Annotated in this window: 92 protein-coding genes and 5 pseudogenes (2 of these 97 cut by a window edge); 37 read left to right on the forward strand and 60 right to left on the reverse strand. The window is 68.9% G+C overall.

Annotation, left to right across the window (positions count from 1 at the left end; translation table 11 throughout):
- Positions 1-515, forward strand: partial view of a hypothetical protein gene (locus I8J32_RS01805; protein WP_200615552.1) — the 3' portion only. Its footprint begins 367 nt before the window's first position; only the last 515 of its 882 coding nucleotides appear in the window; the start codon falls outside the window, past its left edge; its stop codon occupies positions 513-515.
- Between the two features lie 195 nt (positions 516-710).
- On the opposite strand, the gene I8J32_RS01810 is transcribed toward I8J32_RS01805, so the two are convergent.
- The 7 genes from I8J32_RS01810 to I8J32_RS01840 all read right to left on the reverse strand — a co-directional run bounded on the left by I8J32_RS01810 (position 711) and on the right by I8J32_RS01840 (position 9981).
- Positions 711-1196, reverse strand: a complete 486-nt coding sequence (locus I8J32_RS01810; RefSeq protein WP_200615551.1) for a hypothetical protein — start codon at positions 1194-1196, stop codon at positions 711-713.
- 553 nt (positions 1197-1749) lie between these two features.
- Entirely contained in the window at positions 1750-2379 is a 630-nt protein-coding gene (locus I8J32_RS01815) for a hydrolase (RefSeq protein WP_200615550.1), read from the reverse strand.
- 210 nt (positions 2380-2589) lie between these two features.
- The gene (locus I8J32_RS01820) at positions 2590-3411 is read right to left on the reverse strand and encodes an energy transducer TonB (protein ID WP_200615549.1); all 822 of its coding nucleotides are present in this window, start codon (positions 3409-3411) and stop codon (positions 2590-2592) included.
- A gap of 448 nt (positions 3412-3859) precedes the next feature.
- Complete coding sequence (locus tag I8J32_RS01825) at positions 3860-6409, reverse strand: alpha/beta hydrolase family protein (protein WP_200615548.1); 2550 nt, start codon at positions 6407-6409, stop codon at positions 3860-3862.
- Positions 6410-6638: 229 nt separating this feature from the next.
- Positions 6639-7532, reverse strand: coding sequence for a hypothetical protein (locus I8J32_RS01830; protein WP_200615547.1), 894 nt, complete (start codon positions 7530-7532; stop codon positions 6639-6641).
- 429 nt (positions 7533-7961) lie between these two features.
- Positions 7962-8858 (reverse strand): acyltransferase, encoded by an 897-nt coding sequence (locus I8J32_RS01835; RefSeq protein ID WP_200615546.1) that lies wholly within the window; start codon positions 8856-8858, stop codon positions 7962-7964.
- 235 nt (positions 8859-9093) lie between these two features.
- A complete protein-coding gene (locus I8J32_RS01840; protein ID WP_200615545.1) occupies positions 9094-9981 on the reverse strand; it encodes a MerR family transcriptional regulator in 888 nt (295 codons plus the stop codon).
- A gap of 124 nt (positions 9982-10105) precedes the next feature.
- On the opposite strand from I8J32_RS01840, the gene I8J32_RS01845 reads away from it, so the two are divergent.
- The 7 genes from I8J32_RS01845 to I8J32_RS01875 all read left to right on the forward strand — a co-directional run bounded on the left by I8J32_RS01845 (position 10106) and on the right by I8J32_RS01875 (position 14704).
- On the forward strand, positions 10106-10633 hold the full coding sequence (locus I8J32_RS01845) for a fasciclin domain-containing protein (RefSeq protein ID WP_245156468.1): 528 nt from the start codon (positions 10106-10108) through the stop codon (positions 10631-10633).
- Positions 10634-10665: 32 nt separating this feature from the next.
- Complete coding sequence (locus I8J32_RS01850) at positions 10666-10887, forward strand: DUF378 domain-containing protein (RefSeq protein WP_200615544.1); 222 nt, start codon at positions 10666-10668, stop codon at positions 10885-10887.
- Between the two features lie 607 nt (positions 10888-11494).
- Complete coding sequence (locus tag I8J32_RS01855) at positions 11495-11971, forward strand: hypothetical protein (RefSeq protein ID WP_245156389.1); 477 nt, start codon at positions 11495-11497, stop codon at positions 11969-11971.
- A gap of 446 nt (positions 11972-12417) precedes the next feature.
- Entirely contained in the window at positions 12418-12747 is a 330-nt protein-coding gene (locus I8J32_RS01860; RefSeq protein ID WP_200615543.1) for a type II toxin-antitoxin system TacA family antitoxin, read from the forward strand.
- The gene (locus I8J32_RS01865) at positions 12695-13237 is read left to right on the forward strand and encodes a GNAT family N-acetyltransferase (protein WP_200615542.1); all 543 of its coding nucleotides are present in this window, start codon (positions 12695-12697) and stop codon (positions 13235-13237) included. The genes I8J32_RS01860 and I8J32_RS01865 overlap by 53 nt, the downstream gene beginning before the upstream one ends.
- A 144-nt stretch (positions 13238-13381) precedes the next feature.
- Positions 13382-13657 carry a hypothetical protein gene (locus I8J32_RS01870; RefSeq protein ID WP_200615541.1) on the forward strand — a complete coding sequence of 92 codons (276 nt, stop codon included), beginning with the start codon at positions 13382-13384 and terminating at the stop codon, positions 13655-13657.
- A 318-nt stretch (positions 13658-13975) separates the two neighbouring features.
- Entirely contained in the window at positions 13976-14704 is a 729-nt protein-coding gene (locus I8J32_RS01875; protein ID WP_200615540.1) for a VIT1/CCC1 transporter family protein, read from the forward strand.
- A gap of 123 nt (positions 14705-14827) precedes the next feature.
- On the opposite strand, the gene I8J32_RS01880 is transcribed toward I8J32_RS01875, so the two are convergent.
- Together I8J32_RS01880 and I8J32_RS01885 are read right to left on the reverse strand one after the other, a co-directional pair.
- A complete protein-coding gene (locus I8J32_RS01880) occupies positions 14828-17557 on the reverse strand; it encodes a PAS domain-containing protein (RefSeq protein ID WP_207526731.1) in 2730 nt (909 codons plus the stop codon).
- Between the two features lie 260 nt (positions 17558-17817).
- Positions 17818-18540 (reverse strand): hypothetical protein, encoded by a 723-nt coding sequence (locus I8J32_RS01885; protein ID WP_200615538.1) that lies wholly within the window; start codon positions 18538-18540, stop codon positions 17818-17820.
- 917 nt (positions 18541-19457) lie between these two features.
- On the opposite strand from I8J32_RS01885, the gene I8J32_RS01890 reads away from it, so the two are divergent.
- A complete protein-coding gene (locus I8J32_RS01890; RefSeq protein WP_200615537.1) occupies positions 19458-19673 on the forward strand; it encodes a hypothetical protein in 216 nt (71 codons plus the stop codon).
- Positions 19674-19772: 99 nt separating this feature from the next.
- Here I8J32_RS01890 and I8J32_RS01895 read toward each other — a convergent pair whose 3' ends face one another.
- Positions 19773-20690, reverse strand: a complete 918-nt coding sequence (locus tag I8J32_RS01895) for a cyclase family protein (protein WP_200615536.1) — start codon at positions 20688-20690, stop codon at positions 19773-19775.
- A 502-nt stretch (positions 20691-21192) separates the two neighbouring features.
- On the opposite strand from I8J32_RS01895, the gene I8J32_RS01900 reads away from it, so the two are divergent.
- A complete protein-coding gene (locus tag I8J32_RS01900) occupies positions 21193-22224 on the forward strand; it encodes a TraB/GumN family protein (RefSeq protein WP_200615535.1) in 1032 nt (343 codons plus the stop codon).
- Between the two features lie 387 nt (positions 22225-22611).
- On the opposite strand, the gene I8J32_RS01905 is transcribed toward I8J32_RS01900, so the two are convergent.
- Positions 22612-23664, reverse strand: a complete 1053-nt coding sequence (locus tag I8J32_RS01905; RefSeq protein ID WP_200615534.1) for a hypothetical protein — start codon at positions 23662-23664, stop codon at positions 22612-22614.
- 205 nt (positions 23665-23869) lie between these two features.
- Positions 23870-24049 (reverse strand): hypothetical protein, encoded by a 180-nt coding sequence (locus I8J32_RS01910; RefSeq protein WP_200615533.1) that lies wholly within the window; start codon positions 24047-24049, stop codon positions 23870-23872.
- Between the two features lie 498 nt (positions 24050-24547).
- Between I8J32_RS01910 and I8J32_RS01915 the strand changes: the two genes are divergently transcribed.
- Together I8J32_RS01915 and I8J32_RS01920 are read left to right on the forward strand one after the other, a co-directional pair.
- Entirely contained in the window at positions 24548-24865 is a 318-nt protein-coding gene (locus I8J32_RS01915) for a hypothetical protein (protein WP_200615532.1), read from the forward strand.
- 212 nt (positions 24866-25077) lie between these two features.
- Positions 25078-26793, forward strand: coding sequence for an ATP-dependent nuclease (locus I8J32_RS01920; protein WP_200615531.1), 1716 nt, complete (start codon positions 25078-25080; stop codon positions 26791-26793).
- Positions 26794-27113: 320 nt separating this feature from the next.
- Here I8J32_RS01920 and I8J32_RS01925 read toward each other — a convergent pair whose 3' ends face one another.
- The 5 genes from I8J32_RS01925 to I8J32_RS01945 form a co-directional block, all read right to left on the reverse strand.
- Positions 27114-28010 (reverse strand): YecA family protein, encoded by an 897-nt coding sequence (locus I8J32_RS01925; protein WP_200615530.1) that lies wholly within the window; start codon positions 28008-28010, stop codon positions 27114-27116.
- 87 nt (positions 28011-28097) lie between these two features.
- Complete coding sequence (locus I8J32_RS01930; RefSeq protein ID WP_200615529.1) at positions 28098-28892, reverse strand: TSCPD domain-containing protein; 795 nt, start codon at positions 28890-28892, stop codon at positions 28098-28100.
- Between the two features lie 144 nt (positions 28893-29036).
- Positions 29037-29657, reverse strand: coding sequence for a hypothetical protein (locus I8J32_RS01935; RefSeq protein ID WP_200615528.1), 621 nt, complete (start codon positions 29655-29657; stop codon positions 29037-29039).
- 214 nt (positions 29658-29871) lie between these two features.
- Positions 29872-32031 (reverse strand): adenosylcobalamin-dependent ribonucleoside-diphosphate reductase, encoded by a 2160-nt coding sequence (locus I8J32_RS01940; protein WP_200615527.1) that lies wholly within the window; start codon positions 32029-32031, stop codon positions 29872-29874.
- Positions 32032-32676: 645 nt separating this feature from the next.
- On the reverse strand, positions 32677-33528 hold the full coding sequence (locus I8J32_RS01945; protein ID WP_200615526.1) for a right-handed parallel beta-helix repeat-containing protein: 852 nt from the start codon (positions 33526-33528) through the stop codon (positions 32677-32679).
- Positions 33529-33922: 394 nt separating this feature from the next.
- Here I8J32_RS01945 and I8J32_RS01950 point away from each other — a divergent pair, with 394 nt between their 5' ends.
- From I8J32_RS01950 to I8J32_RS01985, 9 genes are all read left to right on the forward strand, one after another.
- A complete protein-coding gene (locus tag I8J32_RS01950) occupies positions 33923-34582 on the forward strand; it encodes an ECF-type sigma factor (RefSeq protein WP_200615525.1) in 660 nt (219 codons plus the stop codon).
- A gap of 13 nt (positions 34583-34595) precedes the next feature.
- Positions 34596-37265: a serine/threonine-protein kinase gene (locus tag I8J32_RS01955; protein WP_200615524.1), complete on the forward strand. Its 2670-nt coding sequence runs from the start codon at positions 34596-34598 to the stop codon at positions 37263-37265.
- A 727-nt stretch (positions 37266-37992) separates the two neighbouring features.
- On the forward strand, positions 37993-39429 hold the full coding sequence (locus I8J32_RS01960) for a Do family serine endopeptidase (protein ID WP_200615523.1): 1437 nt from the start codon (positions 37993-37995) through the stop codon (positions 39427-39429).
- A gap of 223 nt (positions 39430-39652) precedes the next feature.
- Positions 39653-40012 (forward strand): hypothetical protein, encoded by a 360-nt coding sequence (locus I8J32_RS01965; protein ID WP_200615522.1) that lies wholly within the window; start codon positions 39653-39655, stop codon positions 40010-40012.
- Between the two features lie 319 nt (positions 40013-40331).
- A complete protein-coding gene (locus I8J32_RS01970) occupies positions 40332-40925 on the forward strand; it encodes a phage holin family protein (protein ID WP_245156390.1) in 594 nt (197 codons plus the stop codon).
- Between the two features lie 233 nt (positions 40926-41158).
- Positions 41159-41716: a hypothetical protein gene (locus I8J32_RS17430; protein WP_245156391.1), complete on the forward strand. Its 558-nt coding sequence runs from the start codon at positions 41159-41161 to the stop codon at positions 41714-41716.
- 164 nt (positions 41717-41880) lie between these two features.
- On the forward strand, positions 41881-42981 hold the full coding sequence (locus I8J32_RS17435; RefSeq protein ID WP_407061001.1) for an AI-2E family transporter: 1101 nt from the start codon (positions 41881-41883) through the stop codon (positions 42979-42981).
- 106 nt (positions 42982-43087) lie between these two features.
- Entirely contained in the window at positions 43088-43858 is a 771-nt protein-coding gene (locus tag I8J32_RS01980) for an HAD family hydrolase (RefSeq protein ID WP_200615520.1), read from the forward strand.
- A complete protein-coding gene (locus tag I8J32_RS01985) occupies positions 43855-45231 on the forward strand; it encodes a leucyl aminopeptidase family protein (RefSeq protein WP_200615518.1) in 1377 nt (458 codons plus the stop codon). The genes I8J32_RS01980 and I8J32_RS01985 overlap by 4 nt, the downstream gene beginning before the upstream one ends.
- 75 nt (positions 45232-45306) lie before the next feature.
- On the opposite strand, the gene I8J32_RS01990 is transcribed toward I8J32_RS01985, so the two are convergent.
- A complete protein-coding gene (locus tag I8J32_RS01990; protein ID WP_200615517.1) occupies positions 45307-45564 on the reverse strand; it encodes a hypothetical protein in 258 nt (85 codons plus the stop codon).
- A 74-nt stretch (positions 45565-45638) separates the two neighbouring features.
- Between I8J32_RS01990 and I8J32_RS01995 the strand changes: the two are divergent.
- From I8J32_RS01995 to I8J32_RS02010, 4 genes and pseudogenes are all read left to right on the forward strand, one after another.
- A pseudogene (locus I8J32_RS01995) lies at positions 45639-46891 on the forward strand (efflux RND transporter periplasmic adaptor subunit).
- An 80-nt stretch (positions 46892-46971) separates the two neighbouring features.
- The gene (locus I8J32_RS02000) at positions 46972-47670 is read left to right on the forward strand and encodes an ABC transporter ATP-binding protein (RefSeq protein ID WP_200615605.1); all 699 of its coding nucleotides are present in this window, start codon (positions 46972-46974) and stop codon (positions 47668-47670) included.
- A 40-nt stretch (positions 47671-47710) separates the two neighbouring features.
- A complete protein-coding gene (locus I8J32_RS02005) occupies positions 47711-48868 on the forward strand; it encodes an ABC transporter permease (protein WP_200615515.1) in 1158 nt (385 codons plus the stop codon).
- A 12-nt stretch (positions 48869-48880) separates the two neighbouring features.
- Positions 48881-50059, forward strand: coding sequence for an ABC transporter permease (locus I8J32_RS02010; protein ID WP_200615514.1), 1179 nt, complete (start codon positions 48881-48883; stop codon positions 50057-50059).
- A 96-nt stretch (positions 50060-50155) separates the two neighbouring features.
- Here the strand turns inward: I8J32_RS02010 and rarD are convergent, their stop codons facing one another.
- From rarD to I8J32_RS02030, 4 genes and pseudogenes are all read right to left on the reverse strand, one after another.
- Complete coding sequence (gene rarD / locus I8J32_RS02015) at positions 50156-51076, reverse strand: EamA family transporter RarD (protein WP_200615513.1); 921 nt, start codon at positions 51074-51076, stop codon at positions 50156-50158.
- Between the two features lie 68 nt (positions 51077-51144).
- Positions 51145-52032: pseudogene (yedA, locus tag I8J32_RS02020) on the reverse strand (drug/metabolite exporter YedA); the annotation flags it as partial.
- Positions 52033-52058: 26 nt separating this feature from the next.
- A complete protein-coding gene (locus I8J32_RS02025; RefSeq protein ID WP_200615511.1) occupies positions 52059-52583 on the reverse strand; it encodes a DinB family protein in 525 nt (174 codons plus the stop codon).
- Between the two features lie 131 nt (positions 52584-52714).
- Positions 52715-53353: a LysE family translocator gene (locus I8J32_RS02030; RefSeq protein WP_245156392.1), complete on the reverse strand. Its 639-nt coding sequence runs from the start codon at positions 53351-53353 to the stop codon at positions 52715-52717.
- A 174-nt stretch (positions 53354-53527) separates the two neighbouring features.
- Here I8J32_RS02030 and I8J32_RS02035 point away from each other — a divergent pair, with 174 nt between their 5' ends.
- The gene (locus I8J32_RS02035; RefSeq protein ID WP_200615510.1) at positions 53528-54025 is read left to right on the forward strand and encodes an Lrp/AsnC family transcriptional regulator; all 498 of its coding nucleotides are present in this window, start codon (positions 53528-53530) and stop codon (positions 54023-54025) included.
- Between the two features lie 58 nt (positions 54026-54083).
- Here I8J32_RS02035 and I8J32_RS17830 read toward each other — a convergent pair whose 3' ends face one another.
- From I8J32_RS17830 to I8J32_RS02060, 5 genes are all read right to left on the reverse strand, one after another.
- Positions 54084-54977, reverse strand: a complete 894-nt coding sequence (locus I8J32_RS17830) for a bifunctional transcriptional activator/DNA repair enzyme AdaA (protein WP_284691294.1) — start codon at positions 54975-54977, stop codon at positions 54084-54086.
- Between the two features lie 77 nt (positions 54978-55054).
- Positions 55055-57310: a carboxy terminal-processing peptidase gene (locus I8J32_RS02045; RefSeq protein WP_200615509.1), complete on the reverse strand. Its 2256-nt coding sequence runs from the start codon at positions 57308-57310 to the stop codon at positions 55055-55057.
- 295 nt (positions 57311-57605) lie between these two features.
- Positions 57606-58622, reverse strand: a complete 1017-nt coding sequence (gene lipA / locus I8J32_RS02050; protein WP_200615508.1) for a lipoyl synthase — start codon at positions 58620-58622, stop codon at positions 57606-57608.
- Between the two features lie 52 nt (positions 58623-58674).
- Positions 58675-59400, reverse strand: coding sequence for a lipoyl(octanoyl) transferase LipB (gene lipB / locus I8J32_RS02055; RefSeq protein WP_200615507.1), 726 nt, complete (start codon positions 59398-59400; stop codon positions 58675-58677).
- 22 nt (positions 59401-59422) lie between these two features.
- Positions 59423-59701, reverse strand: coding sequence for a DUF493 family protein (locus tag I8J32_RS02060; protein WP_200615506.1), 279 nt, complete (start codon positions 59699-59701; stop codon positions 59423-59425).
- A gap of 189 nt (positions 59702-59890) precedes the next feature.
- Between I8J32_RS02060 and I8J32_RS02065 the strand changes: the two genes are divergently transcribed.
- Positions 59891-60847, forward strand: a complete 957-nt coding sequence (locus I8J32_RS02065; protein WP_200615505.1) for a CsgG/HfaB family protein — start codon at positions 59891-59893, stop codon at positions 60845-60847.
- 79 nt (positions 60848-60926) lie between these two features.
- Here I8J32_RS02065 and I8J32_RS02070 read toward each other — a convergent pair whose 3' ends face one another.
- The 8 genes and pseudogenes from I8J32_RS02070 to I8J32_RS02105 all read right to left on the reverse strand — a co-directional run bounded on the left by I8J32_RS02070 (position 60927) and on the right by I8J32_RS02105 (position 71162).
- Positions 60927-62135 carry a D-alanyl-D-alanine carboxypeptidase family protein gene (locus I8J32_RS02070; RefSeq protein WP_200615504.1) on the reverse strand — a complete coding sequence of 403 codons (1209 nt, stop codon included), beginning with the start codon at positions 62133-62135 and terminating at the stop codon, positions 60927-60929.
- A 155-nt stretch (positions 62136-62290) separates the two neighbouring features.
- Complete coding sequence (locus I8J32_RS02075; RefSeq protein ID WP_200615503.1) at positions 62291-63571, reverse strand: septal ring lytic transglycosylase RlpA family protein; 1281 nt, start codon at positions 63569-63571, stop codon at positions 62291-62293.
- A 101-nt stretch (positions 63572-63672) separates the two neighbouring features.
- Positions 63673-64833 (reverse strand): annotated as a pseudogene (gene mltB, locus I8J32_RS02080) (lytic murein transglycosylase B); the annotation flags it as partial.
- A 109-nt stretch (positions 64834-64942) separates the two neighbouring features.
- Entirely contained in the window at positions 64943-66055 is a 1113-nt protein-coding gene (gene rodA, locus I8J32_RS02085; RefSeq protein WP_200615499.1) for a rod shape-determining protein RodA, read from the reverse strand.
- Positions 66052-68190 (reverse strand): penicillin-binding protein 2, encoded by a 2139-nt coding sequence (gene mrdA, locus I8J32_RS02090; RefSeq protein ID WP_207526732.1) that lies wholly within the window; start codon positions 68188-68190, stop codon positions 66052-66054. Before mrdA ends, rodA begins: the two co-directional genes overlap by 4 nt.
- A 9-nt stretch (positions 68191-68199) precedes the next feature.
- Positions 68200-68685, reverse strand: a complete 486-nt coding sequence (gene mreD, locus I8J32_RS02095) for a rod shape-determining protein MreD (protein WP_200615602.1) — start codon at positions 68683-68685, stop codon at positions 68200-68202.
- Positions 68682-69938 (reverse strand): rod shape-determining protein MreC, encoded by a 1257-nt coding sequence (gene mreC, locus I8J32_RS02100; RefSeq protein ID WP_200615495.1) that lies wholly within the window; start codon positions 69936-69938, stop codon positions 68682-68684. Before mreC ends, mreD begins: the two co-directional genes overlap by 4 nt.
- 174 nt (positions 69939-70112) lie before the next feature.
- On the reverse strand, positions 70113-71162 hold the full coding sequence (locus tag I8J32_RS02105; protein WP_200615493.1) for a rod shape-determining protein: 1050 nt from the start codon (positions 71160-71162) through the stop codon (positions 70113-70115).
- A gap of 254 nt (positions 71163-71416) precedes the next feature.
- Between I8J32_RS02105 and I8J32_RS02110 the strand changes: the two genes are divergently transcribed.
- From I8J32_RS02110 to I8J32_RS02120, 3 genes are all read left to right on the forward strand, one after another.
- On the forward strand, positions 71417-72349 hold the full coding sequence (locus I8J32_RS02110; RefSeq protein WP_200615491.1) for a carbohydrate kinase family protein: 933 nt from the start codon (positions 71417-71419) through the stop codon (positions 72347-72349).
- The gene (locus I8J32_RS02115; RefSeq protein ID WP_207526733.1) at positions 72346-73026 is read left to right on the forward strand and encodes a hypothetical protein; all 681 of its coding nucleotides are present in this window, start codon (positions 72346-72348) and stop codon (positions 73024-73026) included. The genes I8J32_RS02110 and I8J32_RS02115 overlap by 4 nt, the downstream gene beginning before the upstream one ends.
- Before the next feature lie 126 nt (positions 73027-73152).
- Positions 73153-75060, forward strand: coding sequence for a serine hydrolase domain-containing protein (locus tag I8J32_RS02120; RefSeq protein WP_207526734.1), 1908 nt, complete (start codon positions 73153-73155; stop codon positions 75058-75060).
- A gap of 12 nt (positions 75061-75072) precedes the next feature.
- Here the strand turns inward: I8J32_RS02120 and I8J32_RS02125 are convergent, their stop codons facing one another.
- The 6 genes from I8J32_RS02125 to ubiE form a co-directional block, all read right to left on the reverse strand.
- Positions 75073-75540: an aminoacyl-tRNA deacylase gene (locus I8J32_RS02125; RefSeq protein WP_200615486.1), complete on the reverse strand. Its 468-nt coding sequence runs from the start codon at positions 75538-75540 to the stop codon at positions 75073-75075.
- Positions 75541-75781: 241 nt separating this feature from the next.
- Entirely contained in the window at positions 75782-76531 is a 750-nt protein-coding gene (locus I8J32_RS02130) for a hypothetical protein (protein ID WP_200615485.1), read from the reverse strand.
- Complete coding sequence (locus I8J32_RS02135) at positions 76528-77550, reverse strand: alpha/beta fold hydrolase (protein ID WP_200615483.1); 1023 nt, start codon at positions 77548-77550, stop codon at positions 76528-76530. Before I8J32_RS02135 ends, I8J32_RS02130 begins: the two co-directional genes overlap by 4 nt.
- A gap of 28 nt (positions 77551-77578) precedes the next feature.
- A complete protein-coding gene (locus I8J32_RS02140) occupies positions 77579-79528 on the reverse strand; it encodes a M1 family metallopeptidase (RefSeq protein ID WP_200615482.1) in 1950 nt (649 codons plus the stop codon).
- Between the two features lie 55 nt (positions 79529-79583).
- Positions 79584-80576: a GGDEF domain-containing protein gene (locus I8J32_RS02145; RefSeq protein ID WP_200615480.1), complete on the reverse strand. Its 993-nt coding sequence runs from the start codon at positions 80574-80576 to the stop codon at positions 79584-79586.
- A gap of 104 nt (positions 80577-80680) precedes the next feature.
- Positions 80681-81478 carry a bifunctional demethylmenaquinone methyltransferase/2-methoxy-6-polyprenyl-1,4-benzoquinol methylase UbiE gene (ubiE, locus tag I8J32_RS02150; RefSeq protein ID WP_200615478.1) on the reverse strand — a complete coding sequence of 266 codons (798 nt, stop codon included), beginning with the start codon at positions 81476-81478 and terminating at the stop codon, positions 80681-80683.
- A 97-nt stretch (positions 81479-81575) separates the two neighbouring features.
- Between ubiE and I8J32_RS02155 the strand changes: the two genes are divergently transcribed.
- Complete coding sequence (locus I8J32_RS02155; RefSeq protein WP_200615601.1) at positions 81576-82031, forward strand: nucleoside deaminase; 456 nt, start codon at positions 81576-81578, stop codon at positions 82029-82031.
- A 53-nt stretch (positions 82032-82084) separates the two neighbouring features.
- Here I8J32_RS02155 and hslU read toward each other — a convergent pair whose 3' ends face one another.
- The 15 genes and pseudogenes from hslU to I8J32_RS02230 form a co-directional block, all read right to left on the reverse strand.
- Positions 82085-83479 carry an ATP-dependent protease ATPase subunit HslU gene (hslU, locus tag I8J32_RS02160; RefSeq protein ID WP_245156393.1) on the reverse strand — a complete coding sequence of 465 codons (1395 nt, stop codon included), beginning with the start codon at positions 83477-83479 and terminating at the stop codon, positions 82085-82087.
- Positions 83480-83659: 180 nt separating this feature from the next.
- Complete coding sequence (hslV, locus tag I8J32_RS02165; protein ID WP_200615477.1) at positions 83660-84211, reverse strand: ATP-dependent protease subunit HslV; 552 nt, start codon at positions 84209-84211, stop codon at positions 83660-83662.
- A gap of 110 nt (positions 84212-84321) precedes the next feature.
- Positions 84322-85236 carry a tyrosine recombinase XerC gene (gene xerC, locus I8J32_RS02170; protein WP_407061002.1) on the reverse strand — a complete coding sequence of 305 codons (915 nt, stop codon included), beginning with the start codon at positions 85234-85236 and terminating at the stop codon, positions 84322-84324.
- 192 nt (positions 85237-85428) lie between these two features.
- A complete protein-coding gene (locus I8J32_RS02175) occupies positions 85429-86103 on the reverse strand; it encodes a DUF484 family protein (protein ID WP_200615475.1) in 675 nt (224 codons plus the stop codon).
- Entirely contained in the window at positions 86100-86912 is an 813-nt protein-coding gene (gene dapF / locus I8J32_RS02180) for a diaminopimelate epimerase (RefSeq protein WP_245156470.1), read from the reverse strand. Before dapF ends, I8J32_RS02175 begins: the two co-directional genes overlap by 4 nt.
- Positions 86913-86979: 67 nt before the next feature.
- Positions 86980-87258, reverse strand: a complete 279-nt coding sequence (gene lptM, locus I8J32_RS17450) for an LPS translocon maturation chaperone LptM (protein ID WP_245156395.1) — start codon at positions 87256-87258, stop codon at positions 86980-86982.
- Positions 87259-87425: 167 nt separating this feature from the next.
- The gene (locus tag I8J32_RS02190) at positions 87426-89564 is read right to left on the reverse strand and encodes a S9 family peptidase (RefSeq protein ID WP_200615472.1); all 2139 of its coding nucleotides are present in this window, start codon (positions 89562-89564) and stop codon (positions 87426-87428) included.
- 144 nt (positions 89565-89708) lie between these two features.
- Positions 89709-91847 (reverse strand): prolyl oligopeptidase family serine peptidase, encoded by a 2139-nt coding sequence (locus I8J32_RS02195; protein ID WP_200615471.1) that lies wholly within the window; start codon positions 91845-91847, stop codon positions 89709-89711.
- Positions 91848-91967: 120 nt separating this feature from the next.
- On the reverse strand, positions 91968-92348 hold the full coding sequence (locus I8J32_RS02200; protein WP_343225248.1) for a hypothetical protein: 381 nt from the start codon (positions 92346-92348) through the stop codon (positions 91968-91970).
- A gap of 145 nt (positions 92349-92493) precedes the next feature.
- Entirely contained in the window at positions 92494-94266 is a 1773-nt protein-coding gene (locus tag I8J32_RS02205; RefSeq protein WP_200615469.1) for a sensor domain-containing diguanylate cyclase, read from the reverse strand.
- A 25-nt stretch (positions 94267-94291) separates the two neighbouring features.
- A complete protein-coding gene (locus tag I8J32_RS02210; protein ID WP_200615467.1) occupies positions 94292-94582 on the reverse strand; it encodes a hypothetical protein in 291 nt (96 codons plus the stop codon).
- A 221-nt stretch (positions 94583-94803) separates the two neighbouring features.
- The gene (locus I8J32_RS02215) at positions 94804-95739 is read right to left on the reverse strand and encodes an SAM-dependent methyltransferase (protein WP_455423542.1); all 936 of its coding nucleotides are present in this window, start codon (positions 95737-95739) and stop codon (positions 94804-94806) included.
- A 61-nt stretch (positions 95740-95800) separates the two neighbouring features.
- Positions 95801-96460 carry a GNAT family N-acetyltransferase gene (locus I8J32_RS02220; RefSeq protein ID WP_200615466.1) on the reverse strand — a complete coding sequence of 220 codons (660 nt, stop codon included), beginning with the start codon at positions 96458-96460 and terminating at the stop codon, positions 95801-95803.
- Positions 96457-97701, reverse strand: a complete 1245-nt coding sequence (locus I8J32_RS02225; RefSeq protein ID WP_207526735.1) for a pepsin-like aspartic protease — start codon at positions 97699-97701, stop codon at positions 96457-96459. The genes I8J32_RS02220 and I8J32_RS02225 overlap by 4 nt, the downstream gene beginning before the upstream one ends.
- Positions 97702-97739: 38 nt before the next feature.
- Positions 97740-98707: pseudogene (locus I8J32_RS02230) on the reverse strand (helix-turn-helix transcriptional regulator).
- A 115-nt stretch (positions 98708-98822) separates the two neighbouring features.
- Here I8J32_RS02230 and I8J32_RS02235 point away from each other — a divergent pair.
- From I8J32_RS02235 to I8J32_RS02265, 5 genes are all read left to right on the forward strand, one after another.
- The gene (locus I8J32_RS02235) at positions 98823-99518 is read left to right on the forward strand and encodes a LolA family protein (protein ID WP_200615461.1); all 696 of its coding nucleotides are present in this window, start codon (positions 98823-98825) and stop codon (positions 99516-99518) included.
- A 241-nt stretch (positions 99519-99759) separates the two neighbouring features.
- Positions 99760-103266, forward strand: a complete 3507-nt coding sequence (locus I8J32_RS17455; protein ID WP_284691295.1) for a molybdopterin oxidoreductase family protein — start codon at positions 99760-99762, stop codon at positions 103264-103266.
- Positions 103267-103280: 14 nt separating this feature from the next.
- A complete protein-coding gene (locus I8J32_RS17835; RefSeq protein ID WP_284691303.1) occupies positions 103281-103811 on the forward strand; it encodes a 4Fe-4S dicluster domain-containing protein in 531 nt (176 codons plus the stop codon).
- A gap of 94 nt (positions 103812-103905) precedes the next feature.
- Positions 103906-104268: a ribonuclease E inhibitor RraB gene (locus tag I8J32_RS02260; RefSeq protein ID WP_200615454.1), complete on the forward strand. Its 363-nt coding sequence runs from the start codon at positions 103906-103908 to the stop codon at positions 104266-104268.
- 28 nt (positions 104269-104296) lie between these two features.
- Positions 104297-105250, forward strand: a complete 954-nt coding sequence (locus I8J32_RS02265) for a dimethyl sulfoxide reductase anchor subunit family protein (protein ID WP_200615452.1) — start codon at positions 104297-104299, stop codon at positions 105248-105250.
- An 898-nt stretch (positions 105251-106148) separates the two neighbouring features.
- Here I8J32_RS02265 and hemC read toward each other — a convergent pair.
- The 4 genes from hemC to I8J32_RS02285 all read right to left on the reverse strand — a co-directional run bounded on the left by hemC (position 106149) and on the right by I8J32_RS02285 (position 110637).
- The gene (hemC, locus tag I8J32_RS02270; protein WP_200615450.1) at positions 106149-107081 is read right to left on the reverse strand and encodes a hydroxymethylbilane synthase; all 933 of its coding nucleotides are present in this window, start codon (positions 107079-107081) and stop codon (positions 106149-106151) included.
- A 994-nt stretch (positions 107082-108075) separates the two neighbouring features.
- The gene (locus tag I8J32_RS02275; protein WP_200615448.1) at positions 108076-108810 is read right to left on the reverse strand and encodes a LytR/AlgR family response regulator transcription factor; all 735 of its coding nucleotides are present in this window, start codon (positions 108808-108810) and stop codon (positions 108076-108078) included.
- Positions 108807-109904, reverse strand: a complete 1098-nt coding sequence (locus tag I8J32_RS02280) for a sensor histidine kinase (protein ID WP_200615447.1) — start codon at positions 109902-109904, stop codon at positions 108807-108809. Before I8J32_RS02280 ends, I8J32_RS02275 begins: the two co-directional genes overlap by 4 nt.
- Positions 109905-109941: 37 nt before the next feature.
- Positions 109942-110637, reverse strand: a complete 696-nt coding sequence (locus I8J32_RS02285; protein WP_200615446.1) for an alpha/beta hydrolase — start codon at positions 110635-110637, stop codon at positions 109942-109944.
- A gap of 321 nt (positions 110638-110958) precedes the next feature.
- Between I8J32_RS02285 and I8J32_RS02290 the strand changes: the two are divergent.
- Positions 110959-114880: pseudogene (locus tag I8J32_RS02290) on the forward strand (DEAD/DEAH box helicase) (it continues 498 nt past the right edge of the window).

A 114880-nucleotide genomic window follows, 5' to 3' on the forward strand; every position in this document is an offset into this window, starting at 1 on the left:
AGCTCTGGAGAGGCGTGCGCTCGAAGGCTCAGGAGACGATACGGCGCGAGTCGGCGCGCCATGCCAACGCAGCGCAGGATGTCAGCGCTGATGACTGGACTGGGAGGCTTCAGGGAATCGTGCAGGCGGCTGCAAGCGTTTCAGGCGCAGTCGTTTCCGAATCAAGGCTTGCCGAGCGGCGACCCGTATTCGCGGTGCCGATAGACAACGCGTTTTCGATGTGCGGCCTTCTGGAGGGTGTGGATCGAATGGGCGGCGGATACGCCCAGACCCTTCTCGATTGGAGGCTGGCCGTTGTCAGTGCAACTCCTGCCCAGGCGCTGAAGCTAAGGCTCAGGACACCAGAAGAATTCGTCAGCGTCTGGATCAAAGATGCCGTACTGGGCACAAGGATCTATGGAATGTGCACGAGCGCATCCGAGGCGGCTCTGACCACAGCCTTGTTCGTAACACTGGCCAGTTGGTTGAGCTCTCGCCTGAAGGCGTCGGAGGCATTTGCCGAAGCGAAGAAGTGAAAGGGGCTACGTGACTGCATTTATCCGGTAACCCGGGTAATGCCGCCGGCCGCACCCGGGACTTTCAACAGCGAAGCTGGTCAAGCTCGCCGCGTCACGAAGGGCTCCGGGTTCGCTTCGCCTAACCGCGGCTACGTCACTGCGATTCGGGTTGCGGGGACGAGGAATCAACACCTGCGTCCCCTTCGTACCCGCTCAATCCCGGCAATAGCCCTCGCCCGTCTTGACGGTGAGGCAGTCCTTCTTGCCGGCCAGATGCTTCAGGCCGGTGGCGTCGCCGTCGGTGTGCACGGCGGTCTCCGCGACGCCTTCGCGCATGAATCGCAGGCCTTCGGCGGTGACCGAGCCGTCGAACGTGCCCTTGTGGTCGAGATCCCACTGCATGTCGAGCGTGACGCCACCGCCCGGCTTGGATGCGACGACCAGGTACATGCCCTCGACCCCGGTCCAGCGACCCAGGTAGTCGGCTTCCGGCTTCGCCGTGTCCGGCGTGGCCGGCGGCGTGGCGGGAGGCGCCTGGGTGCCCGTGTCGCTGGGGGCGGGCTCGGGTGCGGCCGGCGTCGTTGCGTCCGCTGCGCGCGGTGCGTCCGCTGCGGGTGTGCCGTCAGCAGGGCTGCGATCGGAGCAGGCGACCAGCACCGCGGATGCGAGGATGAGGGGCAGGAGCTTGGTAGGGGACATCGGCGAGTGCTCGAGTGGCCAAGGGTCCGCGAACCCTACCCACGCGCGCGTCGACAGGGTGTCAGCTTCCGAGGAAACGGCCGTGCGCCCCGGTCCCCATCCATTACGTAGCCCGGGGCTTTCAATAGCGAAGCTGGTCAAGGCCGCAGCCGTAGCCCCCTTCCCCGCTTCGCGGGGGAGGGTTGGGGTTGGGGCGCAGGTCGCGACGCAACTGTGGAAGCAGGTGAACCGCATTTGCCTTTGAGGTTCAGCGAGAACTCTGAGGAAGGCTCTAGTCGGATTCGCGGCGATCGTCTGCCCCCATCCCAACCGTCCCGGCCAGCAGGCACAGCCTGCTGGCGTTCGATGACGCGCGGACCAGTGGTCCGCAAGCGCGTCCTCTCACCCCCCGCGAAGCGGGGGAAGGAGCTGATTTCGCGCGGGGAACTAATTACCTCCGTCACCTTTGTTGGCAGTCACGTAGGCTGGGTTGGCCTCACCAACCCAGCGCCCGCGGCGATTGGGGCGAACGCGATGCTGGGTTGATAAAGCCAACCCAGCCTACGTTCCTTCACTACCGCGAAGCTCGCAGCGCTCTGTGCGCCGCAAAGTACTCGCGCATGACGCGACGCAGGCGGTCGGCCTCGGGCCGGCCCCAGTCGCGCTGCAGTTCGCAGGCCAGCGAGAGCACGGTGATGGGGGCCACACCGGCCTGGACCATGCGCCGCATCGCGCTCTCATGGGCCGTCGTGCTGACGCCGCCGATGGCGTCGGCGACGACATAGACCTCAAAACCTTCGCGCAGCGCATCGAGCGCCGGGAAGGCGACGCACACCTCGGTCCACAGGCCGGCGATGATCAGCTTGCGCCGCCCGGTCGCCTCGACCGCCGCGCGGAAGTCGGGGTCTTCCCAGGAATTCATCGAAGTGCGGTCGATTTCCTCGACGCCGGGCAAGGCCTCGCGCAACTCGGGGTTGGTCGCGCCCATGCCGTGCTGCACGTACACCGTGGACAGCACCACTGGCAGGCCGAACGCAGTGGCCACGTGCCCCAGCAGGGTGACGTTGGCCACCAGCTCCTCCTGCGGCATGGAGCCCACCCCGGCGTACTGCTCGGGCTGGTAGTCGATGAAGGTGATCACCGCGTTGTCCGGCGTCAGCAGCGCATCGGACTTCGGATCACGGATCGGCGTGACACCGGACATGGCGAGCTCCTGGGAGGGGGTGCGCGATTGTCGGCGCAGGGTGCGTTAAGGGGTCATCAATTGCCGCCGCTGGAAGCCGCACGCGAGGAAAGAGGCGGAAAGGAGCTAGACGCAGGCTGGGTTGGCTTCACCAACCCAGCGCCTCGCGTCGATGGGGTTGGGCGCGAGGCTGGGTTGATAAAGCCAACCCAGCCAACGTCTGGTTGCGCTTCAGATACCCGTGCCCTGGACCTTCGTCTTCAGCGCGACCTCGCTGCTGTCGGCCATGTACAGATGGGAGGGAAGCGCATCTTCCTGCTGCGTGACAGCGCTCACTTTCCGCACCTCCCGCTCGGTGCAGGCCGAGCTCAGGCAGAAGACGATGGGAACACTGACGATGGTCGGCACGCTCCGTCCACCGACGATCTCCGGCTGGAACACCCAGGTCTTCAGCGCCTGGGTCGATGTGGCGAAGAATGACTTGCGGTAGCCGTTGGCTCTGCTCTGGTGCCCGTCGAACCGCATGTCCTTGACGCTGCCCGTGCCGTCGGCACCGACGGTCACGTCGACGGTCACCGTCGCACTCACGCCGCCCCGTGCCGCATCGCCCGGATAGCCCGGCGGCGGTGTCTGCAGCCCCATCGGGCCGGTCCTAGCGCTGACGAAGCGCAGGTCGAGGGAACCGTCCGCGCGCGCCTGCGCCTGCAGGTGAACGGCCAGCCCCGTCTGCGTGGGAGCGGGCTTTCCATCGATGGAAGCCGGAATGAACTCCCACGACCTCACCCGCGGCGTGATGCGTTCGGCGATCAACCCATGCAGCGGCGTGCGTGCGTCGCGCCACTCCAGCTGCGTCACCCCGCCCTGCTCGTCGACCCCGATGCTGCCCAGCAGCCAGATGTCGGTCGGCCTGGACTCGGCTGCGGCACTCGCCCCACAGACAGCCGCCAACAACAGTACAACCCATCGAATCACAGTCATCCTTTTCTCCCGGTGGGTGGACCCGGCGGGCGACAGGCCGCATCCGGGAAGCGATGCATCGTAGCTTGAGGTCATCACGCGGACCAGGAGGTCGCGAGTGACGCCCCTCCCCCGCTTCGCGGGGGGTGAGAGGACGCGCGGCGCAGCTGTGGAAGCAGGTGAGCCGGACTTTCCTTTGGGATTTAGCGAGAACCCTGAGGAAGGCTTTGGTCGGATTCGCGGCGATCGTCTGCCCCCATCCCAACCTTCCCCCGCGAAGCGGGGGAAGGGGCTGATTCGCGGCGATCGTGGGCCCCCATCCCAACCGTCCCGGCCAGCAGGCCCAGCCTGCTGGCGTTCGATGACGCGCGGACCAGTGGTCCGCAAGCGCGTCCTCTCAACCCCCGCAAGCGGGGGAAGGGGCCAAGGCAGCCACGTAGGCTGGGTTGGCCTCACCAACCCAGCGCCTCGCGGGGATCAGGTGGGACGCGAGGCTGGGTTGATGGAGCCAACCCAGCCTACGCCACTGCGCCACCCGGCACGATCAATCCGCCGTGCCCGGCGAAGTCGCGCCTTCAACACCGGTCGCAGGGCCCGGCTGTGCATCCACAGTCGCAGTCGCCGTCCTCCCCAGCGACTGCTCCAGGAACCCCGCCACTGCGGTGTACAGCACTTCGGTGTTGTCGGCGGAGAAGCCCGTGTGCCCTTCCTTCGCGAACTCCAGGCCCACCGGGGTTTTGCCCGCCAGGTCGAGCAGGCGCAGCAGGCGGCGGGAGTGCTCGAAGTCGACGCGCCGGTCCTCGACGCCGTGGGCGAGCATGACGGGCACCTGGATCTTCTCGTACTGGTACAGGGGCGAGGTCTCCTGCATCTTGGCCAGTTGCGTGGCCGGGTTGCCCATCACCTTCTCCAGCTCGGCGCGCCCTTCCTTCGTCGCGCCCGAATCGCTGGCGGTGAAGAACAGCAGGCGGTCGCTCACGCCGGCGATGGACACCACGCAGCGGAAGCGTTCCGGCCAGCGCACCGCGGCCACCAGGCCCGAGTAGCCGCCGTAGCTGGAGCCGACCACGCACATGCGCGAGGCGTCCAGCGGGTGGCGGGCGAGGACGTGCTCGACGGCGGCGTCGAGGTCGTCCTCGATGCCGGTGCCGTAGTTGCTGTGGCCCGCTTCGCGGAACGCCTTGCCGTAGGCGTCCGAACCGCGGAAGTTCACCTGCAGCACGGCGTAGCCCAGCGAGGCGATGAACTGCACTTCCGGGTCGAAGCGGATCATGTCCGCCACGCCGATGGGGCCGCCGTGAGGCAACACCACCAGCGGACGCTTGCCCGTGCCGGCGGGCAGGGTCAGGAAGGCCTCCAGCGGCGTGCCGTCCTTCGCGCGGAAGCTGACCAGCTGCGTGGGCGCGAAGCGCACGCCCGCCAGCCACGGCGTGTTGCCGTCGATCTTCCGAATTTTGCCGGTGGCCGGGTACATCACGTGCAGCTGCATCGGCTGGTCGGTGGCTTCGGACCAGACCGCGACCGCGCTGCCGTCGCGGCTGCGCGAGGCCAGATACGTGGTGCGGCCCGGGAAGGCCTTGCGCAGCGACTGTCCGAGCACGTCGCCCGGCTGGTCGATCGACTCGACGACCTGGCGCCCCTGCTGCTGGTAACTCACCGCGACCGGATTGCGCCGCTCGTCGAAGGTGACCGAGTCCACGTCCACGCCGGGCCGCGTGAACACGGTCTGGGTGATGCGCCGGGTGGCGATGTCGTACACCACCAGGTCGCGCTGTCCGCGGTCGGTGTCGGTGATGGCGAAGATGCGCATGCCGTCGAAGGACAGGCCCACCGGCTGGAACCCGAGGTCGCCGGAGAGCTTCATCAGGTCGGTGTAGGCGCCATCGCGGCCGTGGATCCAGTATTCCTCGCCGTTGCGCCAGATCCGGCCCAGCCGCAGCTTGCCCGCGCCGTCGGTCACCCATTCCAGGTCGCGCGTCGCGCCGGTGTTGAGCCGGTCCTTGAAGGCGAACGAATGGGCCTTCATTGCCGCATCGCTGGTGATGTCCACGCGGTGGACCATCAGTTCGTTGCGCCCGGAGATGCTCGAGAACAACACGTGGCCCGGATCGTCCGGCAGCGCGTCGACGATCTCGCCCTCGCGGGGGAACTTCAGGCGGTCGAGCAGCATGCGCCCGGCCGCATCAAAGCTGACGTGCACGGCCCAGACCGTCTGCAGTAACCGGTCGCGGCCCAGCGACACCAGCAGGGTGCGGTCGCCCGACCACTGCAGCGAAGTGAAGGGGAACGCGCTCTTGAACAGTTCGCGCGTGGAGCCGCGCGTGAGGTCGATCAGGTCGACGCGCCACTCGTCGTCCTCCCGCACTTCCAGCGCCATCAGCTCGCCGGCGGGGTTCAGGCTCACCCGACGGAACTTGGGCCCCTTCCACAACGGTTTCACCGCGACGGGCAGCGCGGCCTGCGGTTTCGGCGGCGCCTTGAAGGCGACTTCGCTGGCCGCGCGCGCGGCCGGATGGAGCGCGCGCTGCGCCTTGTAGAAATCGGGGAAGGGATCGGGATAGTGGCCGCCATAGGCCAGGCCGAAGCGGACGTACAGCGCGGGGTGCTGGGCTTCGAGCCAGTCGATGGCGGCCAGGCTGCGGTTGGCCAGCGTGATGTTGGCGCTGGCCAGCGCGCCATTCGAATACCACGCGCCGGGACGGAACATGAGGTCGCCGGCATAGTTGATGCGGCCGGGCTCGACCTTGAACTTCAACTCGTCATCGTCGCCCAGGCGCCAGAAGGAATAGCCGACGGTGGCATCGTGCCAGGCGTAGCTGCCGGCCTTGGCCTTGAACAGCCGGAAGGTGCGGCCGAGCGGAAGCTCGGACATCTCGGCGGCGCCGAAGACCTCGCCGTTGCGCATCAGGCGCACCTTGCCCAGCGACACGTGGGTGTCCACGACGACGACCACCAGCCCTTCGTCGGGCTCCAGCGCGGGCACCTTGCCGGGCTTGACCACATCGAGGTTGGCATGGGCCGCCAGGCTGACGGCCAACAGCGCAAACAGCGCCAGCACCCGGCCGAAAGCCGAGCGGTTCAGGTTCTTGTTCATGGATTCTTTTCCCCTGCGTGCTTGAGCGCGCCGCTGAAGGGTACGGGGGGAGATGGGAGGCCGCAACGCGGGCGAAGATGAGCGAGTCAGCCGCGTTGGATCGGCCTCACCAAGCGGCGCCTCGGGCGATCAGCCACGTAGGCTGGGTTGGCCTCACCAACCCAGCGCCTCGCGGAGATCAGTTTGCACGCGAGGCTGGGTTGATGGAGCCAACCCAGCCTACGTACCGTCAGGCGATGTTGAATTCATCGGCGAAGCGGCTCGGCATGTCGCCCAGCACCGTCTGCAGATAGGCATGCGGCTTGATTGCGTCGAGCCAGGCGAAATAACGCGCTTCCGACACGTGCCTGCGCGCAGCAGCCAGCACCGCCTCACGACGCTCCGGGGACAACAAGGGCAGCGGCGACGGCGTGGGGTTGTGGACGCCGGAGAAGTCGCCCTTCAACACGTGCGCGCCGTGCCACACGACGTTTGTCCACGGGTCGTCCTCAAGGACGGCCAGCTCGACGACGCGCCCCGCGAGCAACGGATGGGCCGCCAGCAGCCAGCTATGGAGTTGCGTGATCCAGAGCGGGCAATCGATTGCGAATACCGAGTCGAGCCAGCCGTCGAGCTCGTCTTCGCCGAGGTACTTGGCGCAGAAGAACATGCCCGCCGAGAAATCCCCGCAGGCCACGGTCCACTCGAACGCGGCGCGCCGCCCGTCGGCGAACGGGTCCTCGGGCGCCGTGACCGCCAGCCGATCTCCGGTCCAGCGGGACGGATCCATCAGGCAGCGGCCCAGCGTCTGTCTCGCGTCATCGGCGAAACCACCGTATGGCTCATCGATTCCACGCGGGTGCACTGCGATGAATGCAGCCACGAGGTGCTGGTACAGACTGTCGAACGACCGCTCTGCGTGGCGGGGGACAAGCTGTCCCAACAAGTAGCGATACCAGACGGTCCACTCGTCCAGGGGGCCGAAACTGGAGTTTCCGGACGCAATCTCCTCGAGCGGCTCGCGCAGCTCTTCAAGGGAAAGCTCCTCGAGGTTGCCGAGGAGAAGAGGGAACATGCGCCGCTCATCGCCCATGAACCACGCTTCGCCCATCGGTTCTGCAGGACGACGCAGGTGTTCGCGCATGCGCTGGATGCAGCCGGCATGGAGTCCGTTGCCTGGACGCCAGACAAAGCGGGGTGGAATCTCGGGCTTTCGATATTTGCGCGGTGGGGACATCCGGCGATTCTACCGGCCGGGAAATCAGCGACGTAGGCTGGGTTGGCCTCACCAACCCAGCGCTTCGCGGCGATCAGGTTGGGCGCGAGGCTGGGTTGATGGAGCCAACCCAGCCTACGTCACTGAGTAAGGCTCTAGTCGGATTCGCGGCGATCGTCGGCCCCCATCCCAACCTTCCCCCGCAAAGCGGGGGAAGGAGCTGATTCGCGCGGGGGAATTAATTACCTTCGTCCCCTTTGTTGCTGGCCTCACCAACCCAGAGCCTCGCGGCGATCAGGTTGGACGCGAGGCTGGGTTGAAGGAGCCAACCCAGCCTACGTCTGCATAAGTCCACTCTCACTCCATGCCTTGCCCCTCGCTCCCGAGCATTCGCGTCATGTCCTCATCCTTCTCCCGCCACAGACCATTCATCCATTGCTGGAAGCGCGCGCGGAATGCGCGGTCGTTCTGGTAGTCGCCCTGCAGCAGCTCGTCGGGGATCGGTCGCTGGCGCACGTGCACGCGGACTTCGGGGATGCGGTCGGCGAGCAGGTCGGTCATCGAGGGCCTGCCGCCGGGGTAGGCGATGGCCACGTCCAGCACCGCGTGCAGGCCCTCGCCCATCGCGTCCAGCACAAACGCCGCGCCGCCGGACTTGGGCTTGAGCAGGTGCTGGTACGGCGAGCGCTGGTTCGCGTGCTTGGCAGGGGTGAAGCGGGTGCCTTCCACGAAGTTCATGATCGCGACCGGGATCGCGCGGAATTTTTCGCACGCGCGGCGGGTGGCTTCGACGTCGCGACGGGCCAGCTCCGGGCGGCGCGCGATCTGCTTGGGCGTGTAGCGGCCCATGAACGGGAAATCCAGGGCCCACCACGCCAGCCCCAGCAGCGGCACCCAGAACAGCTGCCGCTTCAGGAAGAAGCGCAGCAGCGGGATGCGCCGGTTGAACACCTTCTGCAACACCAGGATGTCCACCCAGCTCTGGTGGTTGGCCAGCACCAGGTAGTGGCCGTCGGCTTGCAGCGCGGCATCCTCCTGCACGCTGACGCGGGTGCGGGTGAAGCGGTCCATCATCGCGCTGTTCACCCCGATCCAGCTTTCGGCCAGGCCGGTGAGCAGGCCGTTGCTGGCCAGCCGCAGCCGGTCGGACGGCACCAGCGCCTTCACCAGCGCCACCACCAGCAGCGGCACCACGTGCAGCACGGTGTTGGCCGCGATCAGCAGGCAGATCAGTAGCAGGCGCAATGGGAGCATGGGAGGCAGGAAGCACGGTGCCCGGGCAAGGGGGGCCAATGTTCCGGGGAAATCCGGGCTACGTCACCCCTGGCCGTTGTGCGCGTTGACCGGGCCCGGCACGGCCATGCCGACGATCCCGGACAGGAGCATGGGCGCGAACGTGCCTGGACGGAGGGCTGCGGCCGCTAGACCAGACCACGAAGCCGCTTTTCGGAGCTGTCCCGGAAAACGGTCTCTGACCCCGACGGCCACATCAACCACGCCCCGCGGGCGTCACCCTGCCCCGCGCGATCGCCTGCACATCGGTCACCGCCTGGATGCGCGTGGAGGCCAGTTCCTCGGCCAGGTAGCGGGCATTCGCGCCACCGAGCCAGACAGGCACGGCGGGCGCCAGCACGCGGTCAAGCTGGCGTAGTTCCGCCAGCGCCGGACGGGCCTGCTCCGGATCCATGGAACTCAGTGCGACGCCGGCCGCGTCGAGCTTGTCCGCCACGCGCGCGATCTCGTCGGCCGGGAGCTCGGTCCCCAGGTAGAGCACCGGCATGCCGGCGTCCTGCGCCTGCAGGGCCGCGGCGATCAGGCCGAGTTCGTGGCGTTCGCCGGGAAGAGTTGCGAAGAGCACCCGGGGCCGCTGTTCGCGCGGGGGAGGGCTGAGCACCGCGAGCAGGCGCATACGCAGCAGGCTGCTGACCAGTCGCTCCTGCGCGACCGCGAGCCGACCGTCGGCCCAGCGCAGCCCCACCTCCCGCAGCAGCGGCATGACGACCCGCGTCAGCAACACCGTCATCGGCAGCGTGGCGATCGCCACCGACAGGTCGCGGTCGAACACGTCGACGCGGTAGTCGGCGATCGCATCGAGCATGCGCGAGGGGAGCGTCTCCACGCCGCCATAGGCCGCCTGCCGGCCGTCGTCCAGCAGACGGTCAAGCGCCTCGTCGTCCAGCGCGGCGAGATCGCGGATCGGATGGCCGCGGTCGGTGAGGCGGTGCAGGCGCGAGAGCCGCTCGATCGTCGCCGGGTCGTACAGGCGCCGCCCCTGGGCATCCCGCACGGGGCGGATCGCGCCATGCCGGCGCTCCCACGCGCGCAGGGTCTCGGTGCTCAGTCCCGCGAGTTCGGCGGCGGCCTTGATCGGGTACATGGGACGCAATGTACAGGGTCTGTACAACGCCAGCTTGTACAGCTGTCTAACGGCCGCAGGGAGAGACTTCGCCCCGTTCCAACATCTTTCCTGGAGAACCGCCGTGTCCTTACCGCTCCCACCCATCCGCCTTCCCGTCCTGGCCGCGGCCCTCGCCCTGGCCTTCGCAACCCCGGCTGTCCTGGCCGCCCCCGCCGGCGGCAACGGCGGCGCCACCCACGGCGCAGCGGCGCAGTCACGCGCCGACATTGTTGACACCGCCGTGGGCGCCGGGCAGTTCAAGACCCTCGCCGCCGCGCTCAAGGCGGCCGGCCTGGTCGACACGCTCAAGGGCGCCGGCCCCTTCACGGTGTTCGCGCCGACCGATGCGGCCTTCGCCGCGCTGCCCAAGGGCACCGTCGAAAACCTGCTGAAGCCGGAAAACCGCAAGCAGCTGATCGCGATCCTCACCTATCACGTGGTGCCCGGCCGCGTGAGCGCGACCCAGGTCGCGAAGATGGATACCGCCACGACCGTCCAGGGCGGCAAGGTCGCGATCGCGGCGTCCGGCGACGCGGTCACCATCAACGGCGCCCGCGTGGTCAGTGCCGACGTGGCCGCCAGCAACGGCGTGATCCACGTCATCGACAAGGTGCTGATGCCGCAAGGCTGAGCAGCCCCGGCCCACACATACGGAGACATGAAATGAAAAGCCTGAATCTCGTGACGCTGGTATTGCTTATCGTGGGCGGCCTGAACTGGGGGCTCGTCGGCGCGTTCCAGTTCGATCTGGTCGCCACGTTGTTTGGCGGCCAGGACGCGATGCTCGCCCGCGTCGTGTATGCCCTCGTGGGCCTGTCGGCGTTGTGGCAGATCATCGCCTTGGCGCGCTTCGCGCCGCATGCGGCTGAAGTACGTCGCGCCTAGCAGGCCCGGGCGCGGAAATGCCGCCGTCGGCCGGGCGAGTTTCATGCACGGCCGACGGCGCCCCCGACCGGAGCCCGCACGCCCCTGCACCCGGAGCCCTGGAGCTCCAATGTGTCACCCCGGCGAGGGTCCGGCGGAGCCCCCGGCGCCTTCGCGCGTCGGTCGGAGCTCCCCGCGAGGAAGTCGGCGGGGTTCGGTCGCAGGTGGAGGGCTGCTCGCGGACTCCGCGAGGGCTCCTCGCACGGCAGTCGCCGGGGTTCGCGAGGACGGCCGGTGGGGTTCGCGAGGGCGCGCACGCTCCCAGCGAGGAGCCCGGGACGGGTGCGCGCACCCGCGGGAGCGCCGCGCGAGGCAGTCTGGGGTGACACATTGGAGCTCCAGGGCTCCGCGCGAGGAGTCCTGCCCGCTCGACCGGGGTCCCGGAAGGGGTCCGCGCGAACCCGCCGCCCTCCCCTCCGGCCCGCGCTAGCTAAACGAATTCTTAACGCTTCTGGCCGGTGCCGGCCGGCGGCTGCGTGACTGTGGGCGATGGCGGAATCGTTCCGCATCGCAGCGCGACCAAGACGGTCGCGTCCAGGAGCTCCACACTTTCACAAGGACAAGGAAGATGAAGCAGAACTACGCGCAGGTGCATTTCAGCGACGAGCAGTGGACGCAGGTGGACCAGGCGATCGACGCCCTCGTCGTCGCCCTCAACCCGATGCTGGTCGCGCTGTCGACCCAGCAGCGGTCGCGGGCGGTGAAGATGGGCGATGGCTCGCAGGCCTTCTGCCGCAAGGCAGTGGAAGTGATCCAGGAATCCCCGCAGCTGATCCCCGGCAACTTCGACACCGCCGAACTGGTCCGCGACCTGAAGACCCACGACATCCTCAACCAGCGCCTGGTCCGCGTGACCAGGCTGCAGGAGAAGATGGCCAACACCGAAATGGCCCTGGGCAGCGACGTCATGGTGGCCGCGCTGGAGGGCTACCACTACCTCAAGCTGGCCGGCAAGCACGAGGGCCTGGATGCGCTGCGCAAGCTGCTGGGCAAGCGCTTCGAGGCGAATGGGCGCGAGGCGGAGGCGCCGCAGTCCAAGGCGTGATGCGAAGGCGGTGAGGTGAAAAGGAAAGGCCCCGCTTCGGCGGGGCCTTTTTTGCGTTGGGTGCCGGGGAGGGCGAAGCTGCCCCCGTTTCCCAGACACGTTTCTGTGTCGGTCAGGCTATGAGTGACCGAAGAAGGAGGGGACGGAGGGGCTATTTGATTGCCTCCTTCCCCTTTAGGCGACCTCGTTAGAACGGTCTCTGACCCCGTTTTTCGAGGCCCGCGAGCCCGCGGCTCACTCTGAGGATCGAGCGGGAACTGGCTAACGAAAATATAACCTAACGTTATGGAAAACAGGGTAAGGGCATAGGTGACAAAATGGCACCGGCCGTGTATGATCGCCTCAGTCCACCAAAAAGGAGAGCGCCCCATGAGATAGCCACCCGACAACTCAACATCGCTTGGTCATAGAGCCAAGCCAACTACTTAAGTAATGAGGAGCAGTACATGCACGCGAACAGTACCGACCGGGGGCGCATTACAGCCCGCGTAACGGCCTACGCGCAGCAGTTGATTGAACAGGCAGCACAAATGACGGCCACGACGACAAACCAGTTCGTCGCCCAGGCTGCGCTGAGAGAAGCCGAGCGGGTCATCGAAGAGCATTCGACCATCCACCTGAGCATCAGGGACGCACAACGCTTCCTTGATGCCATCGACAATCCACAGCCCATCCCAGACCGTCTTGCTGCCTCCCTAAGAAACCATCTGGAGGCAAGACAACATGACACTGGAAGTAGACCTAGTTCCATTCGCTGGAACCCCAAGCCGCGCTGATTTCGATTGCGGCAATGCATCACTGAACGACTGGCTTCGCTCGCACGCAAGCCAGCATGAAAAAAGCGGCATGAGCCGCACCACGCTCGCCGTTCCGAAGAAGGGTACCCTCGCCACTTGGCACGCGGCAGGCTTCGAGGATGTGGACGACACCACAATCCTGGGCTTCTTCAGCCTCTCGGCTGCGCAGATTCCACTGGACCAACTGCCCCAGGGCAAACATCCCAAAAGCGTCCCCGCCATTCGCATGGGGCGCCTGGCAGTACACCGCCTTGCCCAAGGAAGGGGCTTTGGCGAGTTGCTGCTGATGGAGGCCATTGCTCGCGCCGCGGAAACCAGCGCAGCCATTGGTGTCGGCGGACTCTTCGTCGATGCCAAAGACGAAAAGGCGGCCGCCTTCTACGCCAAATACGGGTTCCAGCCCAGCCTGGATGACCCACTCAAACTCTGGTTGTCACTGAAGAACCTCCTTCAGTATTCCAGCGGATAGAACCGCTGCTTCCGAGCCTACGCGCCACGGGCCACCGCTGGCGCGCTGCAACGGGTGTTGTGGCTCCTCGCAACGCCACCTCGTGTCCGCTACTCGCGGGCGCGACGTTGCGCGACGGCGGTGAGGGCCCTGCCGCGTAGGCAATTGATCCCGGGCAACTTCGACACCGCCGAACTGGTCCGCGACCTGAAGACCCACGACATCCTCAACCAGCGCCTGGTCCGCGTGACCAGGCTGCAGGAGAAGATGGCCAATACCGAAATGGCCCTGGGCAGCGACGTCATGGTGGCCGCGCTCGAGGGGTACCACTACCTCAAGCTGGCCGGCAAGCACGAGGGCCTGGATGCGCTGCGCAAGCTGCTGGGCAAGCGCTTCGAGGCAAATGGGCGCGAGGTGGAGGCGCCGCAGTCCAAGGCGTGATGCGGGTGCGGTGAGGTGAAAAGGAAAGGCCCCGCTTCGGCGGGGCCTTTCTGCTTTGGGAGTCCTGCAGCGGGCGCGCTCACCGCTGCGAGCGCCTTGGGTGCGGTGACGGCAGTCAACCCGCGGTGTCATCGATGATGCGTCTCATCGTTGCTTCAACTTCGCGAGCCGGCGTGGCGATGGCCGAAACGACGGAAACCAGGGGTGGCAGGTCCGCTGCACCGACCTGCGCCGTGACCGTTGATCCAGGTCAAACTGCCGCAGGGGAACGCGTGTGATGCTGGCACCCTCGGATCGCAGAATGACTGAGGACGCCCGATGTTGCCGCAGACGACCACCGGCCGCCGGCAGGGCGTTCTCCCACACCGCGAAGCACATCGGTTTGCCCGAATCGGCTGGCTGCGAGCCGGCGTGATGGGCGCGAACGACGGCGTCGTTTCCACGTCCAGTCTGTTGCTTGGCATTGCCGCTTCGGGCGCCCCGATCGCGTCGGTGATCTTCGCCGGTGCCGCAGGCCTGGTGGCCGGTGCCATGTCCATGGCGGCGGGAGAGTACGTTTCCGTGAGCTCCCAGGCCGACACCGAGGCCGGCGACCGCGCGCGCGAAATGCGCGAGCTGGCGGCCGATCCAGTCTCGGAAATGGACGAGCTGACGGGGCTCTACGTCGCGCGCGGACTCGATCCGCTCCTGGCTCGGCAGGTGGCCGAGCAACTTACTGCGCACGATGCCCTGGGCGCCCACTTGCGCGACGAACTCGGACAGTCGGCCCAGACACGCGCCCGCCCGATACAGGCGGCCCTGGCCTCGGCGGCCGCCTTCTCCATCGGTGGCGCGATGCCGCTGCTCGCGGCGTGGGTAGCCCCGTCAGCTCAGCTGAAGTTTGCAGTGGCTGCGTTCTCGCTGGCCTGCCTGTGTGGGCTGGGCGCCACCGCCGCGATCATCGGCGGCACCGGCATCGGGCGGTCGACGCTGCGGGTGGCCTTCTGGGGAGTCCTCGCCATGGTCGTCACCAGCGCCGTTGGCGCGATATTTGGCGCGGTCGGATAGGGCGCGCCGTACGCCTGGGAAAGAAGCGGACGAAGGCAGTCGAGGGGGATGGGCTACGGGGGCCAGAGTCACTTGTCGCGACGAATAAAAGAACCCGACCCCTTCATCGTCGCAACCCCACGGCTAGTCCGCGAACAGGGCCAGGATGCGATCCACGTCCACCGGCTTCACCACGTGGTGATGGAAGCCCGCGGCAAGTGACGCAGCTTCGTCGTGTTCCCGGCCGTAGCCGGTGAGCGCGATGAAGCGCGCGGGGTGGTCGCCGAGGCGGTCACGCAGCCGGGCCGCCAGCTCGTGCCCGGTCATGTCGGGCATGCCGATGTCGAGAATGAAGACGTCCCATTTCGCGCGTAGCGCCATGCAGTCCAGGGCCTCGCGACCGCCCGCGGCAATCGTGACGTCATGCCCGAGCAGCCTCAGCACTCTTGCCAGCATGTCGGCGGCGTCGCGATTGTCGTCGACCAGCAGGATCGTGCGCGCCGCCATCGGCGCCGGCGGCGTCACGGCGGCCGCTACCGGCTCCGAATCCACGACGGTGCGCGGAAGCGTGAGCCGGAACGTGGCTCCGCGGGCGGGTCCCTCGCTCGACGCGGTGATGCTGCCGCCGTGCGCGCGCACGATGCTGCGCGCCAGCGCGAGGCCGATGCCGAGCCCGCCTTGCGCGCGGTCCGGCGTGCGTTCGGCCTGCGTGAACAGTTCAAAGACGTGCGGCAACAGCGACGGCTCGATTCCCACCCCGTTGTCCACCACCTCGACGGCTACATCGCCTTGGGTAACCGTCAGCCCCACGCGGATCGAACCGCCTTGGGGCGTGTATTTGGCAGCGTTGTTCAACAGGTTTGAAATCACCTGGACCAGCCGATGGCGATCGCCCAGCACGAAGGCCGGCCCGCCATTGGTCTCCACCGCCAGCGTGTGTCGGCGCGCCTGCATCGCGGGCTCGGTCTGCTCGGCCGCGGCGGCAATCACGGCCCGCATGTCGACGGGCTCGCGTTCAAACTCGACAAGCCCGCGCGTCACCCGCGAGACGTCCAGGAGGTCGTCGACCAGCTCGGTCATGTGCGCGACCTGTCGGGCGATGATCTGCGCGGCCATGCTGACGCGCGCTTCGTCGCCGGGCGCCAGCCGCAGCAGCTCGGCGGCGGTGCGGATCGGCGCCAGCGGATTGCGCAGCTCGTGCGCGAGCATCGCGAGGAACTCGTCCTTGCGCCGGTCCGACTGTTCAAGCTTTTCGATCAATCGACGCCGCTCCGTGATGTCGATCGATGCACCGACCAGGCCGACCACGTTGCCTTCTTCGTCGAACCATGGCGCCTTGGTGGACAACCACGTCGCAGGCGCCCCGTCCGCGAGCTGGACCTCCTCCTCGATCTTCTCGGCGACGCCGCTCTCCATGATCCGACGGTCATTGCCCATCACCGCCTCCGCCTGGCTCGTGTCGGCGAGCAACTCACGGTCGGTTCGCCCGAGGAATTCCGACGGCGGCACCCCGAGCAGTTCCGCCACGCCGCGGTTGCCGACGACCAGCCGGCCTTCCCGGTCCTTCGCATACACCACGCCCGGGACGGCCTCGGTGAACGTGCGCAGCAGCTCCAGGGCGCGGTCGCGCTCGGCCTCGACGCGGTGACGCTCGTCATGGCCCAGCAGGACACCAGGAAAACGCACGGGCCGCCCGTCCTGGTCTTTCTCGACGCGCCCGTTCGCCTCCACCCAGGCCCAGATGCCGTCACGCGTAAGCACCCGGTACTCGCACCGGTACGGGCCGCCGCGCTGGACTGCGTCGTCGATCGCTGTCCCGACACGCTCGCGGTCGTCGGGGTGAATGGCATCGAATGCCCACGCCAGCGGGATGCCCTCGCGACAGGCGTGTTCGTCCAGCCCGAACAGGTGGGCGAATCGCCCATCGCCGCTGATGCGGTCCTCCGGAATCAGCCAGACCCACGTGCCCAGGATCGCGCCCGCGTCCAGCGCCAGCTGCACACGCTCGGCTGCCAGTTCCGCCGCTTGCGCCTCTTCGCGGCGCCTGGTGATGTCGTGGAAGAACACCGCCAGCCCTTCCTCCACGGGGAAGGCGCGGACCTCGAACCAGCACTGCCGGCCGCTCTCGAACGTGTAGTGGTACTCGATCTTCTCCGGGCGGCCCGTCGCTCGCGCCCGCAGGTACATCTCACCCAGGGGCGACTCCAGCGTGCCGGGAAACAGATCCCAGTGCAGTCGCCCGAGCAGCTGGTCCCGACCCAGCTCGGTCATCCGCTCGGTGACGGGATTGACCTCCACCACGTGGAAGTCGCGATCAAAGAGGACAAATGCCTCATCCATGTTCGCCAGCACCTTGCCGAGCCGCGCATCGCGCGCCGACAGGTCGCTCTGGAGCTGCATCTGCCCGGTAATGTCGGTGCAGGCGCCGAACATTCCCGCCACTACGCCGGACGCATCGCGCACGGGGGCAAAGAAGAACGAGAAATAGGTTTCCTCGGGATGGCCATTGCGGTTGAGCATCAGACGCATGCTGGGAACATGCACCGGGTCGCCCGCCACGGCCGAGGCGATGAGGGGTTCAAGTTCGCCGCGGATCTCCGGCCACACCTCATCGAGGATGTCGCGCCCAAGCGCCCATGGATGCTTGCCGCCGAGAAACGGCGCGTAGTGATCGTTATAGAGGAACGCCCTCGACGGCCCCCAGACGATGTACATCGGCTGGTTGGAGGCCAACATCAGCCCGACCAGGGTGCGCAACGCTTCGGGCCAGGCATCCACCGGCCCCAGCGCCGTGTCGCCCCAGTCCAGGCCACGCAGCCGCTCACCCATTTCCCCGCCACCCGCGAGGACATGCTGCTGCGCGTGGGTTTTCAAGACGGGACTCCTCGGGACGACAACAGGGGTGGGGGTACGGATTCTAGAAAATTTACCCTGCCGGCTGTTTTCACAATGTCCTCTGCGCCCTGCCTTCCGCCCCCACTTCGCCGCACTTCCTGATGGAGCGGCCCCTGCTGTCGGCCCGCTGCGCAAGCTGCGTGGAGGCGCGCAGTCCAGGGCGCGTGATGCGGGCGCGGTGAACTGACAAGGAAAGGCCCCGCTTCGGCGGGGCCTTTTTCTGCGTGATTTCAGTTGCCCTACGGCGTCACGCCTGAAATCGAGCGCGCCTGGTTGCCTTGGCTCCTCCCGCTGGTCTGGTACAGGCGGGTCTGGAAGCTGCCATTGACGTTCGATGCAGCCTGCCCCTGGCTCCAGTCGACCTGCGCTGCGAGGTGACCACCCCATGCAAGCACCGAGGAGGCCTGGTTGGCGGTGAATGTCAGGGTGATCTGCACGGAACTGCGGCCCGAATAGTCACCGATGAAGGTGTAGCCGGAGACCGCGGTGATGGTGCTGCCGAACAGCACGAACACGCCCGGCACCTGCGTGACGCCGGCGAACGCAACCTGGGGGTCCAGCGGGATCGGAAACGTCGTGAACGTGCCCAGGCTGCAACCGGCGACGCCGGAGCACGGGTTGTTGCCCATCACGAGCAGTTCGGTGCGATCGAAGCTGGTGAGGTAGTCGTACGCGTGCCTGCCGCCATCGGTGGTATCCCACTCCAGGGTCACCGTGTTGCCAGTCGAACCGGGCGTGTACCCGCTCAGGACCAGGCGGAAGGGAACGGATTGGCTTTCGGCGTAGTGCCCGGACTTCTTGTTGATGTTGCCAGTGACCCACCCCGTGGCGGCGCACGCACGCGGCTGCGTGGCGGTCCCGTTGGCGCATTGGTGCAGGGTCGCGCTCTGTGCGAGGGCTGCGCCGGACGGCATCAACAGCAAGGCCGCGACAAAGCACCAGGGGTGGGATTGGATGGACATGGGGGGCTCCGGATAGCGTCGGGAAGGCGGCGCGGCCGCGCGTGCCATGCGCCGCGCCGGGACCTGCGATATTTCAGGCCTGCCAGGGAGAACGCCATCCCCTGTCCGGGCGAGTCAGGAGCAATGGCGCGTGCGGGGGATCCCCCGGCGCGGCGACTGCGCCGACGCCAGCGGGTTGCTGCGAGGGCACGCGAGGGCGGTCGCGGTTCCTGCCGGGTGCAGTTCGATCGGCCCCAGGGGAGCGTCGTAGTGGAAGCCGCAGGCCGCCTCACCGTCCTCGCCAATGAGCAGGCCCGTAGGCTGGGTTGGCTCCACCAACCCAGCCCCTTCGCATCGACCCGGCCCCAAGAGAAATCGGAATAAGCGCGACGAAGGCACTACTGATTCCCTGCGTCCCCTTCAGGTCCGGGCAATCGCTTCGAGGCGAATGGACGTGAGGTGGAGGTGCCGCCGTCCAAGACTTGATACGGCGCGGCGGTGAAGTGAACAATGGAGACGCCCCGCTTCGGCGGGGCATTGGATGTCGGGAAGGCAAAGCTGCCCCCCGTATCCAAGACGAGGTTCTGTGTCGGTCAAGCCATGAGTGACCGAAACAACCATGGCAGCCAGGGCGCAGGTGCTACCGCGTTGCGGGGAGGTGTAGGTTTTGCAGCCTCCATTCCTTCCTGCGTGACCTGGCACAAGGTCGGCCCTGATTCCTGTTTTCGGGATGAGAAGGATGGGACGGAGGGGCTCATTGATTGCCTCCGTCCCCTTTGGTCGACCTCGTTAGAACGTCTCTGACCCCGTCAGCGCCCGGCACCTCGTAGGCTGGGTTGGCCTCACCAACCCAGCATTCGCGCCGGCGATCAGGTCGGAGAGAAGGCTGGGTTCGTGGAGCCAACCCAATTCCCTCCGTCCCCTCTAGGTCCGCGCTAATGAACATCGAAAAGCTGGAACAGATTCTTCGAGAAATGAAAACCGCGAAACTGGCTCGCCCTGAAGAAACCGAGCTCGTCCGTCGCTGGGCCGAAGGCATCCAGGCGGCGATCACGGAACATCTGATGGAACAGCTCCAAGGCTCGACCACCCTCGAGGCACCCAGCTTCAGCAGCGAGCCAGGCGGGCATGGCTGGAACGAGGACGACACCTGATAGCAGGGTCCGCATGGCATTCGCGCCGCGATCAGGTCGGAGAGAGGCTGGGTTGGTGGAGCCAACCCAGCCTACGCCACTGCTTTTCATGCACGTCGCTCATGCCGCCGGCGCATCCAGCCGGGCGTGCGCCCGCACCGGGAACGTGCCCATGCCGGCGACCTTTGGCGGCACCGCCCAGAAGGTGAAGCCCTCGTTCGGAAGCCGCGACAGGCCGGTCATGTGCTCGACGATCGGGATGCCCGCGCCGAGCAGCACGGTGTGCACGGGACGCTCGCCGCCGGAGATGTCGTCGATGTTGAACGAGTCGATCCCCACCAGTTCCGCACCCTGGTCGCGCAGGTACTCGGCCGCTTTCTCCGTCAGGAAGGGATGCCCTTCGAAATAGGCATCGGTGCGCCAGTGGCGGTCCCACCCGGTGTGCACCAGCACGGCCCTGCCCTTGACCTGCGTCGCCGCAAACGCGTGCCAGTCGATCGCGCGGTCCGCAGCGCCTTCCAGCCGGACGACGACACCGGGCAGGCCCGAGGCTTTCCGCAGCGGCAGCCCGGCCAGGTCATGGCCGTCCGCATAGCGGTGGAACGGCGTGTCGATATAGGTGCCGGTGTTGGCCACCATGTCGATCCGCCCGATCTGGAATTCGGTGCCTTCCGCATAGATCGTGCGCGATCGCTCGCGCGACAGGTGGTCGCAGATCAGCGGCGCAGGCAGGCCCTTGTAGGTCACCATGCCGTCTTCGATCGTGTGGCTCAGGTCGATCAGCGAGCCGCTGCCGGCGCCGTCGGCCACGTCGGCGGCGGGATGGGCGCTGCGCTTGTGCCGCTCCTCCATGATGCGCTTGTTGAGGATGCGCACCTCACCGACCATCAGCAGGCGAAGGTCGCGGATGATGTAGGCAGCCAGCGCATCGTCGTCGATGTCATCGCCCGCGATGTCCAGGCGGAACCCCTGCCCCTGGATGCCGCCGCCGTTGGAAAAGTCGACCTCGAAGTCAAAGCAGGCGCGTCTGTCGGTCATGTCTTCGCATCCGGTCGGGCGTCATTGCCACGACCCAAAACATACGCCAGCGCCCGGGATTCTCAATTCCCCAAGCGGTGCGGCTGCGTTCCGCGTCTGGATGCAATGGCGGCAGCGGTGCCTGTAGGCGCGACCACGAAAGGATCGAGGGGCAATTTCATGACGACTTAATTACCTCCGTCCCCTTTAGGTCAAATTGCCTTCGTCCCCTCTGGTCGACCTCGTTGGAACGGTCTCTGATCCCGTTTCTCCCCAGCGCCCGGCACCTCGTAGGCTGGGTTGGCTTAACCAACCCAGCATTCGCGCCGCGATCAGGTCGGAGAGAGGCTGGGTTGGTGGAGCCAACCCAGCCTACGCCACTAACGGATTCTTAAGAACCTCCGTTCTGCGCAGCAGCGTGTGAACCATTCCGGAGTTTGCTTGTCTTGTACCAGGCGCGGTTTGCGCGCGCATGGCATCAACCGGGGGATCACAAATGCGAGTTGCGGTATTCGGGTTGCTCATGGCACCCGTAGTGGCGGCGCATGCCGCGAGTATTTCGGACGTCGGGAATTCTCAACCTGTTTCCACGCTCCAGACTGTACTCGTAAAGGGCAGCCAACCCGGGCCCGCGCTGTGGCGTATTTCAAATGGAGAAAACACGCTCTGGATCCTGGGAACGCTGGATCCTCTGCCAACCGGAATGGCGTGGCGGTCCGGAGAGGTAGAAGCAACGATCGCCGCGTCGCAGGAAGTTCTGGGTGTCCCGTTTCCATCGGCGAAGGTCGGCGTGGGCGACATGCTGAAGATGGCCTCCCTGGTGCCCTCGGCACGGCGTTCCCAGTACAACCCGGGCAAGGCGACACTGGAGTCGGTGGTGGGACCGCCACTGCATGCCCGGTGGACGCTCGCGAAGCAGCGCTACGCGGTATCTACGAAAGATTTCGAGAAGCTCAGACCCATGTACGCCTCCCAGGAGCTGTACTGGAAGGCAGTCGAAGGAGCAGGGCTGGACCGTAGCAGTGCCGTTTTCGGCGTCATTCGTGCAGCGGCAGAACGCGCGGGCGTGCCGATCGTTGATACCGGCTTCACGTATCCGTTGGACCTCGATCGCAAGGAGATGAAGAAGCGACTCGAAGAGGTGAATGCTTCGGCCGGTGCTGATATCGCCTGCTTCGGGCAAACGCTGGATGTACTCGAGTCCGACTTGTCGATGATGAAACTGCGCGCCAACGCGTGGGCCACTGGCAATGTGCGCGCCCTGCGCGAACTGTCGACCGGCGACATCCAGCCACCGTGCAAGGACATTGAGAACGCAACCCTGGCATTCATGGGCGCAGGCGAGCTCAAGCGAAAGCTCCGCGACTCATGGCTGCGGGCGGCGCAGGCCAGCCTGGTGAAGAACCCGAGCACCTTCGCAACACTGCCGATCGCGGACCTGCTGGACGCAAGTGGCGTGCTGCAGGACTTGCGTGGGCTCGGTTACGTTGTCGACGCACCGGATGACGAGCCGGTGGAAGAGCAGGCAGACGACAATAGGGACGCAGGTAATTGAGCGGCGCCCCCTGATTCCCTCTGGACTGACCCCCTTACCTGTAGGCCAAGCCCGCAAGGCGACCGGAAGGAGAAGTCAGAGATCTGGATCGTCGATATCAACCCAAAAGGGGCCGGAGGGGATTAGTAATTCCCTCCGGCCCCTTTAATTCGGCGCGTTAGGTCGTCCCCTTTAGCCGGCCTCGTTAGAACGGGCTCTGACCCCGTTTCTGCGGGGCGATGCCACATGCTTGATCGCCGGCCCCGAGAACGGTCTCTGACCCCGTTTTCTCTGACCCCGTCTTCACAATGGCGGCAGCGGTGCCTGGAGGCGCGACCACGGAAGGATCCAGGTCCAATTTCATGAGGACTAAATTGCCTCCGTCCCCTTTAAGTCGGTCGGTCCAGTTCAAGCGATCTGGACATCCACTTCCTCGGTAACCAAGTAGGAGGCCAGGTTCAAAATCGATACCGCCCGCAGGCTATTGATCTCGGTCCCGTAGTTCGGATCGATGCCGTGCAAAACCGCGTGCCGGTTCAGGCCATCGAAGCCGTCCTGCAGCAGCTGTGTTTTGCGGGTCAGCGGGATATCGACATAGAACGCGGCTATGAAAATGGCACGCATGTCGTCCTCTGGTAAACCCGACAACACCTCCATGAGGTTGGCAGTTGGCTTCTTGGAAAACAGTTGCCGCTGGTGTCGGTCGTGGATCACCCCATCGGCTTGGGCCAGTAGCACCGGAATGCTCAGGTAATAGCGGCCCTCGCGGTGCGCCTGGAACGCATCTGCAATGACGGCACGTCGTTTCGGATGCCGTTCGACGAGGGTCTGCTCGATCTCATCGACACGCCCCTTGAAGTAATCGATCAGCCACCGCTGCGCCTCGTCATGCTCGCCCTCTTGGAAGGCCGCGACCAGATCCCGCCCCCAAGTGTGCGGCATCTCGGGATCGAGGCACCATCCTTGGTCCATCAGCACCGTCAGCTGGCCACGCACCTCGTCCGGCAAATCCCGCAGCTGCCGAGCGAAGTCGTCGAACATCGTTGACCACTGGCGCAGGCGTTCTTCTTCTTCGGATCGAAACGCCTTAATCCACGTCTGGGCACCGTTGAAGGGTTCGAGCAGCGCCTTGACCTGCTCAGCAATCGCCTCCTGTCCGGATACGGCCCTGAGCTGCTCGGCAACGCGGTCGAATGGCGCTGTGAACTCCTTCAGCTGTTGTGCGATCGCACCCTGACCGTAGTTGTCCTTTACCCATTCCGGCAGCTGTTCGAGCGGGTCGGTCAGCGCCTTAATGTGCTCCCGGAAGTCCTCCAACGGATCGCGACAAAGGGCCGCAAGTTGCTCTTGGGCACGGAGCATTGGGCTTTCCAGGGCGGCCCTGAACTCCCGCAAGGGGTCGGCCAAGCGGGCAAACCGCTCGGCTTCTTCCAGATGGCGCTTCCAGAAGTCATCGTCCATGGGTCAATCCTAGCCCGATCAGACAGCTAGTAGAAAGACGAACGGCGGCGCTAGGACGGCGGTGTAAAAAGGGGACGGAGGTGATCTAAATTCCCTTCGTCCATTTAGCTCCAGACCGCCGAAGGGGTCAGAGTCACTTAACAAAAGGGGATAAATGAATCTGCCCCCTTTACTCCGCGCTTCTGACCCCGTTTCTGGACCTGATTTATAGAGTCTTGTTCTTGATCTGGTCGTACACGAGAGAGAAGGCCGCGGCTGCTCGCCTTCCGGCTTCTTCCGCGCCTGCTGCCCCGAAGACATTCGGTACCCCCTGGATGAGGGCAACGACAATCTTGGTGGCTTCCTGTGCGAGCGCGACCTTCTTCTCGTCAGTACTGATGGACATGCGATTCCTTTGAGGTCAAATGAAGCAGTGCACTTCACTGCGAAGGTGGGCGTCGCTTGAACACATTGCGACTCTTGCTGGTGCCGGCGCAGGCAGACGGGCAACGTTTCCTAGGAGATCTAGGCCAAGTCGATTGTTGGTCCCCTGCCATTGAGCCGGTCTAGCTTGCGTGCTGTTGCGCTAGAGGGGTCAGAGCTATCTACCGTCGGCGGGTCCTTTCATTCTGGCCTTTCGTCCGCGGGGGATTAACACCGTCCTCTTTGGCTACGATTCGCTAGAACGGTCTCTGACCCCGTTTCTCCGTTTCTCGAGACCCGGCTCAATTACCTCTGTCCCCTTAGATCCATCAATTCCCTCCATCCCCTTTGGTCGACCTCGTTAGAACGGTCTCTGACCCCGTTTCTCTCTTTAGAACGGTCTCTGAACCCGTTTTTGGGGCTTGAAGCCCTCACGTCCGCCCCCCATGATCGATTTTCACATGGCCTAGGACCAGCACGAATGTCACTCGAAACTGAGCTGAAGCGGTTGTCCGCCCTTCTTACCCCGCCGACCGGATATACCAACGACACAAAAGTATTCGCCCCGGAGCCCGGCGATCCGCATGCTGACTTGAAGACGGAGTTATTGGAGAGCGCAAGCAGAATGCGAGGCCTTGGCGAGGCCGCGGTTGGCGGCGCCTCTATGAAGGTCCCCTTCCTGGAGAACAGTACGTATCAACGCCTCGAGGCGCTTCCTTCTGGCGGTCGTGAGGACTTCTTCGAGCTGGCTAACGCTATCCAGGCCGTGGCTACGGAAATCAATCGAAGGAGAAACTGAGCTTTCCGCCACGGAGAGAATCACTTGCTTCATGCAAACAGGCTCGATAAGCCCCTCGATCCCTCGCTCCCTTAAATTCTTAGTGATCTGCTCGCTGATCGACGCCGAGCGCAGGATCGGCCTAAAGCTCGCTCGTTTAGCCCATGAGATCTGGTTCATGCAGCCACGGACCAGCGGTTCGCAGTCCTCACAATATGTCTTAGGAGCCTTGCTTGCCATACCGAATTGATTCCGTCACTCCCGGCAACAACGCGTCAATTGAGCTAGGACAAATCACGGTCCTCGTTGGGCCCAACAACTGCGGCAAGTCCCAAACCTTAAAGGACATTCGTCAGTACACGAGCACCGGACGAAGGGAAGGCCTGGTAGTGCTGGAGTCCCTGCGGGTCACGTTGCCAAGTGAGGCCGAACTCAAGGCAGAGGTTCAGATTCGGCCACATCAGGCCGCGGATCACATCCAGATTATTGGCGTGAAGGACGATCTACAGAGCCACACCAACTTCGGGCCAAACAAGCACTGGTTCTCCCATGTCTATCCTCCTGAGCCAGATGCGGCTTCCCAGGAGCTCCAAATCCTGAGGAGCCTTGGGACCTGCCTAATTGGCTATCTAGGCGCGGAGGCGCGCTTCAAACTTACGGAGAGTTCTCCTGCATTCAACCCAAGGAGCGAAACTCCTTCGAATGCGCTCCAGTCGTTGTACGCGTCAGACCTGAGTGTGATGACTGAGTTCCGTCGCGCATTCCGGGACGCGTTCGAGATGGACATTGGCCTGGACTGGGCAGCTATGACTCGATTCTACCTGCGAGTCGCTAACGATTTTGGTCAGCTACCTGACAGTCGAATTGAGCTGGATTTGCTGATGGCGAATGCGGAGGAGCTTCAGAGTCAGGGGGACGGCTTCCGATCTTTCGCCGGCATTGCTATGGCTCTCTTGACCTACCCGAGCCGGGTGATCCTTCTAGATGAGCCAGAGGCTTTCCTGCACCCCGCTCAAGCGCGGGTGCTAGGACGCTGGGTGGCCACGCAAGCAGCTAGACGTCCTGGTCAAGTTGTGGTTGCTACGCATAGTGCGGACTTTTTGGCTGGAATGGTTTCAGCCGGGGTTGACGCGACGATACTCCGCCTCAATCGCATAAATGGTGTTACCAAGTTTCATCGGATCCCAAAGGCGGCCACGACGGGCCTGATCGAATCGCCACTTCTGTCCAGCCAGCCGGTCTTGGATTCGCTTTTTCATCGAGGTGTTGTTATCTGCGAAGGCGACCCCGATCGCGCTGTTTATCAGACGGTTGCTCACCGCTTCAATGACAACTATCGCGGCGAGGACTTTCTGTTCATTCATAGCAACGGAAAGGATGCTGCGAGGTTCCCTGCAAAGCTGTTGAGGGACTCAGGGACTCCAGTCTGCGTTGTGGCTGACTTTGACGTTATCAGCTCCGAGTCGACTCTCGACGGCATAGTCGAAGGACTGACAGGGAAAGGGCTTGATGAGCGGACGAAGCAACTTCGCACCGTTGTGGCTGACGCGGTGGAAGCGGGTAGCCAAGGACAGTTGCTTGAGGGGCTAGTCGCGAACGTCAAGGCTTGGCTGGAACGCAATGACGTTGACCTGCGAGGGGCGAGACGCAGCTTGGTGGCATGCGCAAGAGGTGGATCGAACAAGTGGGATCAAGCCAAAAAGTCTGGATTTTCAGCTTTGCCCACGCAGGACCAGGGCTCGGCACAAGAGCTAATTGGAAGACTCTCGGCGACAGGGTTGTTCGTTGTCCCGTGTGGTGAACTTGAGTCCTGGCTTGAAAACGGGGCATCGAAGGGGAGCAGGTGGAACCAGCGAGCCTTGCAGGCCCTACACGACAACGAATGTCCTGTTCCTCTCAAGGCATTTGTTGAGCAAATTCTTAGCTTTCTGGCTCCGAGACGTACCTAAAGAATGAACCCTGAAACTCCCTCATGCTGCGTCGGCCGACCATTAGCCGGTTCGCTTGACAACGAAAGGTTCCAGGTTCAATTTCAATGACGCTTGAAGATGAACCTTGGATCCTTTCTTACGAAAAGCGGACGATTAATTCCCTCCGGCTTAAGGGGTCAGTAGAGTAGTGAGCGAAGGAGGCCGCGGGTCGGCCTGACCCAGAAGAACAAAGGCCCCGCAGTTGCGGGGCCATTTGTTTTTGGGGCAAATGCCCCCCTTTACCCCGAGAAAAAGGGGGCAGAGGAGATTATTAATTCCCTGCGCCCCCTTCAGGGTCACTACTCGCTTGGCTTCCTCGAATTTCTCAAGCTTCTAAGCTGATCCATAGCTCCAGGAAGCTCGGCCACCGGAGCTCCGAGGCTAGCCAAGTGCGAAAACCAAGACTTACGAAGCAATTCGAGGAAATGCTCTTCGACGCGGTCGAACTCGCGTCGTCCCGCGGAGTACCACACGTGGAGGTCCATTTCACCTAAAAGCTCGACCTCGTCAGACTCCACCGGCATGTTTACGGTGAAGAACACCACTGAATTGATGTTCGGGAATTCAGCACCACCTAGATGCCTTCCGAGCGACCAAATCACGTGCTTCGGATCAAGTGCAGTGTTGCCGTTATTGACAAGAATCAGTAATCCGAGATGTCCTGATCTATCTAATAGGCGACGAGTGGATTTTATCTGTTCATCGGCGGAACGAATGACTCGGCTGATCGGAACAGCATAGAGGTCCGCAATTTCTCGCGTGAACTCCTCCGGCAAGCCTTCGGTCGAAAGGCGAACAGTCCCAAATGCTTGATGGGAAAGCTTTCCCTCTGATCGATATCGCTCATAGATGGCCGTACACTTTTCCATGAAACGATCGGACGCAATCTGATCGACTTCCAACTCCTTCAACTCGGCAATGACAGAGTGCCGATCAAACAAGAAGTCTGCGTTCTTTTCCGCAGTTTTTCCCAAGATAGAGTCGATACGGACGCCAGAAATTCTCTTGATGGCCCGTGAAAGCTCGGCCTCGACACTGACCATTAGACGTGGCAATCGCCCGGCGTTCTTAGGCATCCCCTCGCGCACATCACCGGGAAAGCCCGAGCCTTCATTAACAATTGCGCCATGACAATGCTTGTAACGACGACCGCTGCCACAGGAGCATGGAGCATTGCGCGGCTGGCTTTCAATCATGTCGGTCTCCCTTGGCCACCGAGCAAAGAGAAAGGGCTAGGTTCATTGCTGACCTAGCCCTTGCATTTCACCGCCGCTTTGCTTGTTCTAGCCGCACTTGCTGTACCCGCAGTTCAAGCAAGTCGCACACCCATCCATGATCACCACAGCCTTCGCTGAGCACTTGTGGCACATGGTCGCGCTGGGCGGGAAGGACGCGCCTTCGCCGGTGACTTCGATGACTTCCTCGGTGCGGGCGTCGGCGTCGGCGCTGATGGCGGACGCCGCGAGGCTTACGTCAGAGTTTTTTTTTGAGCGGTCTTCGTAGGCCTTGCGCTTCTCGGCGATGAGGGCGCGGTGGGCGTCGCTCATTTCCGGGTCGTGCATCAGGCCGATGGACTTCAGGTGCTCCTCGACCACGGCGCCGATCTCGGCGACCAGGGAGGGCATGTACACGCCGCCGGCCTTGAAGTAGCCGCCGCGGGGGTCGAACACGGCGCGCATCTCGTCGACCAGGAAGGTGACGTCGCCGCCCTTGCGGAACACGGCGGACATGATGCGGGTCAGGGCCACGATCCACTGGAAGTGGTCCATGTTCTTGGAGTTGATGAACACCTCGAACGGGCGGCGCAGCTCGTGCTCGGTGCCGGGGTTCAGCACGATGTCGTTGATCGTCACGTACATGGCGTGCTCGACCAGCGGCGTCTTGATCTTGTAGGTGGAGCCGATGAGCACTTCGGGGCGCTCGACGCGCTCGTGCATCTGGATGACGTCGGCCATCTTGGGCAGCTCGGCCTCGGCGGCGGCGCGGCTGACGGACTCGGCCTTCAGTGCGGCGGCGGCCTTGTCGTCGGCGCTGACCACGCTGTAGCCCTTGATTTTCTTGTCGATCTTGACGGTCATCGCTCGGTCCTGTGTCGTGCGGGCAGCAGTGCTTAGGTGCGCAAGTGGTTCAGTGCGGTCGCCGCGCCCGCGCGGGCGCGGCGACCAATCGGGGCTTTCTGTTCTGTTTACTGCGTGACTGGTTACTGCGTGGTGCGGTGCTGCTTAACGTGCGGCCTTTTTCGCGACCTTCCTCGCCGGGCGCTTGGCCGTCTTCTTGGCGGCCTTCCTGGCCGGCGCCTTCCTGGCGGTCTTCTTCACGGCCTTCCGGGCCGTCGCCTTCTTGGCCGTAGCCTTGCGGGCGGTCTTCCTGGCGGCCTTCTTCGCCGGCCGCTTGGCCGTCGACTTCTTCGCTGCCTTCTTCGTGGCCTTCTTGGCGGCCGACTTGCGGGCCGTCTTCTTGGCTGCCTTCTTGGCCGTCTTCTTGGCCGTCTTGGTCACCTTGCGGGCGGTCTTCTTGGCCGCCTTCTTCACCGCGGCGCCCTTGCGGGTGGCCTTCTTGGCGGCCTTCTTGGCAGCCTTCTTCGCGGTCTTCTTCTTGCCGGCGACCTTCGCCGTCAGGGCGGCGGCCTCCTTCTTGGCCGCGGCGGAGGCCGAGGCGAGCTTCTTCTTCGCGGTGCCGACCGCCTTGGTGGCGGCCTTGCGTGCCTTGGTGGCCGTCTTCTTGACCGACTTGACGGCGTCGTCAGCGCCCTTGGCGATGGCGGTGCCCACGTTGGACGCGGTTTCCTTGACGCTGTCGGCGGCCTGGGAAATGGTCGCCGTAACTGAGTTCCCGTTGCTCATATGCCCTCCTTCGGGGCCTGTTCTGTGGTGCTGGTGGCAGGCTTTTGGTAATCGGGACAACGAATCGAACTTGCGTTTGCTTCAACTCAACGTTGTTGCAGGTCGATGCTATACCGGCTGCAAAGGGAATTCATCGTGAATCCAAGCCGTCCGTCGAGCGCCGGGGAATGTCCCCGGCGGCTTGCCCAGCACCGCGCGCGGGGCGCGGCTTCCATCAGAACTTGCCGTAATACCCTTCCTTGAGGGCGTCGAACAGGTTGGCGGCGGTGTGCATCTCGCCGTCGTACTCGATCTGCTCGTTGCCCTTGACCTCCAGCACGCTGCCGTCTTCCAGCTCGAAACGGTAGGTGGTGTTCTCGAGGTCCGCTTCCTTGACCAGCACGCCCTGGAAGGCGGCCGGGTTGAAACGGAAGGTGGTGCAGCCCTTCAGGCCCTGCTCGTGGGCGTAGCGGTAGATGTCCTTGAAGTCCTCGTACGGGTAGTCCGTGGGGACGTTGGCCGTCTTGGAGATCGAGGAGTCCACCCACTTCTGGGCGGCGGCCTGGACGTCGACGTGCTCCTTCGGGCTGATGTCGTCGGCCGAGATGAAGTAGTCAGGCAGGCGGGCTTCGGGCAGCTCGCTGAAGGGCATGGCCTTGGGGTTGACCAGCTCGCGGTAGGCCAGCAACTCGAAGGAATAGACGTCCACCTTCTCCTTGGACTTCTTGCCCTCGCGGATCACGTTGCGGCTGTAGTGGTGGGCGAACGACGGCTCGATGCCGTTGGAGGCGTTGTTGGCCAGCGACAGCGAGATGGTGCCGGTCGGGGCGATCGAGCTGTGGTGGGTGAAGCGGGCGCCGGACTCGGCCAGCTCGTCCACCAGCTCCGGGGCCACGGTGGCGATGCGCTGCATGTAGCGCGAATAGCGGGCGTGCAGCACCTTGCCGGGGATCTCCTGGCCGATCTTCCAGCCGTCGGCCACCATCTCCGGACGCTTGCGCAGCATCTCGGCGGAGACCTCGAAGCGCTCCTCCATGATCGGGGCGGCGCCCTTCTCCTTGGCCAGGGCCAGGCCCATTTCCCAGCCGGCCACCGCCATGTCGCGGGCGATGCGGTCGGTGAAGTCGCACGACTCCTTGGAGCCGTACTTCATCTTCAGCATGGTCACGGTGCTGCCCAGGCCCAGGAAGCCCATGCCGTGGCGGCGCTTGCGCATGATCTCGGCGCGCTGGCGCTCCAGCGGCAGGCCGTTGACCTCGACCACGTTGTCCAGCATGCGGGTGAACACGCGGACCACTTCCTTGTATTCCTCCCAGTCGAAGGAGGCCTTGTCGGTGAAGGGGTCACGGACGAACTTGGTCAGGTTGACCGAGCCCAGCAGGCAGGCGCCGTAGGGCGGCAGCGGCTGCTCGCCGCAGGGGTTGGTGGCGCGGATGGACTCGCACCACCAGTTGTTGTTCATCTCGTTGACGCGGTCGATCAGGATGAAGCCCGGCTCGGCGTAGTCGTACGTCGAGACCATGATCATGTCCCACAGGTGCCGGGCGCGGATGTGGCCGTAGATGCGGCAGGCGACCAGGCCGTCCTCGCGGACGATGTAGTTCTTGTGGGTCGGCCACTCGCGCCAGACCACCTGCTCGGCGTTGTCCAAGTCGACGTCATCCTTTTCCTGGATGTTGACCGGGAACACCAGCGGCCAGTCGGCGTCGGTACCCACCGCTTCCATGAAGCCGTCGGTGATCAGCAGCGACAGGTTGAACTGGCGCAGCCGGCCGTCCTCGCGCTTGGCGCGGATGAAGTCCTTCACGTCCGGATGCGACACGTCGAAGGTGCCCATCTGCGCGCCGCGGCGGCCGCCGGCGGACGAGACGGTGAAGCACATCTTGTCGTAGATATCCATGAAGGACATCGGGCCGGAGGTGTAGGCGCCGGCGCCGGCGACGAACGCGCCGCGCGGGCGCAGCGTGGAGAACTCGTAGCCGATGCCGCAGCCGGCCTTCAGGGTCAGGCCCGCTTCGTGGACCTTCTCCAGGATGCCGTCCATCGAGTCCTCGATGGTGCCCGACACGGTGCAGTTGATCGTCGAGGTGGCCGGCTTGTGCTCGAGCGCGCCGGCGTTGGACGTGATGCGGCCGGCGGGGATGGCCCCGCGGCGCAGCGCCCAGACGAAGCGCTCATACCAGTAGGCCTGCTTCTCGCTGCCCGGCTCGGCGTCGGCCAGGGCGCGCGCCACGCGCTGGTAGGTCGCGTCGATGTCGGCGTCGACGGCCAGGCCGGCCTTGGTCTTCAGCCGGTACTTCTTGTCCCAGATGTCCTGGGACGCCGGCTGCATCGGGATCTCCCCATCTTTGCCAGCCGTGGGGGTCTTGACCGCCTCGAGGCGCACTGTGCTCATGCCTGTCCTGTCTCCTCGTTCCGCCACGGATCGTGCCGTGGCTGTAGTTCTTATGTGTGGGCGCTGCGACGTGGTGTCCGACGTCGATACCGCGAATGCGCATCCCGCGCTGGAAAACTCCGACGGCGCGGCCGGCGATCGTTCTGATGGCTCCTTGCGGAGATCGAGATGACGTCGCCTGGCCTTGTCTCTTGGTGTGGGTTCAGGCCGTTTTGCCGGCCCGTCTGCTCCGCCGGACGCCGTTCCCCAGCGTGATCCGGCTTTTGCCTAGACTCCCCAAGCAACCCCTATGCCTGGGCTCCTCCCGCCTGCGCACCACAAGATGTAGTGGCGGCGGAGGGCCAAGCTACGCCCGGGCCGGGCGGGTGTCAACGGGTTTGTGAGGCCTGAATCACTGTCGCAAATGTCAAGGCCGGATACTCCCGCGAGTTGCGTTTGAAGCGGCCGGAATGCGCGTTCGTCGGCCCGGCGAGCGGCCTCGGCGCCGATGCCACGGCGCGGCAAACGGCTACCGGCGCGTGCCGGGAAAGCAGAAGGGGCGACGCGTTTGCGCGTCGCCCCTTCGCGTCTGCATTGCCATGCACCGGGTTGCGGGCGGGACCGCGTATCGTCGCCGCGGCCGGCCCCGTGCCGGGACGTGCGGGATCAGTTGATCACGTTGCCGCCGCCGTCCTGGCAGCTGGTCATCAGGAACTGGTAGCGCGAGGCGATGTTGTCCTGGCACACGCCATAGTTGGAGCCATGGATGGCCTTGCCGCCGACGAGCGGCGTCTGGGAGATGAAGCGGTTGCCGGTGGCGACGATGCCGTCGGCCATCATCCGCAGGCCGATGGCCGTGCCCGAGCCGCCCGACACCAGGCCGCGCACGCGGTTGCCGCGCACTTCCGTGCCCGGCCCCATCGCATCGATGCCGATGGGGGCGCCGTTGGCGGTGGCGCTGAACACCCCGTCGACCGTGTTGTCGATGATGTCGGCGACGGCGGAGATGCCCGGGATCGTGACGTGGTCCGGCGCGCCGCCGGTGGCATAGACCTGGTTGTTGCGGATCATGCCGGAGGTGCTGAAGTCGGTGAGCATGAAGATGCCGTAGCCCAGCGAGTTGTCGACGCGGTTGTCCTCGACCAGGTGGCCGGCGCCCCGCCACAGGAACACGCCGGCGTAGAAGCCGCGCAGGTTGCAGTGGCGCACGGTGACGTTCTGCCGGTTTTCCGCGTACACCCCGTAGGTCTTGGATCCGTCGCCCGCGGCCAGGCCGCCGAGCTTGAAGTGGTTGCAGTCGATGGTGACGTTGTTGGCCGCGATCTTGATGGCGAAGCCGGTGGCCACCGCGGTGGACAGGTCCTTGCGCAGGCACCAGGTGCCCTGGCTGCTGATCACCACCGGCAGCGAGTCGATGAAGCCGGCGCAGCTGTCGTAGCTTTCGGCGGCGCGGGTGGCGCCGGGGAACAGGGCGAAGCCGGCGAGCAGCAACGCAAGGGCGGGACGCACGAGGTTCATGCGGAAGGGTCTCGTCTGGAAGGGAAAGGGGTCGCCCGATGGTCCGGGCTCGGCGCCGTTCGTGTCCGTACGGGGCGTTCCGATGGGCGCGCACGATCCGGTGTTCGCGATCGCGCGCACAGTGTCGTGAGTTGGGTGACTAAAGTTGGCCGGTTCGGCGGCGATTCGCGTGTCTGCCGCAAGCGGGAGCGCGCCGCCGCCGGGCCGCCGCTGCCTGCGCACGCCGGGCTTGCCACGCGCGGGCGGTTGCGCGAGCCTGCGTGCACGGGGGAACGGGGACGTGCCGGCGATCGGCGGCACGAAGGGGCCACCGCAAGCAGCGATGACGGCGCGAGCGCGCCGGGATTTGCAATGTCCGGTGCAACGGCATCCGGACGGCCCGAGGGATCCGAGCATGTCCGACGCCAATCCACCCCCGTCCGCCCCGCCCTCGCCGGCGCTCACGCCCGACCACGACAGCGCCGGCGTCACCCGCCTGCTGCGCCAGGCGCGCGAGGGCGATGCCGCCGCGGGCGACGCCGCGTACGGGCTGATCTACGACCAGCTGCGCCGCGCCGCCCATCGGCAACTGCGCGGCAACGCCAGCCAGACGCTGTGCACGACGGCGCTGGTCAGCGAGGCCTGGCTGAAGTTGTCCGGCGCCCGGCTGGAGGTGAGCGATCGCGACCACTACCTGGCCCTGGCGACCCGGGCGATGCGGCAGATCGTGGTCGACAAGGCGCGGCGTGCCGTGGCCGACAAGCGCGGCGGCCAGGACGGGCTGCGGATCACCCTGGACACCGCGCTGCACGCGCCGGACGTCGGCGAGGACGTGCTCGCGCTCGACGCCGCGCTTGAACGGCTGGCGCGGGTGGACCCGCGGCTGGCGAAGGTCGTGGAGTGGCGGTATTTCGGCGGCCTGACCGATGCGCAGATGGCCGGGCTGCTGGGGGTCACCGAGCGCACGATCAACCGCGACTGGCGCAAGGCGCGCGCGTTCCTTTATGGGCAGATCGGCGGCGACATGGCGGGCGGCGCGGATGCCGACGGCGGCGGCGGCGGCGGTCCGGCATGAGCATGATTGCCCCATGAGCATCCGCCCGCCCAGCGACACCGACCTGAGCCAGCGCGCGCTCGCGCTGTTCGACGACCTGCTCGATCTGGACGATGCGCCGCGCCAGGCGCGGCTGGACCGCCTCGCGGCGGACGACCCCGCGCTGCATGCGCGCGTGCGGGCGCTGCTGCGCGCCGACGCGCATGCCGCCGGCGTGCTCGAGCATCGTCCCGAGACGCTTTTCCCCGACGCTGGCGACGAGCCCGACGACGGCCTGGTCGGCCATCGCATCGGGCCGTGGCGGATCATGGGCATCGTCGGGCGCGGCGGCATGGGCGCGGTGTACCGCGGCGAGCGCGCCGATGGCGAGTTCCGCCAGGCGGCGGCGATCAAGCTGATCCGCCGGGGCCTGGACCGGCCGGAACTGCGCCGCCGATTCCTGCGCGAGCGGCAGATCCTGGCGCAGCTGCGCCATCCCAACATCGCCACCCTGCTCGACGGCGGCGTGACCGAGCAGGGCGCGCCCTACTTCGCGATGGAGTTCATCGACGGGCTGCCGATCGATGCCTGGTGCGAGGAGCACCGCGCCGACCTGCCCACGCGCGTGCGCCTGTTCCTGCAGGTCTGCCACGCCGTGCAGCACGCGCACCAGAACCTCACCGTGCACCGCGACCTCAAGCCCAGCAACATCCTGGTGACGCCCGACGGCCAGGCGCGGCTGCTGGATTTCGGCATCGCCAAGCTGCTGGAGGACGACGCCGAGGACGCCGACGGCACGACGGTGGACCGGCCCTTCACCCCCGAGTACGCGGCGCCCGAACAGCTGCGCGGCGAAGCCGTCACCACCGCCACCGACCTCTACTCGCTGGGCGTGGTGCTGTATGCGCTGCTGGCGGGGACGCATCCGCTGGGCATCACGTCGCGGGCGGCGGCGCGCTCGCCGGCCGCGCTGCTGGGCCGCGAACCCGAGTCGCTGCCGCGCGCCGCGCAGCGGATCGAGCCAGAGGCCGCGCTCACGCGCGGGCTGAGTCCGAAGGGGCTGGCCGAGGCGTTGCGCGGCGACCTGGCCGCGATCCTGCACCGCTGTCTGCAGCCGGACCCGGCGCGCCGCTACGCGTCGGCCGAGGCGCTGGGCCAGGACCTCAAGGCCTGGCTGGACGGGCGCGCCGTCAGCGCGACGCGCGGCGAACGCGTGTACCGCCTGCGCAAGTTCGCCTGGCGCAACCGGTACGCGGTGTCGGCGGGACTGGCGGCGTTCGCCGCGATCGGCATCGCGCTGGCCCTGGCCCTGTGGCAGGCGCGCGAGGCCCGCGTGCAGGCCCGGCATGCGCAGGCCAACGCCCAGGCCGCGCAGAACCATGCGCGCAATGCCCTGTCCACACGCAACTTCGCGGTGTCGCTGCTCAGCAGCGCCAGCCCGCTCAAGAGCGCGCGCGGCACGCAGACCACCGCGGTCGAACTGCTGCAGGCCGCCGCGCAGCGCGTGGACAACGAACTGGGCCAGGCGCCCGAATCGCAGGCCGAGCTGCGCGCCACGATCGGCGCCAGCCTGTACCAGCTGGGCGACCGCGACGGCGGCATCGCGCTGATCGAGCGGGGCCTGGCGCAGATGGAAGAACTGCGGCTGCGCGGCCTGCCGCGGGTGGAAGCGCTGCAGGCGCGCGCGATCGCCCGCCGCGAAAGCGGCGACGACGACGGCGCCGAACGCGACGTGCGCGCCGCGCTGGCGCAGCTGGCCGGCGTGGGCGGCGACCAGCGCCTGCAGCGGATCAAGCTGCGCACGCTGCTGTCGACCATCACCACCCTGCGGGGCCGCCTGCACGAAGCGCTGGCCCTCAACCGCGACACGCTGGCCGACCGGACCGCGCTGCTGGGCAAGGACCACGAGGAGACGGCCGTCGACTGGAACAACCTGGCCAACGCCCACCTGCGCGTGGACGAATGCGCGCTGGCGCAGAGCGGGTTCGAGCATGCCGACGCGATCCTGGTGCGCCACAAGGGCGTGGATTTCCCCCGCCGCGTGTGGCCCCTGATGGGCGTGGCGGCCGCGCGCATGTGCCGGGGCGACGCCATCGCGCTGGCGGGACAGGCGCTGGACGAGGCCGAGCGGGTCATGCTCGCGGGCCTGGGCGCGGACCATCCGATCAGCGTCAGCCTGCTGGCCAACCGCGGCAGCGTGCAGCTGCGCCAGGGCGACCCGGCCGGCGCGCAGCGCTTCTACGAACAGGCGCTGGCCAAGGCCCGCGTGCACCACGACGCCAACCTGCACCAGCTGCAGAGCCAGCTCGGCATCAGCCTGCTGCAGCAGGGCCGCACGCAGGCCGCGCTGGTGCACCTGGTGCCGGCGGTGGAGGCGATGGCGCATGACCGCGTCACCAGCGAGCCGGCGCTCAACCGTGCGCAGGCGGCACTGGGGCGGGCGCGGTTCCTGGCTGGCCAGCAGGCGGACGGGGAACGCGAGATCCGCGCGGTGCTGGACCGCCTGACGAAGGCCGGCTTCGCCGCCACCGACGATTACGGCGAAGCGGCGAACGACCTGGCCTATGTGCTGGCCGCGTCCGGGCGCACGGTGGAAGCGGCGACGTGGCAGGCGCGTGCGTACGCCACGCTGGTGCGGGTGTATGGCGCGACGCATCCGCGCACGCGGGCGCTGGCGCCGGGCGTGGCCAAGGTCGCGCTGCCTGTGGCGGCGGCGGTGCGGTGAGGGCAAGCGCATTGAGCGCGGCTTGTTTTGAGTTGCGACGCGATCGTCGCCCCACCCCAACCCTCCCCCGCGAAGCGGGGGAAGGGGCTGATCGACTTGCTCCTTCCCCCGCTTTGCGGGGGAAGGTTGGGATGGGGGCAGCAGGTCGCCGCGAACCTGATGGACGCCTTGTCTGAAAAGTTCTCGCTGAACCCCAGAAGCAAAGTCGCCGGATCCACTCGTCTCCCAGGCGCGACGCGACCTGTCCCCCACCCCAACCCTCCCCCGCGAAGCGGGGGAGGGAGTTGATTCCACTCGCCTTTCGAATTGCGACGCGACCTGTCCCCCACCCCAACCCTCCCCCGCGAAGCGGGGGAAGGGGCTGATTCCACTCGCCTTTCGAATTGCGACGCGACCTGTCCCCCACCCCAACCCTCCCCCGCGAAGCGGGGGAGGGGGCTGATCGACTTGCTCCTTCCCCCGCTTCGCGGGGGAAGGTTGGGATGGGGGCAGCAGGTCGCCGCGAACCTGATGGCGGGGGAAGGAGTTCACCCCCACGCTTTCATCCCCGGTTCGGAGGCCGATGGAGACACTCGGCCGGTCGGGCCTGCGGGGCCGCGCGCGCATGCCGTGCGCGTGGAACCCGCCCCCCGCTTGAAACCGGCGCGAACGCCGCGATCTTGCAGGCATCGAGTCACCCGCCTTGTTCCAGCCCTCTCTTCCACCCTTTCCAGCCGAGCCAGCCGCCATGCGCCTGACCCCCGCCCACAAGACCCTGATCGCCCTGTCCTGCGCCGCCGCCTTCGGTGGCTTTGCCGCCACCGCGATGCGTGATGCGCTCGAGTCACCCGCGCTGGCCTCGCCCGGCGCCGCCACGCAGGCCCCCGCCATTGCCGCGCTGCCCGCGGCCGTGGGCACCACGCCCCTGCCCTCGCTGGCGCCGATGCTGGCGCGGGTCACGCCCGCCGTGGTCAGCGTGCACACCAAGCAGCGCGTGCGGGTGAGCCCGTTCGCCGGGGACCCCTTCTTCCGCCGCATGTTCCCCGAGCTGAGCCAGGAACGGATCAACGAGTCGCTGGGCTCGGGCGTCATCGTAGACGCGGCGCGCGGGCTGGTGCTGACCAACCACCACGTGATCGAAGGCGCCGACGAGGTATCGGTGACGCTCAGCGACGGCCGCACGCTCAAGGCCGAATTCGTCGGCAGCGACCCGGATACCGACATCGCGGTGATGCGCGTGCAGGCGCCGAACCTGAGCGCGATCACCTTCGCCGACACCACCGAGCTGCGCGTGGGCGACTTCGTCGTCGCCGTCGGCAACCCGTTCGGGATCGGGCAGACGGTGACCTCGGGCATCGTCTCGGCCGTGGGCCGCAGCGGCCTGCGCGGGCTGGGCTACCAGAACTTCATCCAGACCGACGCGTCGATCAACCCGGGCAATTCCGGCGGCGCGCTGGTCAACCTGGAAGGCGCGCTGGTCGGCATCAACACCGCCAGCTTCAATCCGCGCGGCTCAATGGCCGGCAACATCGGCCTGGGCTTCGCCATCCCGGTGAAGCTGGCCCGCGACGTGATGGGCCAGCTGGTGGCGACCGGCGAAGTCCGCCGCGGCACGCTGGGCCTGGAGACGCAGGACGTCGATGCGCGCATCGCCCAGGGCATGGGCCTGTCCGAAACCCGCGGCGCGGTGGTCACGCGGGTGTTCGCCGGCTCGGCCGCCGCGCAGGCGGGCGTGCGGGTGGGCGACGTCATCCTGGCGGCCAACGGCGAGCGCATCGACGACCGCAACGCGCTGCGCAACTTCGAGGGCCTGCAGGCGGTGGGCAGCCGGGTCACCCTCGACGTGCTGCGCGACGGCAAGGCGCTGCAGCTGGGCACCGGCCTGCGCGAACAGCCGCGGACGCTGGCCGGCACCGAGCTCGATCCGCGCCTGGACGGCGCCACCATCGCCGAGCTGCCCGCCTCGCTGCGGCAGTCCGGCGCCGGCGGCGTGCTGGTCGAGGCCGTGGCCCGCGGCAGCCGGGCGGCCCGCAACGGCCTGCAGAAGGGCGACGTGATCGTTGCCGCCAGCGCCGGCAGCTTCGACGACCTGCCGGGCTTCCGCGCCAGCTTCACGCCGGCCCCGGCACAGTTGGTGCTTCGCGTGGTCCGCAGCGGCCGCCAGGGCGACCTGCTGATGCAGTGAGACACGTATGGGGTTGCGTGGTGGCGCGGGTCACGGGTGGCGACACCCGTGATCGCGGCGCATGCTGGGGCACCCTCACACGGGCATCAGGCGTTCCCGTGTCCGATGCGGGCGACACCCGCTGCGGACACCCGGCCGCGGCCCCGTGTACGCGGCAACGGTGGGCCGGCAACAGCGGCCGCATCAGAGCGTTTTCCCAATGAAGGCTGGTCAGGAGCGTCCCATGAGCAACAGCACCGAAGGCATGAAGTCCAATCTCACCGAGGCCGGCGGCCACATGCGCCAGGCGGCCGTCGATACCGGCGATGCGCTGCGCAACGCGGCCGTGGCCGCGGCCGATGAACTCCGCCTGGGCAAGGCCAACGTCAAGGCCGACCTGGCCGACGGCGCGCTGGCCGGCATCGGCGCGGCCGAGCACGCCGGCGGCGCCGCCCGCGAACAGATGGACGCGCTGATGGACAAGGGCCGCGACCTGATCGACAGCGCGTCCGAACTGATCCGCGAACGCCCGCTCGCCTCGTTCGGCGTGGCCTTCGCCGCGGGCTGGATCATCGCCAAGCTCGCGCGCGGCGGCGACCGCTAAGCGCCGCCAGCGATCCCTCTTCGTGCTGCGACATCCGCGCTCCGCCAGCTGGCCGGGCGCGGCGTCGGCGCGTCGGCCCATCGGGCGGCGGCGCGAGGCATGATCGGAGACGCAAGATCCCAAGGCATGTCCCAAGCGCCCATGTTGTAAAGATGCATGCGTTGAAGAGGCATGCTGTTGAAGAGGCATGCTGTTGAAGAGGCATGCTGTTGAAGAGGCATGCTGTTGAAAGAGCGTGCTCTTAAGCAGGCATGCTCTTGAAAGGGCGTGCTCTTAAACAGGCATGATCACCGCCGTGCCCCCGACTCCTCGAGGCCCCATGCAAGAGCCCGGCCCAGATTCCCCGCAACGCCCGTCGCAAGGGCCTTCGCATGCGCCGCCGAACGAGCCGCCCGCCGGTCCGGCGCCCGACCTGGCCGACTCGCTGCGTGCGCTCGGACAGAGCGGCAAGGCCGGCCTGTCGGCCGCCAACGACGCGGCCAAGGCGCTGCGCATCCTGATCAGCGCCGATATTTCCCTCGCCCGCAGCGCGTTCGGCCGCACCCTGGCATTCACCGGCGTGGCGATCGCCTTCGGCGCTTCGGCCTGGCTGCTGATGATGGCCACCCTGATCGCCGCGCTGCACTTCGGCCTGGGCTGGTCGTGGGTGATGGCGCTGGGCCTGTGCGCGGTGCTGAGCCTGATCGCGACCGGCATCGGCGGCTGGCTGGGCATGCGCTACTTCGAACACACCCGCCTGCAGGCCACGCGCCGGCAGCTGGCGCGGCTGGGCATCGGCGAATTGTCGGACTTCATGCCCGAACCCGGTTCGGGCGCCACCGCCGAGGCCGCGGCCGAAGTGGTCACCGATGCCAGCGACAACGGGGACGCGCCGCCGAAGAAGGGACTGGGGATCGACGTCACGCCACCGTAGCGCTGCCGCCCGCGCCCTGAACACGCGGCGCGGGGCCGGGTCGGCGACGGCGATGCGCGCAGTACGATCGTCACGGACCACGCTTCATCGTCGCGCATGCGACACACGCGGGCAGGGACGCGGGTCCACGCGGCCGATCCTTGCGGCCGTGCGCTGCCGCCGATCCACCAACAGTTCCTGCTCCGCCCGAACCACGACCCTCCGCCGAACACCTGCCGCCAGCGAGCCATCCCATGGGATTCAAGCAACTCATTACCAAGGTGCAGCAGGCCGAAACGGCGCTGGAGGCGAAGGAGCGCAAGGCCAGCGCGCAGTGGGAGCAGATCAAGCTGGAATGGCTGGCGGCGTGGACGCCGGGCCGCATCGTGCTGGCGGGCCTGGCCGCCGGCTTCGTGACCGGTCGGGTGCAGCCGCTCAAGACCGCCGCGCGCAGCGGCCAGATCATGCAACTGGTGACCATGATGTCGGGGCTGTTCGCCGGCGGTTCGGCGAAGGTCGCCGCCGACCAGGCCGAACACGCGGCGGAAACCGCCGAGAACGTGGCCGACGCGGTCGCGCCGGAAGCCGCGGTGGCCCATCCCGATGCGCGGGGCGGACCGATGGGCGGTACCCGCACCGTGACCACCGATCCGCCGCACGCGCCCGACGACCCGCACGCGGACGCCAACGCCGAAGACGCCGTGCGCGATGCCATGCAGGCGGCGGCCGCGTCGGCGCCGACGCCGGCCGACAGCCCCGCGGTGGCGACCGGCCCCGCGGGCACGCCGTCGCCGCAGCGCAGGCAGCCCTGACCGTGGCCGCCCGCCAGGACCACCGCGAAACCCAGGCGCCGGCCGGCCCGGACGCCGGCCCGCCGACGCGCGCACGCACCGCCGAGGCCGGCGAGCCGGCTGGCGCGGACGACGCGGACGATCTGGACGATTCCGCACCCGGTGAGGGCCTGCTCGAAGAGCTGCTGCCGGACGAAGGCCTGATCGAGGGCGACGACGACCGCCAGCTGCCCAACGAGCCGCCGCCGTTCGAACGTCCGCAGTCCTCGCGCGCCGCGCTGCTGATCGCGACCCTGCTGCTGGCCGCCGCGTTGTGGGCGGCGCAGGGCCTGGTCCTGCCGATCCTGCTCGCGCTGTTCTTCTCGCTGGTTGGCAATCCGATCATCCGCACGCTGCGCCGGTTGTGGATTCCCCGCTTCCTGGGCGCGCTGCTGGTGCTGGCCGGCGGCCTGTTCCTCGCCGGCGCGCTGGTCAACCAGCTGATCGAGCCGGCCTCCGAGTGGGTGCGCCAGGTGCCCAAGGAAATGCGCGAGATCACGCCCAAGCTGCGGCAGATGGCCAAGCCGATGCAGGAGGCCAACAAGGTGGCCGAGAACATCGCCACCGCAGCCGGCGGCGAGTCCAAGCCGGTGCAGGTCGTGCGCACGCAGGTGCACGATCCCTACCGCACGCTCACCGAAACCCCGCGCATGGCGGCGTCGATCCTGGCGGTGGTGCTGCTGACCTTCTTCTTCATGGTCTATGGCGAGAACCTGCAGCGCAACGCGATCGCGCTGCTGCACAGCCGCCAGCAGAAACGGCTCACGGTGGAGATCCTGCAGTCGATGGAGCAGGAGCTGTCGCGATACGTATTCACCATCAGCCTGATCAACGCGGTGGTCGGCCTGGTGTTCGCCATCTGCCTGGTCCTGCTGGAGATGCCGCTGCCCGAAGCGCTGTTGTGGGGCACGATGGCGGCGATCCTCAACTTCGCGCCCTACGTGGGCCCGCTGCTGGGCATCGGCATCATGCTGCTGATCGGACTGACCACGTTCGACGACTGGATGGCGCTGGCGCCGGCGGGCATCTACCTGGTGCTGCACACGCTGGAAGGCCAGATCATCACCCCCATCGTCCTGGGCCGGCGCATGCGCCTGTCGCCACTGGTGCTGATCGTGGCCCTGATGGTGTTCGGCACGCTGTGGGGCATCGTCGGCCTGCTGCTGGCGGTGCCGCTGCTGGTGTGCGTCAAGCTGGTGCTCGAACGCATCGAGGGCATGGACGGCTGGGCGCGGCTGCTGGAATAGCACGACCGTAGGCGCCGCGGCGGACGGCTCGACCGTCCGCCCGACGCCACCGCGGCGCGTACCGGCGGCAAAGACCGTGCCAACGGGCTCGGCTAGAATGGCGTCCATGCCGTCACCCGTCCCCGCGCACCCCGACCTCCGGCCCGTCCCCGGCCAGGCCTTCCCGGTGCGCGCCATCACCCTGGACCTCGACGACACGCTGTGGCCCTTCGCCCCGATCGGCGCGCGGGTCGAGACCGTGATGCACGACTGGCTCGCCGCGCACTGCCCGCGCACCGCCGCGCGCTTTCCGCTCCCGGCCATGCGTGCGCTGCGCGACCAGCTCAACGCCCAGCACCCGCACCTGGTCCACGACTTCAGCGCGATGCGCCGGATGACGCTGGAACACGCGATGCGCCAGGCCGGTGACGACCCCGATGTCCACGCCGACGCGGCCTTCGAAGCCTTTTTCGCCGAACGCAACCGGGTGGAGTTCTACCCCGACGTGCTGCCCGCGCTCGCCCGCCTGGCCGCGCACGTGCCGCTGGCCGCGCTGAGCAACGGCAACGCCGACCTGACCCGGATCGGCGTGCACGGCCATTTCAGTTTCCAGCTCGGCGCGCGCGAACACGGCGCGCCCAAGCCCGACGCCAGCATTTTCCTGGCCGCGTGCGAGCGGCTGGGCCTGCCGCCGGCCCAGGTGCTGCACGTGGGCGACGACATCGAGATGGACGTGGTCGGCGCCGCGCAGGCCGGCCTGCGTACCTGCTGGCTCAACCGCGAGGGGCGCGAATGGCCCCTGGCGCAGATCGCGCCCGACCTGCACATGACCTGCCTCACCGCGCTGGCCGACTGGCTGGACTCGACACGCCCTTCCATGGATATCGCCGCCGCATGAACCTGCTGCCCGGTTTCACCCTCGACGGCACGGACGCCCTGCCCCTCCACATCGTGGGGCGCCACGACTTCGCCGCCTGGCGCGACGGGCAACCCGCGGCGACCGCCACCTGGCTGCAGGCGCAGGGATTCGACGGGTCGGCCGGGATGGCGCTGAGCGTGCCCGCGGCCGACGGCGGCATCGCCGCCGCCGTGCTGGGCGTGGGTGACCCGTTCGATCCGATGTCCTACGCGCATGCGCCGTTCGCATTGCCCCCGCGCGACTGGCGGCTGGCCGCCACGCCGGGGGCCGACGCGCTGGCCGCGCTGCAACTGGGCTGGGCCCTGGGCAGCTACCGCTTCAGCCGCTACAAGACGGCGGTGCGCACGCCCGCGCGGCTGGTGCTGGAGGGCGACGCCGCCGACGCGCTGGACCAGGCCGCCGCCTGCGTGCGCGTGCGCGACCTGGTCAACACGCCCACCGAGCACATGGGACCGGACCAGCTCGAGCAGGTGTGCTGCGAGATCGGCGAGCGCTTCGGCGCGGCGATCGAGGTGATCAGCGGCGACGACCTGCTCACCCGCAACTTCCCCGCGATCCACGCGGTGGGACGGGCCTCGCACCGTGCGCCGCGCATGATCGCGCTGCGCTGGGGCGATGCCGCGCACCCGCACGTGGCGATCGTCGGCAAGGGCGTGTGCTTCGATACGGGCGGGCTGGACATCAAGCCGGCCGACGGCATGCGCAACATGAAGAAGGACATGGGCGGCGCGGCGCATGCCATCGCCCTCGCCGAACTGGTGATGGCGCGCAAGCTGCCGCTGCGCATCACCCTGCTGGTGCCGGCGGTGGAGAACGCCGTCGGACCGAACTCGTACCGCCCCGGCGAAGTGGTGGCCACGCGCGCCGGCGTCAGCGTGGAGATCGACAACACCGACGCCGAAGGCCGCGTGGTGCTGTGCGACGCGCTGGCCTGGGCCGCCGAGGACAAGCCTGCGCTGCTGGTGGATTTCGCCACGCTCACCGGCGCGGCGCGCATCGCGCTGGGCCCCGACCTGCCGGCGCTGTACGCCAACGACGATGCGCTCGCGCAGCAATGGCTGGATGCGGGCATCCGCCTGCGCGACCCGCTGTGGCGGATGCCGCTGTGGCGGCCGTACTGGCGCTACCTGTCCAGCACCGTGGCCGACATCGCCAACGCCGGCCCGTCGAAGATGGCCGGCAGCATCACCGCGGCGCTGTACCTGCAGCGCTTCGTGCCGGTGGACCAGAAGTGGGCGCACCTGGACGTCTACAGCTGGAACGACAGCGACCGCCCCGGCCGACCGGCCGGCGGCGAGGCCCAGGGCCTGCGCTCGGCGTACGCGCTGCTCAAAGCGCAAGCCGGGCTCTGAGCCGGGCGAGGTTCGACGGGTAGTCTGCCGGCTGGCAAGAGGCCGGCGGCGGGCAGCGTGGAAGGCCGGACGCGGCTATTGCGCGTGCGACATCCGTCGTGCCGGCGCACAATACGGCCGCCCCGGGTGTGCGTCGTCGTCGGCATCGCGTGCCGTGACAGCGTCGGATGCGCAGGGCACGTGCATCTCGTACGCTGCGCTGCCGGCGGCGGTGCCGCTCGCCGGAAACTGACTTCCGGCAGGTTGGAGCGCGCCGTGCACCGCCGCACACTGGCGGCCGCTTTTAGCCGGCACGATCTGCACGGGCACGATCTGCACCAGCACGATCTGCACCGGCACGATCCGCACCCGGCATGATCCGCCCCGGCATCACGGCGCCGGGCACGACCTCAGGATGAAGGCTCGCAATGAACAACTCCGCTGACCTGCTCAAGGGACTGCGCATCGACCGCAGCGCACCGCCCCCGGCGACGAACCGGCGCGCGCTGTGGCTCGGGCTGGGCATCGCCGCGGGCGTGCTCGTCCTGGGCGGCGTGGGCTACGCGCTGTTCGCAGGCGACGACGCGGTGGAAGTGCGCACCGCGACGGTCACCGCGACCAGCGGGGCCGGCGGCAGCGCCTCCGTGCTGGACGCCACGGGTTATGTCGTCGCCCGGCGCATGGCAACGGTGTCGGCCAAGATCACCGGCAAGGTGCGCGAGGTGCTGATCGAGGAAGGCCAGCACGTGGACGCCGGCCAGGTGATGGCGACGCTGGACCCGATCGAAGCCGATGCGCAGCGCGACCTCGCCGCCGCGCAGGTGGGCGCCGCGCGCAGCCAGATCGGGAACATGCAGGCGCAGCTGCACGAGGCCGAAGCCAACGCCACCCGCCTGGGCGGGCTGGTGAAGCAGCAGCTCGTGTCGCAGGCCCAGTACGACCAGGCCGTCGCCCAGCGCGACGCCCTGCGCGCGCAGGTGATCACCGCGCAGCGCAACGCCCAGGTGGCCGGCGGCCAGCTGCGGCTCGCCGAGCAGGGCGTGGACAACACGGTGGTGCGCGCGCCCTTCGCCGGCGTGGTGATCGCCAAGGCCGCGCAGCCGGGCGAGATCGTCTCGCCGCTGTCGGCCGGCGGCGGCTTCACCCGCACCGGCATCGGCACCATCGTCGACATGGATTCGCTTGAGGTGGAAGTCGACGTCAGCGAGGCCTACATCGGCCGCGTGCAGCCGAAGATGCCGGTCGAAGCGGTACTCAACGCCTACCCGGACTGGCGCATTCCCGCCGAGGTCATCGCCATCATTCCCCACCGCCGACCGCGCCAAGGCGACGGTCAAGGTGCGCATCGCGCTCAAGAGCCGCGATGCGCGGATCGTGCCGGACATGGGCGTGCGCGTGTCGTTCCTCGAGCAGCCCGGCCAGGACGAGGCGAAGGCCACCGCCGCACAGGCCGCCCCGCGCACGCAGGTGCCGGTCGCCGCGCTGCGCAAGGACGGCGGCCAGGACATCGTCTTCGTGCTGCGCGACGGTAAGGCCGAGCGCCACGCCGTGCGCCTGGGCGGCACCCTGGGCGAGGACCGCCAGGTGCTGGCGGGGGTTGCCGCGGGCGACGCCGTGATCCTCGAGCCCCCCGGCGACGCTGAAGGACGGCGACGCGGTGCGGATCGCCGAATCCGAGTAATGACCCGGGGCCCCGTCAGCGGCGCCCCGTGCACGAACAAGCGAACTCTCAAACACCCATCGAGGCCCGCAATGAACGACATGAGTCAGCACGACGCGATGATCCGGATCCGCAACGTCACCAAGTCGTACGAGCGCGGCCGGCAGAAGGTCGAGGTCCTGCATGGCCTGAGCATCGACGTGCCGCGCGGCGACTTCGTCGCGCTGATGGGCCCGTCGGGCTCGGGCAAGACCACCCTGCTCAACCTGATCGGCGGGCTGGATACGCCCAGCGCCGGCGAGATCACGGTGGACGGCCAGCGCATCGACCAGCTCAAGGGCAACCAGCTGGCCAAGTGGCGCAGCCACAACGTCGGCTTCGTGTTCCAGTTCTACAACCTGATGCCGGTGCTGACCGCCGAAGGCAATGTGGAGCTGCCGTTGCTGCTGACGCCGCTGAACGCCGCGCAGCGCCGCAAGAGCGTGGAGATCGCGCTGCAGGTGGTCGGCCTGGCCGACCGTGCCAAGCACAAGCCGCGCGAGCTCTCCGGCGGCCAGGAGCAGCGCGTCGCGATCGCCCGCGCGATCGTGTCCGACCCCCACCTGCTGGTCTGCGACGAACCCACCGGCGACCTGGACCGCACCACGGCCGACGAGATCCTGCGGCTGCTGCAGGCGCTCAACCGCGACCATGGCAAGACCATCGTGATGGTCACCCACGACCCGCTTGCGGCCGAGTACGCCAAGCGCACCCTGCACCTGGACAAGGGCCGTCTCGCCGAACAGGCCGTGGGCGCGTGATGCGCGCCGCCACTTCGCGCGCTTCCCGGAGGATCGGAGCATGACCAAGACCGGATTCGTATTCGCCAACCTGTTCCGCAAGAAGACCCGCACGATCCTGACCCTGCTGTCGGTGATCATGGCCTTCCTGCTGTTCGGCCTGCTGCAGTCGGTGAACCACATCTTCGACGCGGGCGCCGACTTCATCGGCGCCACCCGCCTCGCCACCCAGGCGCGGGTGTCGTTCACCCAGCCCATCCCGCTGAGCATGCTGCCCAAGATCGAGAGCGTGCCCGGCGTGGCGCGCGTGGCGCACATGCAGTGGTTCGGCGGCGTGTGGCAGGAGAACACCCCGCTGTTCGTGTTCGCCGTGGACCCGATGCGCCAGCACGAGGTGTATCCGGAATGGGTGATGCCCGAGGCCCAGTGGAAGGCCTTCGCCAACACCCGCACCGGCATGGTCGCCGGGCGCATCCTCGCCGACCAGTACGGCTGGAAGATCGGCCAGAAGATCCCGATCCGCTCCAACATCTATCCGCAGAAGGACGGCAGCAAGGCCTGGGCGTTCGACCTGGTCGGCATCTACGACGGCTCCGACGAGAACTGGCAGAAGCAGACCAACGCGGTCTTCATCAACCACGAGTACTTCGACGAGGCCAACCAGTTCAGCCACGGCCGCACCAACTTCTTCATGATCAAGCTGGCCGACACCAACCAGGCCGAGAAGGTCAGCCGCACGATCGACGCGATGTTCGAGAACTCGCCCGACGAGACCAAGACCCAGACCGAGAAGGACTTCAACATCGGCTTCATCAAGCAGATCGGCGACATCGGGATGATCGTGCGCTGGATCCTGTTCGCGGTGTTCTTCACCCTGCTGCTGGTGGTGGGCAACACCATGGCGCAGAGCGTGCGCGAGCGGATCCCGGAGCTGGCGGTGCTCAAGACGCTGGGCTTCTCCGACGGGACCGTGTTGTGGTTCGTGCTCGCCGAGGCCGGCGCGTTGTGCCTGTTCGGCGGCCTGGTGGGCATGTCCATCGCGACGCTGTTCGGCGCGATGATCGAGAAGGGCACCGGCGGCCAGTTCGCGCTGAGCGTCAATGGCTGGGTGTGGATGACCGGCCTTGCCACGATCGTGCTGATGACCCTGGCCGTGGGCCTGCTGCCGGCGCTGCGCGCGCGCCGCCTGAAGATCGTCGATGCGCTGGCCGGACGCTGAGGAGAACACATCATGCTGAGCCAAATCATGGCCATCACCGGCCTGAACCTGAAAAGCATCCCCGAGCGCTGGGCCTCGTCGCTGGTGATCGTCGTCGGCCTGGCCGGCGTGGTCGCGGTGTTCACCGCGCTGCTGGCCATGGCCGCGGGCTTCGACAAGACGCTCTCGGCCACCGGCCGCACCGACAACGCGATCGTCCTGCGCGGCGGGTCGGACACCGAGCTTAACTCCGGCCTGGACCGCGACTCGGTCACCCTGATCAAGCAGGCCGCGGGCGTGCGCAAGGGCGCCGACGGCAAGCCGCTGGCCTCGGGCGAGATGATCGTCATCGCCGAACTGGTGCGCCAGGGTGACGAGAAGAACGGCGCCAACATCACCGTGCGCGGCGTGGACGCCAACGCGTTCGCGCTGCGGCCGCAGCTGAAGATCGTGCAGGGCCGCAAGTTCCGCACCGGCCTGCGCGAGCTGATCGTGGGCCGCGGCGTCACCCGCCAGTTCCAGGGCGCGGAGATCGGCAAGACCCTGCGCATGCGCGGCTCCGACTGGCAGGTGGTGGGCGTGTTCGAATCCGGCGACGCGCACGACAGCGAACTGTGGGCGGATGCGGAGGTCGCGCAGTCGACCTTCAGCCGCCAGGGTTTCAGCTCCGTGCTGGTGGGGCTGGACGGCGCCAATGGGCTGAAGACGCTGCAGGACCAGCTCAAGACCGATCCGCGCCTGACCGTGGACGTGAAGGGCGAGCAGGAATACTTCAGCGGCCAGACCAAGAACTTCCGCAAGCAGATCGGCTTCCTGGCCGGCGTGGTCACCTTCATCATGGCGCTGGGCGCGATCTTCGCCGCGCTCAACACGATGTATGCCGCGGTGGCCACGCGTGCCAAGGAGATCGCCACCCTGCGCGCGATCGGGTTTGGCGGCGGGCCGGTGCTGGTGTCGGTGATGATCGAGTCGCTGGTGCTGGCCTTCGTCGGCGGCGCGCTGGGCGCCCTGATCGCCTACCTGCTGTTCAACAACTTCTCGGTGTCGACGCTGGGCGAGAACTTCACCCAGGTGGTGTTCGCCTTCAAGGTCACGCCGGCGCTGGTGCTGACCGGTCTGGTGATCTCGCTGGTGATCGGCTTCTTCGGCGGACTGCTGCCGGCGTGGCGCGCGGCGCGGATGCCGGTGACCACGGCGTTGCGCGCAGGTTGACGCGGGCGCCACTGGAACGACAGAAGCCCGGGCGGTGACGCCCGGGCTTTTTCATTTGGACGGTGGTCGTGCGACACGGGCCCGCGTCGGGCCGACTCACGCGGTGACGGGTACCGCCGGGCGGCGCAGGCGCCACCAGCCCTCGCACGCGAAGATCAGCAGCCCCACCCAGATGAAGGCGAAGCCGACCAGGCGATCGGTGTCGAATGCTTCGTGGAAGACGAACACGCCGCACAGGAACTGCAGGGTCGGCGCGATGTACTGCAGCAGGCCGACCGCGGACAGGGGCACGCGCCGCACGGCGTAGGCGAAACCGATCAATGGCAGCGCGGTGAGCGCGCCGCCCAGGATCAGCAGCGCGTCCGCCCCCGCGCCCCACCCGGCGCCGCCCAGCGGCAGGAAGCCGCCCTGCCCGTGCGTTTCGCCCCACATGACCACGACCAGGGCGGGCAGCAACAGGTAGAGGTTCTCCACGCCCAGGCCGGCCACCGCGTCGATCGCCAGCAGCTTGCGCAGCAGGCCATAGAGCGCGAAGGACAGCGCCAGGCAGATCGCGATCCACGGCGGCTGCCCGAACTGCACGGTCAGCCACACCACGCCCACCGCCGCCAGCGCGACGGACACCCATTGCACGGGCCGCAGCCGTTCGTGCAGGAAGGCCACGCCCAGCACCACGTTGAGCAGCGGATTGATGAAGTAACCCAGGCTGCTCTCGACGACGTGGCCGGCATTGACGGCCCAGATGTAGAGGCTCCAGTTGAAACCGATCAGCGTGCCGCTGAGCGCGAGCATCCACGCCGCGCGCGGCCGCTCCAGCGCGGCGCGCAGCCAGCCGCGGCCCTGCTTCCACAGCAGCCAGGCCAGCACCAGCAACGCGCTCCACACCACGCGGTGGGCGACGATCTGCAGCGAGGGCACGCTCTTGAGCAGGTGCCAGTACAGCGGCATCAGCCCCCACAGCACGAAGGACGCGACGGCGACCCACAGGCCGCTGTGCTCGCGGGGCGAGGAGGTCACGCCGCGCCCTCGCGCGCGTCGGCCGCGTCGGGCCGTCGCGTGGCCGGCGGCGGCGTGGCGGCGCCGGCGCGCGCCTTGGCCAGGGTGATGATCACCACGCCCACCAGGATCACCGCCATCGCGCCCAGGTCGTGCGCGGTGAAATGTTCACCGCCCAGCATCGCGCCGAAGAACACGGCGATGGGCGGATTCACGTAGGCGTAGCTGGTCGCCAGTGCCGGCCGCACGTGGTGCAGCAGCCAGATGTAGGCAGTGAAGCCGAAGATGGAACCGGCGACGACCAGGTACAGCATCGCGGCGGTGGCTTGCGCCGTCGGCACGGCGGTGATGCGCTCGCCGGTGACCAGCGCCGCGGCCAGCATCCACAGGCTGCCCGCGAGCATCTGCGCGGCGGCCGACATGAAGGGCTCCGGCAGGTCCTGGTCGCGGCTCCAGATCGAACCCCAGGCCCACGAGATGGCGGCGGTGGCCAGGCACACCATGCCCAGGACCGAGCCGGACAGTTCGCTGCCGGCGTTGAGCCAGATCACGCCGAGGAAGCCGATGATCGTGCCCACCCATTCGACTTTCGTCGGGTGCCGTCCGCGCAGCATCGCGAACGCGCCGGCGAACAGCGGCATCGAGGCCACCGCGATCGCCGCCAGGCCCGAGCCGACTTCGGTCTCGGCCAGGTTCACCAGGCCGTTGGACAGCAGCACCATGAAGATAGACAGCACCGCCAGCGTGCGCCATTGCCTGCCCGTCGGCGCCTTCGCGCCGCGCCAGCGCAGTACCGCGTACATCAGCGCGCCGGCGATGGCCATGCGGATCGCGCCGAGCAGGAACGGCGGGTAGCTTTCCAGCGCGAAGCGGATGGCCAGATAGGTCGACCCCCACAGCACGTACACCGCGGCCAGCGCCAGGGCGATGGCGAGGGCGGAAGCGGCGCGGGGCGCGTGCGAAGCGGAGGCGGTCATGGTGTGGGGAACCGGAAGGAGGAGAGTCAGGCCGCGAGGCGCTGGGCGTCGATGCGGGACAGCAGCCATTGCAGGCCGGCCAGGTGCTGCTGGTCGTGGCTGCAAAGAAGGTGCACCAGGCCCCGCAGCGTGACCGCGCCAAGACCTTCGAAGGTCGCCGGCCGCGTGAGCTGCGCGGGCGTCAGTGCGGCCAGCATCGCCACCGTCTGGGCGCGGGCGGCGGCGAAGTCGGCGAGTGCCTGCGCGGCGTCATCGCCGACGGCCGTGGCGTAGCCGCGCTGGGCGGCCAGTTCGTAGCTGTCGATGTCGGCCAGCAACGGGCCGTCCTCGTCGCGCGTGCGGCCCAGCCGTACGTGATACCCGATCCGCTCGATGTCGCGCACGTGCAGCAGTTGCTCGATGGGCGTGAAGCGTTCGCTCGGGATGCCCTCCCACGCCGTCGGCGCCCACTGCGCAAAACCGGCGGGGATGGCGGCGTAGTGGTCGCGCAGCACCTGCGGGAATGCCGCCAGGGCCTGCAGGGTGGGATCGAGGGAGGCGACGTTGCTCATGCGGGACGCTCGGGGGACGGGAGAGAGACGCCACGGCGATGGACGGCGTGGCGGGAGTCGCCGGTGTCGGCAGGCGACGGCAGGAGGCTGCGATGGACTGCAGGCGATGAAGACAGTCGCTGCAGCGGGGGCTACAGCAGGCGGCGCGGTTCCAGCGCCATGCGCATCGCCAGGCCGCCCAGGACGCTGCCCATGAGCCAGCGCTGCGTGGCCAGCCAGGCCGGTTTGCGCGCGAACCAGGACGACACGCCGGCGGCGGTCAGGGCGATCATCAGATTGAAGGTGAAGCTGATCGCGATTTGCACCGTACCCAGTAGAACGCTCTGTGCGAAGACGGAGCCGTGCGCGGGATCGACGAACTGCGGAAGGATGGACAGGTACAGCACCGCGACCTTCGGGTTGAGCAGGCAGGTCAGCAGGCCCATGCGGTACAGGCGACCCGTCGGATCCGGCGACAGGGGTGCGGGATCCAGCGGCGATCGCGCGCCGGGCTTCACCGCCTGCCAGGCCAGGTACAGCAGGTAGGCGGCGCCGGCGAACTTGACCGCCTCGTAGGCCAGCGGGACCGCCATGAACAGCGCCGTGAGGCCGGCGGCGGCGGCGGTCATGTGCAGCACCAGCGCGGTGACCACGCCCAGCAGCGACACCACGCCGGCGCGCGGGCCCTGGCTGATCGACCGCGAGATCAGGTAGATCATGTTCGGCCCCGGCGTGAGCACCATCATCAGGGCGATCGCCGCGAAGACCAGGAGTTGTTCGGCTGGGATCACTTCGGAACCTCACGACGGGCCGGCCCCATCCGGGCCGGAGGGGAGCAGGTGCGGGGAAGACGGTCGCGTCGAACCTTGGACTGGCAGGCGGCGGACGCCTTCGACCCGATCCACACTACCGGCGCGGCGAGCATCGCGCTTGAAAATTCATGCAGATAAGCGCAAGAATTTTGCATGGCTAGCGGCCCCCTCGCCCTCGACGAATTCGATCACCGACTGCTCGAGCTGCTGCAGCGCGATGCCGGCGTCACGCTCACGGCGCTGGGCGACGCGGTGGGCCTTTCGGCCAGCGCGGTGCAGCGGCGCATCAAGCGCTACCGCGAGAGCGGCCTGATGCGGCAGGTGGCGGTGCTCGATCCCTCGCTGCTGGGCGCCGTCACCCTGGCCACCGTGCTGGTGCAGTTCGAGCGGGAGTCGGCCCGCAACCATGCCGCGCTGTTCTCGCGGGTCCGCGCGGTGCCGGAAGTGCAGCAGTGCTACGTGCTGGCCGGCGAATGGGATTACCTGGTGATCCTCGCCACCAGTGGCGTCGCCCACTGCCGCGAGGTGGTCGAACGGCTGTTCGCCGGGGACGACAACCTCAAGCGCTACGAAACGCGGCTGGTGTTCGAGCCGGTGAAGCTCGGGCTTGCGCTGCCGACGCGGCCACCGACGGCGCGGCGGCGCAGGTGAGGCCGAAACTCCGTGGCGCGATGGAGTCGACCCGACCTCCTCGGGCGCGCCACGGCCGTCACGCCGCCCGTTCGCGCGCCAGCAGCTGCTCCTTGAGCGGCAGCCCCCAGCGGTATCCGCCCAGCGATCCGTCGCCACGCACGACCCGATGGCAGGGGACGGCGATCGCCACGCGGTTGTGCGCGCAGGCGCTGGCCACGGCGCGCGCGCCGCGCGGCACGCCCAGGGCATTGGCCAGTTCGGCGTAGCTGCGGGTCTGGCCGCGGGGAATCTTCATGAGCGCGTCCCAGACCCGCTTCTGGAAGGCCGTGCCGATCAGGTCGGTGGCGACCTCCGAGGGGCGGCCGGCCAGCGCGTCGGCCACCGCCTGCAGACGTGGCGCGAGGAACTCGTCGCGCCCGGCATCCACGCGCTCAAGCCGCGCCTTGGGGAATTCGGCGCGCAGCGTGGCTTCCAGTGCGTCGGCATCGCGGCCCAGTTCCACCATGCAGATGCCACGGCGCGTGGTGGCGACCAGCGCCTGGCCCAGCGAGGTGTCGAGCAGGCTCCAGCGGATGTCCTCGCCCTCGCCGCCCGCGCGGTAGCGGGCCGGCGTCATGCCCAGACGCGCAGCGCCGGCTTCGTAGACGCGCGAGGGCGACCCGTAGCCGGCGTCGTACAGCGCGCGCGAGACGTCGTGCCCCTCGCGCAGCGCCTGCTTCAGGGTGCCGAGCTTGCGCTGGTCCAGGTACTGGGCGGGACTGATCCCGAAGTGGCGGGTGAAGCGGCGCTGCAACGCGGTCGGGCTCATGCCCACGGCCTGGGCCAGTTCGACCAGGCCGGGCTCGCCGACGTCGAGCATGGCCCGCGCCTGTTCCATGGCGCGGGCATCGGCGGACGCGGACCCCAGGGGGCGAGGCTTGCGCATGGCGGTGTGGAGGTCGGCGCTGAATTCGGTGTTGAAGGTGTCCATGGCCCAAACGGTAACGGGCACCCGAGGGTGCCCGCTATCCGATTCCTGCAGGGCCGGGCCCGGTTATCGGGCGGCCCTCAGTCCGCCCAGTGACCGGGGGTCGCGGCCTGCGGCAGTACCTGCGCCGACAGCGTGCGGTCGGCGTTGAGCAGGCGTACCGCGTCGGCCAGGATCGCCGCGGATTCGCGCAGCAGGGGGTCGGGGCGCTGCTCGGCGAGCTTCTCGCGGGCGGCGTCCTTGGCGATGTCGCGCTCGCCGGCGGCCAGGCCGTCGTCGCTGCTCTCGTCGGCCAGCGGATCGATCGCCAGGCCCAGGGCCTTGCGGGCTTCCTGGCGCTGCTTGCGCTTGACGTCATCGCGGTCGCGCTCGGCGCGGCGCTCGGCTTCGTTGAGCGAGACCGACTTCTTCGCACGCTCGGTGCGGAACTCGGCCACGTCCTCACGCCACCACTGGAATTCCTTGTCCTTGGCCACGCGCTGGGCGTGCAGGGCCTCCAGCTTGGGCAGCAGCGGGGCGAAGTTGCCGTAGCGGGTGTGCTGGACGGAAGCGATACGGGTCCACGGCAGGGCGTTGTCGTAGGTGCTTTCGCCGAATTCGCTGGCGTCGACGGTCACCGGGTAGGCGATGTCGGGCACCACGCCCTTGTTCTGCGTGCTGCCGCCGCTGACGCGGAAGAACTGGGCAATGGTCACCTTGACCTGGCCGAAGCGCGCGGTCTCGTTGGCGGGCCAGCGGTCCAGGTCGAACAGGCTCTGCACGGTGCCCTTGCCGAAGGTGGTCTCGCCGATCACCAGGCCGCGGCCGTAGTCCTGGATGGCGCCGGCGAAGATCTCCGAGGCCGAGGCCGAACCGCGGTTGATCAGCACCGCCAGCGGGCCTTCCCAGGCGATGCCGGCATCGGAGTCGCCTTCGACGCTGACCTTGCCGCCGGACTCGCGCACCTGCACGACCGGACCGCGGTCGATGAACAGGCCGGTGAGTTCGATCGCCTCGGTCAGGGAACCGCCGCCGTTGTTGCGCAGGTCGAGCACGACGCCGTCGACCTTTTCCGTGCGCAGCTTGAGCAGCAGCTTGGCGACGTCGCGGGTGGCCGATGCGTAGTCGCCGTCATTGCGGCGGCGGCCTTCGAAGTCCTGGTAGAAACCGGGCAGCTTGATCACGCCGACGCGGCGCGCGGGCTGGCCGTCGGTGCCGGGGAGCGAGATGACCTCGGACTTGGCCGCCTGGTCTTCCAGGCGCACCTTGTCGCGCACCAGCACGATGCGCTGCGGCTTGCTGTCCAGCGTGGCCTCGGCCGGGATCACGTCCAGACGCACGCGGGTGCCCTTGGCGCCGCGGATCTTGGCCACGACATCGTCGATGCGCCAGCCGATCACGTCCTCCATCAGGCCGCTGGAGCCCTGCCCGACCGCGACCACGCGGTCGCCGGGCTTGAGCTTGGCCGACTTGCCGGCCGGACCGCCGGGGACGATCTCGCGGATCGCCACGACGTCGTCCTGCTTCTGCAGCACCGCGCCGATGCCTTCCAGCGACAGCGACATCGTCATGTTGAAGTTGTCGGCCGTGCGCGGCGTGAAGTAGTCGGTGTGCGGGTCGATCGAGTTCGCGTAGCTGTTGAGGAAGGTCTGGAAGACGTCCTCGCCCTTCAGCTCGGCCACGCCCTTGGCCATGTTGAGGTAGCGCTTGTCGAGCGTCTTGCGGATGTCGTCGGGCTTCTTGCCGGCCAGCTTCAGGCGCAGCCAGTCATTGCGGACCGACTGCTTCCACAGCGCGTCGAGCGCGGCGGCGTCGGCCGGCCACGGGGCGTCCTCGCGGTCGTACTCGAAGCGGTCGGCACCGGTGAACTGGAAGATGTCCTGCTTGAGCAGGCTGCGCGCATAGGCGACGCGCTCTTCGAAATGCTGGCGGTACACGGCGAAGATCGCGTACGCCGGATCGAGCTTGCCGCTCTTGATCGCGTCATCGAACTTCGTCTTGTGGACGTCGAACCGGGCGATGTCCTGCGCGGTGAAGAACTGCTTGCCGTTGTCCAGCGCTTCGAGGTAGCGCTTGTACATGTCGGCCGACAGCGCATCGTCCAGCGGACGCGGGCGGTACGCGTACCGGCTGTCGGACAGCAGGCCGTGGGCCAGTTTCGCGGCCGTGGTCTGGTCGGTGGTCGCCGAACTCGGCAACGCGCGACCGGCTCCCGACTTGATCAGCGAGGTGTCACTGGTCGGCGGCGTGGGCAGGCTGGCCGTGTTCCTGGCGTCGTCCGCGGCGAGTAGCGCGACGGGCGTGGCCAGCAAGGCGGCGATCAGGACAGTGACAGCGCGGGGAGTCTTGGTATTCATCGTGGGGAGCTTCGCGGGCCGTGTTGCCCAGGTCGAGAATGGCAGGGGGTTCGACAACCCCACAGTGCCGGAAGTTGCGGGCCCTGTCACGCATGCGGGACGCGACAAAACGTGCCAAGTGGCCCCGATCGGGGCTCGCGTGCACGACTGCCGGGAAAGGTTCAGCTTGGTGGAGGGCGGGTCAGGAAGACCGTCGTGGCGCGGGCAACGTTCGTGCCACCCCACCGGTACCGGGTGCCGTGCTCACGCGGCCCGGTTCAGGCGCCCGCGAATCGAGTGCGCGGCCCCGCGCGACTCAGGCCGGCGCGAAGCCGGCTTCGATCGCCGAGCGGTCGGCATGGTAGGACGAGCGCACCAGCGGCCCGGACGCGACGTGACTGAAGCCCAGGGCGTAGCCGAAAGTTTCCAGTTCCTTGAACTCGTCGGGGGTCCAGTAACGCATCACCGGATGATGGTGGGGCGTCGGCTGCAGGTACTGGCCGATCGTGACCATGTCGACGTCGTGCGCGCGCAGGTCGCGCAGGGTGGCCTGCACCTGCTCCATCGTCTCGCCCAGGCCCAGCATGATGCCGCTCTTGGTCGGCACCGCCGGGTGCTGCTGCTTGAAGCGCTGCAGCAGGGTCAGCGACCACTGGTAGTCGGCGCCCGGACGGACGTTGGTGTAGAGGTCCGGCACCGTCTCGATGTTGTGGTTGAACACGTCCGGCGGGCCGCCGGCGAAGATCTCCAGCGCGCGGTCCATTCGGCCCTTGCCGCGGAAATCGGGCGTGAGCGTCTCGATCTTCGTCTTCGGGCTGTGCTCGCGGATGGCCCGGATGCAGTCGACGAAATGCTGTGCGCCGCCGTCGCGCAGGTCATCGCGGTCGACGCTGGTCACCACGACGTACTTCAGGCCCATGTCGGCGACGGTGGTCGCCAGGCTCAGCGGTTCGGAGGCATCGGGCGGCTTCGGCCGGCCGTGGGCGACGTCGCAGAAACTGCAGCGGCGGGTGCAGACCTCGCCCAGGATCATGAAAGTGGCGGTGCCGTGGCTGAAGCACTCGTGGATGTTCGGGCAGCTCGCCTCCTCGCACACCGTCACCAGGCGGTTCTCGCGCAGGCGGGCCTTGAGCTGCTGCACGGAGTTGCCCGAGGGGATGCGCACGCGGATCCACGACGGCTTGCGCAGCACGGGCGCGTCGGCGAACTGCACCGGCGAGCGGTTGATCTTGTCGCCGCCCAGCTGCTTGGCGCCCGCCTCCAGGGTCGCGGCTCCCGGAGTCGATGTCGCCACCACGGCGAGCGGGATGGTCTTGGCGGAGGAGTCGGTCATCGGGGCGGGCGTCAGGGGGCCGGGGCGGCGCGGCGGCGTCAGTTCGGCGCCGTCAGGATCCGGAAGCGAAGTCCGCGGCGGGCGCGGGGTCCGTCGCGTCGGCGATGACCACCGCCAGTCCGAACTGTCGGGCGATCTGGTCGATCAGCACCGGTTTGACGGCATCCAGCCCGGAAGGGCCGCCCAAGTCTACCACCGAGGTCACCTGGAGCCCGGCGTAACCGCAGGGGTTGATGCGGTGGAAAGGCGACAGGTCCATGGCGATGTTGAAGGCCAGTCCATGGAAGGTGCAGCCGCGCCGGACGCGGATGCCCAGGGCCATGACCTTGGCGCCACCGACGTAGATGCCGGGCGCGCCTTCGCGCCGGGACCCCTCGATATTCCACTCGGCAAGCGTGTCGATGACCGCCTGTTCGATGCGCTCGACGTATTCGCGCACGCCCACCTTCAGCCGTTTCAGGTCGAGCAGCGGGTACAGCACGATCTGGCCCGGGCCGTGGTAGGTGACCTGCCCGCCGCGGTCGACATGAAGAACCGGAATGTCGCCCGGCATGAGGACATGCTCGGGTTTGCCCGCCTGGCCCAGGGTGAAAACCGGATCGTGCTCGACCAGCCACAACTCGTCGGGCGTGTCGGGGCCGCGGGCATCGGTGAAGGCCTGCATCGCCCGCCACACCGGCTCGTAGGCACGGCGGCCCAGGTCGCGCACCAAGGCCGGCGGAGGTGCGCGATGCGCGAGCTCCGTGACCGGATCGAGGGCGCCTGCCGAATCGCTCATGGCGCGGGGCCGGGGCGTGCGGTCACAGCGTCCACTTCACCTCGGGATGCTCCCGCAACACCTGGTGCGCGAGGTCGTACTGCTCGCGGTTCTCGGCGCGGAAGCTGATCCGGACCGACACGTAGCGCCCGTTGGAGGAGTGCTTCCAGCTCACCGCTTCGTGCACGACCTCGAGGCCTGCATCGAGCAGGAGCGTGGGCAGCACGGTCTCCAGGTCCTTGTCGGCGGTGCCCATGGCGGACAGCTCGAATGTGCCGGGAAACTGGAAGCCGTGCTCGGGGTTGTCGGATCGGATTTCCATGGCCGGATTATGGAGGCGCCGGACCGCCAACCCAAGTGAACGCGGCGGCGCTGGCCGACTTCAGCCCGCTCCCGCGTTTATGCCAGCATTCGGCCCGCGTCTTCGTACCGGCTTCAACCCCGAACCGCCAGCCCACGGGCGCCCGCGACCGGGCCGCCGCGTGGTCGCGCGTCCACCACCGAGGATCACATGACGTCATCGTTCCGCAGCAGCACCCTCACCCTGATTGGCACGGGCCTGGCCATCGCCGCCGTGCTCGCCACGCCCGCCGCCCGCGCCGCCAGCGCGCAGGAAGTGAAGGCGCAGAAGACCGCCGAAATCCCGGTGTGCAGCAAGAACCTGGGCGCGATCGCGGTGATCGAGCCGGAAAACCACTGGTGGAGCAGCTACCAGCTCGAGTCCCCCGCCGCGCTGATCAAGCTGTTCGTCAACCGCTCCCGGTGTTTCACCCTGCTCGACCGTGGCAAGGGCCTGGCCGCCGCGCAGGGTGAGCGCGACCTGGCCGCCAGCGGCGAGCTGCGCGGACGTTCCAACATCGGCAAGGGCCAGATGCGCGCCGCCGACTACGTGCTCGTCCCCGACCTCATCAATGCCAACTCCAACGCCGGCGGCAACGCGATCGGCGGACTGCTGGGCGGCCTGGTCGGCGGCAATGCCGGCGCGGTGCTCGGCGGCATCAATATGAAGAAGAAGTCGGCCGACGTGCTGCTCACCGTCACCGACGTGCGCTCCTCCGAACAGCTGGCGATGGCCGAAGGCCACGCCTCCAAGACCGACCTGGGCTGGGGTGGCGCGGGCTCGCTGTGGACCGGCAGCCACTTCGGTTCCGCCGGCGCCAGCGGCTACAGCAACACCGAGGTGGGCCAGGTGATCACCCTGGCCTACCTGCAGGCCTACAGCGACCTGGTCGCCGAGCTGGGCGGCCTGCCGGCCAATGCCTCGGCCGCCAACGTCCAGCAGGCCGTGAGCATGACGCGCCCCGGTCGCCTGTTCACCAATGCCCAGGGCAAGGGCGTGGTGCGCGACCTGGACCCGGGCATGCTGCTCTACCCGACCGGGCAGAAGCAGGGCGTCATGTGGGAAGTCGAGGACGAACTGGGGAACAAGGGCTGGGTGTCCTCGTCGCTGGTGGAACTGGCGCGCTGAGCCCGGCCACCCGCGGCATGGAAAAGGCCGGCTTTCGCCGGCCTTTCTTTTACATCCGGACCACGGCGTCCCGGGAAGCTCAGTCCGATTCCCACCACATCCAGAACTCGTCCCACAGGCGCTTGAAGAACCCGCCGGCCTCGACCGCGTTGATGGCCACCAGCGGGCGCTGCGCGATCACCTTGCCGTCCAGCATCACCTTCACCGTGCCGATCTTCTGGCCCTTGGCGATCGGCGCGACCAGCGTCTTGGGCAGGTCCATCGACGGCTTGAGCTGCGCGTAACGCCCGCGCGGCACCGTCACCAGCATCGGCTGGGCCACGCCCAGCTGCACTTCGTCGGCCGCGCCCTTCCAGATCTTCTGCTTGGCGATCGCCTTGCCGGCGTCGTAGAGCTTGTGGGTCTCGAAGAAGCGGAAACCCCAGTTGAGCAGGGCCAGCGAATCGGTCGCACGCTGGGCTTCGGACGTGGAGCCCATCACGACGCTGATCAGGCGCTGGTCGCCGCGCTTGGCCGAGGCCATCAGGCAATAGCCGGCGCCGGAATGGTGGCCGGTCTTGATGCCGTCGACGGTCGGGTCACGCCACAGCAGCAGGTTGCGGTTGGGCTGGGTGATCGGCCCGACCGTGAATTCCTTGATCTTGTTGTAGGCGTAGGTTTCCGGGTAGTCCCGCACGAACGCGCGTCCCAGCATGGCCAGGTCGTGCGCGGTGGAATAGTGGCCTTCGGCCGACAGGCCGTGCGCGTTGACGAAGTGCGAGTTCTTCATGCCGATGCGCGCGGCGTAGGCGTTCATCAGCGCGGCAAAGGCGTCCTCGCTGCCGGCGACATGCTCGGCCAGAGCGATCGCGGCGTCGTTGCCGGACTGCACGGCCATGCCCTTTTCCATCTGCTCCAGCGGCGCGGTCTTGTTGACCTCGAAGCCGCTGTAGCTGCCCTCGGTCGCGGCGCCGCCGGTGCGCCACGCGTTCTCGCTCATCATCACCTGGTCGGTGTGCTTGACCTTGCCTCCGGCGATCTCCGCGGCGATGGTGTAACTGGTCATCACCTTGGTGATGCTCGCCGGTTCCAGGCGGGTGTCGTAGTTCTCGCCGGCCAGGACGTTGCCGCTGGCGAAATCCACCAGCACCCAGGCGGTGCCGGTGATCTTCGGCGGTGGCGGCACCGGCAGGGCGTCGCTGGCGGGCCGGGGCGCCGGGGCGGCGGCGGGCGCGGGCGACTGCGCGAGCGCGACGCCGAGCGTCGAGGTCACGAGGAATGCGGCGGCAAGGGCGAGGCGGGCTTTCATGGACTGCTCCGGTGGCCGGGTACAACCGGCCGGCGTGCGACATCGGGTTGGAAATCGATGCGCCGGCGGACCGTCGCACCATCAGATTCGGATCAATCACGCCGGACGGGCCAGCGGGGTGAAGCGGGGCGCGATCCTTCGCGGCGTGCCGGATGCTACTCCCGCACGCGTTGCGGCGGTCCGAAGCCCAGACCCCGGATACGGGCGGCCAGTTCCGGCGCCTGGTCGGCCGCGAGCGGGCCCACGCGCAGGCGCCACACCTTCTGTCCATTGCTGTCGACATCGTGCAGCCGCGCCTGGCCGATGCCCGCGCCCTGCAGCATGGCCAGCGCCCGGTCGGCATTGGCGCGCGCCGAAAACGCGGCGACCTGCAGCGTCACGGCCTCACCGGTCTGCACGGCGCCGACGGCGGGCGTGGAAGGCGCCCCGTTCGCCGGTGCGGCCGCCACAGGGACGGGCAGCGCGACGGTTCGGTCGTCCGGGGTGGCGTCGGTGCTGGCGTCGGCGCGGACGTCCGGGGTGCCGGGCTTGCCCGTCGCCACGCGGACGCGGCGCTTCTTCATCCAGGCCTCGAACTCGTCGGCGGTCATGGTGCGGCCGTCCTGGCGCATGTCGAAGCGGTAATCGCTGGCCTGCGTGCGCGGGCCCGGCGTATCGGCCGCGGCGGCGCGGGCCACGGGGATGGCCGCGACCAGCTTGTCCATCGCGCTGCCCGCGGCGGGCGCGGCGGTGCGTGGTGCCGGCGGCGGATTGTTGCGGGCGCTGGCGAAGGTCGGCTCGGTCTCGCCGGGCGTCAGCGCGCGCACTTCCACGCGCGCCGTGCCCTTGCTGACGTAGCCCAGCTTGGCCGCGGCGGCGTAGCTGAGGTCGATCACGCGCCCGGGATGGAAGGGACCGCGGTCGTTGACGCGCACCACGACCGACTTGCCGTTGTCCAGGTTGGTGACGCGCGCGAAGCTGGGGAGCGGCAACGTCTTGTGCGCGGCGCTGAAGGTGTACATGTCGTAGACCTCCATGTTGGAGGTCCGCCGGCCGTGGAATTTGTTGCCGTAGAACGAAGCGGTGCCGGTCTCCACGAAATCGCGCGCGCTGTCCATCACTTGGTAGCGCTTGCCCAGGACCGTGTAGGACTTGCGGTTGCCGACGGCGGAGCGCGGTTCGTCCGTCACCTCGGGCTCGGGAATGGCATCGACGTCGGGCAACTCACCGGGGACGCTGTCGCGCTCGCCGGGCGCGTACAGACCGCCGGCGACGTAGTTGCCGCGCTTGCTGTGGTCTTCCTGCGCCGGGGCGTAAGGCGAGACCTTGCGGCCGGCGGCGGCAGCGGCCGGGGATGCGGAGGACTTCGCCGCGGGCGGCGGCGCCGATGCGCGGGGAGGAGCGCCGGCGCAGGCCGTCAGGCCCAGCGCCAGCATCATGGCCAGCAGCGCCTTCATGCGCCGGCGGGACCGGGTGCAGGGCTGGCGGGAATGCCGGCGGGAATGCCCGGGGGTACGCCCGCCGACCCGCTTGCCGAAGCGTCCGTGGACTCTTCCGGCGCGCCTGCGACTTCGCGTCCGGCAATCGCCTCGGCCAACTGGTAGACGGCCGTCGCGTAGCGAATCGAGTTGTTGTAACTCCAGATCGCGCGGAAATTGCGGAACGTCAACCAGTGTTCATTCCCGGAGACGCCGTCGAGCACGATCGGTGCGCCGGTGATGCCGGGCGGCAGTGGCGACTGCGGCTTGTAGCCGGCCTGCGCCAGCGTGGCCAGGTCGTGGATCGGCTCGCCCTTGGAATCGACCAGGGCCAGCGTGCCCGGCACGTAGTCCGCGCGCACCATCACCGGCCGGCCGCGCTCCCAGCCGCCCTTCCTGACGAAGTAGTTGGCGACCGAGGCGAACACGTCGTCGAGGTCGGTGAACAGGTCGCGCTTGCCGTCACCGTCGCCGTCCACCGCATAGAGCCGGTAGCTGGAGGGCATGAACTGGCCCCAGCCCATCGCCCCGGCGTAGCTGCCGGTGAGCGTGGCCACGTCCATGCCGGTGTCGCGGCCGAGCGCGACGAGCTGCGCGAGCTCGTCGCGGAAGAAGGCCTCGCGCTGGTTCTCGCGCTCGATCTTGTCCGGCAGGTTGGTGCGCGGGTAATTGAAAGCCAGCGTGTAGAGCGCATCCAGGACGGGCGCATTGCCGGTGTTGCGGCCCCAGCTGGTTTCCACGCCGAGGATGGCCACGATGATCTCGGCCGGTACGCCGTACTGCGCCTCCACTTTCGCCAGTGCGTCGCGATGTTGCGCGAGGAACGCGCGGCCACCTTCGATGCGTTGCGGGGTGACGAAGATCGGGCGGTAGTCGCGCCACGGCTTGGCTTCGGCCGGACGCGCCATCGCGGTGACCGTGCTTTCACGCAGCTGCGCGCGCGCCAGGACGGATTCGACCTGGGCCGGGTCAAGCCCGTACTTCGCAACCGCCTCGCGCACGAACCGGGCGCGTACTTCGGCCGTGGGATGACGCGGCGCCGGCAGCGGCGTGGTGACGGTAATCGGCCCCGTCGACGCGGGCACGGGCGCGGCCGGTGCGGGCGTGACGGCGGGTGTGGCGGGCGGCGCCGCCGCAGCGCGCGGGGCGGGCGGCTTCTGCGTCGCACAGGCGCCCAGGGCGAGCGCCAGCGCGAGCGGAAGGGTGTTGCGCGCGCGGACGTGGATCGGGCTTCGGCTCATCGCGGCCGAGGGTAGCACGCGTTCATATGGGGCAACACCCGCGCGGCCTTCTTCACATGAACGACGCGGTCAGCTTGACGCGGCGCGACGCCCGCAGCGATCGCGCACATCAGCGCGTATGCACCGGCCGGTGCGCCTGCACCGCCATCACCACGCCCAGGCCCGCCAGCAGCGAAACGGCGGACGTGCCGCCATAACTGAGCAGCGGCATCGGCACGCCCACCACCGGCAGCAGGCCCGCGATCATGCCGCCGTTGACGATCACGTAGACGCAGAACGCGAGCCCGAGCGCGCCGGCGATCAGGCGCGAATAGCCGTCACGCGCGCCGGCCGCGATCCACAGGCAGCGGCCGATCACGAACAGGTACAACGCCAGCACGGTGATGACGCCGATCCAGCCGAACTCCTCGCTCAGCACGGCGAAGATGAAGTCGGTCGTGTGCTCGGGGATGTAGTCCAGGTGCGACTGCGAGCCCTCGCCCCAGCCCTTGCCGGTGAAGCCGCCGCCGCCGATGGCGATCTTGGACTGGATGATGTTCCAGCCGGTGCCGAGCGGATCGGATTCGGGATTGAGGAAGGTGAGGATGCGGTCCTTCTGGTACGGCCGCAGCAGCCACAGCCAGGCCACGGGCGCGATCGCCGCCACCGAGGCCAGCGCCGCACCGAACCACCACCACGGCAATCCCGCCAGATAGAGCACGAAGGCACCGCTGATGCCGACCAGCATGGCGGTGCCGAAGTCGGGCTGCATCAGGATCAGCCCCGTGGGTGCGCCGATGATCACGGCCGCCATCAGCACCACGCCCAGCTTGGGCGGCAGTGGCCGGCGATTGAGGTACCACGCGGCCATCATCGGCAGGCTGAGCTTGAGCAGTTCGGCCGGCTGGAAATAGAACACGCCCAGGTTGATCCAGTGCCGGCCGTGCTTGCCCGTGCCCAGGAACAGCACCGCGACCAGCGGCACCAGCGAGATCGCATAGACCCACGGCGTCCAGTTGCGCAGCTGCGCCGGCGGCATGCGCGACAGCAGCCACATGAAGCCCAGTCCGACGCCAAAGCGCGCGCCCTGGGCGATCACCAGCTTCGGCGACTGGTCGCCGGCGCTGTAGAGCACGGCCAGGCCGATGCCCATCAGCGCGAGCAGCGCGCCCAGCAGCGGCAGGTCGAGGGTGCGCGTGAAGCGCAGCACCAAGTCGAACAGCCAGCGCAGCAGGTATCTCATCGCACCGGCTCCGTCGTCGTGGCGGGGCGTGGCGCCGTGTCGTTGCGACCCGCCGCGGCGCCCGGCAACGGCGGGCGCACGACGGGCGACGGGACGGTGGCGTTCGCGCCCGTGTTCGCGCCGACCTTCGCGGCGGCCGCGGGAGTGCCGGTCGCACGGGTGCCAGGTGCCACTGCCGTCGTGGACGGGCCGGTCTGGTGCCCCGCGGCCGTGCCCTCCGGCGGCTCTTCAACCGGTATCAGCGACGCGCCGCCCTGCGGCGAACGGGTGAGGTTCTCGTCGGCTTCCGGCATCGTGCCGAGCAGCCAGGCATCGAATACCTTGCGTGCGATCGGTGCGGCGGCGGTGCCGCCGAAGCCGCCGTGCTCGACCACGACCGCGATGGCGATCGTCGGGTTCTCGGCCGGCGCGTAGCCGACGAACAGGGCCTCGTGGCGCAGGTGGTAAGGCAGCGAATGCGGATCGAAGCTCTGGCTGCCCTTGCGGCTGATCTTCTGCGCGGTGCCGGTCTTGCCGGCCATCATGTAGGGCGCGCCGCGCGCCATGGCGGTGGCCGTGCCGCCGCCGTGGATGGTGGCGATCATGCCTTCCTGCACCGCGCGCAGGTGCCCGGCGTTGTCGGTGATGCGCTCGGGCACCGGCTGCTGCAACGGGGCCCACGGCTTGTCGTAGCCGTCGCGGCGCGCGGCCGCCAGGTGCAGGCGGCGCAGCTCGCCGCCATTGGCGATCGCGGCGGTGCCGCGCGCCAGCTGCAGCGCGGTGGCGACCCAGTAGCCCTGGCCGATGCCGGCGTTCACGGTCTCGCCCGGGTACCAGCGTTCCTTGGACCGCTTGGCCTTCCATTCCGGCGACGGCACCACGCCCACGTTCTCGCCCAGCAGGTCGATGCCGCTCTTCTGGCCGAAGCCATAGCGGTACATGTACTGGTCGAACTTCTCGATGCCCATCTCGTAGGCGAGCTTGTAGTAGTAGAAGTTGACCGACTGCGAGATCGACTTGCGCAGGTCCGTCCACCCCGCGCCGCCGTGGGCATCGCGCCAGCCGCGCCCCGTGCCGGGGAGGTAGAACGTGCCGGTGGAGAACACCTTGTATTCGGGCGTGCGCAGGCCGCTGTCCAGGCCGGCCAGGCCGATCAGCGGCTTCACGGTCGACCCCGGCGGGCCGCCACCGAGCACGTTGCGGTTGAACAGCGGACGCGAGGGATTGGTGGTCAGCGCCTTGTAGTGCGTATGCGAGATGCCGTTGACGAACAGGTTCGCGTCATAGGCCGGCAGGCTGACCATCGCCAGGATCTCGCCGGTGCGCGGATCCACCGCCACCGCCGACCCGTCCTTGTCGCCGAACGCGGTGACCATCGCCTGCTGCAGGTCCAGGTCGATGCTCAGGCGCAGGTCGGCGCCGGGCTTGGCGGGGTCGCGCCCGGCCGAATACATCGGGCGGCCGTCGACGTTGGTGACGATCTTCTCGAAGCCCACCTGCCCGCGCAGCGCCTTTTCGTAGTAGCGCTCCAGGCCGGTCTTGCCGATGTGGCTCAGCGCGGTCTCGCCGCCGCTGAGGGTCTTCATGTCCGCGGCGTCGATGCGGCCGACGTAGCCGATCACGTGCGAGGTCAGCTCGCCATGCAGGTAGCGCCGGTTGAGATAGGACTGCAACTCGATGCCCGGGAAGCGCCAGCGGTCGACCGCGAAGCGGGCCGCCTCTTCCTCGGTGACGCGCAGCTTCAGGGTGACGGGCTTGAAACCCCGCGCGACATGGCGGCTGGCCTGGTAGTTCGCGATGTCTTCCGGCGTCAGCGCGACGATGCGCTGCAGCTGCGGCAGCCAGTCCTCGACCGGGCCGGCCTCCTTGGGCGTCACGTCCAGGCGGAACGCCGGCACGTTGTCGGCCAGGATCCGGCCCTTGCGGTCGTAGATCAGGCCGCGTGCCGGCACGACCGGGCGCAGCTTGATCCGGTTTTCCTCCGAACGCGTGGCGTACTCGCTGTGCTGCCACACCTGCAGGCGGAAGTACCACAGTGACAGCCCGGCCAGGGCGAGGACCACGCCCATGAACGCCAGCGCCGCGCGGCGGCGGAACTGCTCGGCCTCCATCGCCGCGTTCTTGAGCACCCGCCGGCGCGGTCGCAGGGAATTCATGACCCGACCTCAGCGCCTGCGCCAGGTGCCCAGGCGCAGGCTGTCGAGGATGGCGAACACCGGCACCCACAGCACCATGCCGATGACCGGCGCGGCCCAGGCCAGCGGCGGCGACGTGGGCACGCCCAGGGTGAGATGCAGCGCGGCGGTGACGATGCGGTCATTCAACAACAGACCACCGATGGCCAGCGATTGCTGCCAGATCGGGAAGAACCGCAGCCGGGCCCGGAAGCGCTGCAGGATGAAGGTCATCACCACCAGGCGCAGCGCGTGTTCACCCAGCAGGCTGCCCACCACCAGGTCGGCGGCCAGGCCGATGAGGAAGGCGAAGCCCATGCCGGCGTGGTCGGGATCCTCCATCACCCAGTAGGCCATGGCGAGGGCCAGCCAGTACGGGCGCAGCGGCAGCAGCGCCTGCGGCATCGGCAGCAGCATCAGCAGCAGGGCCACCAGCAGGCTCAAGGGCTTGACCCAGGGCGAACGCGGGCGCATCAGCGACGCTCCTGCGAGGTGGCAGCCGGCGCCGGGGTCGGCGCTGGGGTCGTGGCCGCCGGATTGGAGGGCGACGACGGGGTGGTCGACGGGGTGGTCGACGGGGTGGTCGACGGCGTGGTCGACGGCGTGGTCGACGGCGTGGTCGACGGCGTGGTGGCGGGCGGCGGCGGCAGGGCCGGTTCGCGGCGCGGCGGCGCCTCGGGGCTCGCGACGGGGGCGGCCTCCCCCGGGGGCGGCGAAGCCGGCCGGGTCGTGGCCCTCGCCGGCGCGGCAGCGGCGGCGGACGTCGGCGCGGCCGATACGGACCCGGGGCCGGCAGGCGATCCGGCGCCGGATGCCGTCCTCACGCCGGGCTGGCCGGCGCCCTCACCCGGCGTGGCGGCCGGCGGCGGCGCGGGCACGATGACCGGTCGCGGCGGCAGGGTGCGCAGCACCAGGACGTCGCGGCCGCGATCGAGCTGGGCGGCCGGCCTGACGTCGCCCACGAGGAACGCGCGGCTCTCGTCGGGGCGCAGCGCGGTGATGGTGCCCACCGGGAACCCGGCGGCGAAACGCCCGCCCAGCCCCGAGGTCACCAGCACGTCGCCCACCTTCACTTCGCTGGAAAGCGGCACGCTGGCCAGGGCCAGCTGGTCCACGCGCCCGGTGCCGTAAGCGACCAGGCGCACGCCGTTGCGGGCGACCGCCACCGGAATGGCGTGGTCGGGGTCCGTCAGCAGGAGCACGGTGGACTGCAGCGGCCCGGCGTCGATGATCTGGCCGAGCACGCCGCCGGCGTCGATCACCATCTGCCCGGCGCGCACGCCCTCGCCGGCGCCGGCGCTGAGCACCAGGCGCTGGCGGGTGGGATCGAGGTCGACGTTGAGCACCGGCACCAGCTGGACGTCGAGCGCCCCGTCCTCGGCGGCGGCGAGCAGGCCGCGCAGGCGGGCGTTGTCCGCGCTGACCGTGGCCAGGCGCGCCATGCGGGCCCGCGTGACCAGCAATTCGTTGCGCAGGCGGCGGTTCTCGGTGGTCAGCTGGCCCAGCGTGCCGGCGTCATCGGACACCCGGCCGATCAGCTGGCCCGGCACGCCCGCCACGGTCCGCAGGGGCTGGATCACGCCCTGCGCCTGCTGGCGCGCGCGGCTGAGCCAGCCGCCTCGGTGGTCGAGCACGATCAGGATGACGGCCAGCGCCAGGTAGGCCAGCAGCCGCAGGCTGCCGGCGATGTCGCCGGAGCGGCTGGCGGAGGGACCGGCGTAGGAAGGCACTGGGAGGGGGTCAGGAGCGGGAACGGGGGACGGGGAACAGGGAAGCGAACGTCCCCGCGGCGGAAGCCTGCCAATGCTGGGGCAGGCACGCGTTGCAAGCAGGAAGCGGCGTCACAGGAATCGCCGGGAAACGTCCGTTTCCCTGTTCCCCGTCCCGCGGTCCCGCCTTGGCCATCAATACTCTGGCGCGAAGAACTCGTTGCCGTGCATGTCCACCAGTTCCAGCGCACGGCCGCCACCGCGGGCCACGCAGGTCAGCGGGTCGTCCGCCACCTGCACGTGCAGGCCGGTTTCCTCGCTGATCAGGCGGTCCAGGTCGCGCAGCAGCGCGCCGCCGCCAGTGAGCACGATGCCGCGCTCGGCGACGTCGGCGCACAGTTCCGGCGGGGTCTGCTCGAGGGCCAGGCGGATGGCCGCCACGATCCCGGACAGCGGTTCGCGCAGGGCTTCGTGGACCTCGTTGGCATTGAGCTTGACCATCTTCGGCACGCCCTCGGCCAGGTTGCGGCCGGAGACTTCCATGGCGCGCGGGTCCTTCTGCGGCACCGCGCAGCCGATCTCGAGCTTGATGCGCTCGGCGGTGGTCTCGCCGATCAGGGTGCCGTAGGTGCGGCGGACGTAGCTGATGATGGCCTCGTCGAAGCGGTCGCCGCCGATGCGGACCGACTGCGAGTAGACGATGCCGTTGAGGGCGATCACCGCCACCTCGGTGGTGCCGCCGCCGATGTCGACCACCATCGAGCCACGGGCCTCGGTCACCGGCATGCCGGCGCCGATGGCGGCCGCCATGGGCTCCTCGATCAGGTAGACCTCGCGGGCGCCGGCCTCTTCGGCCGATTCCTTGATCGCGCGGCGCTCGACCTGGGTCGAGCCGCAGGGCACGCAGACCAGCACGCGGGGGCTGGGACGCAGGAAGCGCGACTTGTGCACCTTGCGGATGAAGTGCTTGAGCATTTCCTCGGTGTAGGTGAAGTCGGCGATGACGCCGTCCTTCATCGGCCGGATCGTGCTGATGTGGCCCGGGGTGCGGCCGAGCATCTGCTTGGCCTCCGCGCCGACCGCCGCCACGGAGCGGTTGCCGCCGATCACGCGGTCCTGGCGCACCGCGACCACGGACGGCTCGTTCAGCACGATTCCCTGCCCGCGGACATAGATGAGGGTGTTGGCCGTGCCCAGGTCGATGGACAGGTCATTGGAGAACATGCCGCGAAACTTCTTGAACATCAGGAAATCAGCCGTTTCTGCCGGGGGGAGGGGGGCACGAGTGAGCCCGGTAGACTACGCCTGGCCCCTTGTCCAAACAAGGAATTTCTCCGCAGAAACGGGCATTCCGCAGCCCCCGCGGCTGGCCCGATCCCGGTTCAGCGGCTACCCTACCCGCCGCACGGCCGCTGGCGGCCCCGGGGCAGCCCGGCCCGCCCTTCACCCCTGCCCCGCGCCGGGGCCCGACACCCACCCAACCCAGGACCCTCCTGCCGATGTCAGCCCTGATCTGCGGCTCGCTGGCCTACGACACCATCATGGTGTTCCCGGACCAGTTCAAGAACCACATCCTCCCGGACAAGGTGCACATCCTCAACGTGTCCTTCCTGGTGCCGCGGATGCGCCGCGAATTCGGCGGCTGCGCCGGCAACATCGCCTACAACCTCAAGCTGCTGGGCGGCGACCCGATCCCGATGGCCACGGTCGGCCAGGACTTCGGTCCCTACCGCGACTGGTTCGCCGAGCAGGCCATCCCGCTCGACCATGTGAAGGTGATCGACGAGCTGTTCACGCCGCAGGCGTTCATCACCACCGACCACGACAACAACCAGATCACCGCCTTCCACCCGGGCGCGATGATGCGTTCCTACGAGAACCACGTGCGCGACGTGCCGGGCGTCACCTTCGGCATCGTCAGCCCCGACGGGCGTGAAGGCATGCTGCAGAACGCGAAGGAATTCGCGGAGGCCGGCATCCCCTTCATCTTCGATCCCGGCCAGGCGATGCCGCTGTTCAACGGCGCCGAACTGCGCGAGTTCATCGACCTGGCGCAATACGTCACGGTCAACGACTACGAATCCAATCTGCTGCAGGAACGCACCGGCTGGGACGAGAAGGAAATCGCCGCCAAGGTGAAGGCCTACATCACCACGCGCGGCCCGCAGGGCGCGCTGATCTACGCCGACGGCAAGCTCCACGACATCCCGCCGGCCCACGAGCGCCGCGTCACCGATCCGACCGGTTGCGGCGACGCGTTCCGCGCCGGCCTGATCTTCGGCATCGAGAAGGGCTACGACTGGACCACGATCGGCCGCATCGGCAACCTGATGGGCGCGCTGAAGGTGGAACACCCCGGCACGCAGAACCAGCGCTTCGATTACGAAGAATTCGCCGAGCAGTTCAAGCAGCAGTTCGGCTACGCGTTGTGAGGGCCCGGGCCCGCGGCCTGGCAGGACTGCTCCTGCTGGCGGCGGGCCATTTGGCCTGGGCGCAGGAAACGGTCACGCCGCCCGCCGCGGCGCATGACCCCTCGCGGTTGGACGTCGCGGTGCGCCACGCGGTGGCCGAGTTGACCGATATCGTCGCGCGGCGCGATCTCGACGGCTTCAGGCAGCACCTGCGTGCCGACGCGAACATCAGCTTCGGCGGCGACGTCGGGCCGCAGGGCCTGGACCTGGTCTGGGAACCCACGCAATCGGACACGAAGCTGTGGCGGGCGCTGCAAGAAATCCTCGCGCTCGGCGGCGTGCAGGAAACCGACGAATACGGCACGCCACAGTGGTGCGCGCCCTCGCCTGCCTGCGTCGATGTCACAGCCGACCCCGCGCTCACCGGTTACGACGTGGTCGTGGTCACCGGCACCGGCGTCGCGGTGCGCGCACGTCCCGCCGCGGACGCGCCCGTGCTGGGGCGCGCCAGCCATCGCACGCTGGTGCTGGCCGACGACAACTTCGCCCAGGGCGCTCAGGACTGGTGGGCCGTCCAATGGCAGGGCCGCACCGGCTACGTGCGCGGCGACCTGGCGCGCTCGCCGGTCGACCAGCGCATCGCCCTGCGCGTGGATGCGCGGGGATGGTCGGTGGTCTACTTCGTCGCCGGCGACTAGCCGGCCATGGCGCGCGCGGCGCGCTTTTTCGAGTCCGCCCGCGGACCGCGGACACTGCTGGATGGGCCGGACGGCCCGGAGGTAACAGGGATGTGGCTTCGAAATGGGCGTTCAGATCGTTGCTGCATGACGTGGCCGCGCCTGCGCGGCCGGGGGCCCGCAATCCGGCGTTCCGCGACCTGGGTCCTGGCGGGCCTGCTTGCGGTCCTGCTGCCGCCCGCGCACGCACACGCCTCGCCGACATTGCACGTACAGGTCGAGCAGGCGCTGCGTGAAACCGGTACGCCCGGCGCCGTCTGGGCCACGGTCGACCGCGACGGCCGCATCCACGCCGACGCGGCCGGTCTGCGGCACGCGCCCAGTGCCGCCCGCATGCGCGTCGACGACAAGGTGCACGTGGGGTCGGTCACCAAGACGCTGATCGCCACCGGGCTGCTGCAGCTGGCCAGCGCCGGCCGCGTGGACCTGGACGCTCCGCTCGTGCGCTACCTGCCCGGGCTGGTGCTGCGCAATCCCTCGCCAGCCACTCCGGTACGCGTGCGCCACCTGCTCGACCACACCGCCGGGCTCGACGACATGCGCCTGTGGCAGTTGTTCAGCACGCGCGCCACGCCCGATTCACCGCTGAGCGACGCGTTCACCCGCGATCCCTCGGTGCTGGCGCTGCGCTCGCGCCCGGGGGCGCGCGCGTCCTACTCGAACATGGGCTACACGCTGGCGGCGATGGTGATCGAGTCGGTCACGGGTGAACGCTACGAGGACTGGCTCGATCGCGAGCTGCTGCGTCCGCTGGGCATGACCGACAGCACGTTCCACTTCCGCACCCAGACCAGATCGCCGAGCCTCGACACGCCGGACGTCGATGCCCGCGTCATCCCCAGCCTCCACGACGCCGACCCGCGCCTGGCCTGGGGCCACCTCGACATCCACACGCCGGCCCCCGCCCTGCCCGTCTATCTGCGTCCCGCCGGCCAGTTCACGACCACGGCCCGTGACCTGGCCGTCTTCGCCCGCTTCCTGCTCGGCGATGGCCGCGTCGACGGTCGCCTGCTGGTGCGCACGGACCTGCTGCGCGCGATGGGAAATGCGACCACGACGCAGGCCGCCCGCGCCGGCCTGCAGGCCGGCTACGCACTCGGCCTGCGGCGCCGCGACCGCCACGGCGTGGTGGGCCTGTGCCACGACGGGAGCGTGGTCGGCTTCCACGCCATGCTCTGCCTGTTCCCCGAAGCGCGCGGCGGTGGCAGGGCATTCGTGACCGTGCAGAACGTCGACGGCGATGGCGTCGACACTGCACGCTTCGACGCCCTGCTCATCCGTGCGCTGGACATTCCCTTTCCACCGCCGGTGCCGGCGCAGGCCGCCCCCGCCGACGTGCGCGCATGGGAGGGCTACTACGTGCCGGCGCCGAACCGTTTCGCCGCCTTCGCCTACCTGGACTACATCTTCGACCGGTCACACCTGTCCTGGGACGGCGCGGCATTTCGCCTGGCGCCCCTGCAGGGGCCCGTGCGCACGCTCTCGCCCGCGGGCGGGCGACGCCTCGTCGCGCACGACCGGCGCACGCCCTCGCACGTGCTGATGATCGATGCAGACGACGGCCGGCTGCTCGGCGACGGCATGCGCACCTGGCGCCGCGTGGACGTGCGCACCCACGGCCTGGTGGCGGCCAGCCTGGTGTTCGGGCTTGCTGGCCTGCTGTGGTTCCTGGTCGTGGTGCCGGTACGCGCCCTCGTGGGCCGCGAACGCCTGCGCGCACCGGGCGTCGCTGCGGCCTGGCTGCTGGCGGCGCCGGCACCGGCGTTCCTGCTCCAGAGCTACGTGCAGCTGGGCGACCGGACCGTCGCCAGCCTGGCGCTGTACGCGGCCACCGCCGCGCTGCCCGCCCTGATGGCCTGGCAGGCCTGGCGCAGCCTGCGCCATCGCGACGGCCTGGCACGCGGGCGCGTCAGTCTCGTGGCCGCGCTGGCAGTCCTGCAGTGGTGTGCCGTGCTGATCGCCTGGGACATGCTGCCCTTCGCGCTCTGGCGCTGACGCGCGCGCCGGCTACATCACGTGCGCCAGCCACAGCAGTTCGGGCTGGGCGAGCTTCTCGAACTCTTCGTAGGGCATGCGCACCGCATCGGTGTGCGAGCCGGCGTTGAAGGCGATTTCCGGCTGCTGCGCCAGGCGGGAGTCGACGTACACCGGCATGCCATAGAGGTGGCCGAACGGCGGCATCGCACCGAGCTCGCAATCAGGGAAGGCGTCGCTGAATTCGGTTTCGCCCGCCAGTTCGACCATGCCGCCGCCCAGCGCGCGCGACAGGCGGGTCAGGTCGATGCGGTAGGAGGCGGGCATCACCATCATCGCGAGCCTGCCGTCGACCTTGAGCATCACGGTCTTGGCGAACTGCTGGCGCGCCACGTGCGCGGCGGCGGCGGTTTCGTGTGCGGTGACGGTGCGGTCGTGCACCAGCGTCTCGTACGGCGCGTGGCGCTCGTCGAGCAGATTATGCAGGCGTGGGGAAAGCATGACTGCCTCCGCGAGGCATCCGCCGGTCATCCCTCGCGGCGGCGCCGCTGTGGACGTGGCGCACGCGTCCTGCGTCACGCCCTTTCGGCGCTGCAGCCCACCGGGGCGCTGCTGGAACGCCGACGGGGAAACCTTACTCCTGTGCTGTCGGGGTTGCGTTAACCCACCGTGGTGACACCGGCGGGCGCGGCGCGCGCAACGGATGCGCGCGCCCCCCGCTTTCACCACTTGGGTGTGGCCTTCACCACTTCGGCATCTTCGCCGGATCCAGGCCGCCGACTTCGAACACGGCGGTGCGCTTGCCGCCGGCGCGCACCGGGAACTCGATCGCCATCGTCTTCGCGTTCCTGGCGTGCTTCCACAACGCGGCCTCGTCCTCGATGAACATCGCGATGGCCTCGTCGGTCTTGGGGCGCGAGGCCGCCATGGCGCGGGGCGCCTGGTCGTCCAGCGTGACCTGCACGCGGCAGCCGCCATAGCAGTCGAAGTCGCCGTTCTCGAGCACCAGGTAACTGCTGCGGCCCCAATCGGGATGGTCGCGGAAGATCAGGCGCACCGGCTGTTCGGCGCCCCCGCCGGTATCCACCGCAGCCTTGGAATAGATCGCGGCCGACCGCTGGTCGCCCCCCTTCACCGGCTGGGTGAGGTAGTCCCACAGCGCGGCGGTCCTGAGGGTTTCGCGTGCGGCCAGCGCCTTGGCCTTGGCTTCCTCGTACTGCGGCCGGATCCGCGCGGTCACCGGACTGTCGGGATGCAATTGCACCAGTTCCTCGCCCAGGGCGGCCGCCAGGTCCCACTTGCCCTGCCGGTAGTGGCCGTCGAAGGCGGTGCCCAGCTCCTGCGCCTGGCCTTCCTTGGCGGCCACCTGGGTGGTGGTGCCCGATGGAGCCTTGGGCGTGTCGGCAGGCTGGCAGGCCGCGAGGGTTGCCGCCAGGGCAAGCGCGGACAGGTGGAGCGAGGCGGTTCGGGGGGTGGTCTTCGATGCGGTCATGGAGACTTCCGATCAGGGTGTGGGGACGCGGGGGGCGAGGCGGCCGGCACAGCCGCGGGCGCTGTCGCGATCAGCGCATCGACGGCCTGCGCGACTTCGTCGGGGCGTTCGACCAGCGACATGTGGCCGCAGCCGTCGAGCAGCACCTGGCGCGTGCGCGCGATCCGCGCAGCGTACAGTCCCGCCGCGCTCGGATCGATCACGCGGTCCTGCCGGCACCACAGCAGCAAAGTGGGCTGGGCGATCCTGCGCGCCAGCGCTCCGGGCAGCAGCGCCGCGTCGCCCCGGCCGATGCGGTCGAGCACCTGCTGTTCGAACGCGCCGTCGTGCCGGCGGTGGGCGATGAATCCGCGGGACGCGGGCCAGGGAATGCGCGGCCGCGCGGCGGGATCGTGGAACAGGATGTCGAGGTAGTTCGACAGCGAGGCTTGGTCCGCCACGCCGAAGGGATTGCGTCCGGCGACCACGTCCCGGCCGAAGGCGTTGTCGCGGAAGCGGACACCCGACGCCGCCAGCAAGCCCAGCGCCCGCACATCATCGGGATACCGGGCCGCCACGACCGCGGCGATGCCGCCGCCCATCGAATGGCCCAGCAGCACCACGGGGGTGCGCACACCGCGCGCCTGCAGGAAGGCGTGCACGCGCTGCGCCTGGGCGGCGTAGCCGTAGTCCTGCCCGTCCCGCCGCTCGCTCGCGCCCCATCCGGGCAGGTCGGGGATCAGCAGCCGGTACCGCCCATGCAACCGGCGCGCCAGCGGGTACCAGTTCTCCTTGCTGCCGGTGTAGCCATGCAGCATGACCACCGTCGGCGCATCGGCCGGGGCGTCGTCGCTGTACGCATACGACCAGCGATGTCCCGCGGCACGCATGCTGTCCGCCGACAGGCCGGCGACGAGGCGCTGGCGGCCGTACTCCAGCTGCACGAGCCGGTACGGATCGAGCGCCACCGCCGTCACGGCCGCCGCAAGCAGTACGGCCGCCACGAGGGCGGCCGCATGCAGGGAACTTCGAAGGCGCATTGCGCGCGACAGCCGGGACGCAGTCTGATTACGGCTGCGTCGGCTTGCCGCCCGCGGCCTCGGCGATGGTGGCCTCCACCGTGGTGCTGGTGATCGGGTGGTAGCCCGGACGCGCCTTGGCGAACGTGTCCTGGGCGAGCTTGAGCCCGGCGGGCGTCTTCACCAGTTCCTTGTAGGTCGGGATGATCAGCTTGCGCCGGCCCACGCGCTGCAGGAATGCGGAGATGGCCTCATTGGCGGCGGTGTAGCCGCTGCGCACCGCCAGCGGATACCAGCGCTGCGCGATCTCGCCATTGGGCGTGCCGGTGAAGTGGTACGCCGCGTCGAGCGCCGCCAACTGCTCCTGGGCCAGCGTCTTGGGCATGCCTTCGATGAAATGCACCCATTCCTGCGTCGTCCACTTGCCGGTAAGGGACGCAGCCGGCAGCGAGCCGGTGTCGAGCCACACCTTGCGCGCGGCATCGACCGCGTCGAAGCGCGCCGACAACACCTGCGGCGCCGTCGACGGCACGCCGGGCTCGTACAGCCAGGCGTCGAACTCGGCCTGGGTGACCTTGCCCGGATACTTGTCGAGCAGGTTCGCCTTCGCGTAATCGGCGAACTGCTTCGAGGAAATCGACTGGAAGGCGAAGTGGTCGAAGTACCCGCGCAGGAAGGCATCGAACTCCGCCCGGCCGATGCGCTGCTCCAGGAACTGCATGAACCATGCGCCCTTGGTGTAGACCGTCGAACTCAGGTTCTCGTCCGGATCCTTGAGCACGCCCGGCTTGACCGCCAGCGCCTGCAACGCGGTGTTCTCCGGCGTGAACTCCTCCTTCAGCTCGTTGCGTTCGATCACGCTTTCCATGTCGGCGCGCTCGCGGCCGTACAGGTCCTCGATGATGCGGTTCTCGACATAGCTGGTGACGCCTTCGTTGAGCCAGGCATCCTTGGCCGTCGAGAAGGTCACCAGGTTGCCGGACCAGCTGTGCGCCAACTCGTGCGCGATCAGTGCCACCAGCGACTTGTCACCCACGATCACGGTGGGCGTGAGGAAGGTCATGCGCGGGTTTTCCATGCCGCCGTACGGGAACGACGGCGGCAGCAGCAGCATGTCGTAGCGGTCCCAGCGGTACGGGCCGTACAGCTTCTCGGTGGTGTCGATCATCTTCTCGGTGTCGGCGAACTCGGCCACCGCCTTGTCCACCGCGGTCGGTTCGGCCCACACGCCGCTGCGCGGACCGACCGGCTTGAACACCAGGTCGCCGGCGCCGATGGCCAGCAGGTAGGACGGGATCGGCTGCGGCATCTTGAAGCTGTAGTCACCGTCGCGCGCGGCCTTGGGATCGGTGTCGGCGCTCATCACCACCATCGTGTCCTTCGGTGCGAGGACGTGGGCGGTGTAGGTGAAGCGCACGCTCGGCGTGTCCTGCAACGGCACCCAGGAGCGGGCATGGATCTGCTGCGACTGGCTGAACATGAAGGGCGTCTTCTTGCCCTCGGTCATCGCCGCGGTCAGCCACTGCAGGCCCGAGGCCTCGGGCGAGGTGGCGTAGGTGATGCGCACGCGCGCGTTGCGCTGGGGCATCTGCACGGTCAGCTTGCTGCCCAGCAACGGGTCGCGCGGCGCCAGTTCGAACTTGAGGTCTTCCCACTTGCCGTCGGCGCGCTCGCCCAGCACTTTCTCGATGGCCAGGTCGCGGGTGTCGAGCACGAGCTGCGTGGCGCCCTTGTCCAGCCAGTCCAGCGCGAGCGTGGCGCTGCCGGCGAGCTGCTTCTTGTCGAAGTCCAGCTTCAGTTCGAGCGCCAGGTCCTTGACCTTGACCTTGTCCGGCTGCGCGTAGGAGTGCTCGTCGATGCGCGCCTGGGCGTCCGCGGCGGTGGCGGGCGCGGTCGACGCGGTCGGGGCCGTGTCGGCCGGGGTGGTGGCGTCCTTCTTGCAGCCGGCGGTCATGGCGAGCGCGAGGGCCAGGCAGATCGTCAGGGGTGTGTGGCGCATGAGGGGTCCGGCAGGATGGAAAGCGCCGAGTTTAGCGCCACCCCGCCGCCCGGCGTCATGCCGATCGGGCCAGCTCGGCGTGGCCGCCGTCGTCGCACACCAGGGCCCCGCCGCCCCGCGCCTTGGCCTTGTACATCGCCGCATCCGCCTCGCGGTACAGCTGCAGGGCGTCCAGCCCGGGCCGGAAGTGCGCGCAGCCCACGCTCACCCGGATCGGCACGCCGTCCCGGTCGGCGATGGCCAAGCGGCGCAGCCACCGGTGGACCGCCTGGGTGGCGGCCGCGTGCTCGGCGTGCACGCCGACCAGGAACTCGTCGCCACCCCAGCGGCCGATCCAGCCGTCGCCATCGAGCCAGCCGCGCGCACTCGTCACCAGGTCGACCAGCAGCGCATCACCCGCGGCATGGCCCAGTTCGTCATTGACCGGCTTGAGGTTGTCCACGTCGATGACGTAGAGCATGAATGAGCCCGCCTGCTCCCTATCGGTCAGATTTCTTTCGGCGTGCTCCCGTCCGGCGTGCTCCCGTCCGGCATGCTCCCGTTCGGCGTGCCCGCGTTCGGCATGAAGGCGTTCGGCCCGTTCCACGCTGGCCTGCAGAGCGCGATCCGTGCCGCGCCGGCTCAGCGCGCCCGTCAGCGGATCTTCGAGGGCGACACGCTCGAGCTCACGCATGCCGCTGTCGATCTCGCGCAGGCCGCAGTTGATGCCCCGCATGAGCATGCCGACTTCGTCCCCGCCGACCTCGGGCAGGTTCGGCAAGCGGTGCTCGCGGTAATAGTCATGGACGACCTCGGCCATCAGCCGCAGCGGCGACAGCAGCTGGTACACCAGCACCATCGCCACCACGCCACCGACGAGCGTGGCACCCAGCGCGACAATGGAACCGGCCAGCAGGCGCTCGGGCGCCGCGCCGTTGTGGGTCATCAGCCACACCACAAGCGCCGCAAGGGGTGCGACCGTGCAGCCGACCATCACCGCCATCAGCTTTGCGCGGAACGATCGGGGAAACACTCGGGAAAAAGCGCGGTACACCCCGAGTCCGGCCATGGTGTGACTCCGTCCCGGGAGATGTTCCACAACTTACGGCAAAGCCGGTCATGGACGCCGCGACAAACCTGACTCCGCGCCGGCCAGCTCGACCGTAGCGGGCGCTAGACGCGGTAGCCGGTATGGATCGCCACGATGCCGGCCGACAGGTTGCGATAGCCGCAGCGCGCGAAGCCGGCCGCCTCCATCATGGCGCGCAGCTCATCCTGGGGCGGATGCTTGCGGATCGATTCGGCCAGGTACTGGTAACTGTCGGCGTCGCCGGCGAACAGCCTGCCCAGCTTGGGCAGGATGTTGAACGAATGGAAGTCGTAGATCGGCTTGAACCAGTCGGCCTTGACCTCCGAGAACTCCAGCACGCGGGCCTGCCCGCCGACCTTGAGCACGCGGTGCATCTCGCGCAGCGCGGCGTCCTTGTCGGTGACGTTGCGCAGGCCGAAGGCGATGGTCACCAGGTCGAAGCTGGCGTCGGGAAACGGCAGCGCCTGCGCGTTGCACTCGACGAATTCGATCCCGGCCACGACGCCCCGGTCGATCATTCGATCCCGGCCCACCTTGAGCATCTCGCCATTGATGTCGCCCAGCACGATGCTGCCCTGGACCTGCCCGTCCTGGTCGCGCCGCAGCACGCGGTCACGCAGCAGCAGCGCGATGTCGCCGGTGCCGCCGGCCAAGTCGAGCACGCGGTCGCCACGCTTCACCTGGCAGGTGCCGACGAAATAGCGCTTCCACACCCGGTGGACGCCGAGCGACATCAGGTCGTTCATCAGGTCGTACTTGCCGGCGACCGAGGAGAAGACTTCGCCGACCAGCTTCTGCTTCTCGCCCACGGGCACGTCGCGGAAGCCGAAATGAGTGGTGTCGGGGGTGCGGGTGTCGGGCCGGGAGGTGGGTTCGCTCATGCGGGGATTATCGCATTGCCGACCGCCCCGGCCGCACGGCGTGGCAGGCGCGGCGTGAAAGGGCATCATGGATCGACCGCAACCCGCCACCACGCCCATGCTCGAGACACCAGATTACCGCGCCCTGCTCGCCACAGCCGTCGACGAGGCCCGCCGCGGCCTGGCCGAAGGCGGTATTCCCATCGGCGCGGCGCTGTACGCCGGCGACGGTCGCCTGCTGGGCTGCGGCCACAATCGCCGCGTCCAGGAGGACGACCCCTCGGTGCACGGCGAAACGGACGCGTTCCGCAAGGCCGGCCGGCAGCGCAGCTACCGCAGCACGATCATGGTGACCACGCTGGCCCCGTGCTGGTACTGCAGCGGCCTGGTGCGGCAGTTCAACATCGGCACGGTGGTGGTGGGCGAATCGGTCAACTTCCGCGGCGGCATCGACTGGCTGCGCGAGCACGGCGTGCGGGTGGTCGACCTGGCCGACCCCGAATGCATCGAACTGCTGGGCGGCTGGATCGCCGGGCACCCGCAGCTGTGGAACGAGGATATCGGCGAAGACTGAAGCGGCCTGGCGGGCCGGCGACAGGACGCCGGCCTCGCAACGCAACGCATCGGCTACAGGATGTACCGGCTCAGGTCCGGATCCTTCACCAGCTCGTCCAGTTGCGCGTCGACGTAGGCCCGGTCGATGACGACCGAATCGCCATCGCGGTCGGGGGCTTCGAAGCTGAGCGTGTCCAGCAGGCGCTCCAGCACCGTATGGAGGCGCCGCGCCCCGATGTTTTCCTGGCGGTCGTTGACCTGCGCGGCGATCTCGGCGAGGCGATCGATGGCTTCGGGCTGGAAGCCCAGGGTCACGCCCTCCGTGCGCAGCAGTTCAACGTACTGGGTGATCAGCGCGGCCTTGGGCTCGGTGAGGATGCGGACGAAATCGTCCTTGCTCAGCGCGCCCAGCTCGACCCGGATCGGGAAGCGGCCCTGCAGTTCGGGGATCAGGTCGCTGGGCTTGGCCAGGTGGAAGGCGCCGGAGGCGATGAACAGGATGTGGTCGGTCTTCACCGATCCGTACTTGGTGCTGACCGTCGAACCTTCCACCAGCGGCAGCAGGTCGCGCTGCACGCCTTCGCGGCTGACGTCGCCGCCGACAGTGCCGGCGTCGCTGCGCTTGGCGACCTTGTCGATCTCGTCGATGAAGACGATGCCGTGCTGCTCGCAGGCTTCGATCGCCTCGTCGCGCACGTCGTCCTCGTTGACCAGGCGCCCGGCCTCCTCCTCGATGAGCTGCGCGCGCGCGGCCTTCACCGTGAGCTTGCGCTTGTGCGTCTTGCTGCCGGCCATCTGGGTGAACATCTGGCGCAGCTGTTGGCCCATCTCCTCCATGCCGGGCGGCGCCATGATGTCGACGCCGACGTTCACCGCGAAATCGACGTCCACTTCGCGGTCGTCCAGCGCGCCGCTGCGCAACTGCCGGCGCAGCTTGGTGCGCGTCTTGTCGTCCTCGGCGTCCTGCGCGGCGTGCTCGGCCTGCTGTTCGGCCTGCGGATCGCCCTCGAACCCGAACAGGGTGACGGCGCGACGCGGCAGGAGCACGTCCAAGATGCGGTCCTCGGCGCGATCCTCGGCCTGCGTGCGCACCCGTTGCTTGGCCTGCTCGCGGTACATCTTGACGGCCGTGTCGGCCAGGTCGCGCACGATCTGCTCGACGTCCTTGCCGACGTAGCCGACCTCGGTGAAGCGGGTGGCTTCGACCTTCACGAACGGCGCGTTGGCCAGCGTCGCCAGGCGGCGCGCGATCTCGGTCTTGCCCACGCCGGTCGGACCGATCATGAGGATGTTCTTGGGCATGACCTCGTCGCGCAGTTCCGGGTCCAGCTGCATGCGCCGCCAGCGATTGCGCAGCGCGATGGCGACCGCGCGCTTGGCGGCCTGCTGGCCGACGATGTGGCGGTCGAGTTCCTGCACGATCTCGCGCGGAGTCATGGTGGCGGAAATGGAGTCGGGCTTGGGCATGGGGAAGTTTTTTTCGGAGATGGCGCGGGGGTGGTGGAACGGGAAAGCGGATGCGGGAACCAGGAGATGATCAGCAAAGCCGGAGCCAGCGGCGCAAACCGGGTGGGTCGTCGGAGCATCGCGACGCGGGCGTGAGGGCCTTGCCACGTGCGCGCCCTCCGCCCCGCACCCGATTTCCCGTCAGAGCTCTTCCACCACGATGTTTCGATTGGTGTAGATGCACACGTCGCCCGCGATGTTGAGCGATTCGTTGACGATGGTCCTGGCGTCGAGCTGGGTATGCGCCGCCAGCGCGCGCGCGGCGGACAGCGCGTAAGGGCCGCCGGAACCGATCGCAACGATGCCATCCTCGGGCTCGATGACATCGCCGGTGCCGCCGATGATCAGCGAGGTTTCCTTGTCGGCCACCACCAGCAGTGCCTCGAGCTTGCCCAGGCGGCGTTCGGTGCGCCAATCCTTGGCCAGTTCCACCGCGGCGCGGGTGAGCTGCCCGTACTTGTCCAGCTTGGCCTCGAACAGTTCGAACAGCGTGAACGCATCGGCGGCGGCGCCGGCGAAGCCCGCCAGCACCTGGCCTTCCCGGCCGAGGCGACGCACCTTGCGCGCGTTGGCCTTCATGACCGTGTGTCCGAGCGTGACCTGGCCATCGCCGCCGACGGCGACGCGGCCATCACGGCGTACCGACACGATGGTCGTGGCGTGGATGACGTTGGGGTTGCGACTGGGGTCCATGCGGCCTCCGTTATTTCCCACGACGTGGGGGCGTGGCGGGCGCGTTCAAGCACCGGGGGCCGGAATGGGCCGGCCACGCCACGGCGCGGGCACCCGCGGTCAAGGCCGCTTCAGGCCTTGGCCGGCTTGCGTCGCGCGCGCGGGTGCGCGGCGTCGTAGACCTTGGCCAGGTGCTGGTAGTCCAGGTGCGTGTAGATCTGCGTGGTCGCGATGTCCGCGTGTCCGAGCAGTTCCTGCACGCCACGCAGGTCGCCGGAGGATTCGAGCACGTGGCTGGCAAAGGAGTGGCGCAGCAGGTGCGGATGCACGCGCTTGAACAGGCCTTGCCGCTGCGCCAGCTGGCGGATGCGCAGTTGCACCGCGCGCGGCGTGATGGGGCCACCACCGCGACCGGGAAACACGGGCAGCGCCGAGGTCGCGCCCGTGGACGCACGCCAGTCGTGCAGGGCGCGGCGCGCGTGCGAACCGATCGGTACGCTGCGTTGCTTGCGGCCCTTGCCCAGCACGGTCACCAGGCCGTCGGCCAGGTCGAGGTCGCCCCAGCGCAATGCGCACAGTTCCGACAGGCGCAGTCCGGAGGAATAGAACAGTTCGAGCAGCGCGCGGTCGCGCAGCCCCAGTGGTGCGTCGGTCGGCACTTCGACCAGGGCCTGCGCCTCGTCCGGATCGAGCACCTGGGGCAACTTGCGCGGCGCCTTGGGCGCCCGGACGCCCTGGGCCGGGTTGGCGGCAATCCGGCCGTGCCTGAGCAGCCAGGCGAACAGGCTGCGGCAGGCCGACAGGCGTCGTTGCAGGGACTTGGGCCCCAGGCCCCGCCGGTGCTCGGCGGCGATGAAGCCGCGCAGGCCTTCGGAGTCCAGCGTGGTGAACGGACGACCCTGCGCCTGCACCCAATGGGAGAGCGCGAGGAGGTCGCGGCGATAGGCATCGAGCGTATGCGGCGAGGTCTGCCGCTCCACGCGCAGGTAGGCCAGGAAGCCCTCGATTTCGGGCGGCCCGGTTTCCGGCGGCGCGGTTTCCGGTATTGCGGTTTCGGACGGTATGGCGTCCGCGCCGCGTTCGGCGTCGCGTTCGGCGTCGCGTTCGGCGTCGCGGGCGGCGTCGCCGCTGCCGTGTTCGCTCATGGCGCCGGCGCTGGCGCGCAGCGTGGCTTCACGGGCGCTGGCGCGGCTCACCGGTTGTCCCGGCGCCGAGGAAGGCGTTGCTGCGTGGCGCGGTCAGCGCGCATACCTCGCCAGCGCGGCAGTGAGCGCTTCGCCCATCATGCGCAGGAACAGCGTGCCCATGCCCGGGAAGAACCGGTTGGCGTCGAGGCTGCCCACGGCGACCAGGCCGACGCCGCCCAGCGGCAGCAGCGCGGTGGACTGCACGTCCGGCGCGCGGTCGCCGTAAAGGACCTCGTGCTTCTCCGGCTGCAGCCGGCCGCACAGCGGTTCGCCGTCGGCCAGGCAGTCGCGGAAGCTCTGCAGGCGCGGATCGTCCGCCGCGATGTGCTGCAGCCACGGCGCCTCTTCCAGGCCGGCGACCGGTTCGAACAGCACGACCCGCACCAGGTCGCCGTTGAAGTCCTCGGCCAGGCTGGCGGCCATCGCCCGCAGCGTGTCGGCGGCGTTCTCCTGGCGCATCAGCTGCAGCGTGAGCTGGTGCGTGCGCACCGCCAGGCGCTCGTTCTCCTGCGCGTTGGCGAACAGGTCCTGCAGGCGGCGGGCGAGCTCGCGGTTCTTGTCGCGCAGCACGTCGAGCTGGTAGCTGGCCAGCGACGCGGCCGGACCCTCGTCGCGCGGCACCACCAGGCTCAGGGCGAGGTCAGGGAACTGGCGCAGGAACTGCGGATGCCGGCGCAGCCAGGCGGCCACTTCATGCGCGGAAAGGGTTTCCTGGATCTCGCTCATGCCATCCACTCTCCTTCGAATACGAATGCGGCCGGACCGGCCATGGTGATCGGGGCATCGTCTCGCGGCCAGGCGATGCGCAATTCGCCGCCAGGCAGGGCGATGGCGACGTCACGGTCGATGCGGTCGCGCCGCATCAGCACCGCCGCAGCGGCGCAGGCGCCGCTGCCGCAGGCCAGGGTTTCGCCGACGCCACGCTCGTACACACGCAGGCGCACGCGTCCGCGCGATTCGACCTGGGCGAAGCCCACGTTGACGCTGTCGGGGAATGCGGCGTCGCGCTGCAGGCGGGCGCCCAGGGCGTGCACGGGCGCCGAAGTTGCATCGGCAACCTCGATCACCGCGTGCGGGTTGCCCATCGAAACGGCGCCGAACTCGACGGACTGTCCGTCCACGTCAAGCCGGTAGGTTTCCTGAGCGGCAGTGAACCCCCGTAGTGGAACCTGCTCGGGAGCCCAGCGCGGCACGCCCATGGCGATCCGGTAGGTGCCGTCGGGCAGGCGCGTGACTTCATGCGCGCCGGCGGGGCTGTCGACGGTGAACACCGCGTCGCGCGCGACGCCCTCGCGGACCAGCCACGCCGCCACGCAGCGCGCACCGTTGCCGCACTGGCCGGCGCGGGAACCGTCGGCATTGAAGATGCCGTAGCTGGCCACGGCGTGGGGGCTGCGCGGATCTTCGATGGTCAGGATCTGGTCGCAGCCGACGCCGGTGTGGCGGTCGGCCAGCGCGCGGCAGAGCGCCGGCGCCGGTGCGGGCCGGCCATGGCGCAGGTCGATCACCACGAAATCGTTGCCGGCGCCGTGCATCTTGCTGAAGCGCAGGCGCGACGACGCCGCGTCGGCGGGCGCCGCAGCCCGTGCCGCGGCGCGGACTTCAGCCACCGTCGTCCTCGGCTTCCGGTGTTTCGGGGGCCGGAGTTTCAGGTGCCGGAGTGGGTTCTTCGCCCGTGGTCGGGGCCGGGTCTTCGGCGGCCTGGGTCGCGGCGGCATCGGCTGCGCTTTCGGCCGGCGTGGCCGGCGCATCGGTGGCCGGCACGGTGGCCGGATCCAGCGGCGGCGGCGCGGGCGGCAGTACCAGGGGCCCCTTGTTGCCGCAGCCAGCCAGGGTGGCCAGCACGGCGGCGGTGAGTGCGATTCGGACGATTGCGTTCATGGCCCGAGTATAGCCGGGGCGCGGCGCGCCTCTACCCGTCGCGGGCCGGACTGCGGAACCCGGTCGCGATCGCGTGCCGGGCGTCGTCCCGCGGACCGATCAGCAGGGCTCGAAAGGCCCCTCGCTGCGGCGCCCCGTCGTGGCCGGGCCACGACGGGGCCTGCAAGTCATCGCAGTTCCGTCGCGCCCAGCTGGTCGAGCATGAACGCATACAGCTCGGCGCGTTCCTCGTGGCGACGGAAGCGACCCGACTTGCCGCCGTGGCCGGCGGCCATGTTGGTCCGGAACAGCACGGTGCGGTCGGAGGTGTTCACGTCGCGCAGGCGCGCGACGTACTTGGCCGGCTCGAAATACTGCACCTGCGAATCCCACAGGCCGGTGAACACGAACATCGCCGGATAGGCCTGCGGCTTGAGGTTGTCGTAGGGCGAGTACGACAGCATGTAGTCGTAGTACTCCTTCTTTTCCGGATTGCCCCACTCGTCGTACTCGTTGGTGGTCAGCGGGATGCTGGCGTCGAGCATCGTGGTCACCACGTCCACGAACGGGACCTCGGTGAGGATCACCCGATAGCGGTCGGGCGCCATGTTGCTCACCGCGCCCATCAGCAGGCCGCCGGCGCTGCCGCCGTGGGCGGCGACCCGGTCCTTGGCCGCGTAGCCTTCCTTGACCAGGAAATCGGTGACGTCGATGAAGTCGGTGAAGGTGTTCTTCTTCTTCAGCAGCTTGCCGTCCTCGTACCACTGCCGGCCCATCTCCTGGCCGCCACGGATGTGCGCGATCGCGTATACCAGGCCACGGTCGACCAGGCTGATCGCGCCGTTGCTGAAGCCCGGGTCCATCGAGCTGCCATAGCTGCCGTAGGCGTACTGCAGCATCGGCGCGGTGCCGTCCTTCCTGAAGCCTTTCTTGTACAGCAGCGACACCGGCACCTTGGTGCCGTCGCGGGCCGTTGCCCACAGGCGCTCGGTCACGTACTGCGTCGGGTCATAGCCCGGGACCGGGTCGCGCTTGAGCAGCTTGCGCTCGCCGGTGCGGGTGTTGAGCTCGTAGGTGGTGTTAGGCGTGGTCATCGACGTGTAGCTGTAGCGCAGCCACTCGCTGTCCGGTTCGGCGTTCACCGACAGGCCCATCGAATAGGCCGGCTCGTCGGCGTCGACGAACTGGGCGCTGCCGTCCGCGCGCAGCATGCGCACGCGCTCCAGGCCCTGCGAGCGCTCGGCGATCGCGGTGAAGGTGTCGAACAGCTCGAAGCCTTCGATGTAGACGTCATCGCGGTGCGGCACCCAGTCCACCCAGTCGGCACGCGAAGTCGAACCGCTCGGCGCGGTGACGATCTTGAAGTTCTTCGCCGGCACGCCCTTGCCGTTCGGGGCGTTGGTGCGGATGACCCAGCGACCGCCGTGGTGGTCGGCTTCGTACTCGACATCGCGCTCGCGCGGCGACAGCACGACGAACTGCTTCGGGTCCGCGGCCGGTGCGCAGCGCATCTCGTCGGACACGGTGCTGCTCACGCCGATGCAGATGAACTTGTCGTCGCGGGTGCGCGACACGCCCATGTAGAAGCTGTCGTCGTGTTCCTCGTAGACCAGCTCGTCCTGCGAGGACGGCGTGCCCAGCACGTGCTTCTTGACGCGCACGGTGAGCAGGGTCTCCGGGTCGTTCTCGACGTAGAACAGGGTGCGGTTGTCGTCGGCCCAGACCAGGTTCGGCGAGACGCCGGTGACCGTGTCGGGATGGATCTCGCCGGTGGCCAGGTTCTTGAAGCGGATCGTGTACTGGCGGCGGCCGACGTCGTCCTCCGCCCAGGCCAGCAGCTGGTTGTCCTGGCTGACCTCGTGGTCGCCGACGCTGAAGTACTCCTTGCCGGCGGCCATGGCGTTGACGTCGAGCATGACCTCCTCCGGCGCATCCATGCTGCCCTTGTGGCGCACGTGGATGGGATAGTCCTGGCCCGTCTGGTAGCGCGTCTGGTACCAGTAGTCGCGCTCGCGGAACGGCACCGAACTGTCGTCCTGCTTGATGCGCGCGATGATTTCGTCGTAGATCTTCGTCTTCAGCGGCTGCAGCGGCGCCAGTGCCGCGTCGGCGTAGGCGTTCTCCGCCTTCAGGTAGCCGAGCATCTCCTCGTTCTTGCGCGAGTCGTCGCGCAGCCAGTAGTACTCGTCGCTGCGCTGCGCGCCGTGCGGCGCCTTCACCGAATGGGCCTTGCGGGCCACGTCGGGCGGAGCAGGCAGCTCGGCGGCCTGGAGGGAGAAGGTGGTCGTCATCAGCAGCGTCGCCAGCAGGGGAAGAGTCGGATTCATGGATGGGGTCCGCAGGGGGTTGGCGCAATGGGTCGCGGGGCCTGAAACCAGACGCGGGCGCCTGGGCGCCCGCGTGCGGTGGTCCGGCCGGTTCAGGTCACCGGAGGGAGGTCCGGCGGCCGGGCCGCCTTCACTCCAGCCGCCTTACTTCAGGGTTTCCCAGAGGAAGGTGTAGGCCAGCGCGCTCATGTGCGCGGCCTGGGCGTTGTTCGCCGAACCGCCGTGGCCGCCTTCGATGTTCTCGTAGTAGGTCACGTTCTTGCCGGCCTCGATCATCCGGGCGGCCATCTTGCGGGCGTGGCCGGGATGGACGCGGTCATCGCGGGTCGAGGTCATGAAGATGACCGGCGGGTACTTCTGGTCGGCCTTGAACAGGTGGTAGGGCGAGAAGCGCTGGATGAACTCCCAGTCGGCGGTGTCCGGGTCGCCGTATTCGGCCATCCAGGACGCGCCGGCCAGCAGGTGGCTGTAGCGCTTCATGTCGAGCAGCGGCACCTGTACGACGACGGCGCCGAACAGCTCCGGGTACTGCGTCAGCATGTTGCCGGTGAGCAGGCCGCCGTTGCTGCCGCCCTGCACGCCCAGGTGCGGCGTGGAGGTGATCTTGCGGTCGATGAGATCCTTCGCGACGGCCGCGAAATCCTCGTAGGCCTTGTGGCGGTTGGCCTTGAGCGCGGCCTGGTGCCAGCGCGGACCGTACTCGCCGCCGCCGCGGATGTTGGCCACGGCGTAGACGCCGCCCTTCTCCAGCCAGCCCTTGCCGACGCTGCCGGAGTAGCCCGGGGTCAGCGAAACCTCGAAGCCGCCGTAGCCATACAGCAGGGTCGGGGCGCTGCCATCGAGCTTGAGGTTCTTCGGCCGGACCAGGAAGTACGGCACGCGGGTGCCGTCCTGGCTGGTGGCGAAGTGCTGCTCGGCCACGTGGGTGCTGGCGTCGAAGAAGGTCGGATTGGTCTTGAGCACCTGCGGCGCCTGGCCGATGTCGGCCAGCGCCAGCGTGCTGGGCGTGAGGTAGTCGGTGGTGGTCATCCACACCGCGTCGCTCTCGTCCGCGTCGACCGCGCCCACGCTGACGGTGCCCAGGCTGGGCGCGCCGACGAAGGCTTCGCGCTTCCACTCGCCGGCGGCGGGGGTGAGCACGCTGATGCGGTTCTTGACGTCTTCCAGCACGTTCAGGACGAGGTGGTTCTTCGTCCACGAGTAGCCGGACAGCGAGGTGCGCTCGGTCGGGGCGAACAGCACGGTGAACTCGCGCTTGCCGGCCATGAAGTCGTCGAAGCGGGTGGCGATCAGGCTGCCGGCCGCGTAGGTGGTGCCAGCGGCCTGCAGCGGCTCGCGCAGCTCCAGCAGCAGCCATTCCTTGTGCACCGACTTGCTCGCCGAGTTCGGCGCGTCGACCTTGGCCAGCTTGCCGTCGGCGCCGCGCACGTAGATCTCGTCGTTGTAGAAGGCCAGGGTGCGGCTGACGAAGTCGCGCACGAAGCCGGCGGTGGGATCGCGGTAGGCGGCGATGTACATGTCATCGGCCTTGCCTTCGTACACCACCTGTGCCGATTCGATCGGCGTGCCGCGCTTCCATTCCTTGACCACGCGCGGGTAGCCCGACGAGGTCATCGTGCCCTGGCCGAAGTCGGTGTAGACGTAGACGCGGTCGCGGTCGATCCAGCCCAGTCCGCCCTTGGCCTGGGCGCGATGGAACCCGTCCTTCACCCAGCTCTTCGTGCCCAGGTCGAACTCACGGGTGACGTCGGCGTCCGAACCACCCGGCGACAGCGCGATCAGGCAGCGCGTGTAGTCGGGCTTGAGGCAATCGGCGCCGTGCCACACCCACTGCTTGCCTTCGGCAATGCCTTCGGCTTCGTTGAGGGCATCCAGGTCGATCACCGTCTCCCACTGGGGATCGGGCTTGCGGTATTCCTCCAGCGTGGTGCGGCGCCACACGCCGCGCTCGTGCTGCGCGTCCTTCCAGAAGTTGTAGTAGTACGGGCCGATCTTCTCGACCGCCGGAATCTTCGCGTTCGAGTCGAGCACGGCGCGGATGTCCGCCTCGAGCTTGCCGAAGCCCGGCGCCGTGGTCAGTGCCGCCTGGGTGCGGGCGTTCTGGGTCTTGACCCAGTCCAGCGGAGCCTTGCCCTCCACTTCCTCCAGCCAGGCGAACGGGTCGGCGGCGTCTTTCATCCTGGCAGCATCCTCGGCATGGGCGGCGCCTGCGATCGCGGCGAGGCCCGCGGTGAGGAGGACGGACAACACGTGGCCCCGCGGGGCCTGGAACGTTGCGGGCATGGGCGGCGCGGTTGAGTGGAAAGGAGGTCACGCTAGCACAGGGTCGCCGCCGCCCTGCCTGTGCCCGAGGTCATGGATGCGCCGGTCTGGCCGCAGCGGCCCGATTCGGCCAAGCCGGCTTCATGCCAGCGCCTTGGAGCCCCCACCCTGCGGGCCCGCACCTTTGGAGCCTGCACCTTTGGAGCCCGCACCTTTCGAGCCCGCACCCTTCGACCAGGCCGGCCGCGGCCCGGGCCGCACGCGGCGCCGGGCCTGCGGGCCACGGCGACGGGCGGACAACGGGCGGGCCGCGACGGGCGCCGACCCACCCGGTAGCGCGAACCCGTGGACGGCCCACAGCGCGGTCGCCGGCATCGCCAGCAGCCACATCGGCCACCACCCCAGCCATTCGCTGGAGCCCCGCGCGGCCGGCAGCAGCAGCACCAGCATCGCGCCGATCGCCAGCAGGTAGCGCGGCACATCACGCAGGGAGGAAGCGGCAGGCGCGGCTGAAGGGTTCATGGCAGGGCTCCGTTGGACGTGGCCCTACCCTCCGCCATCGTCATCTCAGGGGTTGCGACGCGCAGGGGGCCGGCCCACCGGGGCGTCCGGACGCGGGCATCCGCAGCAGCTTCGGCAGCGGCGACAGCGGGTTTGGCCGCCCGACTCAGGCCGTGCGCGCCAGCTCCGCGCCTTCCTCGGGCTGGCCGGCGCAATACACGCTGACGCGGTTGCGGCCTTCGCGCTTGGAGCAGTACAGCATCCCGTCGGCATGCGAGAGCAGGCGCGTGAGGTCGTATCCGGACAGCGACGCCGTGGTCACCCCGAAGCTCGCGCTGACCCCGAACGTGTGGCCACTGCCCTGGGTGTCGACCGCGGCGATCTTCTCGCAGCACACCTGCGCCATGCGCGTGGCGGCGGCCAGGTCGGCGCCGATCAGCAGGATCGCGAATTCCTCGCCGCCGATGCGGCCGATGCGGTCGTTGCGACGGCAGCACGCGCGGCAGGCCTGCGCGACCTGGCGCAGCACGAAATCCCCGGTGACGTGGCCGTACAGATCGTTGATCTGCTTGAAGTGGTCCAGGTCGAACATGATCAGGCCGACGTCCTGGCCGCTGCGCGCGCAGAAGGCCAGCGCCTCCTCCGCCTGGCGGGTGAAGTGGTGGCGGTTGCTGATGCCGGTGAGTGCGTCGGTTTCGGCCAGGCGGCGGAACGACATCTGCATCCGCTTGGTCTTGTAGGCGAAGTAGCCGATGAAGGCCAGCAGCGTCGCCAGCAATGCCGCGATCAGCTGCGTGTTGCGTGCCGCGGCCCGGTCCACGCGCTTTTCCAGTTCGAGCACTTCGTTGCGGCGGTTGAGCAGCTCGATCTGCTGGTTCTTCTGCAGCGTTTCCTGGCGCACGATCTGGTAGGACAGTTCGCGCGCCTTCACGTCGTTGAGGTAGGCCTTGTCGCTCTCGGCGTAGTTTCGATAGTGATGGAGCGCGGCCACCGGGTCGTTGCGGCGCGCGGCGATGTCGTAGAGGGTCCTGTGCGCCATGACCAGCGGCAGCGAGTTGGCCATGCCCGAGCTCTGCGCGATCGAGGCCCGGGCGTGCCGTTCGGCGCCGTCCACGTCGCCTTCGGCCAGCATGAATTCCGCCTGCAGCGATTCGATCTCGCCGATCAGCCGCGGATAGCGGGTGGCGGCCACTTCGGCGGCATGTTCCTGCAACAGCGCGGCGGCCTTGCGGCGCTCGCCCCTGGCTGCCCACTTGCGCGCCAGGATGGCGCGGCTGAGGTTGGTCCACACCGCCTCGTGCTGCACCCGGCACCGCTCGATGACCTGCATGACCGGCGCGTCCTCCTCGCCCAGCACGCCCAGGTGCAGCGAGGCTTCCAGCTTGAGCATCCCGGCGTAGCATTCGGCCCGCCCGGAGGTCGGCGCGGCCAGGATCTGGTCGGCGTAGCGCAGGCCCAGTTCGTACTGCCCGATCTGGTTGTAGAGCACGGCGGCGACGGCCAGGCCCTGCTGGCGCAGGTCCGGGTCGCCCACCTTGTCGGCCAGCGGCAGCATCTGCTCGAGCTGGCGCAGTCCCTCGACGAACTGCCGCATGGCCGCGTGGCTGTTGACGATCAAGGCGCCCGCCCGGTACTGCAGGCTGACATCTTCGGTCGTCTCGATCAGCCGCTGCGCCTGCGCGATGGCGACGTCGAAATGGCCGGCGTAGGCCTGCGAATAGGCGTTGAGATAGGCCAGCCGGTCGCGCTGCGCGGGCGATGCCTGCGCGATCAGCGCGTTGAGCTGGGCCAGCCGCTTCTGGAAGCTGGCCGGATCCGAACTGCGCACGGCGTCCGCGCGGTCCAGCAGCACGTCGAACTGGCTGGCGGCGCCGCCTGTCCGCGGCACCGCCAACAGGACGGTCGCCAGCAGCGCAAGCCCTAGCAGGCGTGCGGACATGGCCCCGTGGAACTGCAGTGGACGATCAGTCCGCGCGGTCGGTGTCCGGCGACTGTTCGGGGGCCTCGCCCTCGCCCTCGCCTTCGCCGTCGTCGCGCTGCGGTTCGTCGTTCTCGGCGGGCACCAGCCCGAAGAACATCGTGGCACGGCCGCCGAGCAGGTCGTTCAGTGCGGCATGGTCGCGATCGAGCAGCGCGCGCTGCTGCGCGGCGTCGATGTCCAGGCGGGCGACGGTGGCCGCGTACTCGCTGTCCGACATCGCTGCCGTGGACGACGTCCGACCCATGGCTTCCAGAAACTTGAGCACTGCAGACATGGCGCACTCTCCCTGCTTAGTTGAATGCCACGGATCTTCCGTGGTCCCCCAGGCCAGACGACCGGCCGGCGCGGCGACCGCGCGAAAACGCGTGGTGCTGCCTTCAGCGATCGAGGCTCCCCGAAGGCACCATATCGGATCAGCGTTGAATTGCAACCGCGCGGGAACGGCGGTGCGGCCCCGTGCGTGAAGCCGATGGTGGGCGGCCGCGGCCCGCCGACTCAGGCCCCGCCCGGCACGCGGTGCGCGTCCAGCCGGGCGATGCGGTCGAGCATGGCCTGGTTGGGCTGCATCGCCATCGCCGGCGGAATGACCAGGGTCGATTGCAGGTGCAGCGTGGCCTCGACCAGCCCCGACAGCGGCAGGCGCTCCATCCGCGGGGAGGTGATCGGCAGTGTCGCGGCTTCGTAGATGATCACTTCGTGGTCGCGGGGATAGTCCTGGGCCAGCAGGTCGACCAGCAGCGCGCGGTGCTGCGCGTCGGTGGAATAGCGGCGCAGGCTGCGGTCGCCCGCCAGGCCGATCTGCCACAGCACCAGGTAGGCCGAAGGGTCGATGCGGCGCTGGTAGAACATGAACTGGCTGGCTTCGAAATGCGCGCAGCCCACGCGGCCCGGGTCGATGCCCAGGTCCGCATACAGGCAGTCCTCCGCCGACACGCCCGGCTCCATGTGCGCCAGGAAGCCTTCGCTGCGCGCCTGCCCGACCGCATGGTGCGGCACCTGGGCGAACACGCCGGGATGGCCGTAGAACGCGCCGCACACGCGCCGGCCGGCACGGACTTCGACCATCATCGCCTCGACCATCTCCCGATAGGTGTCGTGACGCGATTTACCTTCGGCGTAGAAGGGCTGCAGGCTGCGCACGTCGCCGTGCATGTCCTGCAGCCACAGCTCGACCAGCGCGTCCGACACGGCCGCGAAGACCACATCCGCCTGCTCGATGTAGTTGCGTGCACGCGGGCCGATGTGCGCCCCCAGCATCATGCCCAGGCCCACGCAGGCCAGGCTGCCTTCGGTCTTCGCGCCGGCATCGGGTGCGCGGTGGACCGGCGTGCCGTGCGTGGGCACGCTGTCCTTGTGCATGCTGTCCTTGTGCATGCTGTCCTTCTGCATGCTGTCCGTGTGCGTGCCGTCCTGCAGGGTGCCGGTCATCATGGTCGTCGTTGTCCTGTGCGCTTGCCGCCGCGTGCGGCGGCGTTCCGGAACGGTGGCCTGCTCATGCGCCCGGTGGGTTCCGGCCGCGATGATGTCCAGGCGAATGCTTTTCGGCCGCGAGTTCTTCAGCCATGTATCCACGCCAGGCCGCTGCCGTCAGCTCCCAGCGAAGGTCGAAGCGCGCGTCGAAGCGATCGGTCGGCTCCACGGGAACGGGCCGGAACCCCAGCCGCCGCAGGACGGCGATCGAACCGGCATTGGTCGCGGCGTGCCGTCCAACCAGCATCGGCAGGCCCAGCACCTCGAATGCGTGCGTCGCCAGCTGGCGGAGCGCCTCCACCGTGTAGCCGCGACGCTGCCAGGCCGGCAGCACCATCGAGCCGACGTCGGCGCCCTTGCGCGGCTGCGCGTTCGTCACCAGCGCGGCCAGGCCGATGTCGACGTCCTGCGCGGCTTCGTGCATCACCCACAGGCGCCAGCGCGGCGCGCGGCCCTGCACGATCCGGGTGAAGCAGTCGCGGGCAGCGGCCGGAGGCAGGGGATCGGCGACCTGCGCCATGAGGACCGGGTCGCAGTAGATGCGTTCGTACAGCGCCTCATCGCCCGCCGCCAGCGGGCGCAACCGCAGCCGCGCCGTCCGCATCTCCGGCAGTGCGGGATCCTCCGCGTTCCGGCTTGCGCCCGGCGGCGACAGCGCGACGCCCTCGGGCCGCGCCCTCACGCCTCCTGCGCCCGTGCAACGCGCAGCACGCCGGTGCCGCGGCGATCGAAGATGCAGTAGCAGCCACTGAGCAGCGGCAGGCCCAGGATGCTCTGCCGCGGCCAGCCCGGCAGCTGTTCCAGCAGCAGGAAGAAGCTCTGGCCGGCGTGCAGGGCATTGGCCTGCCAGTAGTCGCCCGGTGTGCAGCTCAGCCGGACTTCCTGGCCGTCCTCGCCTTCCAGGTGGAAATGCAGATCCGGCCAGTCGCGGTGGTCGACCAGCCGGTTGGGCAGGCCGGACTCGGTGCGGAAGGCTTCCTCGAACCGCTGGATCACGCCGGGAAAGTTCGCGTCATGCCGTCCGAAGGCGTCCAGCACCGCCGCGTACACCGAGGCCTCCAGCACCAGGAAGCTGCTGCCCGTGTCGAAGATGGCATTGCTCGCGGCGCGGTCGAGCTCGTCGGCGGCCAGGGCGGGCACCGGGATGCGCGGCTGGTCGCCGACCTGCACCGAGATCAGGTTGGCGTTGTAGTACAGCTCATGGACCAGGCGCACGTTGCGGAAGGGGCCCTCGTACAGGTCCTGGTGTTCCTCGCCGCCGCCCAGGATCAGCACGCCCTGGTTGAGCGGATCGCCGGCCAGCGTGTGCAGCGCGGCCTCGTCGTCGAGCACGTGCACGAGCGAGCGGCGGATCAGCATGGCGAACTTGTCGGTGACCACGTGCGCTTCCCCGGCCGCGGTGAACAGCGGGGTCACACTCACCGGCGGCTGCCCGCGCACGAGCTGGCCCAGGGCGTGCAGGTCCCCGTCCGCCTGCCCGAAGGGCCAGGGCCAGGTCAGCGAGGGCTCGACGGCGCGCTGCGCCAGCACCGCGGACATGTCGTGCGCATGGTTGAGGCCGCCGAACGCCAGCCCGAACAGGCCGTCGTAGTCGCGGAAGTTCTGCTGCTGCGCCTGCACGAACGCGAAGCACGCGCTCGCCAGGCGACGCGCGTGGATGCCCTCGCCCAGGCCCAGCTCGGTGGCCATCACCGGCCCCGCCCAGCCGCCCTGCCCGTAGTTGATCTGCTGCGCCCACGTCGTGGGTTGCAGGCTCGCGTCGCGGGCGGGGTCGTAGGCGCGCGGCAGCACGACCACGGTGCTGCTGCCGGTGTCGAGCAGCAGGTTGGCCTTGTCGCGCTGGCTGCCGAATTCCAGGGTGACCGTGTAGGCGCCCTTGGCGAAGGCCAGGGACGTGTTGAGCCGCAGCGAGGTGGGTGCCATGGTGGAGGCGCGCGGTCTGGACGTGGGCGCCGCGGACGTCAGCGGTCGTAGTTGGCCAGTGCCAGCGACAGCAGCGCGCGGGCCTGTTCGCGCAGCGACGCAGGCTCGAGGATTTCCGCGTCGCTGCCGTAGTGCATGACGTCCATCAGCAGCTCGCGGCCCGAACTGTAGGGCACCTTCAGCTCATAGCGGCCGTCGGCGAGGTGGCGCCCCCTGCTGCTGCGAATGCCAGTGCTCGTCGGCCACCCAGCGCGCGGCCTTCGGGCTGAACACGATCGTGGCCCAGCCCTTGGGCGTGCCGGAGAAGATGCCGTAGCTGGAGGCCAGCTGGCGGTCGAGCTCTTCCTCGGGCACGTCGCGGGCGACGTCCTCGAGCACCTTGGCCGCGCTGATGCGGTCCACCGAGAAGCTGCGCAGTCCGTCGCGGTCGGCGTCCCAGGCATCCAGGTACCAGTTGTCCCGGTAGTGGGTGAGCCGCTGCGGCGACACCGTGCGGCGCGTGCGCTCGTCGGTGGAGCGGGCGCGGTATTCGAAGGCGAGCTGGCGCCGGTCCAGCACCGCGGTGGCGACCATGCGGAACGCGGTTTCGTCCAGGCGGCGCGTGCGATGCGGGACCACCCGCACGCGTTCGACCGGCAGGCGCCGCCCGCCGGCGTGTTCGTCGAGCAGCTTCTCGATGCGCTGCTGCAGCGGCGCCAGCGCCGACGACAGCACGCCGCCCCCCGCTGCGCATCAGCAACTGCTGCGCGGCCAGCAGCGCGTGCAGCTCTTCCGAGCTCAGCCACAGCCCGGGCAGTTCGAAGCGGGTGTCGTCGGCGTCGTAGCGGAAGCCGGCCTCGCCGTTGCCCACCACCGGTGCCATCAGGTAGTCGCGCAGGTAGGCCAGGTCGCGGTAGACGGTGGCGCGCGAACACTCCAGGTCTTCCTGCAGGCGCTGCACGGTCACCGGATAGCGCGCGGCGCTCAGGGTGCGGTGCAGGGCGTGGATGCGTTCGATGCGTTCCATGGCGGGGATTATGGGGGCGGGGCCCGGCCGATGGAGTATGGCGAATGCGGGATGGCCGGACCATCCCGGCTTTGCGCGTTACTCTGGGGCAGTGTCCCTGCCCCGGAAGGCTGCCATGTCCCGAACTCCGCGTCCTGGTCTGTTCCTGGTGTCGGCCTTGCCGATGCTCGTTGCCGTCGCACTGGTGGGCTGCAAGGGCAAGCCGGCCGATTCCGGCCCGACCAGCTCCGGCCCCGACGCCGCCAGCGCCGCACCGGCATCGGCCGCTTCCACGCCGCCGGCGCCGACCCGCAGCGTGCGCCAGTCGCCCCGCGACGCGGTGGACGAGGTCATGGCGCGCTTCCTGGCCGCGACCAGTTACCACGTTGCCATGGACACGCGCGCCGGCGAGCGCGCGATGACACTCGAGATGGACTTCGTAGCGCCCGACCGCTATCGCATGAGCCTGCCTTCGGGCACCCAGTACGTGATCGGCGACACCATGTACATGTCGGCGCAGGGCCGCACCATGAAGGTGCCGATGTCGCCGGGCCAGACCAGCCAGTTCCGCGATTCGGCCCGCTTCGCCGAACACCGCGCCACGATGACCGTCGACGCCCAGGGCAGCGAACCCATCGACGGCAAGGCCGCGCAGAAGTTCGTGATCCGCAACACGCAGCCCGAGCCCAGCGAATCGACCATGTGGGTGGGTGACGACGGGTATCCGGTGCAGGTGTCGGTGACCGGCCAGGCCGGCGGCCAGACCACCCAGACGATGATCCGCTACTCGCGCTTCAACGATCCCACGATCAAGATCGACCCGCCGCAATAGCCGGGGGCGCCGCTGCGCCGGTCAGCCGCCGCGCGGCGGGACCGCCGCCCGCAGGACAGCATGCCCGCGGCTGACGGGACCGGGGGCGAGCCGCGATCGGCGGCCGCCACCTCTTCGAACTGGACAGGAGCCGCCAGCAAGGCGGCCCGCTCGACGCGCAAACCCGTGCCGCGCGCCATCATTCCACGCATGCCCACGGGTGCCGCTCGCCGCGCTGCGCCGCAGCCGGCACAATGCACGGATGCGCCAGCCCGACGAGCCCGTCATCGACACCTCTCCCTCGCCGGGCGACGAGGTCAAGACCACGACCTGCTACATGTGCGCCTGCCGATGCGGCATCAAGGTCTGGCTGGCCGACGGACGCATCCGCTACATCCAGGGCAACCCCGAGCACCCGGTCAACAAGGGCGTGCTCTGCGCGAAGGGGTCGGCCGGCATCATGCAGCACTACTCGCCCGCGCGGCTGGACAAGCCGCTGCTGCGCGTGGGTGAACGCGGCCGCGGCGAGTTCCGCGAGATCGAGTGGGAGGAGGCGCTGACGCTGGCGACCTCGTGGCTGGCGCCGATCCGCGAACGCAACCCGGACGAACTGGCCTTCTTCACCGGCCGCGACCAGTCGCAGGCCCTCACCGGCTGGTGGGCGCAGCAGTTCGGCACGATCAACTACGCCGCGCATGGCGGCTTCTGCTCGGTCAACATGGCCGCCGGCGGCCTGTACACGCTGGGCGGTTCGTTCTGGGAATTCGGCGAGCCCGACTGGGAGCACGCGAAGTACCTGATGCTGTGGGGCGTGGCCGAAGACCACGACTCCAACCCGATCAAGCTCGGGCTGGGCAAGCTCAAGGGCCATGGCGCCAAGATCGTCGCCGTCAACCCGGTGCGCAGCGGCTACGGCGCGATCGCCGATGAATGGATCGGCATCCGTCCCGGCACCGACGGCCTGTTCGCCTTCGCGCTGATCCACGAACTGCTCAAGGCCGACCGCGTCGACCTGGACTACCTGGTGCGCTACACCAATGCGCACTGGCTGGTGGTCCAGAACCCGCACGGCCATGACGACGGCCTGTTCGCGCGCGACGAGGCCGGCCGGCCGCTGTGCTGGGACCGCACCACCGCCGCCCCGGCGCACGCCGAGGCCATCGACGTCTCGCCGGCGGTCGTCGGCGAGGTCACCCTGCCCGACGGGCGCCGCGCGGTGCCGGTGTTCCACCTGGTCGTCGAGCGCTACCTGGATCCGCAATACGCGCCCGAAGCGGTGAGCGAGCGCTGCGGCATTCCGGCCGCCACCATCACGCGGATCGCGCGCGAGCTCGCGCAGGCCGCTTTCGACGAGGCGATCGAACTGCCGATCGCCTGGACCGACGCGCACGGCCGCCGCCACGAGACCATGCGCGGCCGCCCCGTCGCCATGCACGCCATGCGCGGCATCAGCGCGCACAGCAACGGCTTCCACACCTGCCGCGCGCTGCACCTGCTGCAGCTGCTGCTGGGGGCGGTGGACACGCCCGGTTCGTTCCGCTACCAGCCGCCCTTCCCCAAGCCGATCGCACCGCCCAACCGGCCGGGCAAGGCGCGCCAGCCCAATGGCGTGCTCGACGCGGCGCCGCTGGGCTTCGTGCACACGCCGGAAGACCTGGTGGTGGACGCGGCCGGCAACCCGCGCCGCATCGACCACGCGTACTCGTGGGCCTACCCGCTCTCGGCGCACGGGATGATGCACAGCGTGATCCGCAACGCGTGGGCGGGCGATCCCTACCGCATCGACACGCTGATGATGTTCATGGCGAACATGGGCTGGAACTCGTCGATGAACACCCGCGAGACGATCGCGATGCTCACCGACAAGGACGAAGCCGGCGACTACCGCATCCCGCGGATCATCTACGCCGACGCCTATGCCAGCGAGACGGTCGCCTACGCCGACCTGGTGCTGCCCGACACGACCTACCTGGAGCGCTTCGACGCGATCTCGCTGCTGGACCGGCCGATCTCCGACGCCGACGCGGCGATCGACGCGATCCGCCACCCCGTGCTCGATCCGGCCACGCAGCCACGCCGCGAAGGCGGCGGTCCGCGCGACGTGCGCGGCTTCCAGAGCGTGCTGATTGAACTGGGCGCGCGGCTGGGCCTGCCCGGCCTGGTCAACGAGGACGGCTCGGCGCGCTACCGCGACTACGCCGACTACATCGTCCGCCACGAACGCGCCCCCGGCGTGGGCCTGCTGGCCGGCTGGCGCGGCGAGGACGGCACGCTGGAGGCCAAGGGCGCGCCCAACCCGGAACAGCTGCAGCGCTACATCGAGGCCGGTGGTTTCTGGCGCAGCGAGATTCCCGAAGACGCCCGCTATTACAAGATGGCCAACCGCGGCTACCTGGAATGGGCGCAGAAGATGGGCTTCGTGGCCGGCACCGCGCCGATCACGCTGCAGCTGTATTCCGAGACCCTGCAGAAGTTCCGCCTGGCGGCGCTGGGCTTTGGCGAGCACCAGCCGCCGGCGCAGCACCGCGAGCGCGTGGCGACGTACTTCGATCCGCTGCCGATCTGGTACGAACCTTTTGAATCGAGCCAGACCGCCGACTATCCACCCGATCGCCGCCCTGCCGTGTCCGACGAATCCCGCACGGCCATCACTCCCCCTCGCCCGCTTGCGGGAGAGGGACGGGGAGAGGGCCACGCGCAACCCAGCCACCCCTTCCCCCTCAGCGCGGTGACCCAGCGGCCGATGTTCATGTACCACGCGTGGGGTTCGCAGAACGCGTGGCTGCGGCAGATCGCCACGCGCAACTACCTGTACCTGCACCCGGATACCGGCGCGCGCCACGGCATCGCCGACGAGGACTGGATCACGGTGGAATCCCACCACGGCACGATCACCGTGCAGGCGAAGTTCGCCGGCAACGTGCAGCCCGACACGGTCTGGACGTGGAACGCGATCGGCAAGCGCAAGGGCGCCTGGCGCCTGGGCCAAGACGCGCCGGAAGGCCGCGAGGGCTTCCTGCTCAACCATCTGATTTCCGAGATCACCCCGCGCGGCGACTACTTCAACGCCGACCCGGTCACCGGCCAGGCGGCGTGGTTCGACCTGCGCGTGCGCATCGCGCCGGCCGCGCCGGTCACCGAGAGCCTGCCGCAGTTCGCGCCGCTGGCGATGGGCCGGGCGGACGATGCACCCCTGCGCTACGGCGCCGACATGCGCGCGCCGCGCGCGAGAGGAAGACCAAGGCATGAAACCGCGCATCCTGGCCGGCTATGCATGCGTCGCCGCGGGCTTCGCGCTGATCATCGCGCTGGGCATCGGCGCGATCGATCCGATCGGCGTGCAGGTCACGACGGCGTCGGGCACGGGGCTGCTGGCCGCGCTGGCGCCCACCGTGCTGATCGCACTGGCGCTGTTCCTGGCCGGCCTGTGGCTGCTCAAGGGCAGGCGCGCGCCATGACCGCCCTGCCCGCGCCATCGAAGAAGAAGCTGGGCCTGGTCATCGACCTGTGGACACCTGCGTCGGCTGCCATGCCTGCGCGGTCGGCTGCAAGGAATGGAACGCCGGCGGACATGCCGCCCCGCTCACCGACGAGAAGCCGTACGGCAAGGATCCCAGCGGCGTGTGGTTCAACCGCGTGCACAGCTACGAGATCGCGGCGACCGATTTCACCACGCCGCTGCACGACCCGGGCGCGCACGACGCGCTGGGTGTGGGTGCCAAAGCCGCGAAGACCGCCTGCAGCGATGCCGCGCCGCTGGCGCAGATGATGGCGCAGCCGGCGATGACCCTGCACTTCCCGCGCTCGTGCCTGCACTGCGAGACGCCGGCCTGCGTGACCGTGTGCCCCACCGGCGCCAGCTTCAAGCGCGCCGAGGACGGCATCGTGCTGGTCGACGAGGCCAAGTGCATCGGCTGCAAGCTGTGTTCGTGGGCGTGCCCGTACGGCGCGCGCGAGTATTCGGAAGTCGAAGGCGTGATGAAGAAATGCACGCTGTGCATTGACCGCATCTACAACGAACATTTGCCCGAGGCCGAACGCGAGCCGGCCTGCGTGCAGGTCTGCCCCACGCGGGCGCGCCATTTCGGCGACCTGGGCGACCCGGAGTCGAAAGTGTCGAAACTGGTCGCCGAACGCGGCGGCGTCGCGCTGATGCCGGAACTGGGCTACGCGCCGGTCAACCGCTATCTGCCACCGCGTCCGCGCCGCGCCGGCCCGCCGCCGGGCAGCGAACCGGCGCCGCCCGCCGAAGCGCTCGATACCGCGGCGCTGCCGCCGGTGCTGCGCTGGCTCGACCGCGTGCTGTCGCGCTGAGCCCGCCCGTGCAAGTCCGATCGCGCGGGTTCCGTCTCGCTGGTTGCCTCCCACTGATTCGCGTCATGCACCCGTTCGCCAGGACCCCACACCCATGATCACCCGCGACCAGCTGGACACCATGTTCGAGAGCATGGCGACGAACACCGACTGGGACCTCTCCGCGCCGCTGCTGTGGGGCTACTTCTTCACCGACGCCTCGCCCGAGAAACTCGCGCAGGCCGCGCCGCTGCTGGAGGCGCAGGGCTACACCGTGGTGGACATCTTCCAGACCGAGACGGACGAACCGCAGGAGCAGGACCTGCGGGACCTGTGGTGGCTGCACGTCGAGAAGGTCGAGGTGCACACCGCGAAATCACTGGATGCGCGCAACCAGGCCCTGTACGCCTTCGCCGCCGAACACGGCCTGGGCGCCTACGACGGCATGGACGTCAGTCCGCCGGCGATGCCGCACTGATCCCCTTTCCAGAACGACCCGACGATCCATGCATCCCGCCTTCTCCGTCATCTTCTTCACCACGCTGTCCGGCGCCGGGTATGGCCTGCTGCTGTGGAGCGCGGTGGCCGCGCTGCTGGGCTGGAGCCGGCCTTCGACCCTGCTCATCGGCATCGTTCTCGGCCTGGTGCTGTCCACGATCGGCCTGCTCAGTTCGGTGGCGCACCTTGGCAAGCCCGGGCGCGCCTGGCGCGCGTTCTCGCAATGGCGCACCTCGTGGCTGTCGCGCGAGGGCGTTGCGGCGCTGGTGACCTGCCTGCCGGCGCTCGTCCTCGGCGTGCTCCTGCTGGGACCGTCTCTCGCCGCCCACCCGGTGACGCCGGCGGCGTCCGCGTCGCTGGCGAGGATGATCGCGTCCGCGCTGCTGATCGCGTGCGCGCTTGCCACCGTGTACTGCACGGCCATGATCTACGCCTCGCTCAGGCCCATCCCGGCGTGGTGCCACCGGCTGGTCGCGCCGGTCTACCTGCTGTTCTCGCTGCTCACCGGCGGCCTGCTGTTCGGCGCGCTGGTGGCCACGGTCGATGGCGGCATCGACAACCGCGCGGCGATGCCCGGCCTGGTGGCGGCGATCGTGCTGGCAGCGCTGAAATGGAAGTACTGGGGCGACGTCGACGCGCCCCTGCCGCTGGACCGCGGCGCCGCGGTCGGCCTGCCCGGTCGCGAGGTGAGCGTGTTTGAACGCCCGCACACGCAGGCGAACTACCTCACCCGCGAGATGGGCTTCGTCGTGGCCCGCAAGCATGGCCGCGTCCTGCGCGCGATCGCGATGGTGCTGTTCACGGTGCTGCCGGTGCTGGCGCTGTTGCCGGTCGCGCTGGTCGTGCACCTGGATGCGGCGCCGTGGCTATGGGTCGCGGCGCTCGGCGCGCTGACGGGGGCGTTCGTGGAACGGTGGCTGTTCTTCGCGCAGGCGAAGCACATGGTGACGCTGTATTACTAGCTGGCGTGACCGCTTCCCCTGCGAAGCGGGATGTTGGTATGCGTGGGAGCAACCGCAAGCACAAACACGACGCATGGGGCGGGATGCTGGTATGCGTGAGAGCAATCGCAAGCAACAGCCACGACGCATAGGGCGGGTCTCGACCCGCCGGCGCCTCGGCGGTGGTCCGGTCTCGCACTGGAGCTGTCCGGATCCTGCGCCGAACCCACACCACTTCGTTGCAGTCCCGGTCGCGGCTACGACGCGCCAGCGGAAATCGGCAAGCCGCGGCTTCTAGCCGTGCACGGAGCCTTGTTGGCGACCAGGTGGCGGGTCAAGACCCGCCCTATGCGCTGGGGGGCGGGATGCTGGCATGCGTGAGAGCAATCGCAAGCACAAACACGACGCATAGGGCGGGTCTCGACCCGCCGGCGCCCGGTGGTGGTCCGGTCTCGACTGGAGCTGTCCGGATCCTGCGCCGAACCCACACCACCTTCGTTGCAGTCCCGGTCGCGGCTACGACGCGCCAGCGGAAATCGGCAAGCCGCGGCTGCTAGCCGGGCACGGGGCCTTGTTGGCGACCAGGTGGCGGGGCAAGACCCGCCTTATGCGCTGGCGGGCGGGATGCTGGCATGCGTGGGAGCAATCGCAAGCACAAACACGACGCATGGGGCGGGATGCTGGTATGCGTGAGAGCAATCGCAAGCAACAGCCACGACGCATAGGGCGGGTCTCGACCCGCCGGCGCCTCGGCGGTGGTCCGGTCTCGCACTGGAGCTGTCCGGATCCTGCGCCGAACCCACGCCACTTCGTTGCAGTCCCGGTCGCGGCTAAGACGCGCCGGCGGGAATCGGCAAGCCGCGGCTGCTAGCCGGGCACGGGGCCTTTTTGGCGACCAAGTGGCGGGGCAAGGCCCGCCCTATGCGCTGTTGCTGTGCGAGGCGTCGATCAATTCACGCGCGCCCTGGGCCAGCAACTGCTCGGCCACGGCGATACCCAGCGCCTCGGCCTGGCTCGCAGGTCCGCGGCGTTCGGCCCGCACCGCGCGCCCGTCGTGCGGCGCGCCGACCAGGCCATGCAGCTCGAGCGCGTCGCCATCCAGGCGCGCCAGCGCCGCGACCGGGACGTGGCAGCTGCCGTGCAGCGCGCGGTTCATCGCCCGCTCGGCTTCCACGCAGGTGCGCGTGGCCGCGTGGTCCAGCGCCCCGCACAGGGCCTGCGTGGCGCCATCGTCGTCGCGGCATTCGATTGCGATGGCGCCCTGCGCGGGCGCGGGCAGCCACTGTGGGGCGTCCAGGCGGGCGCGGATGCGGGCTTCGAAACCCAGCCGCTGCAGGCCGGCGCAGGCCAGCACGATCGCGTCGTAGTCGCCGGCGTCGAGCTTGGCCAGTCGCGTGTTGACGTTGCCGCGCAGGTCGCGCAGCACCAGGTCGGGGCGCAGGGCGCGCAGCTGGCCCTGGCGGCGCAGCGAGGAGGTGCCGACGACCGCGCCCGGCGGCAGCGCGTCGATCCCGTCGAAGCGGTTGCTGACGAAGGCGTCGGCATGGTCGGCGCGTTCGAGGATGGCGGGGAGCATGAAGCCGGGTTCCAGCTCCATCGGCACGTCCTTGAGCGAGTGGACGGCGCAATCGGCCTGCCCGCGCAGCATCGCCAGCTCCAGCTCCTTGAGGAACAGCCCCTTGCCGCCAATGGCGGCCAGCGAGCGGTCCAGCACCTCGTCGCCGCGGGTGCTCATGGGCACCAGGTCGACCACGAGGCCGGGATGGCGCGCGCGCAGCTGCGCGGCGACGTGTTCGGTCTGCCACAGGGCGAGCGGGCTCTTGCGGGTGGCGATGCGGAGGCGTGCGGTCATCCGGGCATTATCGCCGGCCACCGCGGTCCTGCGGGCGGGGCCGGGGGTTGGGGCGGCCGCGCCAAGCCCGCTAGACCACCTGCCGGACCCCTGAGCGGGTCCCGGGCGTCCCTGTTCCTGCCCGACAGCTACTCTTTTTTGGGCGCGCGCGTGTCTTTTTTGCTCGCGCGCGAGTCTTTTTTGGACGCCCGCGCCTGAATTTTGGACGCTCGCGTCCCGTTTCGGGACGCCGGCGTCTCTTTTTTGCCCGCGCGCGACTCTTTTCGGGACGCGCGCGAGTCTTTTTCGCTCGCGAGCGTGTCTTTTTTGGACGCGCGCGAGTCATTTTCGGTAGCTGGTGATCAGTTTTTGGCCATCCGCGGGTCTTTTTTGGACGGTTGCATGTCCTTGTTGGACTCCCGCGTCTCTCTTTGGGCCTCCCGGAGGTTGCGCCGGCGAACTGGCCGGAGAGCGCCGGGCTACTGTTCTTGCTGCCACGCAAGCCAACGCGTCACGCCGACCGTAAGAGCCGGAGGGCGGCCGGCATGGATGCCGGTCGTAACTGGCCTATCCACTGTTTTGCATTTGATCTTGAGCAGCAGCGAACAGGCAAAGCTCGCGTGGGTTGAGGGCGCCGCGACCGTCTGCCCCCATCCCAACCGTCCCGGCCAGCAGGCGCAGCCTGCTGGCGTTCGATGACGCGCGGACCAGTGGTCCGCAAACGCGTCCTCTCACCCCCCGCAAGCGGGGGAAGGGGCTGATTCGCGGCGACCGTCGGCCCCCATCCCCACCTTCCCCCGCGCAGCGGGGGAAGGGGCTGATTCGCGGCGATCGTCGGCCCCCATCCCAACCTTCCCCCGCGGAGCGGGGGAAGGGGCTGATTCGCGGCGACCGTCGGCCCCCATCCCAACCGTCCCGGCCAGCAGGCGCAGCCTGCTGGCGTTCGATGACGCGCGGACCAGTGGTCCGCAAACGCGTCCTCTCACCCCCCGCACAGCGGGGGAAGGGGCAATGCTCAGAGATGCTTGAGGGTCTCGCGCAGGCCCGCCACGCAGCGGCGGCTGACTTCCAGCGGTTGCTTGCCGTGGCGCAGCAGGGCCTGGACGTGGCCGTCGGGGCTGCGCTTGAGTTCGACGATCTCGTGCCGGGCCACCAGGCAGTTGCGGTGGATGCGCACGAAGCGGCTGCCGAATTCCTCTTCCAGCGACTTGAGCGATTCCTCGATGAGGTCCTCGCCGCGCGCGTGGTGGACGATGACGTACTTCTCCTCGGCGTGGAGGTAGTGCACGTCCTCGATCGGGATCAGGCGCAGGCTGCCGCGCAGGCGCGCGCACAGGTGCGTGCGCTGCTGGCCCTGCGGCGCGCCGCTGCTGGCGCCCTGCCCGCGGCCGGCGGCGAAGGTGCGCACGCGGTCGATGGCGGCGGCCAGGCGTTCGGGACGCACGGGCTTGACCAGGTAATCGATGGCCTCGGCCTCGAATGCGGACAGCGCATGGGCGTCGTAGGCGGTGCAGAACACCACGGCCGGACGCGGTTCGAACGCGGCCAGGTGGCGTGCGGCCTCCAGCCCGTCGATGCCCGGCATGGCGATGTCCAGCAGCACCAGGTCGGGATGGTGGGCGGCGCAGGCGTGCAGGGCTTCGTGCCCGTCCGCCGCGTCCGCGACCACTTCCACGCCCTGGATGGAAGCCAGCAGGCCGCGCAGGCGTTCGCGGGCCAGGGGTTCGTCGTCGGCGATGACTACCTTCATCGGTTGAGGCTCCCCGTTCCCACCGGCAGCCGGAGGTCCACCTGATAGTAGCCCTCACGCCACTGCGCGACCATCCGTGCCCCCGGACCGTAGGCGAAGGCCAGGCGCTGGCCGATGCTGGCCTGGGCGTGGCGGGTGCCCCCGCGGCGCCGCTCCCCGGGCTCGTCCAGTGCCTGCTGCACGTCCGCCTCGCGCGGCGGCGGGGCCGGATTGCGCACGCAGATCAGCAGTTCCTGGCCCAGCTGGGCCAGTTCCACTTCGATCTCGCCGCCGCCCGGCAGGCGGGACACCCCGTGCAGGACCGCGTTCTCCAGCAGGGGCTGCAGCACCAGGCTGGGCATCGGCATCCGCCAGGGCAGCGGTTCGGCGCGGACCCAGCTCACTCGCAAACGGTCGCCCAGGCGCAGCTGCTCGATCGCCAGGTAGCGCTCGCACAGCTCGATCTCCTCGCGCAGGGTGGACTCCCGGTCGCCGGCGCCCAGGGCGGCGCGGAACAGGTCCGACAGGTCCAGCACCGCGCGCTCGGCCACCACCGGGTCGGTCCGGACCAGGCCGGCGATGGTGTTCATGCTGTTGAAGAGGAAGTGCGGCTTGATGCGCGCCTGCAGCGCATCGACCTCGGCGCGCGCGCTGGCGCGCACCTGCGCCTGCCAGCCGTCGTTGACGTAGAGATAGCGCAGCACCACGGCGACGATCAGCATCGTCACCGCCGCCGAGCCCCACACGAAGCGCAGCATCGATACGTTGTCGGGCACCAGCCCGTAGCCCAGGTTGGTGTCGATCACGTGGGCCATCGACGCGCCCAGCGCCGCGACCAGGCCGCTGCCCAGCAGCGCCACCAGGGTGCCCAGCGGCATCGGCAGGCGCGAGACCTGGGTGCGCGACACGCACAGCAGCACCGCCGCGGTGAGGGCAAGCCAGAGGGAGAAGGCGCTGGCGGTGACGAAGCGCTCGATGTCCCACTGCACGCCGCCGCCCGGCGCCAGCGCCAGCACCACGATGACCAGTTCGGACATGCCCAGCATCACCGCCAGGCGGGGCAGCCGGCACAGGTCCGGCAGCCAGGGATCGCGGGCGGCCGCGGAATGCTTCATGCGGTGCGCGCGCGGGCCATGGCGGGCGTCGGCGGCCTCAGGCCAGCCGCTGCGACATCCAGGCGGCCAGGTCGGCGATCTCTTCGCCGCAGACCTGGTGACCCATGGGATAGGCGTGCCATTCCACCGGCAGCCCCAGCGCGCGCAGCTGGCGCGCGCTGGCGTCGCCGCCGGCGTAGGGAACCACCGGGTCCATCTGGCCGTGGGCCATGAAGACCGGCTGGTTGCGCGCCTGCGGCGTGGCTTCGGCCACCAGCCTCTGCGCCATCGGCAGGTAGGTCGACAGGGCGATGATCCCGCCCAGCGGCGTGGCGCGGCGCAGGGCACAGGCCAGCGCGATCGCGCCGCCCTGCGAGAACCCGGCCAGCAGGATGCGCGAGGGATCGACGCCGCGGGCCTGTTCGCGTGCGATCAGGGCCTCGACCTGGCGCACCGAGGCGTCCACGCCGCCTTCGTCGGCGCGGTTGGCCAGGTTCATGTCGACGATGTCGTACCAGGCCCGCATGCGGGCGCCGCCGTTGATGGTCACGGCGCGGACCGGCGCATGCGGGAACACGAAGCGCAGCGCCGGCCAGTGCGGCCGCACCAGTTCCGGGACGATGGGCGCGAAGTCGTGGCCATCGGCGCCCAGGCCATGCAGCCAGAGCACGGTCCAGGCGGGATTCGGGCCGGTCTCCTGCTCGACGGTGTCGAGGCGGTCGATGGCGGCGGGCGCGGCGGAAGTGTCGTTCATGCAGGCATTGTGGCCGCTGCCCCCGGGCGCTGCCAGCCTTGCGCGTCGCAGCTCCTGCGACGGCCCCATGCGACGCTCGGCCCCTGGCCGATCGGGCGCTGGCCCGTATGCGGGCCAAGCCGGCGCAGCGGCCGTGGTGGGCCGATCGCCTGGCCCGGGGATCGGACCTGAGCAGACCCGAGCAGACCCGAGCAGACCCCGTCAGAACGGCCGGCCAGGACTGCCGGTCAAGCCCCGGCAACCTGGACCGGGCCCGTCAGACCCGGCCCGCCAGCCAGCAAGTTCAGGCCCCGCCCGGGGCGCGGCAGGATAATGATCACCATGGTTGCGCATCAGCTCCCCGATCCGCCCGGCCCCGCCGACGACGCGGTGCTCGCGCGGTTCCACCCGGCGGTGGCCGCCTGGTTCCGGCGCGCGTTTGCCTTCCCCACGCCGGCGCAGCAGCAGGCCTGGCCCGCAATCGGCGCCGGCCGCCACACCCTGGTGGCGGCGCCCACCGGCTCGGGCAAGACACTTACCGCATTCCTGTCGGCGATCGACGGCCTGGTCCGCGAGGGCCTGGCGCAGGGCCTGCGCGACGAAACCGCGGTGGTGTACGTCTCGCCGCTGAAGGCGCTGTCCAACGACATCCACCTGAACCTGGAAGCGCCGCTGGAAGGCATCGCCGCCGAGCTGGCGCGCATGGAACTGCCCGCGGTGGACATCCGCACCGCCGTGCGCACCGGCGACACCCCGCAGTCCGAACGCGCGCAGATGCGCCGCAAGCCACCGCACATCCTGGTCACGACGCCCGAATCGCTGTACGTGCTGCTGGGGTCCGAATCCGGCCGCGCGATGCTGGCCACGGCCCGCTCGGTGATCGTCGACGAAATCCACGCGGTGGCGGCCAGCAAGCGCGGCAGCCACCTGGCCCTCACGCTGGAACGGCTGGATGCGCTGTGCGGCCGGCGGCTGGTGCGCATCGGCCTGTCGGCGACGCAGAAGCCGATCGTCGAGGTCGCGCGCTTCCTGGTCGGCGCCGGGTCGGTCGCGGCCGACGGCACGCCCGACTGCAGCATCGTCGACATCGGCTACGACCGCCCGCGCGACCTCGCCCTCGAACTGCCGCCCACGCCGCTGCAGGCGGTGATGTCCAACGAGCAGTGGGAGCAGGTGTACGCGCGCATCGCGCAGCTGGTCGAGCAGCACCGCACCACCCTGGTGTTCGTCAACACGCGGCGCATGGCCGAGCGCGCGGCACGGCACCTGGGCGAACGCCTGGGCCGCGAACACGTGGCCGCCCACCACGGCAGCCTGGCCAAGGAACTGCGGCTGGACGCCGAACAGCGGCTCAAGCGCGGCGAGCTGAAGGTGCTCATCGCCACCGCGTCGCTGGAGCTGGGCATCGACATCGGCGACATCGACCTGGTGTGCCAGCTGGGCTCGCCGCGCGCGATCGCCGCGTTCCTGCAGCGCGTGGGGCGTTCGGGCCACTTCGTCGGCGGCGTGCCCAAGGGCCGGCTGTTTCCGTCCTCGCGCGACGACCTTGCCGAGTGCGCCGCGCTGCTGGACTGCGTGCGCCGGGGCGAGCTGGACGCGCTGAAGATGCCGCGGGCGCCGGTGGACGTGCTGGCGCAGCAGATCGTCACCGAGGTCTGCGCGCAGGAATGGAGCGAGGACGCATTGTTCGAGCTGTGCCGCGGCGCGTGGCCGTACGCCGGGCTCTCGCGCGAGAGTTTCGACGACACCGTGGCGATGCTGGCCGAGGGCTTCAGCAGCCGCCGCGGCGCGCGCGCCGGCTACGTCCATCGCGACGCCGTCCACGGGCTGCTGCGCGGCCGCGCCGGCGGGCGCATGACGGCGCTGATGTCCGGCGGCACGATCCCGGACACCGCCGACTACAACGTGGTGCTCGAACCGCAGGCGCAGAACATCGGCACGGTCAACGAGGACTTCGCGATCGAGAGCCTGGCGGGCGACATTTTCCAGCTGGGCAACGCGAGCTACCGCATCCTGCGGGTGGAGCCGGGCCGCGTCCGCGTGGAAGACGCGCAGGGCGCCCCGCCGAGCATCCCGTTCTGGCTGGGCGAGGCGCCGGGCCGCAGCGACGAACTGTCGGCCGGCGTGTCACGCCTGCGGGCGGAGGCCGCGCAACTGCTGGCCGATGGTGGCGACGTGGTCGCCTGGCTGCACGGCACCGTCGGACTGACGCCCGAGGCCGCCCAGCAGCTGGGCGAATACCTGGCCCGCCAGCACGCCGCGCTGGGCACCCTGCCCACGCAGGAACAGGTGGTGCTGGAACGGTTCTTCGACGAGTCCGGCGGCACCCAGCTGGTGATCCATTCGCCGTACGGCAGCCGGCTCAACCGCGCCTGGGGGCTGGCGCTGCGCAAGCGCTTCTGCCGCAAGTTCAACTTCGAACTGCAGGCGGCGGCCACCGAGGACGCGATCGTGCTGTCGCTGTCGACCAGCCACAGTTTCCCGCTCATCGAGGTCGCCCATTACCTGCATTCGGCCTCGGCCGAGCACGTGCTGGTGCAGGCGCTGCTCGACGCGCCGCTGTTCGCGGTGCGCTGGCGCTGGAATGCGACCACGGCGCTGGCGCTGCCGCGCTTCGTCGGCGGCAAGCGCGTGGCACCGCAGCTGCAGCGGATGAAATCCGAGGACCTGCTGGCGACCGTGTTCCCCGACCAGGTCGCTTGCGCGGAGAACCTGGTGGGCGAGCGCGAAGTGCCGGACCACCCGCTGGTCGCGCAGACGCTCGACGACTGCCTGCACGAGGCGATGGACACCGCCGGCTGGCTGGCATTGCTGCGGCGCATGGAGGCCGGCGAGGTCACCGTCGCCGCGCGCGACCTGACCGGGCCCTCGCCCTTCGCCGCCGAAGCGCTCAATGCGCGCCCCTACGCATTCCTCGACGACGCACCGCTGGAAGAGCGGCGCACGCAGGCGGTGATGGCGCGCCGCTACGCCGACGCGGACAGCGCGGATGACCTGGGCCGGCTCGACCCGGCCGCGATCGAGGAAGTGCGCGCGCAGGCCTGGCCGGAAGTCCGCAACGCCGACGAGATGCACGATGCGCTGATGGGCCTGGGCGTGGTCACCGCCGAGGAAGCGCGCTGCCATGCGTGGCTGCCATGGCTGGAAGCGCTGGCCGGCCACGCACGCGCCACGCGCGCGGCCCTCGGCGAGGGCCTGTGGTGCGCCGCCGAGCGGCTGCCCACGTTGCAGGCGCTGCATCCGGAAGCGGCGCTGGACCCTGCGATCAGCGCCCCGCCGGCGATGGCGCACGAATCGTGGACGCGCGAGGCCGCGCTGACCGAACTGCTGCGCGCGCGCATGACCGGGCTCGGCCCGGTCACCGTCGCCGCACTCGCGCACGCGCTCGCCGTGCCCGCGCTGGACGTCGACATCGCGCTCGCCGGCCTGGAGAGCGAGGGCTATGTGATGCGCGGACGCTTTTCGTCTGCGGCCACCGAAGGCACGGCGCCCGAAGAGTGGTGCGAGCGCCACCTGCTCGCGCGCATCCACCGCTACACGATCGGGCGGCTGCGCCGGGAAATCGAACCGGTCGAGCCGCGGGATTTCATGCGCTTCCTGTTCGACTGGCAGCGCGTGGCCAAGGCCGCGCGCGTGAGCGGGCCCGAAGCGCTCGCCGGCGTGCTCACGCAGCTGGAAGGGTTCGAGGCGCCCGCGGCCGCCTGGGAATCCGAACTGCTGCCGGCGCGGGTGAGCGACTACTCGATCTCGTGGCTGGACGACCTGTGCACCGCCGGCCGCATCGCCTGGACGCGCCTGCGCGGCGCCAGCACCGAGGCCGCCGGCACGCGCGCCGCGCCGGTGCGCGCCACGCCGATCGTCCTGCTGCCGCGCCGCACGCTGTCGCACTGGTCGGCGCTGACGGCGCAGCAGCTCGAGGACGGGCCGCCGCTGTCCTCGCGCGCGCAACGCGTGCTCGACGTGCTGCGTGGGCATGGCGCCTCGTTCTTCGACGAGCTGTCGACCAGCGCGCACCTGCTGCGCACCGAACTGGAGGACGCGCTGGCCGAACTGGTCGCGCGCGGGGCACGTCACCTGCGACAGCTTCGCGGGATTGCGCGCGCTGCTGGTGCCTCCCTCGAAGCGGCCCTCGCCGATGGGCCGGCACGGGCGACGGCGCGCGGCGCTGATGGGCATCGAGGACGCCGGCCGCTGGACGCTCGCGCGCAGGGCGCCGGTGGCGTCGGACACACCGGCCGCCGCCACCGCCGCGCGCGCCGAGCAG

Origin of the sequence: Lysobacter solisilvae (assembly GCF_016613535.2) — a bacterium.
Lineage (GTDB): Bacteria > Pseudomonadota > Gammaproteobacteria > Xanthomonadales > Xanthomonadaceae > Agrilutibacter > Agrilutibacter solisilvae.

Bases quoted from the DNA above. Each gene is read 5' to 3' on its own strand.
- I8J32_RS01810 (WP_200615551.1), bottom strand. From the start codon at position 1,196: ATGTCCCCTACCAAGCTCCTGCCCCTCATCCTCGCATCCGCGGTGCTG.
- I8J32_RS01815 (WP_200615550.1), bottom strand. From the start codon at position 2,379: ATGTCCGGTGTCACGCCGATCCGTGATCCGAAGTCCGATGCGCTGCTG.
- I8J32_RS01820 (WP_200615549.1), bottom strand. From the start codon at position 3,411: ATGACCTCAAGCTACGATGCATCGCTTCCCGGATGCGGCCTGTCGCCC.
- I8J32_RS01825 (WP_200615548.1), bottom strand. From the start codon at position 6,409: ATGAACAAGAACCTGAACCGCTCGGCTTTCGGCCGGGTGCTGGCGCTG.
- I8J32_RS01830 (WP_200615547.1), bottom strand. From the start codon at position 7,532: ATGCGCGAACACCTGCGTCGTCCTGCAGAACCGATGGGCGAAGCGTGG.
- I8J32_RS01835 (WP_200615546.1), bottom strand. From the start codon at position 8,858: ATGCTCCCATTGCGCCTGCTACTGATCTGCCTGCTGATCGCGGCCAAC.
- I8J32_RS01840 (WP_200615545.1), bottom strand. From the start codon at position 9,981: ATGTACCCGATCAAGGCCGCCGCCGAACTCGCGGGACTGAGCACCGAG.
- I8J32_RS01850 (WP_200615544.1), top strand. From the start codon at position 10,666: ATGAAAAGCCTGAATCTCGTGACGCTGGTATTGCTTATCGTGGGCGGC.
- I8J32_RS01855 (WP_245156389.1), top strand. From the start codon at position 11,495: ATGAAGCAGAACTACGCGCAGGTGCATTTCAGCGACGAGCAGTGGACG.
- I8J32_RS01860 (WP_200615543.1), top strand. From the start codon at position 12,418: ATGCACGCGAACAGTACCGACCGGGGGCGCATTACAGCCCGCGTAACG.
- I8J32_RS01865 (WP_200615542.1), top strand. From the start codon at position 12,695: ATGACACTGGAAGTAGACCTAGTTCCATTCGCTGGAACCCCAAGCCGC.
- I8J32_RS01875 (WP_200615540.1), top strand. From the start codon at position 13,976: ATGTTGCCGCAGACGACCACCGGCCGCCGGCAGGGCGTTCTCCCACAC.
- I8J32_RS01885 (WP_200615538.1), bottom strand. From the start codon at position 18,540: ATGTCCATCCAATCCCACCCCTGGTGCTTTGTCGCGGCCTTGCTGTTG.
- I8J32_RS01890 (WP_200615537.1), top strand. From the start codon at position 19,458: ATGAACATCGAAAAGCTGGAACAGATTCTTCGAGAAATGAAAACCGCG.
- I8J32_RS01895 (WP_200615536.1), bottom strand. From the start codon at position 20,690: ATGACCGACAGACGCGCCTGCTTTGACTTCGAGGTCGACTTTTCCAAC.
- I8J32_RS01900 (WP_200615535.1), top strand. From the start codon at position 21,193: ATGGCACCCGTAGTGGCGGCGCATGCCGCGAGTATTTCGGACGTCGGG.
- I8J32_RS01905 (WP_200615534.1), bottom strand. From the start codon at position 23,664: ATGGACGATGACTTCTGGAAGCGCCATCTGGAAGAAGCCGAGCGGTTT.
- I8J32_RS01910 (WP_200615533.1), bottom strand. From the start codon at position 24,049: ATGTCCATCAGTACTGACGAGAAGAAGGTCGCGCTCGCACAGGAAGCC.
- I8J32_RS01915 (WP_200615532.1), top strand. From the start codon at position 24,548: ATGTCACTCGAAACTGAGCTGAAGCGGTTGTCCGCCCTTCTTACCCCG.
- I8J32_RS01925 (WP_200615530.1), bottom strand. From the start codon at position 28,010: ATGATTGAAAGCCAGCCGCGCAATGCTCCATGCTCCTGTGGCAGCGGT.
- I8J32_RS01930 (WP_200615529.1), bottom strand. From the start codon at position 28,892: ATGACCGTCAAGATCGACAAGAAAATCAAGGGCTACAGCGTGGTCAGC.
- I8J32_RS01935 (WP_200615528.1), bottom strand. From the start codon at position 29,657: ATGAGCAACGGGAACTCAGTTACGGCGACCATTTCCCAGGCCGCCGAC.
- I8J32_RS01940 (WP_200615527.1), bottom strand. From the start codon at position 32,031: ATGAGCACAGTGCGCCTCGAGGCGGTCAAGACCCCCACGGCTGGCAAA.
- I8J32_RS01945 (WP_200615526.1), bottom strand. From the start codon at position 33,528: ATGAACCTCGTGCGTCCCGCCCTTGCGTTGCTGCTCGCCGGCTTCGCC.
- I8J32_RS01950 (WP_200615525.1), top strand. From the start codon at position 33,923: ATGTCCGACGCCAATCCACCCCCGTCCGCCCCGCCCTCGCCGGCGCTC.
- I8J32_RS01955 (WP_200615524.1), top strand. From the start codon at position 34,596: ATGAGCATCCGCCCGCCCAGCGACACCGACCTGAGCCAGCGCGCGCTC.
- I8J32_RS01960 (WP_200615523.1), top strand. From the start codon at position 37,993: ATGCGCCTGACCCCCGCCCACAAGACCCTGATCGCCCTGTCCTGCGCC.
- I8J32_RS01965 (WP_200615522.1), top strand. From the start codon at position 39,653: ATGAGCAACAGCACCGAAGGCATGAAGTCCAATCTCACCGAGGCCGGC.
- I8J32_RS01970 (WP_245156390.1), top strand. From the start codon at position 40,332: ATGCAAGAGCCCGGCCCAGATTCCCCGCAACGCCCGTCGCAAGGGCCT.
- I8J32_RS17430 (WP_245156391.1), top strand. From the start codon at position 41,159: ATGGGATTCAAGCAACTCATTACCAAGGTGCAGCAGGCCGAAACGGCG.
- I8J32_RS01980 (WP_200615520.1), top strand. From the start codon at position 43,088: ATGCCGTCACCCGTCCCCGCGCACCCCGACCTCCGGCCCGTCCCCGGC.
- I8J32_RS01985 (WP_200615518.1), top strand. From the start codon at position 43,855: ATGAACCTGCTGCCCGGTTTCACCCTCGACGGCACGGACGCCCTGCCC.
- I8J32_RS02000 (WP_200615605.1), top strand. From the start codon at position 46,972: ATGAGTCAGCACGACGCGATGATCCGGATCCGCAACGTCACCAAGTCG.
- I8J32_RS02005 (WP_200615515.1), top strand. From the start codon at position 47,711: ATGACCAAGACCGGATTCGTATTCGCCAACCTGTTCCGCAAGAAGACC.
- I8J32_RS02010 (WP_200615514.1), top strand. From the start codon at position 48,881: ATGCTGAGCCAAATCATGGCCATCACCGGCCTGAACCTGAAAAGCATC.
- I8J32_RS02025 (WP_200615511.1), bottom strand. From the start codon at position 52,583: ATGAGCAACGTCGCCTCCCTCGATCCCACCCTGCAGGCCCTGGCGGCA.
- I8J32_RS02035 (WP_200615510.1), top strand. From the start codon at position 53,528: ATGGCTAGCGGCCCCCTCGCCCTCGACGAATTCGATCACCGACTGCTC.
- I8J32_RS17830 (WP_284691294.1), bottom strand. From the start codon at position 54,977: ATGGACACCTTCAACACCGAATTCAGCGCCGACCTCCACACCGCCATG.
- I8J32_RS02045 (WP_200615509.1), bottom strand. From the start codon at position 57,310: ATGAATACCAAGACTCCCCGCGCTGTCACTGTCCTGATCGCCGCCTTG.
- lipA (WP_200615508.1), bottom strand. From the start codon at position 58,622: ATGACCGACTCCTCCGCCAAGACCATCCCGCTCGCCGTGGTGGCGACA.
- lipB (WP_200615507.1), bottom strand. From the start codon at position 59,400: ATGAGCGATTCGGCAGGCGCCCTCGATCCGGTCACGGAGCTCGCGCAT.
- I8J32_RS02060 (WP_200615506.1), bottom strand. From the start codon at position 59,701: ATGGAAATCCGATCCGACAACCCCGAGCACGGCTTCCAGTTTCCCGGC.
- I8J32_RS02065 (WP_200615505.1), top strand. From the start codon at position 59,891: ATGACGTCATCGTTCCGCAGCAGCACCCTCACCCTGATTGGCACGGGC.
- I8J32_RS02070 (WP_200615504.1), bottom strand. From the start codon at position 62,135: ATGAAAGCCCGCCTCGCCCTTGCCGCCGCATTCCTCGTGACCTCGACG.
- I8J32_RS02075 (WP_200615503.1), bottom strand. From the start codon at position 63,571: ATGAAGGCGCTGCTGGCCATGATGCTGGCGCTGGGCCTGACGGCCTGC.
- rodA (WP_200615499.1), bottom strand. From the start codon at position 66,055: ATGAGATACCTGCTGCGCTGGCTGTTCGACTTGGTGCTGCGCTTCACG.
- mrdA (WP_207526732.1), bottom strand. From the start codon at position 68,190: ATGAATTCCCTGCGACCGCGCCGGCGGGTGCTCAAGAACGCGGCGATG.
- I8J32_RS02105 (WP_200615493.1), bottom strand. From the start codon at position 71,162: ATGTTCAAGAAGTTTCGCGGCATGTTCTCCAATGACCTGTCCATCGAC.
- I8J32_RS02110 (WP_200615491.1), top strand. From the start codon at position 71,417: ATGTCAGCCCTGATCTGCGGCTCGCTGGCCTACGACACCATCATGGTG.
- I8J32_RS02120 (WP_207526734.1), top strand. From the start codon at position 73,153: ATGACGTGGCCGCGCCTGCGCGGCCGGGGGCCCGCAATCCGGCGTTCC.
- I8J32_RS02125 (WP_200615486.1), bottom strand. From the start codon at position 75,540: ATGCTTTCCCCACGCCTGCATAATCTGCTCGACGAGCGCCACGCGCCG.
- I8J32_RS02130 (WP_200615485.1), bottom strand. From the start codon at position 76,531: ATGACCGCATCGAAGACCACCCCCCGAACCGCCTCGCTCCACCTGTCC.
- I8J32_RS02135 (WP_200615483.1), bottom strand. From the start codon at position 77,550: ATGCGCCTTCGAAGTTCCCTGCATGCGGCCGCCCTCGTGGCGGCCGTA.
- I8J32_RS02140 (WP_200615482.1), bottom strand. From the start codon at position 79,528: ATGCGCCACACACCCCTGACGATCTGCCTGGCCCTCGCGCTCGCCATG.
- I8J32_RS02145 (WP_200615480.1), bottom strand. From the start codon at position 80,576: ATGGCCGGACTCGGGGTGTACCGCGCTTTTTCCCGAGTGTTTCCCCGA.
- ubiE (WP_200615478.1), bottom strand. From the start codon at position 81,478: ATGAGCGAACCCACCTCCCGGCCCGACACCCGCACCCCCGACACCACT.
- I8J32_RS02155 (WP_200615601.1), top strand. From the start codon at position 81,576: ATGCTCGAGACACCAGATTACCGCGCCCTGCTCGCCACAGCCGTCGAC.
- hslU (WP_245156393.1), bottom strand. From the start codon at position 83,479: ATGCCCAAGCCCGACTCCATTTCCGCCACCATGACTCCGCGCGAGATC.
- hslV (WP_200615477.1), bottom strand. From the start codon at position 84,211: ATGGACCCCAGTCGCAACCCCAACGTCATCCACGCCACGACCATCGTG.
- I8J32_RS02175 (WP_200615475.1), bottom strand. From the start codon at position 86,103: ATGAGCGAGATCCAGGAAACCCTTTCCGCGCATGAAGTGGCCGCCTGG.
- dapF (WP_245156470.1), bottom strand. From the start codon at position 86,912: ATGCACGGCGCCGGCAACGATTTCGTGGTGATCGACCTGCGCCATGGC.
- lptM (WP_245156395.1), bottom strand. From the start codon at position 87,258: ATGAACGCAATCGTCCGAATCGCACTCACCGCCGCCGTGCTGGCCACC.
- I8J32_RS02190 (WP_200615472.1), bottom strand. From the start codon at position 89,564: ATGAATCCGACTCTTCCCCTGCTGGCGACGCTGCTGATGACGACCACC.
- I8J32_RS02195 (WP_200615471.1), bottom strand. From the start codon at position 91,847: ATGCCCGCAACGTTCCAGGCCCCGCGGGGCCACGTGTTGTCCGTCCTC.
- I8J32_RS02200 (WP_343225248.1), bottom strand. From the start codon at position 92,348: ATGAACCCTTCAGCCGCGCCTGCCGCTTCCTCCCTGCGTGATGTGCCG.
- I8J32_RS02205 (WP_200615469.1), bottom strand. From the start codon at position 94,266: ATGTCCGCACGCCTGCTAGGGCTTGCGCTGCTGGCGACCGTCCTGTTG.
- I8J32_RS02210 (WP_200615467.1), bottom strand. From the start codon at position 94,582: ATGTCTGCAGTGCTCAAGTTTCTGGAAGCCATGGGTCGGACGTCGTCC.
- I8J32_RS02215 (WP_455423542.1), bottom strand. From the start codon at position 95,739: ATGATGACCGGCACCCTGCAGGACGGCACGCACACGGACAGCATGCAG.
- I8J32_RS02225 (WP_207526735.1), bottom strand. From the start codon at position 97,701: ATGGCACCCACCTCGCTGCGGCTCAACACGTCCCTGGCCTTCGCCAAG.
- I8J32_RS02235 (WP_200615461.1), top strand. From the start codon at position 98,823: ATGTCCCGAACTCCGCGTCCTGGTCTGTTCCTGGTGTCGGCCTTGCCG.
- I8J32_RS17455 (WP_284691295.1), top strand. From the start codon at position 99,760: ATGCGCCAGCCCGACGAGCCCGTCATCGACACCTCTCCCTCGCCGGGC.
- I8J32_RS17835 (WP_284691303.1), top strand. From the start codon at position 103,281: ATGACCCTGCACTTCCCGCGCTCGTGCCTGCACTGCGAGACGCCGGCC.
- I8J32_RS02260 (WP_200615454.1), top strand. From the start codon at position 103,906: ATGATCACCCGCGACCAGCTGGACACCATGTTCGAGAGCATGGCGACG.
- I8J32_RS02265 (WP_200615452.1), top strand. From the start codon at position 104,297: ATGCATCCCGCCTTCTCCGTCATCTTCTTCACCACGCTGTCCGGCGCC.
- hemC (WP_200615450.1), bottom strand. From the start codon at position 107,081: ATGACCGCACGCCTCCGCATCGCCACCCGCAAGAGCCCGCTCGCCCTG.
- I8J32_RS02275 (WP_200615448.1), bottom strand. From the start codon at position 108,810: ATGAAGGTAGTCATCGCCGACGACGAACCCCTGGCCCGCGAACGCCTG.
- I8J32_RS02280 (WP_200615447.1), bottom strand. From the start codon at position 109,904: ATGAAGCATTCCGCGGCCGCCCGCGATCCCTGGCTGCCGGACCTGTGC.
- I8J32_RS02285 (WP_200615446.1), bottom strand. From the start codon at position 110,637: ATGAACGACACTTCCGCCGCGCCCGCCGCCATCGACCGCCTCGACACC.